The organism is Arthrobacter sp. StoSoilB22, from assembly GCF_019977315.1.
In the GTDB taxonomy this organism is placed as follows: Bacteria; Actinomycetota; Actinomycetes; order Actinomycetales; family Micrococcaceae; genus Arthrobacter.
Genome location: NZ_AP024652.1, coordinates 853,015 through 965,727, shown reverse-complemented (window position 1 = coordinate 965,727; position 112,713 = coordinate 853,015). Strand labels below are relative to the sequence as shown.

Here is a 112,713-nt window from a genome sequence, read left to right as displayed (position 1 = left end):
CGGGCTGCCGCGGCCACCATGTTCATGTTGGGCCTCCCCGGTGGCGCCTACCTCTACCAAGGCGAAGAGCTCGGCCTCCCGGATTCCTCCAGCATTCCCGGCAGCATGCGCCAGGATCCAACGTTCGCCCGTACCGGCGGAGCCCGCATCGGCCGTGACGGCTGCCGCGTTCCGCTCCCCTGGCGTTCGTCCGAACCCCACTCCGGGTTCGGCAGCGGCCTGGACCCCTGGCTGCCCCAGCCCGAGTCCTGGCCCGCCCTGGCCAGGGACAAGCAAGAGGCGGATCCGGCGTCGCACCTTAACCTGTACCGGCGGATGCTCGAGCTCCGCACCACGCACCGCCTCGGCGAGGGATCCCTGGCCTGGGTGGAGGACTACTGCAGCGAGACCTCGCTGGCCTACCTCAACGGCAACACCCTGGTGATGATGAACGTCGGAGCCGAGGCAATGCCGCTCCCCGCAGGCGAAACCATCCTGCGGAGTTCCGCGGTGGAAGCCGGCGCTGATCTACTGGCTGCTGATCTACTAGGCTCGGGGGAGACAATCTGGCTAACAGCCAGCTAACTTTTCCACCGAGGAGCAGCATGACCGGCATCAAGGACGTAGCCGAGCGAGCAGGGCTGTCCGTTGCCACGGTCTCACGGGCGCTGAGCGGAAAGGGCAACGTATCCCCCAGCAGCCGGGAACGTGCCCGCTCCGCCGCTGCCGAATTGGGATTCGTGCTGTCCTATCATGCGTCAAGCCTGGCTTCCGGGCGCACGCACAACGTCGGTCTGGTGGTGCCCTCAGTCCACCGCTGGTTCTTCTCAGCGGTGATCGAGGGCGCCTCCGCGGCGTTGCTTGAGGCCGGCTACGACCTCACCCTCTACAACATCGGTGAAAACCCTGCGCACCGGCAGAGCGTGTTCAACGACTTCCTGCTACGCAAGCGGGTGGACGCAGTCATTGCAGTGTCCTTGGAGCTCAGCGAAGACGAGATCCAGCAGCTTCACGCGGTCCACCGGCCCATCGTGGGCATCGGCGGACCGTTGCCGGGAGCTTCGACTATCAGGATTGACGACTCTGGACTCGCACTGAAGGCCACCAACCACCTGTTGGGCCTGGGCCATACCAAGATCGCGCACATCACGGGTCATGAGGCCTATGACCAGGACTTCCACCTGCCTGGAACCCGCCGCAGCGGTTTCGAGAAAGCAATGAACGACGCCGGCTGCCCGGTCAGGCCCGAATGGATCGTATCCGCGGACTTCACGATAGAAGGCGCTTACTCGGCGGCCCGGCAACTCCTGGCCAGCGCACCGGAGCGCCCCACAGCCGTCTTTGCGGCGTCGGATGAAATGGCCATTGGCACCATCCTCGCCGCAAGGGACTTCGGCCTGCGCATCCCCGACGACCTGTCCGTCATGGGCATTGACGGGCACGATCTTGGCAATGTCCTTGGCCTGACCACCATCGACCAGGATGCCAAGGGCCAGGGAGCATTGGCCGTCCGGACTCTGCTGGGCGCCATCAACAACGGGTTGGTGCTGGAACCTGCTGATACCGAACACCCCACCAAGCTGGTGGTTCGCACCAGTACCGCGGTGCCGAGGGCCGGCACCGCCTAAGGTGCCTCTACGGCAGCAGCCGTTCCATCACGAGCTCCAGTTTCGATGTGTCCTGCGGATAGGGCCGGCTGGCACCCGTAGTCTGGAATCCGTGGCGCCGGTAGAACGCAAGCGCCCTTGAGTTGTCCTCGTGCACCCCAAGCTCCATGCTTTCGGCCGCGAAATCTCCGGCAGCGGCTTGGCACGCCTCTCGGAGGAGTTCGTCGGCCAATCCCAGGCCACGATGCTCGGGTGCCACATAGACGCTGATGAGCATGGCCTGCAGCGGTTTCTCCGGGATCCGGGGGTGCTTGACCACCACACGCATCAGGCCGCAGAGTTTGCTGCCCTCTTCGCCTGTATCGGCAACCAGGGTGATGCTGGCATCGCCGGACATCGCGGCAGCACGCTCCTGCCACTGGGTGTCTGTTTGCCGGCGGGCCGCGTCCAGGCTCTCCACGTAGGCCATGGGCGTATCCGTGAGCATCTCCAGGCGGACAGCCTTCAACAACGGCCAGTCATTAGCGTGGAGCCTGCGGATCCTAGGCAACTGCTCCGCCCATGAACCTCACGTAGCGCTCCAATACACGGGGCCACCCCTCGGCGTAGGACGTGCGTGAGGCCGCAGGGTCTTCGGCGCCCTCCCAGCCGTCATGGATCAACCGGACTTCAGTGCCCTCCTCCACGGCCCGGAAAACCACGCGGATCTCCGTGGACCACAGGGGCGTACTGGCCGGATACCAGCTCGCGTGGAAGGACAGTGGAGGCTGCCAATCGTCGATAGTCCCCCATACTGATGTGCGGCCATCCTCGGCCGTCTCCAGTATCAAGTTCTCTTCGAACTCAACATGAGATCCTTCGCCGTACACACTCTCCTGCTCCAGCGGCCACCACAGATGTGGATGATCGGTGAAACCCTGGAAGGCATGCGAGACGTTGGTAGGAACCACAACAGTAATGATCAGGGGGTCAAGGCCATCGCCGGCCTGTTGGGACGGTTCGGGCTCCGACTCTGGATGGCTGAAAAGATTTTCCATGACCACCAACTCTACCGGGGGCGGAAGGTACACAGGTGGGTTAAAGTCGAAGGGCCCCAGCCGGTGGCTGGGGCTCTTCTTAATGGTTGTCCGGCGGTGTCCTACTCTCCCACACCCTCCCGGGTGCAGTACCATCGGCGCTGTGGGTCTTAGCTTCCGGGTTCGGAATGGGACCGGGCGTTTCCCCCACGCTATGACCGCCGTAACTCTGTTACCCGTCCCCCGTCCAGGTTGTTCTGGGGTGGGGGTGGGAAGACTGTGGTTACAACTGTGGTGTTGTGTATTTAGTTGTTGGTTCCTGGTTCGAACGGTTGTTGTTCGGGAACCACATAGTGGACGCGTGCAGTGTGTGTTGTGTGGTGTAAGTTGTTGGCCTATTAGTACCGGTCAGCTTCACGAGTCTTTAGTCCTCGCTTCCACATCCGGCCTATCAACCCAGTGGTCTGGCTGGGGGCCTCTCACACATAATGTGTATGGAAATCTCATCTTGAAGCGAGCTTCCCGCTTAGATGCTTTCAGCGGTTATCCCATCCGAACGTAGCTAATCAGCGATGCACTTGGCAGTACAACTGACACACCAGAGGTTCGTCCGTCCCGGTCCTCTCGTACTAAGGACAGCCCTTCTCAAATTTCCTGCGCGCGCAGCGGATAGGGACCGAACTGTCTCACGACGTTCTAAACCCAGCTCGCGTACCGCTTTAATGGGCGAACAGCCCAACCCTTGGGACCTACTCCAGCCCCAGGATGCGACGAGCCGACATCGAGGTGCCAAACCATGCCGTCGATATGGACTCTTGGGCAAGATCAGCCTGTTATCCCCGAGGTACCTTTTATCCGTTGAGCGACGGCCATTCCACAATGTACCGCCGGATCACTAGTCCCGACTTTCGTCCCTGCTTGAGATGTCTCTCTCACAGTCAAGCTCCCTTGTGCACTTACACTCGACACCTGATTGCCAACCAGGCTGAGGGAACCTTTGGGCGCCTCCGTTACTTTTTAGGAGGCAACCGCCCCAGTTAAACTACCCATCAGGCACTGTCCCTGACCCGGATCACGGGCCGAAGTTAGATGTCCAAAGTGACCAGAGTGGTATTTCAACGATGACTCCACCCGAACTGGCGTCCGGGTTTCAACGTCTCCCACCTATCCTACACAAGCCACTCCGAACACCAATACCAAACTATAGTAAAGGTCTCGGGGTCTTTCCGTCCTGCTGCGCGTAACGAGCATCTTTACTCGTACTGCAATTTCGCCGAGTTTATGGTTGAGACAGCGGGGAAGTCGTTACTCCATTCGTGCAGGTCGGAACTTACCCGACAAGGAATTTCGCTACCTTAGGATGGTTATAGTTACCACCGCCGTTTACTGGGGCTTAAATTCTCAGCTTCGCCCGTAAGGGCTAACCGGTCCTCTTAACCTTCCAGCACCGGGCAGGAGTCAGTCCGTATACATCGTCTTGCGACTTCGCACGGACCTGTGTTTTTAGTAAACAGTCGCTTCCCCCTGGTCTCTGCGGCCCACACCCGCTCACGGAGAGCAAGTCTCCATCACGGGGCAGGCCCCCCTTCTCCCGAAGTTACGGGGGCATTTTGCCGAGTTCCTTAACCATAATTCTCTCGATCGCCTTGGTATTCTCTACCTGATCACCTGTGTCGGTTTGGGGTACGGGCGGCTAAAACCTCGCGTCGATGCTTTTCTTGGCAGCATAGGATCACCGGATCCCCCCGAACGGGGGTCCCATCAGATCTCAGGATCGTGCTCGAAACACACAGGAACGGATTTGCCTATCCCTGACCCTACATCCTTAGACCGGGGCAACCATCGCCCGGCCCGGCTACCTTCCTGCGTCACACCTGTTAATACGCTTACCTCCCGGGATCAGATCCCGCGCTCGGCCAAAACCCACACACCACAAGGGTGATAGGGCAGGCTCCGGGCGGTTAGTATCCCCCGCTTGGCATGGACGGTTTTTCGCCGGTACGGGAATATCAACCCGTTGTCCATCGACTACGCCTGTCGGCCTCGCCTTAGGTCCCGACTTACCCAGGGCAGATTAGCTTGACCCTGGAACCCTTGATCATTCGGCGGACGGGTTTCTCACCCGTCTTTCGCTACTCATGCCTGCATTCTCACTCGTGTAGGCTCCACCGCTGGTTTCCACCGCGACTTCACTGCCCACACGACGCTCCCCTACCACTCCACACCCCTGAACCACGAAGGCTAGGGCAATATGTGAAATCCACAACTTCGGCGGTGTACTTGAGCCCCGCTACATTGTCGGCGCGGAATCACTTGACCAGTGAGCTATTACGCACTCTTTCAAGGATGGCTGCTTCTAAGCCAACCTCCTGGTTGTCTTCGCAACTCCACATCCTTTCCCACTTAGCACACGCTTAGGGGCCTTAGTTGGTGGTCTGGGCTGTTTCCCTCTCGACTATGAAGCTTATCCCCCACAGTCTCACTGCTGCGCTCTGACTTACCGGCATTCGGAGTTTGGCTGACGTCAGTAACCTTGTAGGGCCCATCGGCCATCCAGTAGCTCTACCTCCGGCAAGAAACACGCAACGCTGCACCTAAATGCATTTCGGGGAGAACCAGCTATCACGGAGTTTGATTGGCCTTTCACCCCTACCCACAGCTCATCCCCTCCATTTTCAACTGAAGTGGGTTCGGTCCTCCACGACGTCTTACCGTCGCTTCAACCTGGCCATGGGTAGATCACTCCGCTTCGGGTCTAGATCACGCCACTACACTCGCCCTATTCAGACTCGCTTTCGCTACGGCTACCCCACACGGGTTAACCTCGCGACGTAACACTAACTCGCAGGCTCATTCTTCAAAAGGCACGCCGTCACAGTAACAAGACTGCTCCGACGGATTGTAAGCACACGGTTTCAGGTACTGTTTCACTCCCCTCCCGGGGTACTTTTCACCTTTCCCTCACGGTACTGGTCCGCTATCGGTCATTAGGAAGTATTTAGGCTTATCAGGTGGTCCTGACAGATTCGCACGGGATTTCTCGGGCCCCGTGCTACTTGGGATACTCCCCAGGCCGTGCACAACATTACGGTTACGGGGCTCACACCCTCTCTGGCCGGCCTTTCAAGACCGTTCACCTATGCCTGCACCTCACCTCACTGGTCCGGCAGAACCAGAACGGAAAGTCCCACAACCCCGCCCATGCAACGCCCGCCGGCTATCACACATGAAACGGTTTAGCCTGATCCGCGTTCGCTCGCCACTACTAACGGAATCACTATTGTTTTCTCTTCCTGCGGGTACTGAGATGTTTCACTTCCCCGCGTTCCCCCCACGCACCCTATGTGTTCAGATGCGGGTCACACAATCACCATGACAGCGTTGTGCGGGGTTTCCCCATTCGGACATCCTGGGATCAACGCTCGGTTATCAACTCCCCCAGGCTTATCGCAGATTCCTACGTCCTTCTTCGGCTCCTAATGCCAAGGCATCCACCGTGTGCCCTTAAAAACTTGACCACACAAAGACCGGACTCTCATCCGGTCATGCATCATCTATTCGAGAGAACCACGACCACAAGGGCCAGGTTCATTCATAAGAAATTGCTGTAAGAACACACACACCAACCACCCCACCCAAAAAGGGATAGACGATCAGCCACATGCATGTTCTAGATGCTCGCGTCCACTATGTAGTTCTCAAACAACAACCCCGTCAACCAGACCACCACCCACCACAACCCCCACCAAAAAAGGGGAGCCATGCACACGAGCGGCCGTACCGGAAGCAGGAACAAAAGAAACACCAGAAGTGCCCCCTATGCATTGCTGCAAAAAGGTCCTGTTGCCTCAGGACCCAACAGTGCGCCAAACACAACCCCACACCAACCACGCCCCAGCCACGTTCCACACAACCCACACCCCCAAAAGGGACACAGACCGCCGTACTAGCACCAGGACACAACCAGTCAAGGCCATGCCAAAAAAATTTGATTCGTTGATATTCCACCCATGAGCACCCACCGCAGAACAGACGCCTGCGCAATGGGCAACACTGACAACCACCACCACACCCATGCAGGCACAGCAACCAGTTGTTAGCAGCTCCTTAGAAAGGAGGTGATCCAGCCGCACCTTCCGGTACGGCTACCTTGTTACGACTTAGTCCCAATCGCCGGTCCCACCTTCGACGGCTCCCCCCACAAGGGTTAGGCCACCGGCTTCGGGTGTTACCAACTTTCGTGACTTGACGGGCGGTGTGTACAAGGCCCGGGAACGTATTCACCGCAGCGTTGCTGATCTGCGATTACTAGCGACTCCGACTTCATGGGGTCGAGTTGCAGACCCCAATCCGAACTGAGACCGGCTTTTTGGGATTAGCTCCACCTCACAGTATCGCAACCCTTTGTACCGGCCATTGTAGCATGCGTGAAGCCCAAGACATAAGGGGCATGATGATTTGACGTCGTCCCCACCTTCCTCCGAGTTGACCCCGGCAGTCTCCTATGAGTCCCCGCCATCACGCGCTGGCAACATAGAACGAGGGTTGCGCTCGTTGCGGGACTTAACCCAACATCTCACGACACGAGCTGACGACAACCATGCACCACCTGTAAACCGACCGCAAGCGGGGCACCTGTTTCCAGGTCTTTCCGGTTCATGTCAAGCCTTGGTAAGGTTCTTCGCGTTGCATCGAATTAATCCGCATGCTCCGCCGCTTGTGCGGGCCCCCGTCAATTCCTTTGAGTTTTAGCCTTGCGGCCGTACTCCCCAGGCGGGGCACTTAATGCGTTAGCTACGGCGCGGAAAACGTGGAATGTCCCCCACACCTAGTGCCCAACGTTTACGGCATGGACTACCAGGGTATCTAATCCTGTTCGCTCCCCATGCTTTCGCTCCTCAGCGTCAGTTACAGCCCAGAGACCTGCCTTCGCCATCGGTGTTCCTCCTGATATCTGCGCATTTCACCGCTACACCAGGAATTCCAGTCTCCCCTACTGCACTCTAGTCTGCCCGTACCCACTGCAGAACCGGAGTTGAGCCCCGGTCTTTCACAGCAGACGCGACAAACCGCCTACGAGCTCTTTACGCCCAATAATTCCGGATAACGCTTGCGCCCTACGTATTACCGCGGCTGCTGGCACGTAGTTAGCCGGCGCTTCTTCTGCAGGTACCGTCACTTACGCTTCTTCCCTACTGAAAGAGGTTTACAACCCGAAGGCCGTCATCCCTCACGCGGCGTCGCTGCATCAGGCTTGCGCCCATTGTGCAATATTCCCCACTGCTGCCTCCCGTAGGAGTCTGGGCCGTGTCTCAGTCCCAGTGTGGCCGGTCACCCTCTCAGGCCGGCTACCCGTCGTCGCCTTGGTAGGCCATTACCCCACCAACAAGCTGATAGGCCGCGAGTCCATCCAAAACCACAAAAGCTTTCCACCACCACCACATGCGTGGAATGGTCGTATCCGGTATTAGACCCAGTTTCCCAGGCTTATCCCAGAGTCAAGGGCAGGTTACTCACGTGTTACTCACCCGTTCGCCACTAATCCCCCAGCAAGCTGGGATCATCGTTCGACTTGCATGTGTTAAGCACGCCGCCAGCGTTCATCCTGAGCCAGGATCAAACTCTCCGTTGAAGTAAAACAAATCAAACAGACACAACCACACCCACCGGAAATAACGGCAAACACGGCTGCACAAAATTCGAAACCAGCTGAAAACCAGACCACCACACACGGGGGTGCGCAATGATCCAGCCATAATTTCAACCAATCAAAAAAACAATCGGTATCAACAAACTTGGCACACTATTGAGTTCTCAAACAACAGGTCACTATTCCAGAGCAGTACCACCAGCCTCAACTGGATCGCTCCGGAGCAACTTTTCAAACTTACCGGCTGGATTCCTTACGGTCAAATCGGCAAGACTGACTTGATTTTTCCTTGCGGTTTCTTGTCAGTTTGCGGTCTCAACCAGTGGAGCAGCGCGGGTACTAACTATACCCACACTTGGCCCCGGTTGGCAAAGCCGCCTTGGTGAGGGCCGCCGTCGTCGAGCCCTTGCCTGTAGATCCGGCCGTAAACGCAAGCCGGCCGGGAACCAGCAACGCTCCCCCACGTGAGTGAGAGAGCGTTGCTCGAAAGCGGCCGTTATGTGAGCGAGGGACGCTGGAAAAGGGTGGTGATGTGAGAGAGGATCAGCCAGCCGGCGTGAACCATGAGGCGCCCAGCGGAGGAAGCGTTACAGTCAGCGCCGCAGGTTGTCCATCAGTTCCCGGAGTAGACGCCGTCAGTGATCCTGCGTTGACAACCCCCGAGCCGCCGTATGTCTCAGCGTCCGTGTTGAGGACTTCCGTCCACTCCCCTGCTGCAGGTACGCCCAAGATGTAATCCTTGTGCGGACCGCCGGAGAAGTTCACTGCGCACACCAGCGGTTTGCCATCGTGGTCCCAGCGGATGAACGTGAGGACGTTGTGATCAGCATCCCCGCCGTTGATCCATTGGAAACCGCCGGCCTCGTTGTCCCGCTGGTAAAGGGCCGGCGTTGCGGTATAGAGCTCGTTCAGATCCTTGATCAGGAGCTGCAGCCCGCGGTGCGCGGGAATGTCGGCGAGGAACCAATCCAGTCCGTACTGTTCGGACCATTCGGCTTCCTGGCCGAACTCTGTGCCCATGAAGATGAGCTGCTTGCCCGGATGCGCCCACTGGTACGCGAAGAAGGCGCGCAGGTTTGCCAGTTGCTGCCACCGGTCGCCCGGCATCTTGCGCAGCATGGAGCCTTTGCCGTGAACTACTTCGTCGTGGCTGATGGGCAGCAGGAAGTTCTCAGTGAAGGCATAGACCAAGGAGAACGTGATGGTGCCGTGGTGCCATTTGCGGTTGATGGGGTCTTCGGAAATGTACTTGAGCGAATCATGCATCCAGCCCATGTTCCATTTGAGCCCGAACCCGAGTCCGCCGTGGTTGGTGGGAGCCGTAACACCGGGGAATGCGGTGGATTCCTCGGCAATGATGATGGCGCCCGGGTGGGACTTGTAAACGGTGGCGTTAACTTCCTGCATGAAGGAAATGGCTTCGAGGTTCTCACGCCCGCCGAACTTGTTGGGCTTCCACTGCCCTTCTTCGCGGGAATAGTCCAGGTAGATCATCGAGGCAACAGCATCTACACGCAGGCCATCAATGTGGAATTCTTCCAGCCAATACAGCGCGTTGGACACCAGGAAGTTCCTGACCTCGCTGCGCCCAAAGTCGAAGATCAGCGTTCCCCAGTCCGGGTGTTCGCCCAAGGCAGGGTCCGAGTGCTCGTACAGTGGCTGGCCGTCGAACTGTGCCAGCGCCCAGGAGTCCTTGGGGAAGTGGGCAGGTACCCAGTCAAGGAGGACGCCGATGCCGGCCTGGTGAAGCGAATCCACCAGGAACCGGAACTCGTCCGGGTGTCCGAACCGTGAGGTCGGCGCGAAGTAGGACGTCACTTGGTAGCCCCACGAACCGCCGAAGGGGTGCTCCGCCACCGGCATGAACTCAACGTGGGAGAAGCCGAGCCACTTCACGTAGTCCACGAGTTCCTTGGCGAGTTCCTTGTAGCCAAGGCCCAGCCGCCAGGATCCCAGGTGGACTTCGTAGACGCTCATGGGCGAGTTGTGCGGGTCTTTCGCAGCACGCGCGCTCATCCATTCCGCATCCTTGAACCGGTAGCTGGCGTCCACAACACGTGAGGCCGTCAGTGGCGGAACCTCGGTGCCGAAAGCCAGCGGATCGGCCTTTTCAATCCAGTGTCCCGACTTGGTCAGGATCTCGTATTTGTAGCACGCCCCTGCTACAACACCCGGGATGAACAGTTCCCACACACCGGAGGACCCCAGTGAACGCATTCCGTGGGAACGGCCATCCCACGCGTTGAAGTCGCCCTTCACACGTACGGCCTGGGCGTTGGGGGCCCAGACGGCGAAGGAAACACCGTCTACCTCGCCCAGCGCGGAGCGGTAATGCTGAACGTGCGCACCCAGAACATCCCAAAGGCGTTCGTGGCGGCCTTCGCCGATCAGGTGCAGGTCCACCTCACCCACGGTAGGCAGGTAGTGGTACGGGTCATCGATGGTGACGGGTTCGACGTCGTACACCACTTCCAAACGGTAGTCAGGCACGTGGCCGGCCTGCAGCGGTTCCAGAACAGCAGTCCAGACGCCGTGGGCCTCGTGGGTCATGTCGGTGCGGCCGGCTTCGGTCACTACAACCACGGACTTCGCGAGGTGCTTCACGGTGCGGATAGTGACGTGGCCGTGATCGTCCAAGTGTGCGCCCAGCACTGAGTGGGGTGCATGGTAGGCGGCGGCCGCCACGCGTTCCAAGGTCTCGGAGTCCACGTGCAGGGGAACTCGCGGCCGTTCGGTGCGTGCAGAGCCAGTCATGTCATTACCTTCCGCTGTAGCTGCCGCATGCTTGCCGCGGCTAGTGTTTTCGAGGATTCGTCGGGATGCATTCACGGGGATCGACAACCAGTCGGGCCGGTTCCGCAACTCGTAAACAACCTCGTATAAGGCCTTGTCCAGCCACAATGCCACAAAGAGCGGCGAGCGGCGGTCAATAGTTCCCGGGGTGACCTCGCTATACCCCTCAAGGAACGCGGCAGCGCAGTCATCCACCCAGGCTTCAGGCACTTTGACGTCGATGTTTTCGAGCGTGGCGGCCCCGGCTGCGTAGTCGAACGAGCGCAGCATCCCGGTGACATCCCGCAAAGGAAGATCGGGAGTATTGCGCTCATCAATGGTCCGGAGCGGCTCGCCCTCGAAGTCAAGGATGGCCCACCGCCCTGGCTGCCCCTCAGTGCCGGGAACCAACAGAATCTGGCCCAGGTGGAGGTCGCCGTGGACGCGCTGCAACTGGCCAACGTCGCGGGGATCCAGAGCCGCCAGCAACTCATCGAGTTGTTGGTCATGGGGCCCGACGGCGGACGAGGCTTCCGCCCACGAGCCGCGGACGCGCCGGACTACTGAGGCGATGATGTCCGGGCCCTGTTCCTGCCCGTCCTGGGTTCCGAATGTTTCAGCGAGCCTGGCATGAACCGTGGCAGTAGCAGCGCCCAGCCCGCGGGCTTCTGCGGTGAAATCCTTACCGGCCGCGGCTGCCTCCACCGCCAGGCGCCAAGCGTCCCGGCCGCCGAGGAGAAACTCGTGGGCAACGGTCAGCTCACCGGTGGCCACTGTTGAACCGTTCGACGCCGGACCATTCCACGAGCCGGTAATCCAGCCAAGCGTCGCGGGAACCTCCGTGGTGCCAGCCGCGGTCAGGGCAGCGCCAAGCTCCACTTCAGGATTCTTGCCGTCGGCAAGCACACGGAAGATTTTGATGATCGCCGCCGAATCGCCGTCGTCAATGATGACTGACGTGTTGGATTGCTCACCCGAGAGGACACGCACTGACGTTGGGTCTTTCGGGAGCGCTACACGGCCAGTGGTTAGGTGTCCTTGGGCACCGCCCACTGTTCCTTCACTGCGCATGAGTTCCAGCCATGCTGTGACGAAGTCGGAATCGTAGACGGCATCGTAAACGAGCCTCAGGCCTAGTTCTGGATCCGTCACCTCGCCCAGCAAAGCTGTTGGCGCATCGGATAGCGGCTGGCTCCGGTAGCTCAACGGAACCTGAACAACGTCAGTCCGCGAACCGCCGTCGGCCGTTCGGTGGGTTACCGCCAACAGCACAACTTCCAGCTGTGCGTCGCCGCTTGCATGGGGGAGGCTGAAGCCGCCCACCTGCTCCAGCGCAAAGTCGGGGCTCTTGACCGGGAACCAGCGCTTGCCTGGCAGCCAGGTCCGGAGAAGTCCTTCAATGGAGGGGCTCAAGTGTTCCTCGTTCATCTCATCCTTTGGAGGTCACCACGGGAATCGCCTGGGTAAAAGGCGACGAGGGATTGGAAAATGCCGAGCGAACCCGCAGCCAATAGAAGCTGTGGCTGCCCAACATCACGGTCAGATGACCGTTGTCTCCGACCGCCGGGAAGGGCTGGCCGCCGAAAATGTCGCGCAGGCCCCTGCCCGCGAACTCGGGAATGTCCAGCGTTGCCGCTACAGGGTGCTGGGAGAGGTTGAAGACGCACAAAATGGTTTCGGCGTCCTCCCCCTCGGGGTTACCCGCCGGCAACTCGCGAACATAGGCGAGCACCACTTCATGATCCGCCTCGATATGCCGGAAACCGCCCAGACCAAACACCGGATGGTTCTTCCGGACGCTCAGGATCTGGCGGGTCCAGCGCAGCAGCGAACCTGAGTGCGCGGCCTCGGCCTCAACGTTGGCCATGCTGTAGTTGTACACCAGCGATTGGATGACCGGCAGGTACAGCTGGCCTGGATCAGCACCGGAAAAACCTGCGTTCCGATCAGGGTTCCACTGCATCGGAGTTCGGACGGCATCACGGTCATCGAGCCAAATGTTGTCCCCCATGCCGATCTCATCCCCGTAATAGAGGAAAGGACTGCCCGGCAAGGACAGCAGCAGCGCGTTGATCAGCTCAATCTCGGAACGGGAGTTGTCCAGCAACGGCGCCAAGCGTCGTCGAATACCAATGTTGGCCCGCATCCGCGGATCCGGGGCGTACCATCCGAGCATGGCGGCGCGCTCTTCTGCTGGCACCATCTCCAACGTCAGTTCGTCGTGGTTCCTCAGGAAAGTCCCCCACTGCGCGCCCTTGGGTATCTCCGGGGTGTTCCGCAGTGTCTCAATGATGGGAGCGGCCTTCTGGTCCCGCAAGGCGTAGTAGAGCCTGGGCATGATGGGGAAGTGGAAGGCCATGTGGCATTCGGGGGCTTCCTCCGTGCCAAAGTACTCCACCACCTCATGCGGGGGCTGGTTCGCCTCGGCAATGATGACCCGGCCGGGGTAGTTCGAGTCCACCATCCGGCGGAGGTCCTGCAGGAAGGTGTGCGTGGCAGGCAGGTTCTCGCAGTTGGTTCCGTCTTCTTCGAACAGATAAGGGATGGCGTCAGCACGGAAGCCATCGATGCCCTGGTCCAGCCAGAAGCGGACTACGTCATAGAGCGCCTCAATCACCTTGGGGTTCTCGAAGTTCAGGTCCGGCTGGTGGCTGAAGAAGCGGTGCCAGAAGAACTGCCGGCGGATGGGATCGAACGTCCAGTTGGACTCTTCTGTGTCAACGAAGATGATGCGCGCGTCCTGGTACTTCTCGTCAGTATCGCTCCACACGTAGAAATCGCCGTAGGGACCCGTTGGGTCCTTACGCGATTCCTGGAACCAGGGATGCTGGTCCGAGGTGTGGTTCAACGGGAGGTCGATGATCACACGGACCCCACGGGCGTGGGCCTCGGCAACCAATCTTTTGAAGTCGCTGATGGTGCCGAACTCGTCCAGCACGGACGTGTAGTCCGCAATGTCGTAACCGCCATCGCGCAACGGGGAATGGAAGAACGGCGGCAACCACAGGCAGTCAACACCCAGCCACTGGAGGTAATCCAGTTTCTCGATCAGGCCGTGGAAGTCGCCGGACCCATCCCCGTTGGCGTCCGCAAAAGCCCGCACCAGTACCTCATAGAAGACTGCCTTGCGGTACCAGTGCGGATCGTGCTGGAGACCTGGGGCGTTCAACTCGAAGGTGTTCTTCGGCGTGAAGTACTGGCTGGGGTTCTGCGGAGAAAAACTCACTAAGGCTGCCTCCGGATGCTCAGTATGTGCGCCGGCTCAACGTGGGCATCCAGGCGGACGTAGTTGTGCTCGCCCCACTCCCAGCTCTCACCGCTGATCAAGTCGTCCACCCGGAACCGGCCGTCCTCGTTGAAGTCCGAAGGATCCAACTGCAGGGCCCCCAGGTCCAAGGACACCGTGCTTTCGCGGGTGCTGTGAGGATCCACGTTGACCACAATGATCAAGGTGTCCTTGGTGCCGTCCGGCAGCGTCTTGTGCTTGGAGTAGACAATCGTGGCGTCGTCGGTGCTGCTGTGAAGTGTCAGGTTCTGCAGATCGCCCAAGGCCACGTGGTCCTTGCGGATGGTGTTGAGCCTGGTGATGTACGGCGCCAAGGTCCTCCCTGACTCGGCAGCGCCTTCCCAATCCCGCGCCTTGTACTCGTACTTTTCGTTATCGATGTACTCCTCCGCGCCCGGACGGGCCACGTGCTCGTACAACTCATAGCCCGCATAGACGCCCCACAGCGGGCTGGCCGTAGCGGCCAAGACCGCCCGGATGCGGAACGCGGCCGGGCCACCGTACTGCAGGTACTCGGTGAGAATGTCCGGGGTGTTCACAAAGAAGTTGGGACGGAAGAAGGCAGCGGTCTCGTGGCTGACCTCGTGGAAATACTGCTCCAGCTCGGTCTTGGTGTTCCGCCACGTGAAGTAGGAGTAGGACTGCTGGAATCCCGCGCGGCCCAAAGCGTGCATCATGGGCGGGCGTGTGAAGGCTTCGGCCAGGAAAACAACCTCGGGGTTCTTCTTGTTGATCTTGCCGATCAGCCATTCCCAGAACCAGACGGGCTTGGTGTGGGGATTGTCCACACGGAAAACCTTGACGCCGTGGCTGATCCACAGCTGGACAATCCGCAGGATCTCCTTGGAAAGGCCGGCCGGGTCGTTGTCAAAGTTCAGGGGATAAATGTCCTGGTACTTTTTCGGCGGGTTCTCTGCGTAAGCGATGGAACCGTCCACTCGGGTGGTGAACCACTCCGGGTTGGACGCAACCCAAGGGTGGTCCGGAGCTGCCTGCAGGGCGAGGTCCAACGCAACCTCAAGTCCGAGCTCGTTGGCTCGCGCTACGAACGCGTCAAAGTCCTCAAACGTACCCAGTTCCGGGTGGATGGCGTCATGGCCACCGTCCCGGGAACCAATGGCCCACGGCGAACCGGGATCCTGCGGGCCCGGAGTCAACGTGTTGTTGCGGCCCTTGCGGTGTTGAAAACCGATCGGGTGGATAGGTGGCAGGTAGATGATGTCGAAGCCCATCTCCGCCACGGCGTCGAGCCTTCTGGCTGCCGTCCGGAAGTTGCCTGAGGTCCACACGCCGGTGGAGTGATCCAGTACAGCGCCCTCTGAGCGGGGGAAGAACTCGTACCAGGAACCGCGGCCCGCGAGGTCGCGCTCCACCTGCAGCGGGAAACGCTCGGAAACAGTCACCAGTTCGCGGATCGGAACGCGTCCGACGGCGGCCAGCACCTCCGGGCTGAAGCCGGCGCCAAGGCGCTCCTCGGCAGTCTTGGTGGTGTCGGAGAGCACAACGGAAGCGGCACGCAAGGTGCGCTTCTCCGCAGCGCTGCGTCCGGCGTCGTCCACTGCTTCGGCGAGGAGGGCAGCGCCCTCGGCAAGCATCAACTCAACGTCAATGCCGGCCCCCACTTTGACCTCAGCGTTGTGGTGCCAGGTGCCGTAGCGGTCATGCCAGGCCTCAATGACGAAGGACCAGGCGCCGGTGCCGGCGGGCGTGATCAAGCCCTCCCAGCGGTCCAGGCCCTTCCATTGCTCGCCCTCGGCCGGGGTCAGGCGGACGCGCTGACGCTCCTTGCCCTTGGGATCGAGCAGCACAGCGGATACGCCCAGCTGGTCATGGCCTTCACGGAAGACCGTGGCGCCAACCACGAGGTCCTCGCCCGGCAAGGCCTTCGCCGGGAAACGGCCACCCTCAACCACCGGCTGCACGGCCGTGATGGGGAACCGGCCGAAGCGAAGTCCCTCGGTGATGTCCGTAGTCGTCTTGGATTTCAGAGCGGTGATGGTTCGCGCGGTTTTCGTCACAACCACGACGTTAGCGAGAAAAATCACAGAATGCTAAGCACACGACCTTTCTCCTCGACGCAAGATGACTTTTACCTAAAAGAAACCCAATGCAGTTCCGGCTTCCATGCGAGTCCGTTAGTGTGGCGCTCGTGAAGGCTATTCGAAGGTTTACAGTCCGTACCGTCCTCCCCGAGCCCATCAGGCCCTTGGCCCGTCTGGCGACCAATTTGCGCTGGTCCTGGCACCGGCCCACTCGGGAACTTTTCGCGAGCCTTAACCCGGCTCTCTGGGAGGCCTCGCAGCACGACCCCATCGCCTTGTTGGGGTCCATCAGCCGCGAGCAACTGCAGGACCTGGCAAACGACGGAGAGGTTGTGGAACGCGTTCAGCACGCCGCAGCCGATCTGGACCGCTACCTCAGCGAACCCCGCTGGTACCAGGGCCTCAACGAGGACGCTCCGGCGTGCATCGCGTACTTCTCCCCCGAGTTCGGCATCACCGAAGTGCTTCCGCAGTACTCCGGAGGTCTCGGAATCCTCGCCGGCGACCACCTCAAGGCTGCTTCGGACCTCGGCGTGCCGCTGATCGGCGTAGGCCTTCTGTATCAGGCCGGCTACTTCAAGCAGTCGCTCTCCCGGGACGCCTGGCAGCAGGAAACCTACCCCGTCCTGGACCCCGACGGACTCCCCCTGACGCTGCTTCGCCACCCTGCCAAGGACGGCGCCCCCGGAAAGCCAGTCCACATCTCCCTGCCGCTGCCCAACGGACGCGAACTCCACGCGCATGTCTGGCGTGCCGACGTCGGACGTGTTCCTCTGCTGCTCCTGGACTCCAACGTCCCCTCCAACGACGAAGCCGCGCGCGGCATCACCGACCGCCTGTACGGCGGCGGCGGCGACCACCGGCTCCAGCAGGAACTTCTCCTGGGCATGGGCGGCGTCAAAGCCCTGCGCGTCTATCAGGAGATCACCGGCACACCCGCGCCCGAGGTCTTCCACACCAACGAAGGTCACGCCGGCTTCCTGGGAATTGAACGCATCCAGGAAGCCATGTCCAACACCGACCACCCCCTCAGCTGGGACGAAGCCCTCGCCGCCGGCCGGGCATCCACCGTCTTCACCACGCACACACCCGTACCCGCCGGAATCGACCGCTTCGAAACCGTGCAAATCAAGCACTTCTTCGAAGCCGGGCTGGCACCCGCCGTGCCCACCGAACGCATCCTGGAACTCGGACGCGAAAACTACGACGGCGGCAACCCCTCGGTGTTCAACATGGCCGTAATGGGCCTGCGCCTGGCGCAACGAGCAAACGGTGTGGCCAAGCTGCACGGCGTGGTGTCCCGCGAAATGTTCGCCGGACTCTGGCCGGGATTCGACCACTCCGAAATCCCCATCACCTCCGTCACCAACGGCGTCCACGTGCCCACGTGGGTGGATCCCCGCATCTCCGCCCTTGCACGGACCCAATTCGGGGCCGAAGCCGAAGCCATGGGACGCTGGGACCTGGCCTACAACGTCAGCGACGAAGACGTCTGGGCCCTCCGCCGGGAGCTCCGCGCCCAGCTCATCGACGACGTCCGACGCCGGCTCCGCGCCTCCTGGAAGAAGCGCGGCGCGGCCGATGCCGAACTCGGTTGGACCGACTCCGTGCTGGACCCCGACGTCCTGACCATCGGATTCGCACGCCGTGTGCCCACCTACAAACGGCTCACCCTCATGCTGCGCGATCCTGCACGGTTGAAAGCCCTCCTGCTGGACCCCAAGCACCCCATCCAGCTGGTCATTGCAGGCAAGTCCCACCCCGCAGACGACGCCGGCAAGAAAATGATCCAGGACCTGGTCAAGTTCACCGACGACCCCCAGGTGCGGCACAGGATCGTGTTCCTGCCCAACTATGACATCGCCATGGCAAGGACCCTGTTCCCCGGCTGCGACGTCTGGCTCAACAACCCGCTCCGCCCGCTCGAAGCGTGCGGCACCTCCGGCATGAAAGCAGCCATCAACGGCTCGCTCAACCTCTCCGTCCTGGACGGCTGGTGGGACGAAATGTACGACGGCGAAAACGGCTGGGCAATCCCCACAGCCAACAACAACGCCTCCTCCGAGGAACGGGACGACATTGAGGCATCGGCACTCTACGAACTCCTGGAAACCCAGGTAGCGCCACGGTTCTACGGCACAACGGTGGCACAAGCCGCCGGCGCGGCCGGACCCTCGGAATCCAGCGTTGAGACCGTGCCCACCCACTGGGTGTCAATGATCAAGCACACGCTGGCCAACCTGGGCCCGGCAGTCTCGGCAGAACGCATGCTCCACGACTACGTCAACAACCTCTACTGCCCGGCCGCTGTATCCGGACGCAGGGCAGTTGCCGAAGCGTTCAAGGAAGCCAAGGAGCTCGCATCCTGGACCACCAAGGTAAGGAACGCGTGGCCCGAGGTTGTGGTGGAACACGTTGACTCCGTGGGCGTCTCCGAAGAACCCCAGGTAGGCGACGCGCTCCAAGTCAACGCCTACGTGGCTCTCAACAACCTGACACCCGACGACGTCTCCGTGGAAGTAGCCTTCGGACGAGCCGAGGAATCCGACGAGCTCGAAGACATTGTGGTTGCCGAACTGGACTCGGTGGAAGACCTCGGCGGCGGACGCCACCTGTTCAGCGGGTCCTTGGTGATCAACAGGTCCGGCTCCTTCGGCTATACCGTCCGGGTGTTCCCGAAGCACTCAGCGTTGGCATCCAAAGCTGAGCTGGGATTGATCGCGAACGCCTAGTCCGCCGTAGCCCAATTGGCGACCGTAACCCTCTGCGTGCTGCTCCTTCGTCGCTTTGACGCACGCTGCCGGGTCACGGTCGCCAATTGCGTCTCAAGGCCCGCTACGGTTGGGATCCATAGGGCCCGTTGGCGCGACTAGTTTTCGAAGACCGCGATGACCGTGAGGTCCCGTCCGGCGTACTTTTCGGCGTCTTGGAGGATTTCGCAGACTACTCCGAAGGAGCGGTCCGTGCGGTAGGCCGCGGGGACTTGCCAGATCATGGTGACTGGGCTGCCGTCATCCTCAGAGAGGGCATCGGCGTAATCGTGCAAGGAGTCGTTGAGGGCGTCGAGGTTCACCCCGTAATACTCGGGGAAGTCGAGGACCTGGCCGAAAACCTCCAGAACCGCCTGCTTGGTGGTCGCCGGCGGGACAAGGAGGGTCCGGCGGCCGGCGTCGGAGACCTGCTCTTGCAGTTCTTCAAGCGTCCAGGTGTCTGCGGAATAAATCTTCATGAGCTCCTACTTGTCTTCGACAATGAATTTGAAGGACTCGTAATGGTCCGGTGTGTAGTACTTGGCTGAGTCCTTGCCCACAATGATTCGTCGCGCGCCACGGTCCGACTCCCCTGGCGTAGGCACTGTGTACTCCTTGTAGAAACCACCGGACTTCTTGGGCAGCAAACCCTCGAAGTTGCCGAAATTCACGCCGTCACGGTCGTAAGGGTACGGGCCGCCCTTAGCAATCAGGGCAAGGGTTTGGCGGGCTTCCCTGGGTAGCTGCGAGGCATTGATGGAGGGCAGCGCAGAAGGGTTGGCGACGGCAGGGGTGGCAGCTGCGGTGGTTGCTGCCTTCGGTGACGTCGACGGAGAGCCAGGTTCCGGCGTCGTGGTTTGCGCGGTCAGTGAGCCTCCGCCCACCATGGCAACCACCAGCACGACGACGGCGATCACCAGTCCCGCGAAGGCCACCAGTTTGTTTCGGCTGCTCATGCGGTGAACTCCCTGCGTGGTTAGTGCCTAGGTGCGGTAGACGTTAATGGTGTTGGCTTGCAGGATATCCCGCTCGCCGGAAGCCACCAACGCCCCCTTCCTGCGCTCATGCAGCACCGAGGTGGTGAAGCGAAGTTCGAACATGCGCTTACCGATGCCTGACTCGCTCAAAATCTCAGGCAGGACCATTTTCACGTCCTGGTTGCTGCCGTTCACCGAGATCAAGCCGCGGATCTCACTGTCCTCGTGACCCATCAGGAGCTGGACGGAACGGAGGTCGGGCTCGTTCCAGCGCGCCGGAGTCATCCGCTTTCCCTTGTCATCAAACCATTGCAAGCTGGAGTCGTTGGCGTTGCCGGGGAAACTCTCGGGCTGATGCCGCAGAAACCACCGGCGCAGCCTGACCAGTTCGCGCGTGGTCCTGAACATGGCATTGGCTTCCTGGGTCCGGCTCCAATCGAGCCAAGCCGTGGGGTTGTCCTGGCAGTAGGCATTGTTGTTGCCCTGTTGGGTCCGCCCGATCTCGTCACCGGCAGTGATCATGGGAACACCGAAAGACAGGAGCAAAGTGGCCATCAGATTGCGGACCGACAGTGCGCGGGCGGCCACGATTGCCTCGTTTTCGCTCCGCCCCTCCACGCCGTGGTTATAGCTGCGGTTGTCTCCGTGGCCATCCCGGTTCTGCTCGCCGTTAGCCTCATTGTGCTTACGGTCGTAGCTCACCAGGTCTTTGAGGGTAAAGCCGTCATGAGCAGTGATGAAGTTGACGCTGGCCAGCCGTGTGCGTCCCGATGACGCGAAGAGATTGGCGGAGCCCGCCATCAGCTCAGCCAGTGACGCAATGGAGCCGCCATGGCCACCGGATTCCATGGCAGCCCGGTCGGAGAGCCAGAAGCTCCGGACGCCGTCGCGGAAATGGTCATTCCAGTCCGACCAGCCCTGCGGGAAGCGGCCGGTCTGCCAGCCACCGTAGCCCACGTCCCAAGGTTCGGCGATCAGTTTGACCCCTGAAAGTACGGGGTCCTCGGCAATCGCCTGCAGGAATGGGTGCTGCGGATCAAAGGTGTTGCTGGCATCGCGGCACAGTGTCACGGCGAGGTCGAAGCGGAACCCGTCCACATGGAAGTCGTTCACCCAGTAACGCAAGGAATCCAATGCCAGGTCAACCACTACTGGATCACTGAAATCCAACGTGTTGCCGCACCCGGTGGTATCCAAGTAACGGCCGTGGGCATCGTGCCGGTAATAGCGTTTCTCAGCCAATCCACGGAAGCTCAGTGGCGGTCCGTCCGGCCCCGCCTCGGCGGTGTGGTTGTACACGACGTCAAGGATGACTTCGATCCCCGCCGCATGGAGCAGCTTGATCATGCCCTTGAGCTCATCCTGCACCGCATGGGGACCAGCGTTGCGAGCCGCCTCCGTGGCGTAGTCAGCGTGGGGAGCGAAAAAAGCGGCCGTGTTGTAGCCCCAATAATTGGTCATTCCCAGGTCCTGAAGATGGGACTCATCCAGGTGGAAATGAATGGGCAGGAGCTGGACAGCGGTGATGCCTAGTTCGGTGAGGTGCTGGATCATCACAGGATGCGCCATGCCAGCATACGTCCCGCGGAGGTGCTCCGGGATGTCCGGGTGGAGCATGGTCTGGCCGCGGACGTGTGCCTCATAGATCACCGAGGTACGCATGGGCGTCCGCGGCGGTTGATCGTCGCCCCAATCAAAGCCTGTCTCCACGTGGACACTGGTGAGGAACTCGCCCCGCTGGTCCACGGCGCGGCCATAAGGATCGAGCAGCAGCGGCTGGCCGCCGTCGTTATCCAGGTCCAAAGCCGGCATGGACAGAGGAAGCCCGCCCTCGCTCGGGGCGGCCCGGAAGCCGTAGCGGGTGCCTGGCGGCATGCCGTTGACAAGGCTGAAGTGCACGCCGTCCTCGGTGTTGGACAGGATGTGGGACTGCCAAGCTTCCCCAGGTGCTTGGAACACCACCTCCACCCGGTCCAGATCCGGGGCGAACACGGCCACGTTCACCAAATTTTCCGGGGTGGTCTGGGCGTCGGGAACTGCGGACTGGGGCGTGCTCAGTCCGAGGGGCCTGGGTTGCGATGCGTCCAGGGCAGTTGCTGTGTCAAAAATAGGCATAACCATTGCTTGCAAGTTTAGTTCCACGCAAAGTATGTACCGCGCGGGCCCGCCATGTGACGACGTTCAGCGTCTCGATTTCATTACTTGCCCCAATATGGCGGGATTTGATCAGCCACTCACGTGCTGAAACGCCGCATGTGAGTCCGGCCGGGTGGGGATGGAGGGAAGCAATTGTGTCGCCTTGCTCTGCCTCCTTGCCAGTCGGATTGGCATACTGGGACCAAGACAACTGGAGGTTACATCGTGCGAGTGGCACTTGCCCAAGTCATCACCGGCCGGGATCTGGCCGGCAACCTGCGGCTCCTTGAGGACAACGCCCGCCGGGCCAAGGACGGCGGCGCCGAGTTGGTGGTGTTCCCCGAGGCGATGATGCGCGCGTTCGGAAACTCGCTGCTGGACATCGCCGAGCCGTTGGACGGGCCGTGGGCCAGCCGGGTGAGAGCCCTCGCCGAGGAACTTCAGCTGGTGATCGTGGCGGGCATGTTCACCCCGGGCAGCCCCTCCGATTCCGGTTCACCGCGGGTGCGGAACACGCTTCTGGCCACGGGACCGGGCGTGGAAGCGAGCTACGACAAAATCCACCTCTTTGACGCGTTCGGTTTTGCGGAATCGGACACCGTTGAGGCTGGCACCGATCCGGTAACGTTCGACGCCGGTGGTCTCACCTTTGGTTTGGCCACCTGCTACGACATCCGTTTCCCCGCCTTGTTCATGGCCAATGCCCAGCGCGGCGCTGTAGTCAACATCGTTTCCGCGTCCTGGGGTTCCGGGCCCGGCAAGGCCGAGCAGTGGCAACTCTTGGCCCGTGCCCGTGCCGTGGACACCACCACGATCGTCCTCGCCTGCGGCCAAGGCGATCCGGCAAGCCAAGGCATCGAGGTTAAAGGTTCCGCGCCCACGGGAGTGGGGTACTCCGCCGTCGTATCCCCGTTCGGCCAGGTACTGGAAACCCTCGAAGGCGAGCCGGGCCTCATTTTCTACGACCTCGACCCCGCCACTGTGGAAGACGCCCGGCAAAAACTTCCCGTGCTGGCCAACCGCCGCGACTTCTAACCCGTCCCGGTGGATTCCCCATTTTGCTCGGCGGCCCAAACCCGACGGATGTGATAGAGCGTCCGGCCCAAACCCGAGGGATGTGAGAGAGCGTCCGGCCCAAACCCGACGGATGTGATAGAGCGTTGAACTCCGGGCACACGAAAGGCGCCGCAAGGGCCATCCGGTAGCGTGCGTCTAAGCGAGGAACGAGCGAGCACGCGGAGGATGGCGCTTGCGGCGCCTTCTCGAGGACTACTTGGCGCTTGCGGCGCCGAGCGAGGATTACTTGGCGGCGCGCTGCCTCGACACTTCGTACAAGGAGATACCGACGGCCATGGATGCGTTGAGCGATTCCATGGCGGAGTCGATCGGGATCGAGACGATTTGGTCGCAGTTTTCGCGCACGAGCCTGCTCAGGCCCTTACCTTCTGAACCGACCACGATGCACACGGGCTCGGTTGCCACGGTGAGGTCGGGCAGCGAGACGTCGCCGTCTCCGTCCAGGCCAAGGACATAGATGCCCATGTTCTTGAATTGCTTGAGCGCGTTGTTCAGGTTCGACGCGCGGGCAACCGGGACGCGGACAGCGGCACCGGCGCTGGTCTTCCAGGCGGACGCCGTGACGCCGACGGAGCGACGCTCGGGGACGATCACGCCATGGCCGCTGAAAGCGGAGACGGAGCGGATGATCGCGCCGAGGTTGCGGGGGTCGGTGATGCCGTCCAGTGCAACGAAGATGGGGGCGTTGGAAATGTGCCCCTTCTTCCACTTGGCGAGGGTCGTCTCGGCGAGGTCGTATGCGTCCTCGTATTCGTACGGCGGGATCTGCAGTACGAGGCCTTGGTGGACGGCGTCCTCGGTCATGCGGTCCAGCTCAACCTTGCCGGTTTCGAGCAGCGGAATGCCGCGTTCGGCCGCGAGTTTGAGGGATTCCTTGACGCGGTCGTCCATCTCAATGCGGATGGCGACGTGCAAAGCCTTGGCCGGGATTCCGGCGCGGAGAGCCTCGACCACCGAGTTACGGCCCGTCACCAGCTCTTCAGTTGCACGGCCCTTGGGACCGGAGCGGGCGCCGGCACCACCCTGACGGGTGCCCGGGCCGCGCTTGGCAGCCGAGCGCTCAGCCAGCTGCTTGTTCTTGTATGCCTTGTGGTAGGTGCGTTCCTCCGCTTTGGGCGTAGGACCCTTGCCTTCCAGGGCCTTGCGGCCGTGGCCACCGGTTCCGGTGGTGGGGCCCTTCTTCTGTTTGACCGACCGGCGACCATTATTGGCCATGAGATTCCATCCTTGATTTTGTGAGTAAGTCTGGAATCAAGTCTACTGACCCGATGCAATTCGGCTGTCGCGCCGGTTTGTCAGTCGCGTTTCAGGCTCCAGGTGGCGCCGTCCGCACCATCTTCGACGACGACGCCGGCGGCGGCGAGCGTGTCACGGATCGCGTCGGACGCGGCCCAGTCCTTGCTGGCTCTGGCGGCGGCACGGGCTTCGAGTTGAGCTTCGATCAGCACTTCCAGGGCCGCGTGCTCGCGCCCTTGGACGGCTTCGGGACGTTTGACCGAATCCAGGCCAAGCACTTCGGTCATGGACAGCACACTGTAGAGGGCCGATTTCGCGCCTTCAAGGTCACCGGCAGCCAGGGCGGTGTTGCCTGCCCGCACGGTTTCGTGCAGGACGCCCAGGGCCTGGGGGACGTTGAGGTCGTCGTCCATGGCTGCGATGAAAGCCGCGGGCATATTCGCCTGCGGGGACACGTCCGAGGCATCCGTGTCCACCTTGGAAGATGCCTTGTGGATGAAACCGTCAATCCGCTCGACGGCGGCCGCGGCCTCCTGCAGCGAGGTGGGCCGGTAGTCCAGGATGGAACGGTAGTGGGCCTGGCCAAGGTAGTAGCGGACCACGCGAGGCGATGCGAGCTGGAGCATCTCGGCCGGGCTGACAGTGTTGCCAATCGACTTGGACATCTTTTCGCCCTCGTAGGTGACCATGCCGTTGTGCATCCAGAAGTTGGCGAAATCGTCGCCGGCGGCCTGGGACTGGGCCATCTCGTTCTCGTGGTGCGGGAAGCGAAGGTCCAGTCCCCCACCGTGGATATCAAACCGGGGGCCCAGGTATTTGGTGACCATGGCTGAGCACTCCAGGTGCCAGCCGGGACGGCCTGCGCCCCAAGGGGACTCCCACTTGGCCGTGACGGGCTCACCGTCTTTGAAACCCTTCCACAGCGCGAAGTCGCGCGGATCGCGCTTCCTGCTGATGAATTGAGCCTCGACGTCCGTTGCTCCCTGCATGTCGTCAATATTCTGGCGGGTCAGCGAACCGTATTTGCTCCAGGAGCGGACGTCGAAGTACACGTCGCCGGAATCGTCCAGGGCAGGGTAGGCGTGGCCGCGGTCAATGAGGCGCTGGATCAGTGCGTGCATCTCAGGGATGTGGCCCGTGGCGCGGGGCTCATAGGTGGGCCGCTGCACGCCGAGGGATTCGTACGCATTCTCGAATTCCTGCTCGTAGCGGTAAGCCAAGGCCCACCATTCTTCGGCTTGGCGCGCGGATGGCTCGGCATCCCAGTCCGGCCCGAACGACTGAGCGGACTTGGCCAGGATCTTGTCGTCGATGTCCGTGACGTTGCGTACCACCGTGACCCGGAGGCCACGGAACTCAAGCCAACGGGTCAGTTGGTCAAAGGCAATGGCCGACCTGACATGGCCCACGTGCGGCATTCCTTGGACAGTGGCCCCGCAGTAGTACACGCTGGCCTTGCCGTCTTCGAGGGGAACGAAGTCGCGGACTTCGGCGGAGGCGGTGTCATAGAAGCGCAGGGTCACCGCTCCAGATTAGCCGATGACGCGGTGTTACCTGCTTACTTGCAGTATTCGCCGATCTTGTTGAACTGCACTTTGAGCTTCTCTTGCTGGTCCTGGGTGGCTGCCCCGAGCGAAGAAGCCGCCGCTTCGTCCATGATTGCCGCCATCTCCTTGATCGGGTTGCCGATTTCCGGAGCCAGTTTGCCCGCTATCTGGTGATAGTGCTCGGCGATCTGTTTGGACTGCTGCTGCTGATTGCCGTCAGGCTTGAAGGTGTCGTCGTTCAGGAAAGCGCAGCTGGCCGCCACGTCCATGGTTTGGGTCCCTCCGCAACCACTCAGCAGGAGCGCTGCGGCCAAGCCCGCAGACACCACAGCGGAACGCACGACGCCGGCACGTGACTTAGGCATGCGGCGCACCTTTCGCAGGACCAGGCTCCGCCGGGGTCACCGCGGAGACGCCAGCGGGGTACACGAGGGCCGTGGCAACCGCGGAAATCCCTTCGCCGCGTCCCGTGAAGCCGAGTCCGTCGCTGGTGGTTGCCGTGACACTGACCGGCGCACCTGCTGCTTCGCTCAAGACACGCTGGGATTCTTCCCGGCGTGGCCCGAACTTGGGGCGGTTAGCAACGAACTGCACGGCCACGTTGCCGATCTCGAATCCTGCCGCACGCACAATGCGTGCGGCTTCACCGAGCAGCTTGACCCCGGAGGCGCCGGCAAACTCGGGGCGGTCCGTGCCGAAGTGGGTGCCCAGGTCACCGATGCCACAGGCGGAGAAGAGCGCGTCAGCAGCGGCGTGGGCCACGCAATCGCCGTCGGAATGCCCTGAGAGCCCTTGCTCGCCTTCCCAGAAAAGCCCGCCCAACCAGAGCGGCTGCGGGTCATCTTCGGGGGCGAATGCGTGGACATCTATCCCGACCCCAGTTCGGGGAAGGACCATATTCAGTGTCATCAGCCTTCCACCCATCGCATTCCCAGCGGCCCCTCGAGTAGGCCCTCGGCAATGATGAGGTCCAAAGGTGTGGTGATCTTCAGCGACTGGCTTGCGCCGCGGACAGCGTGCACCGGAACACCCAGGAGCTCCACCAGCATGGCGTCGTCAGTGACAGCTGCTGACTGTTTGTCATCGAAGAGCCCGGCGGCTTCGTGGGCCCTGCGCAGGACGGCCAGTTCGAAACCCTGCGGGGTCTGCACGGCACGGAGATGCTCGCGGGGAGCTGTGCCTGTGACGACCTCCGGGGCGATGGATGCGTCTGAGCCGCTGGTTTCGGCAACGGTCTTGATGGTATCCACTACCGGCATGGTGGGAATGACGGCCTTCGCTCCGGAAGCCAAGGCTGCAGATACGCGTTGGAAGACCCGCTCGGGGGTCAAGGCACGTGCGGCGTCGTGGACCAGGACCAGTTCTGTCCCGTCCTCTAAAGCAGCCATGGCGGCGCGGACCGAATCCGCGCGGGATGAACCGCCGTCGACCACCGAGATTTCAGGGCCGCCGTCCACCAGGTCAATGGTGAACTCGGCAATTGACTCACGCAGGGCCGTGTCCCCTCTGGGCACGGCGACGCAGATCTGGCGCGCGACATCGGAAGCAACAACACCACGGAGTGCATGCATCAGGATGGTCTCGCCGCCCAGCGGAACCTGGGCTTTGGGCATGCCGTAGCCGAGGCGTTCACCGGAGCCGGCAGCAACCACGATCACGGCCGTGACGGCGCGCTTGGTAGGAATACTCATGCTCACCAGAGTACTTGTGGGAAATGAAACCCGGAGTGTGGCAAAAAGAAACCCGGCGGCGCTTTCGCACCACCGGGCTCAATTCTTAGGAAGCCAAGACCTCGTCAAGAACGCTTGCAGCCTTCTCTTCATCTGTCTTCTCAGCCAGGGCCAGTTCTGAAATCAGAATCTGCCGCGCCTTGGCCAGCATCCGCTTCTCACCTGCGGAAAGGCCGCGATCGTGATCACGACGCCAAAGATCGCGAACGACCTCTGCCACCTTGATGACATCGCCTGAAGCAAGTTTCTCCAGGTTCGCCTTGTAACGACGTGACCAGTTGGTAGGCTCTTCAGTGAACTCGGCGCGGAGAACGTCAAATACGTGCTCCAAGCCTTCTTTGCCCACTACGTCCCGGACCCCAACAAGGTCAACATTCTCTGCTGGAACTTCAATGGTCAGATCACCCTGAGCCACCTTGAGCTTGAGATACATCTTCTCTTCGCCCTTGATGGTGCGCATCTTGATTTCCTCAATTTTTGCTGCACCGTGGTGAGGGTAAACTACTGTCTCGCCGACCTCAAAAACCATGTGGACTTTCCCCTTTCCCGCAGATTAGTCTATCACGATTAAGGCATACGACTGGCACCGGAAGGGCCCTCCTGCCGCGCCAATAAAGGGAATGAGCCCTCAAACGACTTCCTCCAAGGTCTTGACGTATTAGGCGAAAGATGCATGGAGGAGGCAACGTGCGAGCAGGATCTCTTCTCGTAATGGCGCCACATAGCCTTCCCGAATCCATATTTCCGGGGGTTTGCCGATAGGCTATGGCTGAAAAGTGTTCCAATGACTCTTGAGGAGTAGGTGTCGTGCGCAATACTGCGATGAACCCTGTCCAGCGCGGCAAGCTGGCAATTGCGGCGGCTGCGATCGGCGTCGGTCTTCTGTCCGTCACCGGCTGTGGATTCGTCAACGCCCAGCAGACCACCCACCAGTACTCGGCATCGGACGGGATCAAAGCAGATCTCGGCTCGTTGCAGTTGCGCAACATCCTGATTGTTGCTTCGGGCGAGAAAGAGCCCGGCCGCGTGATCGGCGCTGTGTTCAACTCCTCCAGCACCGACGCCACCCTCACCATGAGTGGTGCCAACGGAGCCCAGACCGAGATCCCGGTCAAGGCCAACGGCGAGACCTTCCTGAATGACACCGCGGATGCAGCGATCCTCAGCACCGCGGGTGTCATTCCCGGCGGCCTGGTTCCGGTCACCATCCGTAGCGGCTCCGACTCCGCCACCATCAACGTCCCGGTGCTTGACGGTACCCTCCCCGAGTACGCCAAGTACCTGCCCACCACGCCGAGCCCCACGGCAACGCCGACGTCCACTGCGACGACCTCGGAGGCTCCGGGAGCCGGTCACTAGGCCCGCGCCACAAGCGATACAACGAAGGAAGGGTCCCGCCTCGGCGGGGCCCTTCCTTCGTCGTATGCAGAGTCTTTGTTGTGTGCAGGGGTTCTTACGGCTCGAACTTGTAGCCCAGGCCGCGGACCGTCACCAGGTAGCGAGGTGCGGAGGGGTCGGGTTCGATCTTGCTCCGAAGCCGCTTGACGTGGACATCGAGGGTTTTGGTATCCCCCACGTAGTCCGAACCCCAGACGCGGTCGATCAATTGGCCGCGAGTCAAAACCCGGCCTGAGTTGCGGAGCAGCATTTCCAGCAGCTCGAACTCCTTCAGCGGCAGTGAAACCTGCTCGCCGTTGACACTCACCACATGGCGTTCGATGTCCATGCGGACAGGACCGGCCTGCACTGTGGAGGTGATCAGTTCCTCCGGCTCACCTTGCCGACGCAGCACCGCACGGACACGGGCCACGAGCTCGCGGGAGGAATACGGCTTGGTGACGTAGTCATCGGCGCCGAGTTCCAGGCCAACAACTTTGTCGATTTCGGAGTCTTTGGCCGTCAGCATGATGACGGGCACGCTGGAGCGCTGGCGAAGCTGGCGGCACACTTCCGTCCCCGGCGTCCCAGGCAACTGCAGGTCCAGGAGGACGAGGTCGGCACCGTTCCGGTCAAACTCCACCAAAGCATCGCTGCCGTTGTCCACTACCTCGACGTCAAACCCTTCCTTGCCCAGGAGATAAGACAGGGGGTCGCTGAAGGACTCTTCGTCCTCCACTATCAAAATCCGGCTCAAGCGCTGGCTCCTTGCTCTTGGGCGCCGTTGGCGCCCCTTTGATGATTCACGCGTTGGGGTTGTTGACTCAAGGGACGAGGCTCGACGACGGCAGTCCCCTGTTGCTCGGTGGGCGCAGCTGCAGCGGAAGGCGGCAGGCCGGCGTCGTCGCCCTGGCCTTCCATCTCCGGCAGGCGGACAGTGAACGTGGACCCTTGGCCGGGCTGCGACCACACAGTCACCTCACCGCCGTGGTTGGAGACCACGTGCTTGACGATGCTGAGGCCAAGGCCAGTGCCGCCCGTGTGGCGGGATCGTGCCGCGTCCACGCGGTAGAAGCGTTCGAATACCCTCTCCTGGTCCTCCGGCGTGAGGCCTTCGCCTTGGTCTGTGACGGAGATGGCCACGACGCCCTCCCGCGTCCGCACGCCCACACCCACCCGCGTATTCTCCGGCGAGTAGCGGATGGCGTTGTCGATCAGGTTCCGCAGTGCGGTGACCAGGAGGTCGTGGTCTCCAAACACCAGTGCCTCAGAGTGACCGCCCACCACGATCTGGATGTTCTTGCTCTCGGCCGGCAGTTGGGAACGATCAACCGCTTCTGTGATGACGGTATTGATGTCCACCGGGAGACCCCGCTGGGCGACGTTGGCTCCCTGCAGGCGGGAAAGTTCAATGATGTCCTGGACCAGGGCTGCCAATCGCCCGGATTCCTTGTGCATGCGCTTGGCAAAGCGGCGGACTGCTTCTTCGTCATCGGGCGAGGCTTCGAGGGCTTCCGCAAGCAGGGAGATGGCACCCACCGGGGTCTTGAGCTCGTGGGAGACGTTGGCTACGAAGTCGTTCCGGATTTCCTCGGTGCGGGTGATCTCGGTACGGTCGTCGGCCAGGAGCACGATGTATTCCCACCCGAGCATGGCTGCGCGTACCTGAACCACAATGGTCCCTTTGCCCAGCGGGCCGCGCGGGAGTTCGTACTGCTCTTCGAGGATCACGCCGTCGCGGCGGACCTTGGCGGTCATGTCCAGGAGTTGTTTGTGGACCACGGTGTGCCCGCGTACCAAGCCGTACGCGTAGGCTGCAGGACTGGCGCGGACCACGCCGTCGATCGCGTCCACCACAACAAAGGCACGCCCGACGACGGACAGCACCTCCGCGGCACCCTCAGGAAGCAGGGGTTCACTGACGTCCAGGTCCACGATGCTCCGCTGACGTTCGCTGATCCTGAAAGCGAGCATGCCAAAGACGCCCAACGACAGGCCTACAAGGCCAGCGACGACACCTATGAGCAATGGATCCACGTGTCCAGCTTATGCTGTGGAAACACGGCCAAGCAGTGATCGGGCCCCAAACGCGGACGGTTCAACTAACGTTCATCTAAAGGTGCCGAACCGTTCACTGGCCCCTGACACAGTTACTGGTTGGACTGCCAATGGTTTTGAGATCCGCCCCGCCCCATGGGAGCCGGATTTCCAAGGAAAGGACGCCTTAGTGCGCAAGGTTTTTCAGGAGGAGCTCACCCAGGTAGGTGACGACCTCATCGAGATCTCCAAGCTGGTTCACGAAGCAATCACGAAGGCGACTACCTCCTTCGAAGGCGCGGACGTGGATCTTGCCCAGGACGTCATCGCGGCAGATGCGCGGATCGACTTCCTGCAGAACAGCCTCGACGAGCGTGCCATCGACATCCTTGCCTTGCAGGGCCCGGTGGCCAGCGACCTCCGCATGATCGTAGGTTCGCTGCGCATGAGCGCGTCGCTGGAACGCATGGGTGACCTGGCCCGCCACGTGGCCCAGCTGGCACGCCTCCGCTACCCGGCTACCGTGATCCCCGCTTCGCTGACCCAGACCTTCAAGGCCATGGCCCAGCACGACATCGAGATCACCGCCAAGGTCATTGAACTGCTGGAAACGCGCGACCTTGAGGTTGCCCGCGACATCCTCAAGATCAACATCGCCGTGGACGACCTCCACCTCAGCGTCTTCAAGGCGATTGCTTCCCCCGAGTGGACCGAGAGCCCGTCTACCACCGTGGACGTCGCCCTGGCGAGCCGCTACTTCGAGCGCTTCGCCGATCACGGCGTTTCGGTCGCTCGCAAGGTCACCTACTTGGTGACCGGTGAATGGCAGCCTGAAGGCTTCTAGCCACAACAGCATTAACGACGACGGCCGGTCACCTCAGGTGACCGGCCGTCGTCGTCGTTAGCTACAACGTCATTTTTTGCCCTGGTTGGCCACCGCGAGGATGGCCTGGGCTGCTGCGTCGGGATCCAGGTAGGTTCCGCCCGGGTTGATGGGTTGGAAGTCCTCATCCAGTTCGTACACCAGCGGGATACCCGTGGGGATGTTGAGGCCGGCAATGGCGTCGTCGCTGATGCCGTCCAGGTGCTTCACGAGGGCGCGCAGGGAGTTGCCGTGGGCTGTGACCAGCACGGTCTTGCCGGCCTTGAGGTCTTCCTTGATGTCCGATTCCCAGTAAGGGAGCAGGCGCACAAGGACGTCCTTGAGGCACTCGGTGCGCGGCAGGGCGTCGCCGAGGTCCTTGTAGCGGACATCGTGCGCCTGGGAGAACTCGCTGTCGTCGGACAGGGGCGGCGGCGGGGTGTCGTAGCTGCGGCGCCATTCCATGAACTGCTCTTCGCCGAACTCGGCCAGGGTCTGGGCCTTGTCCTTGCCCTGCAACGCGCCGTAGTGGCGTTCGTTGAGGCGCCAGTCGCGCTTGACCGGGATCCAGCCGCGGTCGGCCTTGTCCAGGGCCATGTTGGCGGTGTTGATGGCACGCTTCAGCAGCGAGGTGTAGAGGACGTCCGGGAGGATGTCATTCTCAACCAGGAGCTCTCCACCGCGCACTGCTTCTTGGCGGCCTTGATCGTTCAGGTCAACGTCCACCCAACCGGTGAACAGGTTCTTGGCGTTCCATTCGCTGTGGCCATGGCGCAGCAGAATCAGCTTGTAAGTCATGGTTTTCATCCTAGCCGAGCAGCTCCGTGCCCTGCCCGGCGTTACGTCCGGCAACGGACTCCCCGGTCTGATGCGCGCAGCGATAAAGTGGGGGCCGTGGTGCAAAAAGCGGAACGGGTGGGCTCTCCCCGCAGTCGGGGCGGGAAGCCGGTTGGCAACATCACCCGCGGCACCACCAACCCCAACCGCATGCGACGCCTGGACCGGTGGCTTGCCGGACCGCAGGCGTGGCGGCTGCGCGCCGCCGTCGACCCCCTTGTGGTGGACCTGGGCTATGGCGCCTCGCCGACCACCGCCGTCGAACTTTTCGAGCGGCTGCAGGCCGTACGGCCTGACGTGCGGGTCTGTGGAATCGAAATCGAGCCGGAGCGGGTGCGGACCGCCAAGGCGTTGGAGCGGCCGGGCCTCAGCTTCCACGTGGGCGGGTTCGAAGTTCCTGTGCCAGGTAACCCCGTACTGGTCCGGGCCTTCAACGTCCTCCGCCAATATGAGGAAGCCGACGTGGGCGGAATCTGGCGGCTGGTGCAATCGCGTCTCGCCCGGGGCGGACTCTTCATCGATGGCACTTGCGACGAGATCGGCCGCCGCGTCACGTGGGTGGCTTTGGATGCCGAGCGCCCTTTGAGCCTCAGTTTTTCCGTGCGGTTCGGCAGTTTCGAGTTGCCGTCCGAGGTGGCCGAGCGGCTACCCAAGGCCCTGATTCACCGGAACATCCCGGGCGAAGCGATTCATGCCTTCCTGCAGGCCATGGACAAAGCCTGGTTGGAAGCTGCGCCGTTGGCATCGTTCGGGAACCGGCAACGCTGGACGGGCATGTGTAGTTCACTGCGCGACGCCGGGTGGCCGCTTCAGGATGGTCCGGCGAGGTGGCGGTTGGGTGAAGTGACGGTGGCGTGGGACGCGGTGGCGCCTCAGTAAGGCTGTTTACCAGGGACCGTACGGGCCGACGTTCCGGTTGCCGCCGCTGCCGGCCTCGCGCAGGGCGGGACGGACATCGGCAAGGTACACGCACGCTGCGGTGACGGCGGCGATGCCGAACAGTCCAAGGCTGCTGCCGCCCGTCAATACGGTCAGGGCGCCGATCGCAAGCGCAACGCCTGTGAGCGCCAACCAGAACATCTTGGTGCGCTTTGAAGCCGCCACGAAGAGCGTCGGCTTATGGCGCAGGCAGTCCGCGAACGCCCACAGTTCCAGGGCAAGCGCCACCAGGCCAAGAATCCAGTAAACCCCGCTGGTGACAACCGCGATCAAAATTTTTCCGTCCACGTCCTTTAGCCTAGCCGTCCAACGACTTCAGCGCTTGCTCAAGGTCGGACCAGAGGTCTTCCACGTTCTCGATCCCCACACTCAACCGGACCAGGTTCTCCGGAACGCTGAGCGGCTCAGCCGTGTGCCGGCGTCGGCGTTCAATCAGCGACTCAACCCCGCCCAAAGACGTGGCGGGCAGCCAGAGCTGCAGCGCGCGGACCAATTCGTCGGCGGCGTCGGCACCACTGCGCTGTTCGTCTCCAGCGATCTGGATGCAGAGGATGGACCCGAAGCCCTTCATCTGTACCTTGGCGCGCTCGTGCCCGGGATCGCTCGGGAGGCCCGGGTAACGGATGGTTTCCACCCGGGGGTGGCTGCTGAGGCGTTCGGCGAGGGTTGCCGCTGAGGCCTGCGAGCGCTCAATCCTTAGCGCCAAGGTACGGAGGCCGCGCAGTGCCAGCCAGGCTTCGAACGGCCCGGCGATGCCACCGTGGATGATTCGGTGATGCAGGAGCGTGGCGCGAAGTTCCGGGTTGGAGGTGACCAGGGCGCCGAGGACGACGTCCGAATGTCCCGCCAGGTATTTGGTCACCGAGTGAAGTACGACGTCGGATCCGAGTTTGAGGGGCTGCTGCACCAGAGGCGTGGAGAAAGTATTGTCCGTGACCACGATTGCGCCGACCGCGTGGGCAGCGTCCGTCAGTGCGCGGATGTCGGCGATGCCGAGCATGGGGTTGGTGGGGCTCTCCAGCCAGAGCAGATCTGCCTTCTTGCCCGTCTGGGGACTGATAAGCGCCTTGACGGCGTCCGTGTCCGTGATGTCCACCGTGCGAAGTTCAAGGAATCCCTTCTCAGCCAGTTCAGTGGCCATGACCAGGGAACCTGCGTAACTGTGTGAGGGCATCACCACCACACCGCCGGCGGGAACGAGGGACAACGCTGAGCTGACTGCCGCCAGGCCGGAGGCGTAGAGCAAGCCAGGCAGGGTGGCGCCTTCCAGTTTGGCCAGCGCGTCCTCGAAGGGATCCCACGTGGGGTTGGCGTAGCGCCCGTAGCCGCGATCTCCGTCGCCTAATGAACCTGTTCCGAAGTATGTGGAGGACAGGACAATAGGCGGGTTGACGGGCTCATCGTGGGCGCGGTCGGGGCGACCGGCCGCAACTACAACGGTTTCCGGAGACAAATCGGCGGCACGTTGATCTGAAAGGCTCATGGTTTCAGCGTAGCCGCGGGCAATGCTGTGGATAAAAGCCGTCTCGCATGCCGGTGATCGGTAGGCTAGTCCAGTGAGTATTAAGAGCCCAGGCCTTTTCATCGCCTTCGAAGGCGGGGACGGAGCGGGCAAGTCCACCCAGGCCGCCCGGCTCTCTGACGCCCTTGAGTCGCAGGGTCTGTCCGTTCTGCGCACCCGCGAGCCAGGCGGAACTCCCATTGGCGAGAAATTGCGCTCCTTGGTCCTGGACCACGGACACGGAACCATTGATCCGCGGACCGAAGCCCTCATGTTCGCTGCCGCCCGCGCAGCCCATGCCAGCCAGGTGATCCGGCCCGCACTTGCTGAGGGAACAGTAGTCATCACGGACCGCTATATCGATTCATCCGTGGCCTATCAAGGTGCAGGGCGCAGCCTTGGTGCAGAAGGCGTGCTGTCGCTCAACGAATGGGCCACCGAAGGCCTGCATCCGGACCTGACCGTACTGCTGGACGTCGACCCCTCAGATGGTCGCCAGCGGCGGACCGCGGGGGACGCCACTGAGGACAGGCTGGAGTCAGAACCGGACGACTTCCATTCCGCGATCCGGCACGCGTTCCTGGACCTCGCAGCGGCTGCACCCGCCAGCTATCTGGTGCTGCCCGCCAATGCAGATATCGAAACCTTGGCGTGCCGGATCTTGGAGCGGGTGGAATCGCTGCTGCTTGCCAACGGCGCGCCCGCGACCGCCGAGTCACTGACGAGCGAAACTCTTCCGGGCGAACGTCCGTGAGCGTCTGGGACGACCTTCAAGGCCAGGCACCGGTGGTTGCCCAGCTCAAGCAGGCGGCGCAGGGCGATACCGGGCTCACCCATGCCTGGCTCTTTACCGGGCCGCCGGGATCGGGCCGCTCAAACGCAGCCAAGGCCTTCGCCGCTGCCTTGAACTGCGAGCAGGACGACGTCACTATGCGCGGCTGTGGCCAGTGCGCGGCATGCCACACGATCCTCGGTGAGACCCACTCGGATGTGACGTTCGTGCGCACCGAAAAGGTCACCATCACCATTGATGAAGCCCGTGAACTCGTCTCCAAAGCCGGCGACCGGCCAGCTACGGGTCGGTGGCGGATCATTGTGGTGGAAGATGCGGACCGCATGGCCGAGCGCACCACCAATGTTCTGCTGAAAGCCATTGAGGAACCCACTCCCAGGACCATCTGGATGCTGTGCGCCCCTTCCCCTGCCGATGTCCTGGTCACCATCCGTTCCCGATGCCGCCCTGTGAGCCTGCGGCTACCGCCGGCCGCTGACGTCGCCGAGCTTTTGGTGAGGCGCGACGGCGTCGAACGCCAACTTGCAGACCGTGCGGCACGTGCTGCACAAAGCCATATAGGCATCGCCCGCCGCTTGGCCCGCGACGCCGATGCGCGGCAGCGCCGGCTGGATACGGTTCGAATACCGCTTGGTCTTCGAGGCGTTACCGCTGCCGTGATGATGGCCGAGAAATTGGTCAAAATTGCAACCGAGGAAGCCAACAGCTCCAACGACGAACGCGACGCTGCGGAGAAGATCGCACTGCTGGCGAGCCTGGGCGCTCCCGAATCCGGGACGCTCCCACCCTCCATGCGCAGCCAGGTCAAGCAGCTTGAGGACGACCAGAAACGGCGCGCCAAACGCTCCATCACTGACTCGTTGGACCGGACGCTCACAGATCTGCTGTCCTTCTACCGGGACGTCCTGATCATCCAGTTGGGGAACGCTGTGGAACTGGTCAACGTTGAACTCAAGAGCGAGCTGGAAGACTACGCGGGCCATTCAACGCCGGAAACCACCCTGGCCCGAATGGACGCCATCAACAAAGCCCGTGTCCGAATCACCACCACCAACGTGGCGCCGCTGTTGGCGGTCGAGTCCATGGCCACGAGCCTCATCCAGCAATAGGAGAATGCATGAAGTCCGCACCCCGCCGGTCCGCCGGTACCCCTTCACGGGACCGGTCTGCCCAGCTCGAAACGGGTGGTGGTTTGGCAGGCGGGGGTGCTGCGGGGCGTAGCTCCCGCCGCGGTTTTGCGGCACTGTGCATTGCGCTTGCGTCCATGCTGGTACTGAGCGCGTGCACCGTTCCGTTCCTGCCGGCTCCAACGGCCCAGCCGTCCACCAGTACGGTGGATCCGTCCATCGCAGCCTCAGCTCCTGAGGGCCTGGAGAAGTACTACTCGCAGTCGGTGGAGTGGAGCTCGTGCGAGGGTGGCTTCCACTGCGGCAAGGTCCAGGTGCCTAAGGACTACGCCAATCCGGCCTCCGGGGACATCACGCTTTCTGTCATTAAGTTGCCCAGCACCGGCAACAAGCAAGGGTCCATCCTGGTGAATCCCGGCGGCCCCGGCGGCTCGGGCGTGGATTTCGTCAAGGACGCCGGCAACACCCACTTCACCGAGAAGTTGCGGGCCAACTACGACGTGGTGGGTTTTGATCCCAGGGGTGTGGGCCGTTCCGCGCCGGTGACCTGTATGACCGACGCCGAACGTGACGCCGCCCGCGAAAAAGTGTTCCGCAAGAACACTGACGAAGGGCTGGCCGCCGCGCTTGCCTTCAACAAGTCCTTCGCTGAGCAGTGCGCCCAGCAGACCGGCGATGTCATGGGGCACATAGATACCGTGAGTGCGGCTAAGGACCTGGATGTCCTGCGCGCGGTGTCAAACGATGCCAAGCTCAACTACCTGGGCTTCTCCTACGGCACCTTCCTGGGCTCCACCTACGCTTCACTTTTTCCGGACAACGTGGGCCGGCTGGTCCTCGATGGCGCCGTGGATCCTTCCATCAGCAACGAAGAACTGACAGCGGGCCAAGCAGTCGCTTTCGAAAAAGCCCTGCGCACCTACGTGGGCAGCTGCCAACGGCAGCAACAGTGCCCCCTGAGCGGCTCAGTGGATAACGGTGTCCAGGAAATCCGGGAACTCATCACGGCTGTGGACCAGAACCCCCAGACCGCCAAAGACGGACGGTTGGTGACCGCCAACGACTTCGTCAACGGTCTCATCCTCCCCCTCTACAACGACCAAAGCTGGCCGGCCCTGACCCAAGCGCTGGAAAGCGCCTTCTCCGGTGACGTGTCCCAGATGATGCGGTTGGCGGATCTTGGCGCCGACCGCGAACCCAACGGCACGTACAGCTCCAACTCCGCCTTCGCATTCCAGGCCATCAACTGCCTGGACTACCCGATGGTGACCGACACCGCCGCCATGCGAGCCGAGGAAGTCCGCCTCATGCAGGACTCCCCCACATTCGGGGCATTCTTTGCCTACGGAGGCGTCAGCTGCAAGGACTGGCCCTACGCCAGCACGCGCACCCCGGCACCCGTGGAATACAACGGCTCCGCACCCATCGTGGTGGTAGGCACCACCGGCGACCCCGCAACTCCGTTGCAATGGTCCCAGTCGCTGCGCAAGCAGCTGGAGAATGCCTCCCTGGTTACGTGGGAAGGTGAGGGTCACACAGCCTACGGCCGTGCGAACTCCTGCGTCAGCACCGCCGTCGACGACTACTTTGTTGACGGCAAACTGCCGCAGGACGGCCTCAAGTGCTAGAGGTGGCTGGCTTCGCGCTTCTCCACCAAGAGCGGGAGCTCCTTGATGGAATCCACCACTACGGTGGCTCCGGCCGCGCGTAGTGTCGCCTCTGAATGGGAGCCGGTGAGGACACCTGCCACGAGGGATGCTCCGGAACGAACACCCGAGAGCATGTCCGAGCTGGTGTCACCCACCACAGCCACCTCCCTTACGTCGTCGAGGTCAAGGGCGAGCACCGCCGTCAGGATCATGTCCGGGTAAGGCCGTCCACGTCCAGCGTCGGACGGGCACAGGCTGAGGTCCGCCAGCCCCATCCACCCGAGCGATTCCAACACCATGTTCTGGGTGTGGCGGCCGAATCCCGTGGCCAGGCAAACCCGCATGCCGGTCTCACGCATCCACAGGATGGCTTCCTCCGCTCCGGCAATTGCCCGGACACCACCGTCTTCAATGAACTCGTCATAGCTGTTCTCGAAAACTCTGTTGGCGCTCTCGGCCACGGCAGGATCCTCAAAGAGGTGGCTGAAGACAGTCATTTTCGAGAGGCCCATGGTGTCCCTGGCGTAGCCGAGCATGCTCTCGAACCTGGTGGTTCCGGGTTCAATTCCGTGGTCAACCAGCGCCCGGGACATGGCCCGCTCCGTGCGGCCGTCGTCCGTAATGGTGGTGCCCACCATGTCCACCACAGCCAGTCTCAGCCGGTTCGGTGCGTGGCTGGCGTCCTTGGGCAATGCATCCCTCGTCATGGAGCGGCTCCTTCGGCCTGTTCTTGTGACGGCGTACTCCGCCACGGGTGATTCCCCAGCTTCCGGCCACCGGGAAACCTCCGCCTGAACCCGGTCCGACGCGGGGGTGAACATCCCCGCAACGGCCGCCGTCGCCCTCGTTTTGACCCGGGTGCGGTGCCTCTATTACAGTTATGTCTTGCGTGATCGCCCGGGAAACCGGTGATGAACGCGGTGCTTCCTTAGCTCAGTCGGTAGAGCGTTTCACTCGTAATGAAAAGGTCATCAGTTCGATTCTGATAGGAAGCTCAGAGAAAAAGCCCCGCTGGTTCGTTGAATCGGCGGGGCTTTTCGTTTGCCGAAGTCCCGAACAGAGCTCTCCGCGCATGCCTTGATGATGGAAATATCGAACATTCGCCCAAATCATTGAAATGTTCAAAATATAGGACATTTGGAGTGTTGAGCCGTATGATCGATATATGGAACATTCCGATGAGTTGACACCGTTTTACCGGGCTGTCGACGCCGCCTCCCTAGGGAGGTCCATCGCTGAGGCACGCAAAGAGGCCGCGCTCACCCAGCACGAGCTTGCCGTGAAACTGGGCGTCACCCGCGGCACCATCGTGCGACTTGAAGCCGGCGAAGCAGTCTCCATGGTCGTGGCTATGCAAGCCATCAGGGCCGTGGGCCGCGACGTGGCCCTAGTGCCGCGCTTTTCGAAGCTGCAGGTGCGGCCATGAGCCCCCGCAAGACCCTTGACGTGTACCTGCGCGGGGACCGAATCGGTGAGCTGCGCGGCAACGGCCTCAAGCTGTCCTTCCAGTACGCCCCGCAGGTGCTGGCCGCCTACGGTGCCGGGTCCATCCTGCTATCACTGTCCCTGCCGCTGACTAGAAAGCGCTTGGATGGGGTGGAAGTCTACAACTTCTTTGACGGCCTCTTGCCCGAAGGCCAGGTCCGTTCCAACCTGGCCAAAGAACACGGTGTCACCGTCCCGGACGCTTTTGGGCTGCTCCGCGTCCTGGGCGCCGACTGCGCCGGGGCCGTCCAAGTCCTGCCGTCAGGGGAACCCCCCGCACGTGAGGACGCTGCAGCGCCCATGACCGCAGAAGAGGTCATCAACGTGGTCGAATCCCTGCCTACGTGGGACCTGCCGGAGAATTTCATGGTCACTGCGTCCTTGGGCGGTGTCCAATCCAAGGTGCTGCTGTCCCAACATGGCGACGGCTGGGCCTGGCCAGGCAGTGGTTCGGTGTCGACCCACATCATCAAGCCCGAACCACTCGAGTCCACCATCCCGGAGCTGCTCCCCGCCGAGGACTGGGCTTTGCGGACAGCAGCCGCGGCAGGGCTTCCCGCGGCCAAAGCCCATCTGGAAAGCTTCGGATCCCGTCGGGCCATCATCGTGGAGCGCTTCGACCGCACAGGCGAGGGCAGCCGGTTGCACCAGGAAGACTTCACCCAAGCCTTGGCCCTGGCCAGTGAAGCGAAGTACGAAGGCACCACCGCACCGCCCTCGCGCCTGACCCGGCTGGTCAACGCCGCGGCGCCGCACACCCGCGACGAGGCCGCGTTTCGCCGTGACCTGTTGCGCGCCGTGACGTTCAACCTGCTGATCGGCAACGGCGATGCACACTCCAAAAATTACTCCCTCATGCTGCGCGACGGTGGAGAAGTGCTGCTGGCTCCGCTCTATGACGTTGCGCCCACCCTGCTGCTGTACCAGCCGAGCGGCCTTGCCGGGCACGCCGTCAGCGGCCAGATCCGGCTGGGCTACATCACCTTGGAACATCTGGTCGCCGAAGGGGCAGCCTGGGGCATGGACGACGACGATGCCCGTCAGACAGTGGCTTCAACACTGGAGAGGGTGGCGGCAGCGGCGGCGGAAACAGCGCCACCTGAGTCCCTCGGCTTCCTGTCCGAGCTCATCGCGGTCCGCGCCCAGGACCTACTGAACGGCGGCACAGCTAGGCGGGTCCTGGCGCCGAAACTCGAGTAGACGTTCCGCCCCTCCTGAGTGGCCATGGCCTCCACCCATCCGGGACGGCTTGGAGTCGCTCCTCAGCGGCGGCTAGTTGAGCGGGCGTGGCTCCCACGGGGCCACGCCCGCTACGGTTGCCGGATCCATCAGCAGCGAAGAGCGCATACTCCGCCCACCGCTTCCGGCCCACGGGGTAGCGTTCGCCGTAGCCGCCTGCTGCAACGCCAAGGACCAGCTCCTCCATGCGGGACGCTTCGCTCTCGGCGGTCTCGTCACAAGCATCGCAACCGCAGATAGGGAACGCAAAGTTGTGCAGCGCACCGGCGTGGAGCACCACCCCCGGAGAACCGGTCACCACGAACGTCAGCGGAGCGGCGAGCGGGTCCCGAGGGGTCAGCCGCGCGACGTCGATCACCTCAGCGATGTTCATGGCCGCATCCGCCGCGTGCGCCGGATCCCAGCTGACATCGACGTCGTACTCGCTCTCCAGATACTCAACCAACGCCCGGGCCACCGTATGGAGCCCTTCAAACCGTTCCCTGTGAGTTTCCACGCTGTAGGAGTCCTCAGGTGGGCTATCTGCGCCCCATCGGTTCCCGTATCCGATCGCTTCGCCGTCAGCATTGCGATAGTCACGTGAGGGCAGCTCCGGCCGCACAAAAGGTTCACGGAATTGCCCACTGGGGACCGGCCGCAACGCGGGGAGCTCGGGACCGTCCGGCTCGTCGTCCGCCCACTCCGTAAGGTGCGTGAGGAGGCCGGCCACCATCCCGTCGTCGGCCTCCCCCAGACCGTCCATCAAGCGGTCCACCGTGATCATCATGTCGCGGTCGCCTACTTCGCGGGATCCGTCCGCCATCACTGTCCAGTGCGCTTCCGGCCGCATGGCCGCAATGACGTTTCCAACGAAGATGGTGGCGGCTTCATTGAGGCCGGGGTCGCCCGGGATGCCGTCTATGTTGGTGCGCAGGAATGCCAGCAACGCGCTCACGTCGGAGGCAAGCTGCCCTGCGGGAACTCCTCTGCTTGCGCAGAACGCCACGAAGGGCGCGTACCCGGCAAGGTGCTTGACCGGGGCTGCGTCCTCCGCCGCTGGCCTATATTGAGCACTCCGTCGAGACAGCGCCGTCTGTCCTTTCAGCACGGCTTTGTTGGAAAGCGGTGCTGACAATCCAGATGCAGGCCCGCCAAAAAGATCTTCAATTTCCCCCATGGGAAACATCCTAGGGCGGACCCGGATGTTAGTGGCCCAGCCGGGACATCAACACGGCGACGGCGGCGGAGACTCCCCCGGCCAGCGAACCTTCCAGCTCGGGAGCGAAGAACGGCGAATGGTTGACGGGGGTGGGACCAGGCCCTTCATGTCCGTCCAGCGGTGTGCCACCGATCATCCAGAACACGGACGGCACTCCGATGGCGGTGCCCAGGTGCCCAAAGTCCTCGCTGCCCATCATCGGTGGGGTGATTTCGACTGCCTCGTCCCCCAACGCAAGCCGCAGGGCCTCAACAACGGACGGAACGGCGTCGGGATCGTTGAAACATTGCGGGAAGCGGTACATCTCCTCGATGTCCGGCTGTGGTGCCCCGGAAGCGGCAGCTTCGGCCTCGATGATGCGGCGGATGGCGGCCAGAACCTGGCCGCGGACGTCGTCGTCGAAAGTTCGGATGTTGAGGGTGAACTCGGCAGAGGCCGGGATGATGTTTTCCTTGAGGCCGGCATGGAATGTCCCCACCGTCACGACGGCGGACTTCCGCGGATCCAACTCGCGGGACACAATCCCCTGCAACCGCGTGACCATGTGGGCGGCCATCACGATGGGGTCGATGGAATCCTGTGGCTGGGAGCCATGGGACTGCTGGCCGTGAACCGTGACCCTGAGCGAATCCGCCATGGCGGCTACCGGCCCACTGGAAATCGCAACCGTACCTACCGGGCGGGGCATGACATGCTGCCCGAAGATCACTTCCGGCCGCGGTGCTTTGTCCCACAGTCCGTCGTCGAGCATTGCCAAGGCACCGGCGGCAGTCTCCTCGCCGGGTTGGAAGATCAACACCAGCGTTCCTGACCAGGCATCCCGGTTGCCCGCAAGCAGTTCGGCGGCGCCCAGCAGGCTGGCCACGTGGGTGTCATGGCCACAGCCGTGCATGACCGGGACTACCGTGCCGTCCGGCAGTGTGCCTGTATCCCTGCTGGCGTAGTCCAAGCCGGTAGCTTCCTCGATGGGCAAGCCATCGGAATCGGCGCGGAAGGCCACCACGGGTCCGTCGCCGTTTCGCAGGATTCCCACCACCCCGGTGCCGCCGCAGCGGAAATGCTCAATGCCCAGGCCGTCCAGTTGCTCCTCGATCAGGGTAGCTGTGGCGAACTCCTGCATGGAGAGTTCCGGATGTGCGTGAAGGTGCCGGTACAAGGCATGTAGTTTGGCGGTCTGTCTGGTATCGAGCTGGAGGGCGGTAGCTGTTGACGTCATGGGTCCTGTCTTCCTGGTGGATGCGGGCTTGTTCCGGGCGTTGCTACTCGATGTGGATAGGCTTCGCCTCGGCAATGGTGGACTTACCGCGGAAGAACCATGCCAGCAGGATGGTGCCCAGCACAGCGATGGCGGTGGACACCATGGCGAGCGAAGGCACCAGCGGAAGCACGACGAACACGACCACGGCCGAGATCAACAAGGCGAACACAGTAGTGCGGGGCTGCTTCATGGAAACGATGGCCTGCACCAGTACGGCTCCCAGGACGGTGGGCAGCACGTACAGCCGGGTGACGAGCAGCACCGACGGCGGGATGACGCTGATGAGCCAGCTGCCCAGGAGACCGACGAAGATCGCCAAGGAGACCAGGTGGACTACCGCTGCGCCGCAGATAGCAACGACGGCGGCAAGTTCCGCCCGCTTGCTGCCCGGCTTTGCGCCGATGTTGGTTTGGGCGATCAGTGCCGCTGGCAGGAGCTTGTTGGAGATGTTGCCGATCATGAACGCCTGGTACATCGCTGCCGGGCCTAGGATCGGGTAGTACGTGAGCGGCTCGACGATCCAGATGATGCCGAATGTTGCGGCTACTGCCGCGAAGGCGATCCACAGCTGGGCGGGTGCAATATCCAGCCCGGTAGCGAAAACCAGGTACAGCGGACCCGCCACGGAAACCAGGAGGCCTGCAATCATGGTGATCTGGCCCCAGCGGGACGTGGTGCGGCTGAAGTCCGCCATGGCGGTGTTGTTGGCGGTTGGAGCAGAAGTGATGAAAGACATGGGGTGTTCCTTTCGGACCTAAAGAATGACGACGTCGGCAGGCGGCTTAAGCGCTGACGGCCAGGTAGGCGGCACTGAGGCCAATGACGATCGAGATTCCGAGCCCCCATTCCCGCAACCAGCTCTTGCCGAGTTTCCTGGCCAGCAACAGGCACGTGCCCATGACCGCTGCGGAGACTGCGAAGGACAGCACATGGATTCCAGATTTGGGCAGCTCTGTGAGACCCAGGCAGGAGAAGGCACCGATCAAGGCCGCCGCAGGGACGATCGCCATGGCTGCTGGATTCACCGAGCGGATCTTGGCGTCACCCTTGCGCAGCAGAGGCGTCAGGATCAAGGTAGCGAGCATCCACATCGCCCCGCCGATGCTCATGGCAAAGAACGCCACCGCGAAGACACTTTGCGTGTAGCTGGCATCGCCGAGCTTGGCTCCCATGGAACCTGCTGCGATGCCCGCGGCCGAAACATCGTAGGCAGCCGAGCCGATCAGGCCGATCCGGGACAACACAGCCGGTGCCCCGAAGAGACCCAGCAAAGCAATGGCCACCAGCGATACCGCCAGGGAGGGACCGATGGCCGAGACAGCGCCTGAGCGGAACGAGGTCCTGATGTCTTGCACACTCATGTCCACTGAGGGAGCAGCGCGTCGGGCTGCCTTCATGAAGATGACGGATTGGATGATGATGACGCCAAAGACGCCGGCCACGCAGATCCAGAGGACGGGATTGTTGGCAATTGCCATGATGTCGGTGGAGTCGGTGGGTGCTAGCGGTTGAAGAGCCAGGGGTTGGTGCATGGGAACCTCCCAGGTGTTGGCCCCCGGCAAGCCAACATCCGGACGACGCTGTGCGGTATGTGGTGCCGTGGGGCAAATCCTTACCCATCGACCAGATCGGCCAGTGAGTTACCAACACCCTCTGCTATGAGCCGGATCACACACAATAGCTGACGGAATCAGCCTCAGAAGTGGCCGAATTGTTCAAAGCTTGCCATTGGTTGACTCAGGACTTTCCCCCGTCAAAGTGACCCGGCACACTTTCAGGCAGTAGCAATCCAGCAAAGGAGCACCATGTCTGACACCCTTGGCGAGCTGTCCGCCGTCGAACTTTCCGCAGCCATTCGCCGGAAGGAAGTCTCGGCGCGCGAAGCGTTGACCGAACACCTGGAGCGCATTGCCGGGATTAATCCCGTAGTCAACGCAGTGGTCACCCTCGACGCTGAAGGTGCACATGCCCTGGCACACCGGGCAGACCAGCTCACAGCATCCGGAGCGGAACTGCCACCCCTTCATGGGATTCCCATGACCCACAAGGACACCAACAACACAGCCGGGATGCGCACCACCCAGGGCTCACTGGCCTTGCGTGACTTCATCCCCGACGCCGACGACCTCATCATTGCGCGCCTGAAGGCAGCCGGCGTGGTCAGCACCGGAAAGTCGAACGTCCCCGAGTTCGGCGCCGGCTCCCACACGTTCAACGAGCTCTTCGGAACCACCACCAACCCCTACGCGCCAACATTGAGCGCCGGCGGCAGCAGCGGCGGAGTGGCCGCCGTCGTCGCATCCCGCGTCCAGAGCATCGGCGACGGCAGCGACATGGGCGGATCACTCCGCATTCCGGCCTCCTTCTGCAACGTGGTGGGTTTCAGGCCGTCGACGGCGGTCATCCCCATGCCGTCCGACGTCAACGCCTACGCGTGGCTGGGGAGGACAGGGCCCATGGCCCGGACTGTGGAGGACATTGCCCTGTTCATGTCCGTCACGGCGGGAAAGGATCCCCGTGTTCCGCATCCGGCCGGCCTGGACCCGGAGGTATTCCGATCCACCCTGGAGACGGACCTGCGCGGTGTGCGAATCGGGTGGTCCCGCGACTTCGGGATCGGGGTCCCGGTGGACCCGGAGATCGTGGATCATCTTGAGCGGCAACTGGCCATCTTCGAAGATCTCGGAGCGATTGTGGAGGAAGCCACCCCGGATTTCAGCGAAGCGGACCTGGTGTTCGGCAATACCCGAGCCCTGGACTTCGCAGCAGGGCTCGGGCCGATCCTGGAGCGGGCCGGTGACGTCATCAAGCCTGAAGTCCACTGGAACGTTGAGAAGGGGTTCGCGCTGACGGCGCGGGATGTCATTGAGACCGCGGCCGCCCGGACCCGGCTGGAATTGAGTGTTCAGGACTTCTTTGGACGGTACGATCTTTTCGCCAGCCCCTGCGCCCAGGTTCTCCCCTTTGACGCAACGCTGCGGTACCCCGCGGACATTGCCGGGACGGCCTCGGAGACGTACTTGGATTGGATGCGATCAGCCTGCCTCCTGTCCGCAACCGGCCTGCCTGTGCTCAGTGTTCCCGCGGGATTCAGCTCTGCCGGACTACCTATCGGCCTGCAGCTCGCCAGCAACCATTTCAAGGACATGCAGCTGCTTCGCTATGGCCGCGCGTTCGAGCAGCAGACGGGGTACGCCGCCGTCGCCCCTGTTGTCTCGGCCGGCCACAAGCCGCTCACGACTGTGAGCGCATAACCCTGCCACCACGCTTCCTCGCATCAAGGAGGATCGAAACATCCACGCCAGCGGCGTTTTGTGCCCACTCCGAGGTGGTGATGAAGCGGTAGAGCGCAGCCATGTCCTCCACCGTCACGTCAGCCATGATCTGGTAAGTGCCTGCGATCGCTGCGGCGTATCGGACGGTGGGAAGCTCAGCCAAGCTCTTCCCCACGTGTTCAACATGTTGCGGCGAGGCACGGATCCAAAGCAGCGCTTCAACGCCAAGGCCAAAGGAAGCGGGCTCTACAATGGCCCGCAAGTGGACCCGGTTGTTGGCAAGCAACCATTCGCTGCGGCGGCGGGCAGTTGCCTCTGAAACGCCCACCCGGCGGCCCAAAGCCTCAAAACTCATCCGGCCATCGGCACACAGCGCGTCCACGAGTTCGTTGTCCTGGCGACTCAAATCCTGCCGCTGCACCAAGGCTCCCGAATCCTGGGTAAAGGTGGAGCGGAGTGCCTCCGCTTTGTCGGCGGTGAGAATCTCCGGCCGCCAACCGCGGATGGTCCGGAAATACCGAAGCACGGGGTAGCTGGTGGAATCGCGCAAGCCAAGCGTGGCCGGCAGCTCGTCAGAGAGGACCTCCGCCATGCGAGAGGGTTCAGTGAGTACCTCAGCTACACAGTCACCGGTGCCGGTGGTGGTGTAAACGAAAGTGGTGTCGGAGCGTTGCGAGAGTGCGTGAACTGCGGCACGTACCGTCCCGGGCATGCACCGCATTTCCACCAGCACTACCGACGGCTTGGGCCGGATGCCCACCACAGCCACCGCACCGGATTCCAGCAACTGCGATCCCCTGCGGGCAACAGTTCGTTCGGCTTCTCCCAGGACGGCGGCAATCTTCCGCCACGGGCAGCGCGGATCCAGTTGCAGGGCAGCCACAATCTGCCGCTCCAATGCGTCAAACACCACCATGCCAACTCCGTCCGTCTGCGTCGCTCAATTTCATCACGGACACCGGCGGCGACGCGTCGCGGACGCGAGTGGCGTTGTCGAGCGTTAAAGGCAGGTGCCCCGCACCCATGAAGGGTACGGGGCACCAAAGTGAGACTTCGCGTTTAGGCGAAGTCGGAGACTGCCGGGTCCGGGCCGATGCGGCCTTCAGCACCACGGTCCAGGCCGTTGATGGCCTCCACGTCGGTAGCGTCCAGCGTGACGTTGAGGGCCGCGAAGTTCTCCTGGATGCGGGACTCCGTGACGGACTTGGGGATCACCACGTTGCCGATGGCCAGGTGCCAGGCGATGACGACCTGGGCCGGGGTGGCGTCATGCTTGGCGGCGATCTCAGCCACGGTAGCGCTTTCAAGTAGCTCGCCACCTTGGCCCAGCGGCGACCAGGCCTGAGTCAGGATTCCCTTGGACGCGTTGAATTCGCGAAGATCAGCCTGGTTGAAGAACGGGTGGAGCTCCACCTGGTTGATGGCCGGAACAACACCGGTCTCGTCGATGATGTGCTGCAGGCCTTCCTTGGTGAAGTTGGAAACACCGATGGACTTGACCCGGCCGCGCTTTTTCAGCTCGATGAGGGCCTTCCAGGTGTCAACGTACTTTTCCTGCTTGGGCTGCTGCCAGTGGATCAGGTACAGGTCCAGGGTCTCCAGGCCGAGGCGGTCCATGGACTCCTCAAAGGCAGCGAGAGTGGATTCGTAGCCCTGGTCCGCGTTCCACAACTTGGTGGTGATGAAGATTTCCTCGGCAGAAAGACCGGAGGATGCAATGGCGCGGCCGACGCCTGCCTCGTTGCCGTAGATCTTGGCGGTATCGATGTGGCGGAACCCGGCTTCAAAAGCCTGGCGCACCACCTTTTCGGCTACATCGTCTTCAACTTGCCACACCCCGTAGCCGAGCTGGGGGATGGTGTTGCCGTCGTTGAAAGTAAGTGTTGGTGACGAAGTCATGTCTGCCATCCTGCCAGCCCGCGGCTATCAAAAGCGCCGAATATTACGCAGATAAGCTATGCGCTTAACTTCTTGCGCGCAGGGAATAGAAGCGCACGCCGGTAGTTGCGCACGCGCCCCATTGGGATGTGAGGGTCAATCTCCGAGTTGGCGCTCAGCGTCGGCTACCTGCTCGAATACCGACTCCGCCCGGCGCCGAACCGACAACGCGCCAACAGGGACGGGCCCCACGGCCAACCTCAACATGGCCGCAGCCTCAGCCGTAGTGGCCAACGAATTTCCTGCCTTGGACAGGGCGCGGTGGACTCCCGCTAGTGCTCCCGGGACATCCAGACCATCACTCGGGGACCGCTTCTGGGCCTCGACACAGATAGTCCTCACCCGTACCGACAATTCGGCAAGCTCGTTGGCTATCTCCACCAGCTCGTTATAGAGCTGCTCATCATCAACACCCTCAAGGACCTGGTGGTACCGGTCCAGTCCCCGATGGAAACGGTCATGGGCGCGGCGCCACAAGCCCTTGCCAAGCTCCACATCGTCTTTCCGTCCTTGACGGACGGCCCCAAAGAAACCCACGTGCGAACTCAGAGGTACTGACCCGGACCGTGGTCGGGGTCTTCCGGTCGGCCTTGCGGAGCAGCGCCGCCAGCACCCTGTGCGGCAGCCCGCTGCGGTTGGCCGTTTTCGCCGATCACAATGCCCGGTGCGATGACAGTTCCCGGCGGGAGTTGACGGAGCTGCATCTGCGCTGCAGCGTGTTCCTTGGCCGCTTGCTGCGCCGCAATTGCCGCCTGAATGCCATGGAACAAGCCCTCCAGCCAACCAACGAGTTGTGCCTGCGCGATGCGAAGCTCCGCATCGGAGGGCGCTTTATCGTCAGGGAAAGGCAAGCTGATTCGCTCCAGTTCCTCAATGAGTTCCGGAGCCAGCCCATCCTCAAGTTCCTTGATGGACCGCTCGTGAATCTCGGCAAGGCGATTGCGGGCAGCGTCGTCCAATGGTGCGGCTTTCACTTCCTCCAGGAGCTGGCGGACCATAGTGCCGATCCGCATCACCTTGGCGGGCTCGTCCACAAGATCGTGAAGGCTACCTCCCTTGGGTTTGGCATCCTTGGCCACCCCTTCCGTAAAAGGCTCCTGTCCGGCGGGCTTCTCAAGGCCCTCGTCCAGCGTGGTTCCCTCCACAGGGGTGTCGTCCGAAGCCTCATCCGTGGGCTGAATGTTGTTCAGATCGCTCATCCGTTCATACTCTCACGCGCTTCACGCGAACTTCTGTCCCAGCCCCGATTTTGGACTTCGTTCGTAGCGAAACCTCGTTCCGGCCGCCGCCTCAGCAGCACCTGCCCTGCGGGTTGCTGTCCTGCCGGTCCATCCGGTCCCGCCAGAACTCGCGTTCAGTCATGGCGGGCCCGGAATGGCCGCTTGCTTCGAAATGCTCAAGGTACTTCCGGTACGCGTCAGCACCCATGAGCGAGCCCATATAGGTGGCGAAGCCGCGGAGACCCTTCACTACGGTGTTCATCAGCGGCGTTCTTCAGCAGTTGTGTTGTTCATCAGTGGTGGCCGGCCTTCTGCGTCCGTTTCTCCGCAGGCAGGGCGTTCCACTCTGCGAGCAACTTTTTCTCGGCAGGAGTGGGGAACAACCCCGCCGGTGCGTACACCTTGGACGGCACCGCCGGGTCTTCATGATCCTGGCCGCCACCCGCGCGGATTGCCTTGACGGTTGCCAGGAGGGCGGCGACGATCACGATGATGCTCAACGTCACGAAGATGACCGAAAGTACGCCTTGGATCATGGTGTTGCGGACCACGGCTTCCATCGCGGCGACGGTCTTGGCAGTGCCGAACTCCGTCTTTCCATCAGCCAATGCCTTGGAGAACGCCTGGTTGTTGGCGAAGTAACCCACGGCCGGGACCGGCGAGAAAATCTTGTGGAAGCTGGCGGTGATGGTCACAACAGCTGCAAAAGTCAGCGGAACAGCTACGATCCACAGCCATTTGAACACTCCACGCTTTGCAGTGATGGCAAGGCACACAGCCAGTGCAATGGCTGCCAGCAACTGGTTGGCGATGCCGAAGAGCGGGAACAGCGTGTTGATGCCACCCAGCGGATCAGTGACGCCCATGAGGAGCACGGCACCCCACGCACCCACCATGATGGCAGTGCACAGCCAGGCACCAGGACGCCATGAGGCTTCCTTGAACTTGGGAATGAAGTTGCCGATGGAATCCTGAAGCATGAACCGGGCGACGCGGGTTCCTGCGTCCACGGCGGTGAGGATGAACAGTGCTTCGAACATGATGGCGAAGTGGTACCAGAAAGCCATCATTCCGGGTCCGCCGATGAACTGCTGCATGATGTGGGCCAAACCGACAGCCAAGGTGGGAGCGCCGCCCGAACGGGAAATGATGCTCTCCTCGCCCACGTCCTTGGCAGTCTGGGCCAGCACGTCCGGGGTGATGTTGACGTTGGCCAAGCCAAGGCTGTTGACCCATTGCGCCGCAGATTCCACGGTGCCGCCGGTGAGTGCCAGGGGTGCGTTCATGGCGAAGTAGATGCCACGGTCGATCGAGATCGCGGCTACCAAAGCCATAATCGCCACGAAGGATTCCATCAGCATGCCGCCGTAGCCGATAAAGCGGGTCTGCCGTTCCTTCTCGATCAGCTTGGGGGTGGTCCCCGAGGAGATCAGGGCGTGAAAGCCGGACAGGGCGCCACAGGCGATGGTGACGAACAGGAAGGGGAACAACGCCCCGGAGAAGACCGGGCCGTTTTCCCGGCTGGCGAACTCGCTGAACGCCGGGACTGTGATCTCCGGCCGCACCACAATGATGGCGAGCGCGAGCATCACGATCACGCCGATCTTCATGAAGGTGGAGAGATAGTCGCGCGGAGCCAGGAGCAGCCAGACGGGCAGGATTGCGGCGATGAAACCGTAAATGATGATGCCCCAGGCAATGGTGACCTTGTCCAAGTGGAAGAAGGCTGCACCCCACTCGGTACCGGCAACAGCGCCGCCTCCGATGATGGCTGCCATCAGGAGCACGAAGCCGATGATGGATACCTCCATCACCTTCCCCGGCCGGATGAACCGAAGATAGACGCCCATGAAAAGCGCGATGGGGATGGTCATGCCCACAGAGAACACGCCCCAAGGACTTTCACCCAGGGCATTGACCACTACCAAAGCAAGGATGGCCACAATGATGATCATGATCAGCAGCGTGGCCACTAGGGCTGCCGTACCGCCGATGACGCCGAGTTCCTCCCGCGCCATCTGGCCAAGTGAACGGCCACCACGGCGCATAGAGAAGAACATGACCAGGTAGTCCTGCACGGCGCCGGCGAGAACGACGCCGATGATGATCCAGATAGTGCCGGGAAGGTAGCCCATCTGAGCCGCAATGACAGGTCCAACCAGCGGTCCGGCACCGGCAATGGCGGCGAAGTGGTGCCCGAACAGCACGTTCCTGTCAGTGCGGACGTAGTCCTTGCCATCAGCCTTGTACTCAGCAGGAGTAGCGCGGCGGTCATCCGGCTTGAGCAAGTAGCGCTCAATGACCTTGGAGTAGAAGCGGTAGCCGATCAAGTAGGTGCAAACGGCCGCGAAAACGAACCAGATGGCATTGACGGTTTCGCCGCGCACCAGTGCGAGCATGAACCACGCCACCGCTCCCAGCAGCGAGATGGCAATCCAGAGACCAATCTTGACCGGGGTCCACTTACGTTCCTCCGCTTCACGCACGGAGTCCTCCACAGCCGGAGGAGGCAGCGTGGGATCCAATCCTTCCGCAAGCTTGGATTGGTCAGAAATCTTGCCCATATCTCCTCCTTGAGAACTGCTGCGGTGACGGATGGTGCGGTGGGGGCCGCTGCGTCGGGTACTTCTCCTCACCTTAACAACCGACACGGACAGGATAGGGCCGTACACGGCAAACGTCTGCAGGTACGCGGTGAACGGTCACTACCCTGCGCCGGACGTCAGCTCAACCGTTTGGGAGCAGCTTGGCTCGATCCCCCGTTTGCCTGGCCTTGCACCATGCGGGCCTCGCAAAGATCCAACCACCGGACTTCCGCTTCGGCCTGGAAAATCAAGGAATCGAGCACCAGCAGCCACGCGGTATCCGAGGACCGCTGATTGGCCGAGACGGCTTTTCTGGCCTGCGTGTGCTCTTGCAGGGCCTTGACAGATACTTCTCTTTGGGACTGAATCACCGCAGAAGTGTCCACGCCCGGAAGGGTCACTGCGAGCGCCAACTTGATGGCAATCTCATTCCGAGGAGGATTGCCCCGGTCCACTGCACCGGCGAACCACGCTTCGACTTCCCCAGCCCCGGCGTCAGTGATGCTGTAGATGACGTGCCCGCCGCCGTCGTCGCCGTCTTTACTCACCAAGCCGTCGCGCTCAAGCCTATCCAAGGTGGTGTAGACCTGGCCGATGTTCAACGGCCACGCGGCGCCCGTGCGGTCTTCGAATTCGACTCGCAGCTCGTAACCGTACCGCGGCTGATCCTGGAGCAGGGCCAGCAGGCTGTGCCGGATGGACATGTGGCTCCTCGCTGCAGTGGGTCGAATGGACGGCGGGCGAACGGGCTTACTAGAGGAGCAGGAGGACTTTGCCCACGTGCTCGCCGGAGTCGAAGTACTGGTGTGCTTCCTGGACTTGCTCAAGGGGGAAGGACTTGGCCACCAGGGGCCTGATCCTGCCATCGGTCAGCATGGGCCAGACGAACTCGCGGACGCCAGAGATGATGATTCCCTTTTCAGCCACCGGTCGCGGCCTCAGCGCTGTGCCAATGACAGCAGCCCTCTTGCTAAGGAGTTGCCCGAGGTTGATCTCGGCTTTTGCGCCACCTTGCAGGCCGATGACGATCAGTCGGCCATAGTCTGCGAGAGCATCAATGTTCTGTTGCAGATATTTGGCACCCACGACGTCGAGGATAACGTCCGCGCCTTTGCCTCCGTTGCGTGCCTTGAGACTTTCAGCGAAGTCCTCTTCGGCATAATTGATGGCGATATCGGCGCCGAGGAAGGCCTTGGCTGTACCGACTTTCTCATCCGTGCCGGCCGTGGTTGCCACGTGCGCGCCATAGGCCTTGGCCAGTTGGATGGCCATGGTGCCGATGCCGCCCGTTGCACCGTGGATGAGTACAGTCTCGCCGGGTTGCAATTGTGCGGTCATGATCAGGTTCGAATACACAGTGGCTGCAACTTCAGGCAGGGAAGCCGCAGTTATCAGGTCCACGCCTTCGGGCACCCGCAGGACTTGCTCGGCCGGAACTGCCACTTGCTGGGCGTAGCCGCCACCAGACAACAGTGCCACCACTTTGTCTCCCACGGAGAACGCTTTAGTGACGCCGGGGCCGAAGGCGGCTATGCGACCGGAAACTTCCAGGCCCGGAACTTCCGATGCCCCCGGGGGCGGCGGGTAGAACCCTCTGCGCTGCTGGACATCGGCGCGGTTCAGTCCCGCAGCCACGACGTCGATCAGGACCTCGCCCTCGCCGGGCACCGGAGAAGGGACCTCGCGGATTTCGAGGACTTCGGGCCCGCCCGGCTCTGAGATGTAGACGGCTTTCATGACGAACTCCCGGTTTCTTGCTTGTCCTCCAGACCCCGGGGCAGGGGCTGGAATACGTGATGTTTTGGAACAGCCAACTCCCTATGAAACACTACTAGGCGAGGAAGGTTGTCCGAGCGGCCTAAGGAGCTGGTCTTGAAAACCAGTGTGCGGTAACCCCGTACCAAGGGTTCAAATCCCTTACCTTCCGCAAAGGCGGGACCCCCGGTTAGCGAAAGCTGCCGGGGGTCCTACTTTTTTGGGCCCTTTGTCGGCCTCGTTGCCCCATCGCTGGGCCCTGCTGCGCCGTGGGCCACCTCACCGCCCGGTAGTGGGGTTCCCATCATTCCCGTTCTTGCCGCGGGTTGACCGGCAGGCCCCCAATTGCTGTCCTTTGAATCGACGGTCAATCGGTTCCTTGGACTTATGGCGTCACGATACGTCCTTATGCGGCTCTCAATAGGTGGAACTGCGCTCTCGATTCGTGGAGCGCCGTGTCCATCCACCGGGACTCAGACCTCAACTACACCGGCCAACCCACCAACCCCACATTTGGAACCCACGAGTTCCACTCCCGCACCCTCGACCCCACCACCGGGACCTGGGCGGGGCTAGACAAATGGCGCGGCCTACTCAGCGCACCCCAAACCCTCAACAGGTACACCTACGTCACCAACAACCCCGCAACCCTCATCGACAACCTCGGCTACGACCCCGTGAGAGTCATCGGGGGCACCTCCTACGATTACCTGCCCGCGTCGCAAAGCTGGGAGCCTATCCCAGCCACCACACCGGCATTCTTCCCCGCTCCGCCCCTCCCCCCTTACTCCATCCACAGACCCGCCTACACACCACCAACCACTAACTCCTACTTCAATCGCTTCATTCAACAGGTCAGCTTCTCTACACCTGCCCGCGTCAGCGCCCCACAGATCAGCGCAAGACACACTGCCCTCGACTGTGTCGGCGACATGAAAGTCGGGACGAGCCCCCGGCAGCTCGCGATCAACGAAGCCCGCGGCAAAGCACTTGCCGAGGCCAACCTCCAAACCAAACCCCAATGGGTGCAGGACCTTAACCATGCCAACCAGGCATTCGCGGAGAAGGCTAGGCCACTCATTATGCTGGGCTTTGCCGGACTAGGCGGGACAGCCACCAAAGCGGAGTTGACTTATACTTTGGAAACTAAAGCTGCGGGCCAGATGTCTGGACGAGGTTGGTCAAATGATTTAATTTCCAACGCCATTAATCAGCCCACACGCACGGTCATTACACGTGACACGCGGTGGGATCCCGCAATCAATGCAAGGAGGGACGATCCCGCAACTGCCTATTACGCCACTGACGGCAGTTATGTTGTTAGGAACGACGTCAACGGTACAGTTGTCCAAGTAAGTGACAAATTCAAGCCCACCTGGAAGGCGCCTTGGGAAAAATAGAGCAATTTGAGGAGAGAATTGCGGCGGAATTTCCATCAACCGCCGTCCGTTCTGGCCGGACGCTGCTAATTGACTTTTCCATTCTCGACGAAGTGCTTCAGAAAGCACAAAGCCAGGGCTTCGGATTGTTGGGGCTGGACGGTTTCAAGGTGGCAGGAAAATCCCTTGTACCGATGATGGACTACATCGTCGATTTCTCGTCGGCAGTGGCACGCGGAAGTTCAATTTCTTACCTATACGATGCCACCAAATCATTTATTCGCGACTGCCAAAACAAACCTGATCTGGTTGAAATCGTACTTTTCGATCCGGCGGGCTGAAATCTTCAAGGTCAATTGCGTCCCCTAAGATGGTGGCGGCCGTGTGTGTGTAGTTGCCTCTGGCTTCACGACTCAGTTCGACACCCTCCAAAGAACGTCCTTCGAACCAGCCCTTCGGTGAGTAAGGGTTCAGGCAAGGGCGCTCGGCCCCTTTACTCTGACATTTGCTGGATCTGGCCAAGCGGCGGGCACCTCGTCAGACCACCACGGGTGTCCTAATCCCGACAAGTAGCCGCCGGTTACCCAAACTAGTATTTCGCCGTCCTCAACTCCATCCTGCGATACAACGCAGTGTTTATCGGGACCGAACCATTACGACTAACGCTTCTCGGCTGGTCCGTGTCAACGAGTAGATCAATGAGCCTAGGTCAATCACCAATTAGCGCCTCGGTGTGTTCCAGCTGGGCAGGGGGGAGGTCTCCGCTGGGACCGCGTTGGATGGAAAAGCGGACTGCGTAAGTTCTGGGAGCAATGCCGTTGTTAGTCAACCGTGCCTTGCCCCGCCATATGCTGTCTTCATCGGCAGCGCGCAGAGGAAACCACTCAATGCGTATGGACCTGCGGTCGGCCTAATGGTGACTGCAGCTGCCACTGTTGCCGTCGCTGACTCTTAGCGCAGCCCGTGAATCCGGCCTCCGGGTGGCCGATCTGAGATCCCACACCCGGAAGATCATTGAAACTGTCAGAGCCCCCGCATAGTGTTCTTCCTGTCTTCACATCGCAGACATCAGTCGCAGCTTTTGCCACGGCGTAACAACAGGAGCTTCATCTATGCCCAAGCCTGACATCACTCCCGGTTCCCCTTGCTGGATCGACCTCATGACGTCCGATACTGAGAAGGCCAAGGCCTTCTACACGGCACTTTTCGGCTGGACCTATGAGACCGGAGACCAGGAAAAGTACGGTGGCTACATCACCGCTTTCAAGGACGGCGGGATGGTGGCAGGCATCATGGAGAAGCAGGCGGACATGGGTGCCATGCCGGACGTTTGGTCCACTTACCTGCGCACCGATGACATCGCAGCCACCACTGAGGCAGCGGCAGCCAACGGCGGACAGGTGCTCCTGGAACCCATGGAGGTGCCTGAGCAGGGCAGCATGGCCATGTATGGGGATGCCTCGGGCGCCGCCATCGGCGCCTGGCAGTTCGGCGAGATGAAAGGCTACGAGGTCGCGGCAGAAGCCGGGGCTCCGGCCTGGCACGAACTTCTTGCCAAGGACTACGAGTCCGCTGTCACCTTCTATCAGAAGGTCTTCGGCTGGGACACGGCAGTCATGAGCGACACCCCGGATTTCCGTTACGTAACGCTTGGGGCCGGTGACGACGCCAAGGCAGGCATCATGGACGCCTCCGGTTTCCTGCCCGAACAGGTCCCCTCCATGTGGAGCGTGTATTTCGCGGTGGAAGACACCAATGTCAGCGTGGAGCAAGCCACGGCTCTCGGTGCCACCGTCATGCAGCCCGCGGAGGACACACCTTTCGGCCGGCTGGCCACCTTGTCGGACCCCACGGGAGCCGTCTTCAAGGTCATTCAGGACCTGGGGCAAACCAGCTAGTCGCGGAACTACCGGGCCGTTGCTCGGTCCCCCATTGTTGACCCCGGGTCAACCCTCCATTCATCCGTTCGTGTTCAGCTAGGTCCGAGGCAGCTTTACCCGGGAGTAACTTCCGGCATTCGCCCACTTCACAAGACAGTGGGCGCCATTCATGGAGCTCCACAGAGCTCACTGATGAAAGTTCAAGCGGATGAAATTTATGCATAGGAAATCCTTGGCGGGAACGGTCCTGTCAATGGGGTTGCTCGCGGCCCCGCTGACGGCCGTCCCAGCCATGGCAGCGGACGAACCTGCCGCCGCCGGTACCTCCCCGGTGGTGATCAACGAGGCCTACCTCAGCGGCGGGAGCAACGGCGCGGCCTTCAAGAACAAGTTCGTGGAGCTGTACAACTCCTCGGACGCGCCGGTCAGCCTGGCCGGATGGTCCCTGCAGTACAGGTCTGCCACGGCTACGGCAGCACCCACGGGTGTCACCCCATTGACGGGCAGCATTCCCGCCAAGGGGTACTTCCTGGTCAAGGGTGCCACCAATAGCGGCACATCAACGGCGCCGGATCTACCCGCTGCCGATGTTCAGGCAACCGGCACGCTTAACCCCAGCGGAACCACGGGAACCCTGGTCCTGGCCAAACAGGCCACTGCAATCTCTTCACTTCCAGCAGGATCAGTGACGGGCAATGCAGCCATCGCCGACCTTCTGGGCTACGGCACCTCCAACACGTTTGAGACCGCCGTTGCCTCCGCACCCGCCGGCAACTCGGACGTCAAGAGCCTTAATCGCACCAATGGTGTGGACACCGACTCCAACGCGGCGGACTTCAGCCTCAGCGCCACCATCACTCCCACCGCCTCCAACGGCGGCGAAACACCGCCCGTAGACCCCCAGCCCGGGTTTAAGGCCATCGCCGAGATCCAGGGAACCGGCCCGGCCAGTCCGTTTGTGGGCAGCACCGTGACAACCAGCGGCAAGGTCACAGCCGTCTACGCAACCGGCGGTTTCAACGGCTACTACGTCCAAACCGCCGGAAGCGGCGGTGACAACGCGGGGGCGGCCAGGACGGCGTCGGACGCTTTGTTCGTCTATTCGCCGTCGACGGCGGCAGCGGTCCAGCCGGGCGACTACGTGCAACTCACCGGTGTGGTCAGCGAATTCGCCAGTCAAACCCAGCTGACCGTTGAGGCGGCGGGGTTGAAGAAGCTCACCGAGGCGGCACCGGAGGTCAAGTCCACGCCGTTCACGTTGCCTGCCAACGAGGCCGGGCGGGAAAGCCTGGAGGGTATGCTCCTGGCTCCTCAGGGTGACTTCACGGTCACGGACAACTATTCCCTGAACCAGTACGGTGAGATCGGCCTCGCAGCCGGCACATCCCCTCTGGTGCAGCCCACTGCTGTGGCAGCCTACGGCTCCGCCGAGCACGCGGCCGTGGTGGCGGACAACGCCCTGCGCGGTATCAAGCTCGACGACGGCGCGTCCACCAATTTCTTGAAGGACGCCTCCACCAAGGCCCAGCAACTTCCGTACCTGACCACGTCCGACCCTGTCCGTGTCGGCTCACCCGCAAAGTTCCGGACCGACGTCATTCTGGGCTACGGCAACAACTCCTGGAAGTTCCAGCCACTGACCGCCCTGACAGCGGCCAACGCTGACTCCGTCCAGCCTGCGAGCTTCACCGCCAGCAGGCCAACAGGCCCCGCTGACGTAGGTGGCAACCTCAAACTGGCCTCCTTCAACGTGCTGAACTACTTCCCCACCACCGGTGACCAGCTGGCAGGCTGTGTCTTCTACACCGATCGCGACGGCAACCCGATCACGGTCAAAGAGGGCTGCAACGCCCGCGGTGCTGCCAACGCGGAGAACTTTGAGCGCCAGCAGAGCAAGATCGTCACAGCCATCACCAAGTCCGGCGCAGACGTCGTATCCCTCGAGGAAATCGAGAACTCGGCACAGTTCGGCAAGAACCGCGACGACGCCTTGTCCAAGCTGGTGGATGCCCTCAACGTCAAGACACCCGGTGTTTGGGACTACGTGCGCACTCCCGCCAACGCTCCCCCGCTGAGCGACGAGGACATGATCCGTACAGCATTCATCTACAAGAAAGCCGTGGCCGAGCCCGTGGGTGAGTCCATCATCCACAATGACACCGTGGCTTTCGCAAGTGCCCGCAAGCCCCTCGCGCAAGTCTTCAAGCCAGTTGGCGGAGACGATGACAAGAAGTTCATCGCGATCGTGAACCACTTCAAGTCCAAGGGCTCGGCAGCGACCCCGGATGACACTGACAAGGGCCAGGGCGCCTCGAACATCGCCCGTACCAAGCAGGCCGAATCCCTGCTGGCCTTCTCCAAGGACCTTCAGGCCTCGAAAGGCACAGACAAGGTCTTCCTCATTGGTGACTTCAACGCCTACTCCAAAGAAGATCCCATCAACGTCCTGACGGGCGCCGGCTACACGGACCTGGAAGCCGGCACCGGCAAGCACTCCTACCTGTTCGGTGGCATGGTCGGCTCCCTGGACCACATCCTCGCGTCCCCGGCCGCCCACAAAGTGGTCACCGGAACTGACATCTGGAACATCAACTCCGTAGAGTCTGTCGCGCTGGAGTACAGCAGGTATAACAACAATGTGACCAACTACTATGCCGGTGACGAGTTCCGGGCCAGCGACCACGACCCCGTGGTGGTGGGCCTGAACCTGACTGCCGACGAACCGGCAACTGTTGACCTGCAGTTCCTGGGTATCAACGACTTCCACGGCCGGATTGACTCCAACACAGTCCTCTTCGCCGGAACAGTCGAGAAGCTCCGGGCGGCAGCAGCTCCCGGCGCTACGGCCTTCATTTCCGCCGGCGACAACATCGGTGCTTCCCTCTTCGCTTCCGCAGTAGCGAAGGACCAGCCCACCATCGACGTCTTGAACGCGCTCGAATTGCAGGCTTCCGCTGTGGGCAACCACGAGTTCGACGGCGGTTGGGCGGACCTGCGCGACCGCGTCGTCGCTGGAGGTACCAACGCGAAGTTCGCCTACTTGGGTGCGAACGTCTATCAGAAGGGCACCACCACACCGGTCCTGCCGGAGTACAAGGTGCTGGACATGAACGGCATGCGGGTGGCAGTGATCGGTACTGTGACGCAGGAAGTTCCTTCCCTGGTGACGCCGGCCGGAATTGCGGATCTGGAGTTCGGCGATCCTGTGGAAGCCATCAACCGGGTGGCCGCGAAGATCAAGGCCGACAACCTGGCAGACCTCATCATCGTGGAAAACCACGACGGCGCGGCCTCCGGAACGCCCGAAGGTGCCACGTTGGAACAGGAAGTTGCAGCCGGCGGGCCGTTCGCCAAACTGGTCAACGAAACCACTCCTGACGTCGCCGCGATTTTCACGGGACACACCCACAAGGAGTATGCCTGGGACGCTCCGATCCTGAACGCCAGCGGTCAGCCCACCGGCAAGACCCGCCCGATCGTGCAGACCGGTAACTACGGTGAAAACGTGGGAACCGTGACCCTCACAGTGGACACGGCAAGCAAAACAGTGACCGCTTACAAGGCCGCAATCGTAGACCGGACAACCGATACCGCGGACAGCCTCGTTGCTGCCTACCCGCGGGTGGCCGCTGTGAAGACCATCGTGGACAAGGCCCTCGAAGAGGCTGCCGTCATTGGCAACCAGCCCGTTGGCGCAGTAACCGCTGATATCACCACCGCCTTCACCCCGGATCCGGCGGGCGGCGCCCCTAAGCGGGACGATCGCGCGAGTGAGTCCACGCTGGGCAACCTGGTAGCGGACTCACTGGTGGACACGCTCAAGGCGCCTGAACTGGGTGCGGCGGAGATCGGCGTCGTAAACCCCGGCGGCCTGCGTAATGAGCTGTACTACGCGCCCGATGGCACCATCACCTACGCCGAAGCCAACGCCGTCCTGCCGTTCGTGAACAACCTTTGGACCACGTCCCTAACCGGCGCGCAGTTCAAGACGCTCCTGGAGCAGCAGTGGCAGACCAACGCCGACGGCACCATTCCCAGCCGCCCCTACCAGCAGCTGGGTGTGTCCAAGAACGTTAATTACACCTACGACGCCGCTCGCCCCGCCGGGGACCGTATCACCGGCATCTGGGTGAACGGAGCCGTGATTGATCCTGCCAAGCAGTACAGGATCGGGACCTTCAGCTTCCTGGCTACCGGAGGTGACAACTTCCGGATTTTCAAGGAAGGCAGCAACACCAAGGACACTGGCCTGGTGGACCGCGATGCGTGGATCAAGTACCTGCAGGCACACAAGCCCGTGTCCCCGGACTTCGCACGCCGATCCGTTGCCGTGGCCAACACCACGGCGCCTGAGGTGAAGGCCGGAGACTCCATGGCTCTGGCGGTCTCCAAGCTGAACCTCACCTCCATCGGCAGCCCGGCCAACGCAACGCTGAACGCTGTGTTCGTAGATTCCAAGGGTGCAGCGATAGCGCTCGGCTCGGTCCCCGTGACCGCGGGAAGCGCCACTGTGGACCTCAAGGTTCCCGCAGCGGCAGCTGCAGGCACCGGAACCTTGGTGCTCACCGCCGTCGAAAGCGGAACCGTAGTGAAGGCGCTGGTACAGGTGGCAGAGAGCGGCCCGAATCCGCCGCAGTGCACCGCGCCTACCAAGCCGTCGAAGTGGTACGACATTGCGGGATGGCTCAGGTACGCGTTTGCATGGCTGGAGTATCAACGGTGCCTGAGGGGCTGATCCGCTCCTTAGCGTGACCATGAAAAGCAGGGCCTCTCACCGCGTTGTTGGTGAGAGGCCCTGCTGCTGTTTGAACGTTGGGGCGCCCCGGGTCGTTAGCGGCCCAGAATGCTCCGGGCAATCTCGTCCGCATCGCGAAGGGTCCGTTGTCCGCTCGCGTAGGCCGGGCCGGTGCGCGGCCTCGCTTCCGCGGCAATGGCCGTACCCCACTGTGAAGCTGACAGTTGGAGGCCCAGGACATACAAGTCCTCCGTGACGGATCCGTTGGCTGCCAAGGGCCTGTAGGGGTGCGGTTCCACATCGAGCCCGGTGGTCTGCATGGGCGTTCCCTCAACGCTCATCATGATCTTGGTGCGCACCAAACCATCTGCCATAAGCTGCTCCAGCAAGGGCGAGAGGTTGATGCCCACCCTGTTGGCCGGCGACATCGCCTCCACAAGTGTCCGCGCTTCCACCGGGGAGTCATGAACCCAAGGAGACACCGCCCGGAACACCCTGGCCCCGCGGTCCACACTGAACTTCGGGTCCGGGCCAACAAAACTTACGACGCCGGCACGCGCCAAAGCGGCCAACTGCTCCGAACGCAGCGCAGGCGCTCCGCTGGCCAGACCTTCAACGAATGACTCGAACCAGCCCCGCAAACCCGCCAGCCAGGATTCATCGGTGATCCCGCCATCCGCCACCACGGATTTGAGGATGGCCCGGCCGGTGTGGAGAGCCCCGATGGCCATCTTGACGGGGTCCGCCTCGCCCAGCGCCGAGCGGCGGGCATCATCATCAAGGTAGGCCGTGATAGCGGCGTCCAGCTCGCTCCGGGAAGCGAAAGTCCGGCCCGCGAGCGGTGCTGCGAGCCCTCTCAAATTCAGCCGGCGGGACGCGGCAACGTGTTTTTCAACGAGGTTCCCCACCTCAATTTCCCAGTTCGCAGTGGTGTGCGCATGCGGTTGGAGCGCATCCTCAAGATCGGCGAGGAACTGCGCGGGATCCTTGATCGCGGCGGGCTGGGACCGGGCAAGCGTTGAGTAGTAGGCCCACAGCGCATCGCGGTGAAGCAACGGCCAGAGGTCATGATCAAACCCGGGCTGGATGCCAGCCGCACGGAACCGGTCCACGGCGTCTTCTGTCAGGTAGCGCATGGTGATGCTGCTGGGGTAGTAGCCCGCCAAGCCCGCCTTGGCCCGGTACGGGGTGCCCCTGCGGGATGCCGCAATGATCCTTGGCTCCCGGCCCGAGGGCCGGTATTCGAGCACACCGGCGCCGGGTGAGCTGGCCTCAACGAACTTGCCGCCACGACCCTCCGTCAATTGACCCATGACGTCAAAGAAGTTCAAGCCCATGCCCCGGACCAGCACAGGTTCATTGTCCGGCACAGCCTGCCAATCAACGTCAGCCGGTGGAGCAGGCGGGAAGTACAGCAGGCCCTGCTCGTCCGCGGCACTCTTGAAAGAGCGCTGCTCAGGACTTAGCCGGGACTCGATGTGGCCCAGCGCGAGGACCACGGAACCGACGGTGAGGGTGCCGCCGTTGGCGAGTTCGACGTCGAACCCCTCCGCTACCGGTCTCGCCGCAACGGCGAGCGTCTGGTGGAAGGTGACCTCGACGCCGTCGGGCAGCCGTTCCAGCAAGCCCGCCAACGTTTGGCGAAGGTACCGTCCGTACAGTGCCCGGCTGGGGAAGTCGTGCGATTCGAGAGTGGCCAGCTCCGCCTTCTCGGCGTCGTTCAATCCCACGCCATCACGACGACGGGCCTCCCGCCACTGATCAAACGAACCACCCGCGAGCGGCGGTGCGAGCTCAGAGTCCTCGGGGATGAGCGTGGGATAGAAAGACTGCGTGTTCATCAGGTACAGCCGGGACTGCTCCGGCTGCCACACGTGACCCGAACCGGCCGGGTAAGGGTCCACAACTTCGATACGAAGGGTGGCCCCTGGCTGTGTGTCCGCAGCCCAATTCGCGAGCAACCTCTCAAGGACACTGGTGCCCCGAGGGCCGGCCCCAATCAGGGCAACACGTTTGGTCTGCGATTTAGCCACGCTCAAGCCTAACTTCTGCGTGACTTGCTTACCGTCGAAGAGTGTTGCTTGGATGGGGCGATGACCACCACAGAAGCTGATCAATCGCCACTTCCCAACAACGAGACCGCGCAGGCCCGCAGCCCGCGGCATGCAGCGGACGTTGCACCTGAGCCAACGGACGAAAACGTCTGGCTTGAGGACATCCACGGCGAAGAGCAACTGGCGTGGGTCCGCGAGCAGAATGCCCGCACCGAGGAATTGCTGGAGGACGCCGAATACGAGGCCGTTGAGGCCGGCATCCTGGAGGTCCTCGACTCCAACGATCGCATCGCAATGGTCTCCAAACGCGGCGATTTCTACTACAACTTCTGGAAAGACCAGGAACACCCCAAGGGCCTCTGGCGCCGCACCACCTGGGAAAGCTACCTCACCGAGGAACCCGAGTGGGACGTTCTGCTGGACGTCGACGCCCTCGCCGCCGCTGAAGGCGTCGAGTGGGTGTTCCATGGGGCCGGTTTCCTCCGTCCGGACGACGGCTCCGAGTACCGCCTGGCCATGGTTTCGCTCTCCCCCGACGGCGGCGACGCGGACCGCCACCGCGAGTTCGACGTCGAATCCCGCACCTTCGTGGAGGGTGGCTTTGACCTGCCCACAGCCAAAGGCAACGTCAGCTGGCTGGACGCCGACACTTTGCTGGTCTCCAGCACAGCCGAAGGCCTGCCCGCCACATCGTCGTCCTATGCGCGTACCGGTGTTAAGCTCCGCCGCGGCCAGTCCCTGGCCGACGCTGAGCGCCTCTTCGAAATCCCCGAGGACCACATGCTGGCCATGGTGGCCCACGACTCCACCCCGGGTTACGAGCGGACTTTCGCCGTGGACTACATCGACTTCTACAACCGCACCACATCCCTGCGGCGCGACGACACGTGGGTGGCAATCGACGTTCCCACCGACGTGAACATCAGCGCCCACCGGGACTGGCTGCTGTTCCGCCCGCAAAAAGACTGGGAGGTTGCCGGCGTTGTCTACCCTGCCGGTTCCTTGCTGGCCGCCGACTTCGACTCCTATCTGGCAGGGACCCGTTCTCTGCTGGTCCTGTTCACGCCGGATGCCCACACGTCTCTGCAGTCCTGGAGCTGGACCAAGGACTACCTCCTGCTGAACCTCCTGCGCGATGTCTCCTCCGAGATCCGCGTGCTTGACCCGTCTGTTGTTGACTCCGATGGGGTGTGGGCATCCACTGTCCTGGACGCCTGCCCTCCCCTGCACGACGTCAATGCCTACGCCGTGGACGACGAAGACACCGGCGCTGAAGGCAACGACTTCTGGCTGGTGGCCACGGGCTTCACCACGCCGACGACGTTGACTCGAGGAACTCTTGTTGCAGCCTCTTCCGGGGGCTCCGGGGTGGGTAGCCGCCACGCCGAAGTGAAGCGGTCGCCGTCGTTCTTTACCGAAGCCGACTACGAAGTCCAGCAACACTTCGCGGAGTCTGCGGACGGCACCCGCGTGCCGTACTTCCAGGTTGCTTCGAAAGATCTGGTGTTGGACGGCCAGAACCCCACGCAGCTCTCCGGCTATGGAGGCTTCGAAGTTTCCCGGACCCCCGCGTACAGCGGAACGGTAGGCCGGGCCTGGCTTGAGCGCCGGACCTCGGGCGCAGCGTCCGACGACGGAGCTGCCGCCCACTCGCGTGGCGGCGTTTACGTGGTTGCCAACATCCGCGGAGGCGGCGAATACGGTCCCTCCTGGCACCGCGCGGCCCTTCAGGAAAACCGACACCGTGCCTACGAGGACTTCGCCGCCGTAGCGAAGGACCTCATCTCTCGTGGCGTTACCAGCCGGCGCCGGCTCGGTTGCGTCGGTGGTTCCAACGGCGGGCTCCTGGTGGGAAACATGCTGACCCAGTACCCCGAATTGTTCGGCGCCGTGTCCTGCGGAGTGCCGCTCCTGGACATGCGCCGCTACACCAAGCTCTCCGCCGGTTACTCCTGGATTGCCGAATATGGCGACCCGGATGTCCCGGCGCAATGGGAGTTCATCCGCACCTTCTCGCCGTACCACTTGCTTCACGACGGCGTGGAATACCCGGAAACCTTCATCTGGACTGCCACCTCGGATGACCGGGTGGGTCCTGTCCAAGCCCGCAAAATGGCAGCGCGCATGCAGGCCATGGGCATCCCGAACGTCTGGTTCCATGAAGCGTTGGAAGGCGGCCACGCGGGAGCCTCCGACAACAGGCAGGCTGCAGCGCTTCAGGCCCGGAGCAACCACTTCCTGTGGCGTTCGCTGGCTGGGAGCCACTGACACCCCGGGCCCCCGGCGCCGGCCCTCGGCCCCGGCCCCCGCTTCGATGGTTCCCTGCTCAGAGTGCCGCGCGCACGGCATGTCTGGCAGGGAACCATCGAAATGGAGGGCTTGGCCGGGACGTTTTGCGCTGAACGGCTCGTTCTGCGTATCCTTGGTGGGCTAGCAATAGCAAAGGGAGACGTGCCAGAGCGGCCGAATGGGCTTCACTGCTAATGAAGTGTGGGGCACAACTCCACCGGGGGTTCAAATCCCCCCGTCTCCGCCCCGGGAAGCCCGGTAACTCAACGAAGTTACCGGGCTTCCCCCCTGAAACCGAGAAAATCCCCCCTAGAACTGTTAAAGTTCAGTCATGGAATCCCCCCGAACCGGTGAGTTCTAGGGGGTTTTTGTTTTTCCGGGTGAGCGCATCAGTTCCTCCCGGTCCAACACTTTAGGGGGAAGCATGACCATCACCGAGTTCCTTGAAGCCAGGATTGCTGAGGATGAGCAGCAGGCAAAGTCCTGCCAGTATTTGGGCTGGTTCCCGGCGAAGAAGTATGGGGTGACCACCGTGAGTCATGCCCGTGTACTTGCTGAGTGCGCGGCAAAACGGGCGATCATCAAGCAAGCAGAAGAAGCGACAGGCGACAGAGGCACAGTCATCGCTGAATACTGCGGCAGCGACGCCGAACGGACTCAGTCCTGGGCGGAGGACCCTGGCAAGCTGATACTCGAAGCCCTGGCATCTGTCTACAGGGACCACCCGGACTACCGACAGGAGTGGGCGGCGTAATGGCAACCATCGAGACTCGGAAGAACGCGGCCGGGAAGATCACCAGTTACCGCGTCGAGTGGTACGACAAGGGAAAGCGGAACAGGCAGACACTGCCCACCGAGACCGCAGCGGTTCAGTGGAAGGAGCTGCTCGAAGCGGTCAAGCATGACACCCAGGCTGCCCAGACGGCACTGCTGCGCCAGGTCTCCAAGTCCCCTTCATTCGAGGACGTAGCGCTCGGGCACATCGAGCGGCTGATCAACGTCCGCGAGTACACGATCAAGCGTTACCGCGGCTACATCAAAAACCACTTCGTGGGCCTCGGACATCTGCCCGTCGACCAGATCACGGAGGACGACCTCATTCGCTGGATCAAGGGAATGGTCAAGAAAGGCTGTTCCCCCAAGACAGTCGCCAACGTGCACGGCTTCATCCACGCTGCCATGAACTCCGCCGTCCGACGTCGCCTGCGGCCGGACAACCCGTGCAACGGCCGTCTCCTGCCAAAGGACGACACCACCGAAGACAAAGCCATGTTCCTCACCATGGACCAGATGCACCTCATCATCGACCAGACCGACGACTGGCAGCGCCCCATGTGGCTCCTGCTTATCGGCTCTGGGCTGCGCCTGGGCGAGGCAACTGCGCTCACCCGGGCAGACTTCCAGCTAGACGCTGCAACGCCGTCAGTGAGGATTACCAAGGCCTACCAAGAGATGGAAGACGGATGGGCGGTCGGAGCCCCGAAGACGAAGAAAGCGCGCCGCACAGTGGCGCTGGCGCCCTCCACGGTCGAAGCCATCCGCTCCCGTGTCGAATCAGCAGCGCCAGGCAGGCCAATCTTCACAGTCTCGCCAGACACTCTGGTCTACCCGCAACACCGCCAATGGCTCGACGGCTGGTATGACGCAGTAAAAGCTGCCGAAGCAAACGAGGACAACCCGCTGAAGATCCACAAGCGGCCACGCATCCACGACATCCGACACTCACACGCCTCCATGATGATCGCCGGCGGCATGAACCTCTACGAGCTCGCAAACCGCCTCGGACACGAATCCATCATCACGACCACCAAGACCTACGGCCACCTTGTGCCAGACGCCCACTTCCGGGCCGCGGCGATGGTCGAGACGGCTCTGAATCAGAGCATCGCGTCCTAGACGCAAAAAGAAGCCCCCACCAAGACGGTGGGGGCTTCCTTTCGTTAAGTCCTATTCCTGCGGGTCGTCATCCACCCCGGCCTCGCGCAGAGCCTTTGCGGCCGCCGCCCTGAACGCCTCAGAGTCCGCGCCGAGCTTCTCGCAGATCACCTCGACATCGTTAAGAGTAAATGGGGACTCGTCGCGTAAACGCTTGCCCATGTACGTTGAGGATAAGCCGGTATCTAGGGCCAGTTGCTTGGCTGTGATCCGGCGGCGCGCCAGAGCAGCACGCACCTCCGCTGCGAAGGCGCGCGCGAGTTGTCCTGATTCTGGCTGTTTCCCCGATGGCATGACCATAATCTATCCGTTCCGGCGTCAGAAACCCCCATGAGGCATGCCGACGCCTAGTTCGTGCGCTCCAAAACCCATATGAGTTCTCACCACTCATCTTTAACTTCAAGTATGGGATATGGGTGCGTCAATCCCAAATTTAACTCTCAGACCCCATAACGCTACTCTTTAACGCGTCTGGACTTAATCCTGCTAGGCAGATGCAGGGTTGCTATCTTGTCGGCTGCTCGTCGTAAGCTAACGAGTAATCGAACATACTTTCGAATGCGGGGACGGTTTTATGGATTCAGAGCGGTTGGTTGCACTAGCACGAGATACGCCTACGGGCGTCTTGTGCGGAGCCTGGGGCGTGCAAGCTGACTTGGTACAGGGCGTTAAAAACGGAGAGCGCCCCATGACCATCCGAGAGGTAGGGGCGCTCGCTGAATTGAGGGGGAAGACCTTAGCTAGCCTCCTCACCACTCTCTAGCCGGCGCTCTGCGCGCTGGGCCAGTTCGACCATCGACAGGCCCAGCGCGCTAGCAATCCCCGCAAATGCCGGCATGGGAATGTCACGCGCACCTGATAGGTAGCGGTGAAGCGTACTTGCCTGCATGTTCGTGGCCTTAGCCAGGTCAGCTTGCTTCCAGCCGATGGCGGCCGTCTCGGCCTTGATCTCCGCTGCGATGGCTGACTGAATGTCGCTTCCGTAAGTTCCCATATGGCAAATTTAGCAACCATTTGGGAACTTAACAACTCTCTAGGGCAACTTTTGTGTACCCGCGCTCGCGCGCGCGTGCGCGGACGTGCGTGTGAGTGTACTCACATTCTGGGCAAATGCACCACTTGGATGTACTCGAAAATGGTAGCGCGGCCTACTTGCTTTTCCTTCCCATATGGGAATAGTCTTCCCATATGGGAAATAACACCGCTGAGATTACCTCGGCCACAAACGAGACAATCCTCCACCAGATCACGAAGCGGCGGACCAACCGGAACGCAGTCGCCGCACGAGCCGGCGTTCCGTCCTCCACCTTCAACCGCAAGGTAGACGGCCACGGAGACTGGACCGTCAAAGAACTCGGGCAGATCGCCGAAGCCCTGGATATGAAGCTCCCCGAAGTGCTCCTTCAGGAACAAGGCGCCAGGGAATGAGTCGCTCCCAATCCTATGCAACGACGCAGGACATGGCAGCCAAATACAGGATCGGAGACGACACGGTACGTCGGAAAGCCCAAACCGGCGAATGGCCCTGCGACCGAATCGGCCGCCTCTACAGATTCTCCCCCGACCAGCAAGACGAAATCGCGCAGATAGTCGCAGGAAACCAGAGCAGCGGGTACGACAAAGACCGTATCGCAGCCGCCCTCCGAAAGCTCTCCGCGTAATAAGCACCACCCGCTGCAGCGCATAGCGCCGGCACCCTTCGCCCGACCATCTGGGCACCCCTCCTGCACTTCCATCTTTGACCTCACCCGGTGTTTTTTGCCGGAGAAAGGGCGATGACGCATGCCCAAATTGCTCCCCATCGTCATGCAGAAAAACAACAACGACCATCTTGGACTCACGTTCTCGCAGATGAAGAAAGCCGCACGCCGCTTCGAGAAACGCTGCGAGGGCTGGTTGCAAGAGGACGCAGAAGCATACGTCCTCCAACACCAAGACCCCACTGGCGAGGAAGCAGTGAAGAACGTGCTGCACACACAGAACCAGGCAGCAGCGGCACGGAGGTTGGCAGCATGAACGACGGATTGGTGAAGCGCGCAGTCAGGCAGGGCGCCAAATCGCGGCCGGTCGAGCATGGCCACGGCGGCCAGCGCACACGTAAGAACGCATTCCAATTCACGCCAGCACTGATGGATGACGCGCTCGAACGGGCCCGGCAGAAGCGAATCAAAGACGACATCAAAGCCTACGCGGCAAGGAAGAGGTCCTCATGAGGGCGATGGCGTTTGAGCAGGACAAGGACGAATGGCACGAGGACGCCGTCGCCACGATCGTCGGCCTCGCGAACTCACAGGAGACATTCAGCGCGGACGACCTCCGCCGGGAGATGCGGGAACCTGACGAACCCAGCTGGCCTGGCCGCGCGATTATCGCTGCCAAGAAGGCCGGCCACATAGAAGCCGTCACCTACCAGCCCTCCCAAGCCAAGGCCCGCAGGCACGGCGCCACCCGCGTATGGAAGAAGAAAACACCATGATCACCGGAATCTATTTCCTACTCTTCGCCGCCACGATATTCGCCGCGCCGCTGACCATCGCACGGGCACGTCAACATGACGCACGCCTGCAGCCTGTCGAGGACATCGACCTTGACGCGCTGGCCGAGGAAGCAGATACCCGCTACGAGGACGACGCGGACAGTTACAGGAAAGGTGAGCGATGAGCCAGGAACGCGATGAACTCGTCAGGGACATCATGCAGCACCCATGGCTAGTGAACGGCGAGTTCACGGGCGCCTGCCCCTCATGCCCGGATCTGATTATCAAGGGCGGTTACAACTCTCCATCACATGCCAGTCACATTGCGGATGCTCTTCTTGCCGCTGGTTACCGGAAGGCGCGAGTCATAACTACCCGCGCCGAGCAAGTGAACCTACCTAATGGAACCGTGGTTGTGACAAGGAGTGACATCTTCCAGCACTTCAACGGCTACTGGTTCGCGCCGGGAAGCAGCTACAACCATCACCTCGATGAGCTACCCCTGCCACTGACTGTTGTTCATGGGGTCCAGCCATGATCCGGAGTCCTCGCCGCGCCCCTCATGTCCAGCAGCGCCCGGCTGAGGGTATGCCGCCGGGTGGTTGGGCGGCCGCTGACCTGAACCTCCCATGGTGGTGGTACGACCAGATAGCCCGGTGCGCGACCGGATGCGAATACCCCATCAGCGGCGACCAACAACCCGAACGGAAGGGGGCGGAGTGAAGCCCACCGAGCGCCAGGCTATGAACGCCTCGTGGCACACATGTCAGGAAGAAGAGTTACCTAACAGCATCGGCGTAAACCCGGATGACGCCCGGTCCTTCTTTGAGGATGGATTCCGGGCAGCACTCGCATGGGTCAGGGAGCAACGCTCATGACCGCCGACGAAGCAGCCGCCACCCTCCCGCCGCATCTTGCAGCCAAGGCCCGGAATCCCTTGCAAGTTGAACTTGCAACAATCCTTGCCGACCAAGAGAAGGACTCGAAGAAATGACAGACCTCACAGCCATCAACTTTGAACCAGCCGAAGACCTGCCGCTCACCGCGCCGGCGGTGCCAATTCGACTCTCCGCAAAGACTCCGATCTTCACCAATGACGAACTCGAAGAGCTCTGGCAGCGGGCAGCCACGGAAACTATCCTCCGCGACGGCGACCCCTACTACAGCGAGGACGGCGAGGCGAACAGCTTCGAGCGGGCAGTGACGCCCGTTGTCGTGCAACGCCTCCTTGCCGAAATCGAGGCGGGCCGCAACGCACTGGCCGGACGCCTCTTCGACGGCGAATCCCTCAACTTCCGTGAAGCCGTCCGGACCGAAGTGCAGCAAGAACTCATGCAGTCCCGAAACCACCACCGGGCAATGGGTATCCGCATCGCCGCCAGGATCTTCGGCTCCGGACTCCGCGAATCCATCGACCGTGGCCACGTCTGCGCATTCCTGACCAGCCTCGCCGACGAAATCGAGGGCAAATAAATGAGCGTCAAATCAGCGCCGTACTACTGGCTCGTATGCGACCACGAAGGATGCGAAGCGAAGTCAACCGAAGGCGGCGACTTCTCAGCCTGGGAAGAGGAAGACAGCGCATGGGAAGAAGCGATGAACTCCGAATGGAGCGAGGTTGCCGGCAAGCACTACTGCGACCAGCACACGCTCATCCACGACCCGGAAGAAAAGCGCCTTCCCGCTGAGTGGGAAGTGGTCGATGACATCGCCATCATGGACCCCGACGGCTGGGACCGGAAGAACTTTCAAGAGTCCTGGAACACCCCCATAACCTATGACGACTGGCGATCGCGAATGATCCGATGCACCGTTGCCCGTCCGCTTCGGGAGTGGAAGCGGGAGGCTGGCAAATGAGCCGGGACCATATGAAAGCAGGCCTCGAAGCGGGCCTCGGAAAACTTGAGTACGGGCCGGACGATTCCGGGCAGGGATACCACATCTTCCCGTACGACTCAGATTCCGCAATAGCCCACGTAGACGACATGCACGCTGCTTCACTGTTCACGAACGCGCCAACGGACCTCGCCAAGCTGCACGCTGCGCTGGATGCCGTCGAGAGCGTCTGCGCGGACTGGGAGAAGCTCGCCGACGGCGACAGGTACTACGCCAGCAGGATCCGGGCCGCCATCAGGACCGCGATAGATGGCTAAGCCCGCGCCGCCTGGCATGGACCATGACCGGGCCAAAGAGAACTGGTCCCGCGGCCACAACAAACAACCCGGCTGCGACTGCCCGCCATGGCGCTACTCACCAAGCAGCCCTCGACCAACCAACCCAGACTGCAAGATCCACGGCCCCGCACAGGGGCCTTTTTCATGCCCAACCCAAGGAGAAGAATGACGTACTCCCCCGGCATCTACGCCGACCTAACCAGCGAGGAATACCACGCCGATCCGGCACTCGGTTCGACGTCGTTGAAGACGCTCGCCAGCCGGACTCCCGCGCATTGGCAGCACGAGAAGGCCAATCCGGTCCACAAAGACATCTACGACCTCGGCACCGTGACCCACAGCCTAATCCTCGAAGGCGACGAATCCGGCGTCGAAGTAATCGACGTGCCGGACAAGCGAGGCGCCAAGTGGACGGTACCGGCCGCCGCAGCCGTGAACGCTGGGAAGATCCCGCTCAAGCAAGCCGAATGGGACCTGGTCCGCGCAATGCGGGACAGCGTAATGGAACACCCCGTCGCGAAGACCGCCTTCACCGAGCACCGAGCAGAAGAGTCCGTTTTCTGGGAAGAGGATGGGCTCATGCTGAAGTGCCGGCCGGACGCTTGGTTGAAAGACCGGCTGGTCGATCTGAAAACGACCGTGAACGCGGACCCTCGCGAGTTCCCCAAATCCGGGTTCAAACTCGGCTACTACCAGTCAGCCGCCCACTACCAAGACGGCGTCCTGGCAATGACCGGTGAGAGGCTCCCGTTCTGGTTCGTCAACGTAGAGAAGACCGCTCCGCACCTCGTATCCATCGTCGAGTACGACGACTACGCAATGGAACTCGGCCGGATGATGAATGCCCGCGCCAAGGACATATACCGTCGCTGCCTCGAAACGGGTGAATACCCCGGATACCTGACAGTGGAGCCGATCACGCTCCCAATCTGGGCGATCTACCAAGCCGAAGACATCCTCGGCCTCAACATCGAAAAGGAGATCGTGATCAGGTAAATGGACATCTCGAAGGCCTTAGTAGCCAAGTCTGACTGCCTCAACGCATCCGACCTGACAGGCTCGCCCATCGTCGCCACCATCGAAAACGTCCGCAAGGGTGACACAGCAAAACCCGTCGTGGTGGACCTCGTCGGCATGAACGGCCGCCCATGGAAACCATCCAAAGGAATGCTCCGCGTCATAGCCCACGGATGGGGCACCGAATCAGACGCATGGATCGGCCGGTCCGTGAAGCTCGTCAACAACCCGGAAGTTATCTACGCCGGCGAACCAGTAGGCGGCGTCGAAGTTGTTGCCATGTCACACCTCGCCGCTGACTTCACAATTCCGGTACGCATCAGCCAAAAGAAGGTCAAACAACATACCGTCACCGTCCTGGCCGAACCGCAGACCGAACCGTGGCGGGCCCAATGGCAGGCCATCACCAACGCCCTGATCGCAGCCGGGTACGAGGGTGACGGCAAGGCCATGCTCGCCACGGCTGGGCAAGTCATCGGTGCCACATGGGACCACCCCAACAAAATCACCCCCGAGGACGCACAAAGAGTCCTCGCCGCCGTACGAGAAGACAACACCCAGGAGCCCACCGAATGAGCCGTATCGTCAGCCTGCAATCCACCAACTACAAGCGCATCAAAGCTGTCCGAATCGAACCAGACCAGAGCGGCAACCTCGTCGTCATCGGAGGCAACAACGGTCAAGGGAAGTCCTCCATCCTGGACTCCATCACGGCCGCGCTCGGTGGAGTGAATGCCAAGACCACGCCGAAGCCGATCCGGGATGGCGAAGAACGGGCAGAGATCATCCTCGAAACTGAGGACCTCGTCGTTGTCCGCCGCTTCACTGCTGGCGGGTCCACGCTCACGGTCAAATCACCTGACGGCGCCGTTTATCCGAAGGGCCAGGCCAAGCTAGATGACCTGCTGGGCAAGCTCTCCCTCGACCCGTTGGCCTTCACTCAGTTGACGGACAAGGACCAGTTGGCCACGCTGCTTGACCTTGTCGAGCTTCCGTTCAGCCCGCACAAAATGGCCGTCGAGCGGAAGAACCTATTCGACCGCCGCACCGAAGCCAACCGCTCCATCAAGGATCTGACCGCTCGCGCCGCCGAATATGGTGACCGCACAGCCGACCTCCCGGACGAAGAAGTCAGCGTCAAGGACCTAGTCGCCGCCTACCGTGCAGGGCAATCGCTCAACCACGAGATCGATGTCGCCCGGACAGCCCGCGACGGCTGGGCAGAAAAGGTCGAGCGAGTGAAGCGGGAACTCGCGGACGCTGAGCGCCAACTGAAGGAAGCTCAGCATCGCCTGGCCACTGCGCCCGAAAAGGTGGACCTCGAAGCCATCGAAGCCCAAGTTGACGGCGCCGAAGAGATCAACTCTGCCATCCGCCGGCACAAGGAAGGCGAACGGGTGCGCGCCGAGCTCGCACAATGGACCCAGGCCGCCGCAGAGCTGTCCGCAGCAATCGAAGAGGTGGACAGGCAGAAGGCGACTGGATTGGCGGCCGCCAAGTTCCCCATCGATGACCTTGGATTCGATGAGTCCGGCGTGACGTACCAAGGGGTGCCGTTCAAGCAAGCATCCAGTGCCGAGCAGCTGCGCGTCTCACTCGCCATGGCCATCGCACTCAACCCGAAGCTGCGCGTCATCCGGATTGCGGACGGGTCGCTGCTCGACTCCGACAACCTGGCACTCGTTGAATCAATCGCACGCGAGCACGACTTCCAAGTGTGGATCGAGATGGTGGGTGACGGCGACGGCCGCGGAATTATCATCGAGGACGGATCCGTTGTCGACGGCTGAAGAATGGCGCCCTATCCCGGGCTTTGATGGGTACGAAGTTAGCAACACGGGCCACGTCCGCAGCAAGCGACGTGGCCCGTGGCGTGTCCTGGAGGTCCGTGAGGAACGCGGCTATGTGCGGGCCTCCTTGTGGAATGGCCGCCGGATGGTACATCCACGAGTGCACCAGCTTGTGGCTGCAGCCTTCCTGGGGCCAGCACCGCCCTGCACAGAAGTGCGTCACAAGGATGGTCGGCGAAGCAACAACGTCCCAGCAAACCTAGAGCACGGCACTTCATCAGACAACAGCCTGGACGCCGTCCGCCACGGTACGCACAACATGGCCCGCAAGACGCACTGCAAGCGCGGCCACGAATTCACCCCCGAGAACACCAGCCGAATCGAACTGGCAACGGGGTCAATCGCTAGGCGATGCAAGCAGTGCCAAAACATGGCAGCAAAGCGCTATCGCGCACGTAGAGAGGGAGCCATTCAATGGCCGGAAAAGTGACAGTCCACGTAGAGCTCACAGACGGAACGATCGTCCAGTACGAAAGGAAGTGGTCCGGCGGCAATCCTGCATTCGAGGGTGCCGAAGCCGAACGAGCAGCCCAAAGAGTTGCCGCTGACGTACGAACCTCAATTGAGGCTACCCACGGAACCCTGCCCAAGAAAGCTGTCTTCTAAATGGCAGAGGTCATCTTCACCGGCAATCTGGCGGCCGACGCGAGACCCGGCTACACCCCCGGAGGATCACCAGTTCTCAACTTCCGCGTCGGTGACTCCAAATCCAAGAAGCTCGACGGCGGCGGATACAAGACCGTTGCGCAGAACTGGTTCAACGTCGAGCTCTGGGGCTCAATCGCGGAATTCCTCGCTGACCAACTCTTGAAGGGTGTCCGGGTCAAGGTCTATGGCACCTTCTATGTCCGCGAGTATGCCGACAACAACGGCACACCACGCACCAGCCTCGACGTCAAAGCATCAGCCGTCGAAGTCCTCACCAGCTACAAGGACCGGCAACAGATCGCCAACCAGCAAGAACCAGCCCAGACGTCATCCGGCGGCTGGGGCGAACCGCCCTACTAAGGAGCACCATGAAACTCGCAACCAAAGTAATCGCCGCTACCGTGGCACTGTTCGGATCTCTGGCGCTGACCTCCTGCACATCGGACGCCAAGACAGCATCCGACAACCTCTCCAAAGCAGCAGACCAGTTCGAAGTCCAACGCAAGATCGTCGGCGTCAACACCCGCACCAGCGAATACCTCTTCTACGTCGAAGGCCGCTGCTCCATCGAACGCGCCGGCGACCTGATCGTCACGTGCCGACAAGGACCGAACGACTACCGCAAGCACTTCATCGGCCAGGCCACCGACGTCGCCTGGGTTTCAACCCAGATGGACGCCATCGACGTGTCTGTCTACCACACCCGCGTCATCGTCAAGCCTGAGGGCCTCATCCCCGAGATCGATTTGCAGGGCGGCAAGCAATAGCCGCCCGCACCACCGAACATCCAAGCCGCCAGTGAGCGGCTTTTTTCACGCCCGCGGCCCCCGGTCACCCGGCCGGGCGCCGCAGCACTCCCCCGAAAGGAACCCGTTGAACCACGCGCAAGAACTCCAAGCCCTCGAAGGCGTCGCCGTCGTCGTTTACACCAAGCCCAGCTGCGTCCAGTGCACCCAAACATTCCGCATGCTCGACCGGGACGACATCTTCTACACGAAGGTCGACATCACCGAAGACCCCACTGCCCGCGACTTCATCACTCGTGACACTGCCGACGGCGGACTCGGTTACCTGCAAGCGCCAGTCGTATACGTCTCCGCCATCGAAGGCGACGAACACTGGTCAGGGTTCCGGCCCGACCTCATCGAACAACACATCACCAAAAGGGCTGACGCCGCCTGATGGGCAACCCCTGCTGCTTCCTTTGCCGCGGTCCGCACGGAATTTGCCTGAACCACCGTTGCGAACACCACGTGACCGTTGACAAGCAGGACGAAGCAAACCATCAAGCCAGGCAAACCTACCGAGATCCAACCTCTCGCGACGCAGTGAACAACGTTATGCGCTCAACGCGCCCCAAACCCAAGGCCCCACGAAAGGGGCCTTTTTCGTATCCAGAGGAGGACCGATGAGCTACGCGGACTTACTCGATCGCCGGACCAGATCATCAACAGTCGCCGGCCGGACGATCGACCCATCTGAACTCCACATCTCGCTCAAACCCTTTCAGCGAGAGATCACAGCATGGGCTATCGAAGGTGGGTGCCGCGCAATATGGGCTGACACCGGCCTCGGCAAGACCCGCATGCAGGTTGAATGGGCGCGCCTATCTGCCGACCGTTCTCTCATCGCTGCACCGCTGGCCGTTTGCCAGCAGACGGTGGAAGAGGCAGCCAAGATCGGCGTCAAGGCCACGTACGTCCGGAGCACCGAGGAAGTTGACAGCCCGGGCGTTTATGTCACCAACCACGAAATGGTCGGGAGGATTGACGCTGCACTCTTTGGCGCCGTAGCTCTCGATGAGGCATCGATCCTCAAGCAATCAGATGGCAAGACTCGGGCTCTACTCATAAGCCATTTCAAGAACGTCCCAGCCCGCACGGCGTGGACCGCAACACCAGGGCCAAATGACCCCGAGGAACTGACCAACCAAGCGGAGTTCCTTGGGCAAATGACGCGAACCAACATGCTGGCCGCGTACTTCATCCACGATCAGGATGGCTGGCGACTAAAGGGCCACGCCATCGAACCCATGATTGCTTGGATGTCGAGTTGGGCATTAGCCATACGGAAGCCATCCGATCTTGGATACTCCGACGACGGTTACATCCTCCCCGGGCTGAACATCATCCCGGAGATCGTGGAGTCGCACGTGGAGCCGTCCGAAGGCGAGTTGTTCGCCGCCACCATCGGCGGAGTTACGGGCCGGGCAAAAGTCCGGCGACAAACCCTAGATGATCGGGTGGCCCGCGCCGTCGAACTGGTCGCAGCTGAACCTGACGAACCGTGGATGTTCTGGTGCGGACTCAACGACGAAGCAGACGCTCTCACAGAGGCTTTACCTGCCGCCGTCAATATTCATGGATCGCTGTCACCCGAGGTCAAAGCCCAAGGACTTCACGACTTCACTCACGGCCGGACCCAAATCCTGATCAGTAAACCATCGATCGCTTCATTGGGATTGAACTGGCAGCACTGCGCCAGGACGGCATTCGTCGGTCTCTCCGACTCGTACGAGCAGTACTACCAATGCATGCGCCGCTTCTACCGGTTCGGCCAGCACCGCGTGGTGAACGCGCACGTGATCCTTTCACCCCTTGAACAGCAGATCGCAAACAACGTGATCCGCAAAGAAGACCAGTCCAACCGGATCATCGACGGATTGATCCAATACCGGAAGAAAACCGAGGTATCCGCATGAGCAACATGGACGCATACATAACCGACGAAGCTGATGGCGAGAATTGGAAATTCCTGCTGGGAGACAGCGCGGAACGAATCGATGAAATCGAACCGAACAGCGTTCACCTGAGCATCTACAGCCCGCCGTTTCAGTCGCTCTACACCTACAGCCCCAGCGTGCGGGACATGGGAAACTCGCTTGACCGAGAAGACTTCTTTGACCAGTACGACTACATCATCCGCGGCAACCTCCGGATCACCGTTCCCGGCGGCCTTGCATGTGTCCACGTTGCGCAGACCAGTACCACAAAGGCAACGCATGGAGTCATCGGACTGAACGACTTCCGTGGTGACGTAATCCGGGCATATCAGGCCGCAGGGTGGATCTACTTCGGGGAGGTCACCGTTGATAAGGACCCACAAGCCCAAGCCATCCGAACCAAAGCCACGTCGCTCACATTCGCCACGAAGAACCGAGACAGCAGCAGCTCTCGGCCAGCACTCGCGGACTATCTGCTGATCTTCAAAAAGCCTGGCGACCGCGCCGAAAAGGTCAAGACTGACTGCACTAACGATGAGTGGATCCAATGGGCTCGCCCGATCTGGTACGGGATCCAAGAGACCAACACCCTGAATGCTCGAATTGCCCGCGAGACTGATGACGAGCGCCATCTCACTCCACTGCAGCTGGACTTCATTGAGCGTTGCGTCCGGCTGTACACGAATCCCGGAGACACTGTTTTTACGGCGTTCGGCGGAGTGTCCAGCGAGCTGTACATGGCAGTGAAGCTCGGTAGGAAAGCGATCGGAATCGAGCTCAAGCCGTCCTACTGGGCGACGGGCGTCGGTTACTTGCAGGAACTCGAAGAGCAGATGTCAGCCCCCTCTTTACTCGATGGACTGGGGGCGCCATGACCTGCACCGTGGCCGAGTGCGCTGAGGATGTCCATTGCAAGAGCCTTTGCAAGCGTCACTACCAACAGCAGTGGCGCACCGGTAGCGCAGAGATCGTCCGGCCCAACCCGCACGGAACACCCGAGGAACGGTTCTGGGCCAAAGTGCCAGAGGTCGGCGCCGATGAATGCTGGGAATGGACGGGCCGCCGAGACGACGACGGCTACGGGCAGCTTCGGGTCGGCCCGGCACAAGTCCGAGCGCATCGGTTCTCGTACGAGCTCCACAACGGACCTACGGACTTGCTCGTCCGCCACCGCTGCAACAATCCGCCCTGCGTAAACCCCGCACACGTCGAGCCTGGCGATCATCAGGACAACATGGACGACCGCAAGGCATCCGGGAACTACGACTGCCCGACATGCCGTCGCGGTCATCCATGGACGGAAGCAAGTACCGCTTGGCAGGGCCCGGGGCGTAGGCACCGCACCTGCAAGATCTGCCGTCAGATGACTCCTGCCGAGCGCAAGGCATTCGACCGCATGACCGTCTAGATGGGCGGCTACGTGTACCGGGGCTCCAAGCCGTGGCCCCCAGAGACTCGACTACCACCCAAACGAAAACCCAAGCCACTCCCGGAACCCCTATGGGGCGGCCCCCTCGGGCTCGCCCTAGCCGCCGCAGAAGTGGACGCTTGGGAACGGCTCCATCCAGTCAAACAACAAAGAGAAGAAGGCAAACACTCATGAAATTCAGCATCCCCGCAAACGCCCTCGCCGACGCCGCAGCATTCGCTGCCAAGGGCATCAGCCCTCGACCGGCCAACCCGATCCTTTCCGGTCTACTAATCGAAGCCGCCGCCGGCACTCTGCGCATCAGCGGGTTCGACTACGACAAGTCCGCACGCACGCAGACAGCCGCAGACATTGAGCGTGATGGCAACGCACTGCTGCCCGGCAAGATGTTCACCGACATCATCAAGAAATTCGGCAAGAAGACTGTCACCGTCGAGGTAGATGGGACCGCCGCCAAGCTCACTGCCGGATCCGCCGTCTTCACCATCGGATCAATGAAGGTTTCCGATTTTCCGCCGATGCCACCGCTCCCCCAGTCGGCTGGAACCGTGGACGGTGATGTCCTCGCCGCGGCCGTCGCGCAGATCATCGACGCCGCATCCACGGATGCATCCGTGCCAGCGCTCATGGGCGTGAAGGTCATCAGCGACGGCAATGAGCTCATCCTACTGGCCACTGACCGCTACCGCCTGGCAGAAGTCTCCATCCCGTGGACGCCGTCCGGCGACGGCTTCGAAGCGCTCGTACGGGCGACTTGGCTCCGAGACGCGGCCAAAAACCTTGCTGGCGAAACGCAGATCCTCATGGATGGCAACAACGTTGGCATTCGGGCGGGAAACCGGGCCACTACAACAACGGTGCTCGATCAGGACTTCCCCAAGATTCGAGCATTGTTCCCGACGTCGACGGAAACGGAGATCGTCGTGGACCGGGCCGAGTTGGGCGACGTCGTGTCCCGCGTCAGCCTCGTAGCTGAGAGCAACACACCTATCCGAATCACCGCGTCCGGAACAGAGATGATCGTTGAAGCAGGGACGGGCGAGTCCGCTCAGGGCAAAGAGACCATCCCATGCGAGGTTGACGGCACGGACGTCGTCGTGGCCGTCAATCCGGCTTATCTCGGATGGTCGCTGTCTGTCACGACCTCGGAGAACATCACGCTCGGCTTCCAAGAAAACCGAGCCAAGCCTGTCCTCATCACAGGGCACGAATCCCTGTCCCACCTGATCATGCCGGTGCGCCTCTAATGGCCGCTCAGACACCAGCCGAAAAGCTGGCCGAGATCCGCCGGACGATAACCACAGCCAAGCGTGCAGAACAACGCGCCATCCTTGAACTGCCCCGCGAGGACTGGAATAAGGACTACAAGCTCCGCAAAGATCGCATGCTGACCGGAACGAAAGTCGTCGACGTGGACGTGGACTACGAAATCGATAAAGACGACCTCGAAGCGCTCGGCTACCACCACACTGACGACTGCGATGGCTCCGAGATTGATCCGGATGAAGGCAATGCCAACCGGCGGGCGCTCTTGGATTGGCACGACCAGGCACACGGCCTGACGCTTTGGGCCAATTGCCCGCACGAACCCTGCAAACTTCTCAGCGACGAATTCCGGAGGACACCATGACCGAAGACATCAAGGTACTGGATGGCCAGGACATGTTGCCTGCCGAGTTCCCGGAACCTGTGCTGACCTGCGACCTGATCATCGCTCGCGAACTCACTGATGCCCTCAGCCAGCAAGAGCGGTTCAGCAATGCCCTTAACGGATCCATGAAGTTCCCCGCCGCTGACAAGTCGGACGCCGCGATGGCCGCCAAATACAAGATGTCCATGCACCTTCAGGCCTACATCGCTTCGGCCGCTATCGCTGACTTGCTGCGAAAGATTCAGGGCCTGGCGCCGGGCCTCGCAGACCAGATAGCCCGCGAATTCAACGACCTCCACGAGAGCGGCGAGCAGGGCGAACTCATGTGGGACTGGGCCGCAGAACGCGGGCTGGACCCCGAAGAAATCATCGAAACCGTCAAGCATGAGCTTGCTCAGGGAGAAACATCATGACACTCACAGTTACAGACATGTTTTGCGGGGCCGGCGGATCATCCACCGGCCTTTCTAATGTCCCGGGTATTCAGGTCAAGACGGCCATGAACCACTGGGCCCGTGCGATCGAGACCCACAACACCAACCACCCTGAGGTTGACCACGTCTGCGCGGACATCCAACAGGTGGACCCGGAGTTCATCTCGACCACTGACATGCTCTGGGCCTCACCGGAGTGCACCAACCACAGTGTTGCCAAGGGCAAAAAGCGCGTCACCCGGCAGACCGCACTCTTCGGCGAGAAGCTGCCCGACGAAGCAGCCATCAAGTCCCGAGCCACCATGTGGGACGTGCCCCGGTTCGCGGAAATCCACGACTACAAGATCATCATCACCGAAAACGTGGTCGATGCCGCCAAGTGGCTCATGTTCGATGCCTGGCTGCTGGCCATGAAGTCCCTCGGCTACGACCACCACATCGTCTACATGAACAGCATGCACGCTCAGCTCGGCGGCCTCCCGGCACCGCAGTCCCGCGACCGCATGTACGTCATGTTCTGGAAGCAGGGCAACGCTAAACCCGACTTCGACAAGCTGCGCCCGCTCGCGTACTGCCCCTCCTGTGATGAGACAGTCCGGGCCCTGCAGGTCTTCAAGAAGCCCAACGAGCGCTGGGGACGCTACCGGGCGCAGTACAACTACCGCTGCCCGAAGGTGTCATGCCGGAACCGCATCGTCGAACCCGGGTGGCTGCCCGCATCGGAGGCTATCGACTGGTCCATCGACGGCCAACGCATCGGCGACCGTGAAAAGCCGCTGGCCGACAAGACCATGGCCAGGATCCGTGCCGGACTCGAGAAGTACGGCCGCGGTCCGCTGCACCTCGAAGCGGCAGGCAACACCTACGATTCGGCGAGCGCCGGGCGTGGCGGTGACTACTTCCGCATCTGGCCCACCGAGGAACCGTTCCGGACTCTGCACGGGTCCGCATCCAAGGGCCTTGTGATCGACGCCGTCCGTGGCGCCCCGATCATCAGTCACACGGATGATCCGTTCCGGACACAGACCACAAGCTACACGCGTGGCCTGCTGATCCCGGTCGAAGGTCGGTTGGGGAAGGAAGCTCAGCACATCGGGCAGCCAATGCGGACGCAAACGACTCGCAACGAGACGGCCCTACTGATGCCCTACTACGGGTCGAGCAAACCGCAGGCCATGAATAAGCCGATCGGCACGCTGACGACCGTGGACCGGTACGCCATGATCACACTCCGCGGTCAGAACGCCCCGAAGGACGTCTACGACCCGCTCGACACGTTCGCGGCCAACGGAAACCACCACGCTCTCATGGGAGTGAACCCGCCAGCCGTCGAAGACTGCACCTTCCGGATGCTCGAACCCCACGAAGTCACCTGGGGCATGGCATTCCCGAAGGACTACACGATGACCGGAACCAAGCGGGAAATGGTCAAGCAAGCTGGCAACGCTGTCTGCCCACCCAACGCACGCGACCTCGGAATGATCGCCGCCGAATCACTTGGCGTCGCCGCGTGACCGGCGCCAACTGCACTCAGAGACAAGGAAGGAGCCCCAATTGTCGAAGGACACCCGCCCGTACTTCACGGTCACGAACGAGCTATTGAGACACCCGAAGTGGACCGGGCTGCCCAACGACAAAACCCGTATCCACCTGCTCGAACTCTGGGGCCACTGCAACGAGTTCCGAACAGACGGCGCCGTAGCGAAACACGTCCTCAACGCCAAAGGCCCGGCCGTCGCGAAAGCACTCATCGCCGGCGGCTGGGTCAACACCACCAAGGACCCGAACACGTTCGAGATGCACGACTACCTCAGTCACCAACCGTCAAGGGCTGAGATCGAAGCGCGCATCCAGGAGAAGCGGGAATCGGGCAAGGAAGGCGGGAAGCGGTCAGCACACAAGCGATGGCACGTGGACCGTGGCGAAATCAAGGAAGGCTGCGACCTGTGCAAGGCCGAATTCGGGTAAGCACTCTAAGCACTTTATAAGCGGGTGCTTATAAGCAGGCGTAACGAATCTGTAAGCACTTTGTAAGCGAAAAGTAAGCACCAACACCAACACCTATATACCTACTCACCTAAGTGCCTATCTCTCCTGTGTTTGAGGTTCTTGAGAGAGGAATGGTGAAAGTTCTCAATCAATCGTCACCTAAGTAACGCGAGCCGCAGAGACGGTTGATTGAAGGAAGGAGAATCCGATGCTCACTCAAAGCCAAGCCAAGGCACTGGCCGCCATGCTCCACGAGCTCAGGCCCAAGTGGAGCACACCATCAATGATGAAAGTCCTCGAAAAGAACGCCCAGCACCCAGCATCCTTCGAAGACACAGCGTTGGCCGCAATCACCGCAGCGCGCGACCCCAAGGTAGACACGCCAGGCTGCATTTTCGTAGACCAAAGGTTCTGGCCAGAAAAAGCAAAGGCTCAGCTACCCAAGCCGCCACCGTGCCCAGATCACATCGGCCAAGAGTCCATCAACTGCCGATCATGCTGGGCGGACGTCAAAGCAGGCATCCGGCCACGCGACCGCATAGGCCACCACCACACACCAGAAAGCGAGCCAGAAGAATGAGCCCCAAAATCACCGCCCAACACGAACTGACGAAACGATCGACGTTCGCCGCAGTACCATTCCGGGCCGTACTCCTGCTTGAGCCGAGGATGCGCCCTCAGGTCACTGTCGCGCGATCGACGAACGGGCAGGTAATAAGCACCTTGATCAAGGAAGTTCTAGACCTCTCCGAAATTGAAGTACTCATCGAGATCCTTGGCGCCATCGCGGAAGAACTCCGTCCCACCGAAGCTTCTTCTGACGAGGCTTCCGAATGAGCGAGCCAGCTGGAGAAATGATCGAGCGAGTAGCTGCAGCGATGCAGGCAGCCGTTCCATCGCCCGAACTCATCAGCCCTGACCTCGCCCGCAAGTTCCAAGCGCAGGCAGCCATCCGCGAACTCCTGGCACCGGTCGGTGACCTCATCGCGCACGCCGAGAGCCGCGCCGGACGGCTCTACTGCCATGTCACGACATTCGAGCTCAGACAAGCCCTCGGATTATCTGTAGACCCCTGGCCGCCAACGCCAACCAACAACCACGAAGCCGCCCCGAAAGAGGCGGCTTCCGACGTTTCAGGAGACCAACCATGAGCGACCATCACCACATCACCGTGACAGCACAGTACGACAAAGACGGGACCGAACTTGAGCCCGAGGTGAAGTTCGAGTGTCGTGGCAATGACGACGCGCCATGCCACATCTACCCCGACTGCGGATGCGAGGCATGGGAAGAGGGACACGAGCAACAGCACCCCTACACACACCACCAAACCTGTTGGATGTCTGACTGGTTCGAAGCGGGCGCCCACAACTACGACGGCGAGGACCGCGATGACATGAGCGACTGCAGCATCCCCGCCGGGATGAACCGAAGTGGGCCCATCGAGCCGACATTCGAAGACGAATACATCGCCTGGCAATTCAAAGAAGCCGTCCCAACCGGGGCGGCTTCAGTCATTCAAGGAGAAAGACCATGACCGCGTACACCTCACCCCGCATCACCTCAACTGCTTCCATGAACGTGCCCGGGAGTCTTACCGCCGGTGCGCTCCGCGACTTTGCCGGATCTGTCCCGCCCGAAGCCAGCGTCAGTATCAAGGAACACCATGGCGATCAGCGCGATCCCGGATACGTCACCCTCACCGCGACCTGGGAAGGCGGGCCGAGTAGGCCGCCCACGCATCGCACCACCAGCCTGACCGCCCAGCGTGACGGGCAGTGACTCAATGAAATTCCGCGCCGGTGACACCGTCCGAGTCATCAACAGGACCTGCAAGTACTTCGACCAAGTCGCAACCGTCCAAGAGGTTGTGGCGGGCCAGCAACTGCCGTTTGGGTTGTCGGGCCTCGAAGCTGTTCCCGTATGGTTCGCGCCCTACGAACTCATCCTCGCCGAGAAAGAAGACAGCAAATGATCCGCAAAGAAGGCAAAGTGCGCTGGGTCTACACCTGCAAACTCTGCAATGTCCGACTTGGCCAGGTGGATCAGTTCCGAGCCATCGAAGCTATGCAGGGACACCATCGATCTCCGGAGCACGCGTTCAAGGCCCTCGAACAAGCGCTGCAACCGTTCGTGGAGGCCATGTCCAGCATCGCATCTGCCGCAGCCAGCCTGTTCGAAACCGTGCAGTCCGTTTATGCGCCACCGCCCAACAAGCCGCATGACCCCAGCCTGTTGAAGGACCGTCGGAAATGGGGCGGACGATGAGAGTCTGCGAAACCTGCGGGGCACTCGGCGGATCCCACAAGTCATCCTGCACTGGACCTGTCATGAACACGGTCGGCCAGCCCAGTGTGAAGCATCGCCGCCGCCTCGAGCCTCTAGACCAGCCCATGCACTTCATGAAGGGCCCGATCGCTGGCGTGCTGCCTGGCATCATCCAAGCCATTCCACCCAGCTCTGACGTCACCATCACCGAGACGCGCGACACAACCGGCAAAAAAGCGCTCACTATAACCGCCACATGGAACGAGGATCAATGACCCGAAGTAGAGCAACAGCCCGCAAAGCCGGAACCAGCTTCGAAACGCTCGTCGCCAACTACCTCGCCACCCACATCGACGACCGAATCGAACGCCGAACCAAAAACGGCAACAAAGACCGCGGCGACATCGGCGGCCTCCGACACCTCGGCCAACGCATCGTCCTCGAATGCAAAAACACCATCAAAATCGCACTCGGACCGTGGGCCACCGAAGCCGAAACCGAACGCGGAAACGACGACGCCCTCGCCGGCCTCATCATCCACAAACGCCACGGCAAAGGCCAAGCACAAGACCAATGGGTCACTCTCACCCTCGGCGAACTCGTCGCTCTCATCAACGGCAACCGCCACCACTACACGCAGGAGAAACCATGACCACCAAGATCGTCAACGCCGAAGAGCTCATTGAGTCCCTGACCGAACTGCAAGCGCTCGTGTTCTCGGTCAACGAGTCGAAAGGCTTCCACAACGACCGACCGAAACCCATGAGAATCGGATCATCAGTCGCGGCCCAGAAGGAACGGCAAGCTGCCCTCGCTAACTGGCAAGGCAACAAACTGCTCTTGATCGTCTCCGAGATCGCCGAAGCCCAGGACGAGATCCGCAACGGCCATGCCGCTGACGAGACTTACTACCCGGAACCACCGTTGCCGACTTCGCTGGTGGCCGAAGTAGGAGTCGCTAAAGCGCGTGAGCTCATCTCCGAGGATCAGGAGGGCAAGCTGCGCAAGCCCGAAGGCGTCCCCTCCGAAATAGCCGACGTCGTCATCCGATGCTTCGACTTCGCCGCCACCGAGGGCTTCAACCTCGGCCAAATCATCGCAGAGAAGATCGCCTACAACAGCACCCGCCCATTCATGCACGGAAAGAAGTTCTGACCATGCTTGACACCATTCTGGGCATCTACTTTTGCGGGCTAATGCTCACCTCGGCCGGGGCGTACCTCGCATTCAGCAAAGGCGAGAGACGACTCGGCGCCCGCCTCGCCCTGCTAACGCCGGTGTGGCCCGCGGTGGCCATTATCGGCGCCGTCATAGGCATACGCCACCTATGGAAAATCGCGGACTGGAAAGGGCGCCAAACATGAGCTTCGGGCTAGACATCGTCACCCTCGATCAAGACGGCAACGAACACTGGGTTGAAGTCGTTGACGGCCACACTTACAACCTGTCTCCGATGTGGAGAAAGGCGCTGCCCGGACTCATTGGCGAAGGATCGACCTCGGCGCTGGAAGGCCTCAGATGCCTTGACATCCTGGCCGCTCTTGAAACCGGGCTCCTGGACATCTATCGCAACGCCGACGAGTACATCGCACTCAACCCGGCGAACGGCTGGGGCGACTTCGATGGATTCTGTGAGGTGTACAGCAAGCTAGTCCGCCTTGCTCACAAGTACCCGTCCGGGATCGTCAGGTGGAACGGATGAGCAAGATCCGGAAGATCATCATCACCATCGACTGCCAGCCCAAAGAGGGCAAAAGCGACAAGCTCTTCAACGCCCTCTGGAAGGCCATCGAAAAATACAGCACCCGCAAGCAACCGCAGTCCCTCCAGACCAGCTACATCTACGAAGAAGGCCCCAGCCGATGAAGTACTTCTACGACACCGAGTTCCACGAGAACGGCCACTACATCGACCTGATCAGCATCGGCATCATCGCTGAAGACGGCCGCGAGTACTACGCCATCAACGCCAGTGCCCAATGGCGAACCATCAACCAGCACCCGTGGCTGTCAGAGAACGTCGTTCCTCACCTGCCAGAGCCGTCATCCCCTGAATGGAAGATGAAGTGGCAGATCCGGGATGAGGTCGCAGCTTTTCTCGCTGGTGATGACAGTGCCCAGCTGTGGGCTTGGTACAGCGCCTATGACCATGTGGCACTGGCCCAACTCTTCGGCACCATGATGGACCTCCCGCAAGGCGTGCCCATGTACACCAACGACGTCCGCTCCCTCGTGGACTTCACCGGGATCACCGAGTTGCCCAAGCAGGGCGGGACAGCTCATGACGCACTGGACGACGCCAGACATGTCAAAGCGATGCACGACCACATCGTCCGGGCACTCACCGCCCGCGAGTTCGGCGTCGTCGCCCCCATCAGGACCTACCTAGGGGTTGAAAAGTCTCATGACTGATCAGCCATTCAGCGCAGGTGGCTACATCGCGCCAGGCATCGCCAAAGTCGTCAACAACACCGGCCGCCCAGAGCAGATGATCATCGGCAAGCAGATCATCGCCATGTTCGACAACGGAACCATCCTCGGCCCGAACATCATGGAATCAGTGTCCTTCACCACCACGGACACCGAATGGGGCGCCGAAATCATCACCACGCCACCCAGCCGCAGCCTCACGGTGCCCGTGAAATTCATCCCGCCCAAAACGCGCCGCGAAAAACGCCAACGAAAGGCGTTCGACCGGTTGTTCTTCGGGCCCCGTCCGCCAAAGCCACTCAAAAGGCGGCAACTCATACACAACGGAAGGAAGCCATGACACCCCACAAGATCACCGTCACAGCCGTCCCGAACATGGACGAAGATCTGCCCGATGACCAGTACATCGACGAGGTCAAGTACACGGTCGAATGCCCCGGGGAAAGCAGCTGCCAGCTCTGGTGGGAATGCCAGCAGTGCATCAAGGACGAGTACGAGCCTACGGAGGACCAAGAGGACGACGGCGAGTACACCCGCCACGGAGTCTTCCACCGAGGCATTGAAGGCATGTGGTGCACCGAGAGCAAACAATGCGCCGCTATTCACAGTGACTCCTGTCAGGAATCCGTTTACGAGGCTGCCGAAGAGGCTGGGATAGGCACTCATCAAATCGAACTCGACTACCAAGGGGACGAGTACTGGACTGTCCAGATCATCCACCCTCCGGAGGTTGAATCAGAGATCGAAAACAGGGCAAAAGCTCTGCTTTCAAGCGTCCGGACGACCGAATGGGATAAAGCTGGCCACGCACTGCGCCAATACTTCCGGCATCGCGCATGGAAAGAAATCAAACGTGACCGCCAAACGTAAGCCTGGCGGCCACCCGGCCAAACAGGATCCCGACGTCGCCAAACTCTTCCGGGCAATGAGATCCACCGTCGAACTCGTCCGAGACCTCGAACCCAAACTCACACCAGAGGCCCACCTGCACCTCAAAGCCGCAGCACTGGGCCTCATGCACGTCTACGCAGAACAAACCGGAATGCCCGCACCCACCGAACTCATAGGAGGCAACACGTGAAGCCCCACAAACAACGCATCCTGGCTGACCCAGCCCGCGGCGACGGACACGACGCAAACGGCATCCCAGGAGACTGCTGGAAAGCATGCATCGCCTCACTACTCGACGTCGAAGACTACGACAGTGTCCCTCACTTCGTAGGCCTCGAAGACTGGTGGGGAGAAACATACACCTACGTCTGGGAAAAGCATCAGCTCAGCCTCCGCAAATGGCGCGACGCCCAGCACATACCGCCCGGCTTGGAACTCTTCATCGGCGTCGGACCATCCCCACGTGGAGACTTCCACCACGCCGTGATCGTTGACCGCGCCGGAAAACTCGTCCACGACCCACACCCATCAGACCTCGGCATCCTCAACGTCGAAGAGTACTTCGCACCACTCCCCGCACACGCTGTAACGGAACTAGGAGGCAATCTGTGAGCCTGAAAGACACCATCCACCAGCTGACCAACGAGCACATGACCCACGGCGACGACGGAGGCTTCCATAAAGCGCCACCTCTGCTCGCCGAACTCCGCGCAGCATGCGGCTCCAACATGGGCGCCCAAGGCGGAGGATCCGGCGGCATGGGCATGATCGTCAATCACAAAGCCGTCAAACTCGAAAACGACATCAAAGCTAAAGCCCTTGCCGAACACCTAGCGATGACCGGCAACGAGTACCGCGGCGGCCTCGTGGACCTACTACGCGCTTGGTCAACCGCAGCATCCACCGAATGGCAGCCCTACCTCGAAGGCGTCACCCAAACATGGATCAACGACATCAAGGAAATGCTCGTATCCAAACGACCGCCGTGGCGCCCTTCAATCCCATGCCCAGCGTGCGGACAACGCTTCTACGGGCCCGAACGCGAACCATGCCTCGCCGTCCACCACTGGGACGAAGACGCGGATGAGATGGCCCCGCCATCGCAATGGACAGCCAACTGTGACGGCTGCAAGGCCGAATGGAGCGGAGACGAACTTAGATGGCTCCGTGCCGCATCCAACACACCGACAGCCAATGTTGCTGAAGTGGCAGAAGTGAATTAAGCTCAACCCTGTCGAGGTCACAAGTCTCGAAAAATCCAAGCCGGAACGCATCAAGCGTCCGGCTTTTTGTTTGCCCTCATCCCCCCATGGAGGTCGACATCTCCCGCGCAGGGTCAAGCGCACAGCCGCATGTCGAGAGACGCCGGCACAAATGGCTACTAGCTCAACGGCAGAGCAACGCACTGTTAATGCGTCGGTTCGTGGTTCGAATCCACGGTAGCCAGCTGAAGAGCACGGCCAACGCGTGGTGCCAGGCGACGTCAATTCGCACCCTGGATAAATGGCTCGGTCAGCAGCCCGCCATGCTCTTCCAAAACTTCCCGCCCCTGATCAACAAACATGCGCGAGCAGGGCGAGCGGGGAAACACTTCCGGTGTCGCAGTCAAAGCCACCAAACACGCCAAAGGCTGTCACAGCGTGCACGGAACCAAGGAAGCGCAGGACGCAACGACGTCCAGGGATGTCCTTTCTTCCATCCCAAGCGCTCCTGCTACGACACCGGAACACACTTAGGGAGGCCGATCAGATGGCTTCCAACAACCCACGCAGGGCAAACAGCGCAATGCGCAACAAGCTCAGGGCAAGAGTCCTAAGGGAAGAAACCCACTGCTGGTTATGCGGCCTCATCGTGGACAAGACGCTTCCTCACGGCCTGCCAGGATCACCCGAGATAGACGAGATCATCCCGGTATCCAAGGGAGGCTCACCCTTCGAGCGATCCAACTGCCGACTCGCCCACCGCCTCTGCAATGCCAAGCGTGGCAACAAGCCACCAGGTCACGCAAAGGTCCTCGCACTTCAACCACCCAAGCCACTCAAGACCAGCCGAAGGTGGTGACCATCCTTGCCCGCGAACACATGCTCAGTAGACCAATGCTCGCGCGCAGGGAAGATCCGCTTGACCTACTGCGAGAACCACTACCGCAAGTTCAAGCGCTATGGCACACCAACACCACCACCCAAGGTCACACATGGCACAGCAAGCAAGTACCGGTACGGATGCCGATGTGCACCATGTACCGCTGCCCATGCTGAACGCTATGCCAAGTGGGCTCGCTCGTACTTCGTCAAGACGGGCGAATGGAACCGAGGACGATGGATATCAGATCGCGACCGACACTCCATCTATGAACGCGACGCATGGACATGCAAGATATGCCAACACCCCATAGATCAAGACGCGCATGCGAACAGTCCGCTTGCTCCATCGCTCGATCACATCAAGCCCAAGGCATCCACATCAAAGCCTGACCACACGCCAAACAACCTGCGAACAGCACACCGATGGTGCAACGCAGTCCGAGGCGACGAACGGCTCACAGACGAAGCCATAAAAGCCCAAATGGACCTTGTCCTAGGCGCTTGAAACCCCAATCCGGGGGTGGGGGGAATCCCCTCCCACCCCCGGGCCGCGCCCTCCCTCTGGCATAGGGCAAAAATATCCCCCCGAGCTCCCCCACTGGACGCGGTTGGCTGTTTTTCGTTGGCCTCACCAGCATTTCGACTGCCGCGCTGCTTGCTTGAGAGCCCCCTGCTCTCGTGGGCGGCGCGGCTCAAACTTTGAAGGAGTTCCCCGTGATCATGTCGAAGTCTTTGGCTGCCGATGCGTTGCTTACTGCTGTTGACGGCGGCCACGTGGGGATTTTCGGGCACACGAAATCTGACACCAATGCGGTCTTTCAGGATTTCCTCACTGAGTATCCGGAGTTGAAGATCGTCGCCGAGGTGATCCATGCTCTCGGCGGCGAGTACATGACTTTCCCTGGCGGTGGAACGCTGCGGTTCCTGTCCTTTGCTGGTTCTCAGCGTGCACAGAACCTTGACCGTTGTTATGTGCCGATCGGATCGAACCGCGATGTCGTTGACGAGCTTCTGCCCTATCTGGCGGCAAGCAAAGACGGCACCCTGGCCGGTTACTAGGAGGTCCACGTGAACCGATATGTTGTGGACGGCCTCGTTGCCGACCTGCGCGCTGGTAAGACAATCGGATTGATGGGAATTACTCGCGTGTCAACGCGGAACACCTTCAATGCCGTCGCTGATGCTGTCCCTGACTACGAGCTTTCGCGTGTTTACCGGGCGAATGGCTATGAGCAGATCGACCACGCTGCAGGTGGTTCTCTGAGGCTTTTGGCAACGAGCACGTCGAAGATTCCATCTCTCGGGCTAACGACTCTGGTTATCGCTGATTGGCACCATCTCGATGTTGCTCTCGTGGAGAACTTGGTGGACACCATTCGGCGAGTTGGCGGCATCGACGTGGTTCGACTATGACCGCCGATGTTCCTGCTGGCCTTGGTGAGCGTGGTCTTGAGGTGTGGAAGGCATTGTCGGGCACTGACGTTGCGCGGAACGCTCTGGCTCTTGAGGCTGCCCGAACCGCTGATCGCTTGGACGAGCTTGACAACATTATTCAGGGCAAGGGTGTTCTGAACTTGATGCAATTCCGGCTTCATGCCTTTGAGGACGACGGCGAAGATCGGAACATCAACGTTGAGGTCAAGTTCGCTGCCCCGCTGGCTGAGGCCCGCCAGCAAGCTATTGCTCTGGCCACGATTCTTACGAAGCTTTCCCCGCCCGAAGCGGCCGCGAATCCTGCATCGGCTAAGCCAGTACCCGCCGGCGTCACCCCGCTTGATCGGATACGGGCTCGGAATTTGAAGAAGGCCTGAGCGGTGGTGGTGTGTGTTGAAGGGTTCGCAGGACGCACGCTTCTACATCGCTCCTAAGCCTCGCGGGTACTCGTGCGATCACGCCGAGGCTGCCATCGACTTGGCTGCTGGTTATGGCCTGATCCTTGACGAGTGGCAGGAGAAGGTGGTCCGGGCTTGGCTTCGGACCACAACGACTGGCAAGTGGTGTGCTGGCACGTGGGGCGTCTCGGTGCCGCGGCAGAACGGGAAGAATGGCGGCCTTGAGGCTGTCGAGCTTTACATGCTGGTGGAGTTGGGCCTGAAAATCCTCCACACCTCGCATCTGTTGACGTCAGCACGGAAGGCGTTCAAGCGCCTGCTTCAGTTCTTCGGTCAGAAGAAAGACGACCCGAACGCACCCTTCCCGGAACTGAACGCCATGGTCGTTGAGATCCGCAAGACCAATGGCCAAGAAGCGATTGTGCTGAATAACGGCGGCATGATTGAGCTTGGCGCCCGCACCGGCGGCGCCGGCCGTGGTAGCTCCTTCGACGTCCTTGTCATTGATGAGGCTCAGGAGTACGAAGAGGACGAGCAGGAAGCGCTCAAGCCGACGATCTCCGCTGCGCCTGGCGGCGACCCTGTGACCATCTTTATGGGCACCCCGCCGAAGGATTTGTCCGAGCGCGGCGAACCGTTTGTGCGTGTGCGGAATAACGCTGTGACTGGCAAGAACAGGCGTGCAGCATGGGTCGAGCACTCCGCCCGAGGCGACGTCGACAAAATGGACGAAACCGAACTGGCCGTCTTTGTGCGCGACCTGACTAACGCGTCTGACGCGAACCCTGCCCTCGGTATTCGCATCTCCATGGAGACAATCGAGGATGAGCTCAACGAGTTCTCCCCGCGGTCTTACGCTCGAGAGCGCCTGAACATGTGGCCGACGCCGACAGAGGCTGGCAAGAAGGCATTCACAAAGTGGGATGACCTAGCGATCGACGACCCTGATCCGGATTGGCAGATCGCCTCTTACGGCGTCGACATGAACCCAGAGCGCACGAAGGTCTCCATCGGTGTTTCGCAGTTCACGGATGACGACGACATTTACCTTGAGTTGGCTGCTGATGCGCCTTTTGATGAGCGCGGAACGACGGCCTTGGTGGAGTGGTTGTGGGAGCGGGCCAAGCGTCGCATCCCGATCGTTATCGATGCTCTTTCGCCGTGCCGGGATCTGTTGGAGCCGCTACTCAAGGCGAAGAAGATGAAGGTCTTCATTCTGAGCTCCAGCGAGTACACGCAAGCGTGCGCGGGAGTGTACGAAGCCGTTGAGAAGCATCCAGCCATAAGGCACTTCGGGCAGGAACACCTCGACAATTCTGCCAAGCACGTCGTCAAGGACCCGATCAAGAACCGTCCTGGCTCGTTCAAGTGGAACAAGGACACCCTGGACGCTGACCTCGCTCCCACAGTTGCAGTTACGTGCGCCCATTTCGGCGCTAAAAAGTTTGCCCGCCGTATCGTCAAGTCTTCTCTGAAGAAGCGCGGCGCGATCGTTTTCTAGGAGGTGGCCTGCTTGGCTTCACTTGACGTAGCCCGCCCCCTGACAGAGTCGGAGTCTCTTACGTTTCAGCGCATGCTCCGCCTGATCCGTAAGAAGCGCGACCGGAACCAGCTGCGGACGTCGTACAACGATTCGAAGAAGCGGCTGGACAAGATCGGGTTTTCGATCCCTCCGCATATGAGGGACTTCGCTGTCGTTCTGGGCTGGCCGAACAAGGCCGTGAAGGTTCCGTCCCGCAGGGTTCGGCCGGACGGCTTCACCCTCCCTCGCCAGTCCAAGATGCTCAGCGAGCTTGAAGAGATTTTTGGCGAGAACTATTTTGCTGCCGTCGAGCGCATGGCAATCGAGGCTTCTCTTCAGCATTCGGTGTCATTCGTTTTTGTGACACCTGGCGATGAAGCCGCTGGCGAGCCTGAGATCATCGTGGCCGCTCGGACCGCGCTGGAAGCAACGGCGGAAATTGACACCCGAACGAACCGTGTCACTCAGGCTTTGGAGTTGGTTGGCCGGTGGGAAGCCCTTCTTTACCTGCCGGGCGAGACTTTGAGGCTTCAGTACCTCAAGAACGAGTGGCTCGTTACGAAGGTCTACGTTGGTGTGCCGAATCGTGTCACCTGCACCCCTTACGTTTGGGGGCGTTCACTCGAGCGGCCCTTTGGGTACTCCCGCATCACACGCCCTCTGATGGGCTTCACGGACATGGCTGTGCGCACGATGTTGCGGCAAGAGGTCAACGCCGAGTTCTACGGCGCACCTCAACGGGCCCTGCTGGGCGCCGAGGAAGAGCACTTCCTTGACGCGGACGGTAAGCGCATTTCGCCTCTTGATGCATTGATCGGCGGCGTGTGGGCACTCCCCAACACGCGAGATGAGGAAACTGGCGATCTGGTCAAGCCGACTCTGCAGCAGTTGTCGCAGGCGACTTTCCAGCCGCACGGCGAGATGCTCAAGGGCATCGGCTTGATGGTGTCTAGCGAAACGTCCATCCCCGTGGGCTATCTCGGCATCATCCATGACAATCCATCATCGGCTGACGCCATCCGGGCGAACGAAGCAGACCTCGTATCGGTCGTTGAGGCCGAGTTGCCAAGCATCGGCATGTCCCGTGTCGACTTGGCCCGGAACGTCTTGGCTGTGAGGTACGGCGAATGGACGCCTGCCATGGAAGCAGAGCTTCGGGGCCTGTCCGCGCACTTCATGGATCCGGGTACGACGTCGAAGGCTGCTCAGGCTGACGCCGGTTTGAAGTTCACACAGACCTTCCCGGACGGCGACCCCGAGGTGGCTATGGAGGTCTACGGTTTGGAGAAACGGCAAATCGAGCGCATGAACAACCACCGGGCTAAGAAGGAAGCGGGCAATAAGCTCAGCGCCTTGGTAGCTGCGGCTAGGTCCTCGGCTACACCGGTGTTCAGTCAGCCTGGCGAGACGCAGGACGCCTAGCCGTGGTCGCGCGCGAGTCCATCGAGGCCTTCCGTGCGGCGAGCTCCGGGTTGTCGAAGCTGGCAACCAATGAGTTGTCAGCGTTCTTCGCGACGTTGAACATGTCCCGTCCTGAAGCCGCTCGCGATGCCTTGTTGGAGTTCGTCCCTGTTCTGGTGGCCGAGTATGGGCAGATTGCTGCCGCTCTCGCTATGGAGTGGTACGACGATCTGCTGGCTGAGGCTGGTGAGACGGGCCGGTTTGCAGCTGCCCTGCCTCCGACGCCGGCGGTTGTTGCAAAGCAGGTTGAGGACACGGTCCGGTTCTTTGCTGGGAAGCTGTGGACCCCGAACCCTGAATCAGCACTCTCAGGCATGTCGATGGCCAGTGACAAATACGTCAAGCAGTTCGGGCGAAACACGGTTGCGTGGAATGCCGACCGTGAAGGCGTCGCCTGGGCGCGGGTTCCAACTGGTGCCACCACATGCTCGTGGTGCCTCATCCTCGCGTCCCGGGACGCCGTCTACTTCTCCGAGTCCTCCGCCACGATTCGCGAGGACGGCGAGGAATACCACGGCGACTGCGATTGCCAGGCTGTTCCGCTGCGCGCCGGCGACGACTACCCGCCGGGCTACCTGCCGGATGACTTCTACGACATGTATCAAGTAGCCCGCGACTCTGCTGGCTCCCCGGACATGAAGGACATCGCTGCTGCCATGCGCCGCGAGTTCCCGAACTTCGTCACTGACGGAGTCCACTCCCACTAAGTTCCCTTCCGTGCGACGCGGGCAGGGTTATTCGCCGTGCGATGCGGCATTCACGAAGGAGCATTTCCCTTGAGCAAACCATTCCCCCACGGCATTGACATCACCGCTCCGGGCGGCCTGACGGCCCTGTTCGCGTACCGCCGGGCACAGTTCGGTGACGCCGTTATGCGAGTCAATCCCGATGCGGATCCGCAGACTCCCCCGCCGCCTGCGCCAGTCACAGATCCTACGCCGGGCGACCCGGCCGGAGATGACGACGAACCTCTGCGTGCCGAGGGTTTGAAAGCACTCAAGGCGGAGCGTGCACGAGCTGATGCGGAAGCAGCGAAAGCCGCCAAGCTCCAGAAGGATCTTGATGACATCGAGGCAGCCAAACTGTCCGACATCGAGAAGGCGCAACGTGAAGCGAAGGCCAACGCTGAGCGAGCCACAGAGCTGGAGAAGACCAACGCCCGCCTGGTCGCAATCGCTGAGCACTCCGTGCCCAAGAAATACCAGCACCTCGTGTACGGCACGGACGCGAACAGCTACGCCGAGTCGGCAAAGGCCATTGCAGAGCTTGCCGCGGCAGCTGAGGGAAAAGCTCCAAAGAATGATCCGGTGCCCCCATCGGGCAACCGCTCCGGCGGCGGAAACGCTGCAGGAGGCTCGCTCGCGGCTGGCCGTGAGCTATACGAGCAGAAACACAAGAAAACCTCCTAGAAAGGGCTCACCATGCCTCGTCTGACTACCGAATCTTTCGGCAGCGGCAACATGTCCTGGGTCGGTTCCGAACACGCGATCAACAACGCACGGACCGCCATGCTGGACATCTCCGCCTTCACTGCCAACACCCACTACCCGGACGGCTACATCCCGTCCGGAACGGCCGTCGCTGAAGTCGATGACCTGCTGGTCCCCTACGTCGCCACCGAGGGCACCGTGACTGGCGCCGGCATCCTCGCAGGCTTCGTACTCACGGACCAGAAGGTTGTCGGCACGTCTGACTTCCCGGTGCCGCTCTTCGATCACGGCCGCGTCAAGACCGCGAACCTGCCGATCGCATTCACGAAGCCCGCCGCCGCGGCAAAGCTTTCCGCTACCACCATCGTCTTCGTCTAAGAAAGGGGGATGACTCATGGCACTTTGGATTGATCTCATCACTCCCGCCGAGCTGACCGGCTACGTCCGCACGGCCCTTGAGGATCTGGAAGTAAACCAGGCCTCCCTCGCCCCATGGCTGCCCAACACATTCGTGAACGACATCACTGTTCGTTTCGTGAAGGGCCAGGCTGGCCTCGTCGCTGAAGCGTCCTTCCGCGCTTTCGACGCGGAGCCGGAGATCGCCGGTGGCGTCAGCGGTCAGCGCGTCACGCTGGAGATGCTGCCCCTCGGTCAGAAGCGCATCATCTCCGAGTATGACCAGCTGCGCGCGCGTAATGCGTCTGATGAGGTGCTGCGCAATAGCATCCTCAAGGAGGCCAAGAATGTTGCCAAGGCCATCGCGGACCGCATCGAGCGCCTTCGTGGCACTGTACTGGAAACCGGCAAGGCCACCGTCAACCAGGGCAACGTGATCTTCGATGACGACTTCGGTCGCACCGCAGGCCACACCCTGACAGCCGCTCAGCTGTGGACCACGTCTTCCGTGGACCGACTGACTTACCTCCAGACGCTGATCGCCACCTACAAGGCGACTAATGATGGTCAGGCTCCGGGAGCGATTGTTACCTCTGGCCGCGTCATGACCGCTCTGGCGGCGGGCGACCAGTTCAAGACCACGTTGGTTGGCGGAGCTTCGCGTCCGGCGATCGCCAGCGAGGTCCGCGATTACCTCATCGCCGCAGACGTCCCTCCGGTCACGGTCTATGACCGCCGGACCTCGGGCGGTCGCGTGCTGTCTGACGACAAGCTGCTCTTGCTTCCGGCCCCGGTCAACCCGATGGAAGGCGACTCCGAACTGGGTGGCACCTTCTGGGGTCAGACCCTGACCTCGCAGGAGTCGGACTACGAGCTGGCCGACGTCGAGCAGCCTGGCGTGGTCGTGGGAGCTCACAAGGCGACCTCGATCCCGCACATTGCGACCGTCGAGTCTGACGCCATCGCTCTGCCGGTGCTGGCCAATGCCAACCTCTCGCTGGCGGCCAAGGTCCTCTAGCACCAACTGATGGGGCGCGGCTCCGGTTGCGCCCCATCCCATACTTGAGCGAAAGGATCGACAATGCCGAAATTCTCTACGCACGTCGCTCTCATGAACCCCGAATATCAGCCTGCGAACTTTGGGCCCGGCGATGACGTTCCCGAGTGGGCGATCGATCTGGTTGGGGACCATGTCCTCGAACCTGAAGCGAAAGACGTGTCCGCTGACGCTTCTGACTTCACTGGTGCGTCTGACGCGCCTGCTGGTGATGAGGGAAAGGCTGATGGCGACTCGGAGGACGCCGGCGCTGGTGACAGCGGCGACGCATCCGATGCTGCTGATGAAGCCTCGAAGGCGTCCGATGACGCTCCCGACTTCACGGCTCCGGCTCCCGCACGTCGCGGCCGTCCGCGGAAGCAGTAGCTATGGCTGCCGACTACGCGTCCCTTGAGGACCTGAAAGAGCACTGGTCGGCGCTCCCTGCTGAGGATGAATCGGAAGCTCAGCAGAAGCTTCACGAAGCTTCCGTTGAAGTTCGCGGCCTGTACCCCGACCTTGATGCCCGGATCGCTGGAGGCTCGCTCGACAGCGATGTTCCGAAGCTCGTTGTTTGCCGCATGGTCAAGCGTGCTTTGGAACCTCGCGACGAGAACGCGCCGCCGGCTGGTACGGAGTCGTTCCAAGTAGGGGCCGGCCCGTTCACCATGGGCGGCAAGATAGCGAACCCTGACGATGCCCTGTACCTGACAGCTGCTGATAAGCGGCTTCTGGGCAGGTCCCGACCGAAGGCCAAGGCTTGGACGATTCACCCGGGAGGCTGAGATGGGCATCGTGAAGAGATTCCCGAAGTCCTGGCGGGTGGACGTCGTTGTTCTTCGGAATGGCGGCCGCGACCCGAAGGGGAACCCGCGGCCGGATGAGGAGATTCCGATCAAGGACTGTTTGATTGGTCCTCGGCTGATGAATGATCCCGTTGACAATTCGGATGTCGCGGATTCCGAGGTGTATCTCTACCGGGATCCTGATCCCGAATTCCGGTTCCGAACGACTGACCGCATCCGGGTTCCCGCTGGTGCTCGCATGGCGGGTGACTGGTCCGTTGACGGCCGCCCCAAGGAATGGCCGCTCGGTGTCGAGGTTGGGTTGGAGGCTGGATGACCGTCAAGTACAAAGCTGACGACTTCGGCCTCCGCAAGCTCGCGCAGTCTCCGGAGATGGGCGCGGCAACGCTGGAAGCGGCCAAGCGCATGGCCGGCAATGCGAACGCCGTTGGCGACTCCACCTATGAGGCGGAGAGTACGACGGTTACGGCAGGCTGGGCCAACGAAAGGCGCGCAGGCGCTGTGGTTCGCGAGTCTGAAGCTCACTGGCGTGACTGGCGTGACGGCGTTCTTCTACGCGTCGCGGCGGCCATGAAGGTGAGGCGTAAATGAGCGATGCCCTCGTTTTTCCTGATTCAAAGGCTGGCCTTTTCGACCTGATTGATGGGAGCGTCCACGACGGCGCAACCGTCCTGGCCTTCTACCACCTGCAGGCGGATGAGCGCGGATCTCTGCAGGGCCCGTTCCCCATCGCCCACATCTACGGCAGCGGCGGTACTCAGGGTTACATCGACAGGGTCGAGCGTCGAACGGTTGAGGTGTACGCGCCCGGCGAGCAAGCCGTTAACGTCCTCGAGTCGATCGTGGCGCTCGTTTGCGGCGAAGACATCGAAACTCCTTCCGGATATTTCGACAGCATCACCTGCGACGGCACCCCCGATGACGTGCCATATCAGTCGGACACCCTGAATCGGGCCTTGGCAACCCTGCTGATCACTTCAAGGCCCATCAACTAGACCCCCGATGGGGATTCACCAAAAACCTGAGCCCTTGAAAGGGGTTATTTGCCATGCCAACTTTTGACACTATCCGCCAGGATGCTGACGAGCGCGCGCTTATTCGGAAGATTCAGAAGGCTGTTGCTTTCCTGGCTCCCACGACCGTCGATCTGCCCGATTCGCTCTTTACGGGTGTTGGTGCATTGATCGACCTCAAGGTGGCCGGTTGGCTGCCCGTCGGTATGGTCACGCCTGACGGCTACAACTTCGGCCGTGACGTGTCCAAGGAAGATGTGAGCGCGTTCGGTTACGCCGGGCCCGCACGCTCGGACGTTACCGAGGTCGCCCGCTCCATCACCTTCACCCCGTTGGAGACCGGCCGCCGGCACATGCTGGAACTCACCTACGGCACGGACCTGACCGCGACCACGCAGGACGCGACGACCGGCGAGGTTGTCTTTGACGAACCCGAGCTCCCCGTTGGTCAGGAATACCGTCTGCTGATCATCGGCTCCGACGGTCCCGCCGCTGAGAACTGGATCCTTGGCCGCGGCTACGGGATCGTCAAGCTCGCTTCCACCGACTCCCAGACGTGGGGCTCCAGTGACCCGGTAACGGCCCCGGTCACCCTCGACGTCTTCACTGACACCGAGATCGGCGCGCCGGTCCGGCACTACATGGGCGGTGCGGGTGCTGTGAAGCACAAGACCGTCACGGGTTTCACGCCGGAAACCCCGTAATGACCGCGGGCCGCGCCATCTTTCCGGGTGGTGATGGCGCGGCTCGCTTCAAACCTTTCCCACCCGTGATCTTAGGAGCGAGACATGCCCCGATTTACCAACAAAGAGGGTCTGGCCGTCGAGACGTCCGTGCCTGGCGAAGCCGCCCGGTTGCGTGCCGAGGGCTTCACCGAACAGAAGGCGCGCACCGCTGCCGTCCGTGAAACGGATGCCGCACGCGTCGAGACGCCTGCACCTTCCCCCAAGCCTGCCAAGTAAACCAACCACCACCACCCGGAGGTAACAAGAAATGACTGATTCACCGAACATCCAGTTTTCAATTGCCGGCGTCCGTAAGGAAATCGTCAAGGCCGAGGTCCTCAAGGTAGGCCTGTCGAACTCGAAGGTCATCACCTTCCCGGACCTCTACGCGATGGAGTCTTCGGAAGCGGAGAGCATCTTCGGCCGCCTCAACCAGAACGCCACGAACTGGAAGGTCATCCGTACGTGGCTGTCGCTCGAGGACGCCGATGCGCTGAAGGCTGAGAAGCTCTCGGTCATCGAACTCTCAACCGTGATGCGCCGAGCGGTCCGGTACTACGAGGACATTTACGGCACCGCGGGGGAAGGCAACGCCTCCGAGGGCTGATAGAGCGTTTCCGCCCGCAGATCCGCGCCGATCTCGCACATGAGTATCCCGGCGTGGATCTTGCGGAGTGGTACGCCAACGGGCGCTGGGTGGCATTGCTCGACCTGATCGACATGCTGCCCAGCGCTTGCAGGCTCAACGAGGCAATAGTCAACGACAAAGAGTACGCGCAACACATCGCCTCGCAGCCGAAGCCCAAGGGCGAGTGGGCGCCTCGCGTTTCCGAGTTTGACCTGAACGCACATCTTCTCCGGGAAATCCTTCACGCGGTCAAGAGCCTGCGCCAAACATCCATAGCGGTGGCCGGCGGCAAGCCTTCCGAAGAGGCCCCATTCCCCGGACCACGAACTGAGATTGACCGGGCCCTAGCGGACCTTGACAGGCAATGGACTGAGGACTTTATAGGCCAGTTCGGCTTTGACGCCACAGACATCTGAATAGAGATTCGAGGTATCCCATGTCCGTAATCGGTATCGCGGAAGTGCTTGTGAAGCCGATTTTCACAGGGGTGCAGCGGGAAGTCGCCAAGCGCGTAGGCCCGTTGTTCACGAAGGCCGGACGCGCTGCTGGCAAGGACATGGGTGCCGGAATGGCGGCCGGATTCTCGGCGGAAACTGCAGGGCTTGAAGCTGAGGTGTCACGCCTGACCAAGGCTGCCACTCAGGCTGAAACCAGCCTCTCGGCTTCCAAGGCGAAACTGGCCGCCGCCTCGGCGACCGAGTCCAAGGCTCTTGGCGAGCTGCGCGTGGCGGAGCTCAAGCTTCAGGAAGTCCGCGACAACGGGAACGCTAAGGCGTCTCAGATCGCTGCTGCGGAAGAGAAGCTGAGCGTCATCCGGCACCGCGCAGCTGACGCAACGGACCGTCGTGAAGTCGCTGAGCATGCCCTGGCCAAAGCAACGCTGAACCTTGGTGACGCGCAGAGCAAGTCCTCTGCAGCATCGGTTGAACTCGAAACCCATCTCAAGCGGGTGACGGAGGAATCCGAGCGCACCGGCCGCAGCGCCAACACGTTGGCCGCCAGGCTGACTAGCGCATTCAAGGGAAGCCCGCTTGGCAACCTTGTCACGGGTATCCGGCGCGACTCTGACCGGATCCGCGTGGACCTGTCCAAGATGGCGCAGGACGTCGCACGGGAAGGTACCCGCGGCGGCCGGGCATTCACACAAGCATTTATTGGCGTCGTTGGCGGGCTCTCTGCCATCACTCCTGCCGCTGGCGCTGTCGGTGCCGCCGTGCTGGGCGCGTCCGGCAACGTCATCACGTTCGCAGCATCCCTCAGTTCTCTCGCTGGTGTGGCGGCACTCGTGCCGGCCGGCCTTATGGCCATCGGTGCCGGTGCTGGCGTGCTCGTGTCCGCGTTCTCTGGCGTGGGCGAAGCGCTGAAGACAGCTCTGGAAGGCGCGAGCAGCGTCTCTACCGCGAATCCGCGCCTGGCTGCCATGGCTGTTGAGGACGCCATGCAGGCCATCACCGTGGCGGAGGAAAACGCTGCTGATGCCCAGGTGCAGGCTGCACGTCGCGTCTCGGATGCCAAGCGCAGCCTGCAGGAAGTCACGCTGGCAGCTGCCGAAGCACAGAAGGCCGCCGCGAAGGCAGTGGAAATGGCCGAGCGGGACGAGGCGAAAGCTGCCCGCGATGTCATCGAAGCCCAGCGCGATCTGGTCAAGGCGCGTGAGGATGCAGCCAAGAAGGTCGAAACTGTCGGCCGATCTCTCGAGGCTGCCAACCTCAAAGCAACTGACACGGCATTGGCTCACCAGCGCGCGATCGAAGCGTACGACAAAGCTGCCAGCAACCCGAAGTCCTCGGATGCTGTTCTCGCGCAGTTGGAGAACAACGTTGCGAAGTCGATGGCGGCTGATGAGGACGCCAAGCGCGCTGTGCTGGATCTTCGTGACGAGCAAGTCAAGGCGCAGGAGGAAGCACAGGCCAGTAACGAGAAGGTCCTTGACGCTGAGCAGCGCCTGGCTGACGCCCGGCAAGCGCAGACAGACGCCATCGAAGCCCGTAAGGAAGCTCAAGCAGAAGTCCTCAAGCAGGAGCAGGACGGCGCCAAGCGGATCGCTGACGCGCAGCTCGCCATTCAGGACGCAACTGAGCAGGCGCAGAAGTCGCAGGTAGATGCTGCCCGCGCCGTGGAGCAGGCTCACCGGAACCTAGAACGGGTTCAGATGCAGCAGGCCGACACGGCATCGCAGTCCGGCCAAAAGTCGGCCGATGCGATGGGCAAGCTCACCCCTGCAGCGCAAGAGTCCGCACGGGCCCTGCTGGCCGTCAAGGAACAGCTTGGGCAGATCCGGAGGATCGCGCAGGAGAACTTCTTCACGGGGTTCGCCGCACCTCTGCTTTCTCTGGCTGGTTCTGTGATGCCCCAGCTGGCAACTGGCGTAGGCGCGATCGCGTCTGCACTGGGTTCCGGAGCGCAGATCTTCATGCGGGCCCTCGAAACTTCGCTCGACGGCGGAGTGCTCGAATCCCTGCTGATGGGTGTGGCTACAAGCACGACCATCCTGAACCGGGCAATTGAGCCTGTAGTGACCTCATTCGTGACCCTCGGCCAGGTCGGCATGGATTACATGCCGCGCCTCGCTACGGCGATCGCTGACATCGCTACACGCTTCAATGACTTCATTCAGGCAGCCGCTGCTGACGGTCGGCTCGCTACGTGGATCGACAACGGAATTCAGGGATTCAAGGATCTCTGGTCCATCGGTGGTTCGGTGGCCGGAATTTTCTCTGCACTGAATCAAGCGGCTGAAACCGGCGGCGCCGTATCGACTCTGAGCGGCATGGCAGCGGCACTCCGCAATATCGAGACGGTCATGCAGGGCCCTGTTTTCCAGACGACCATGTCAACGATATTCGCTGGCGCGGAGGCTGGTTCGCAAGGCCTCCTGGCGGCGCTGGGTCCCATCGGTGAAGCGTTCAAGAACGGGGCCACGGCCTTTGCTGACTTCTTGCGGCTGGGTGGCGAGATCGCGGGCACCTTCACTGGTGGCGTGTTCACGGCTTTGTCGAACCCTGAGTTCGGGGCCGGGCTGAAGATCTTCATGGAGGCCGTGCAGCGCGGGGTAGGGGAAATTGTTCCGCTGCTCCCTGGACTGACCGGAGCCTTCGGAGCCTTCCTTTCGGCCCTTGCGCCGATCACGGAGAAAGTCGGGCCAAGCCTGATTCAGGTCTTCTCCTTCTTCGCTTCAAGTGTCGCCACCCTGCTGTCTGTGTTCGATCCGCTGCTGGTGGCCATCGCTGGCAGTCCTGCTGTTCTTGGCCTCCTGATTGGCGCCTTCGTGGCTACGCGTGCGGCTTCGGCTGCATTAACGGCCGCGGGCAATATTCAGCGAATCGCCATGGCCGGCTGGGCGACGGCAACAAAAATCGTTACCGCTGCGCAGTGGCTTTGGAACAACAGCATCAAGGCGTTCCCCGGCATGTGGATCATCACCGCCATCGGGCTCGTCGTCGCTGGTCTGGTTTGGTTCTTCACCCAAACCGAGCTGGGGCAGCAGATCGTACAGAACGTGTGGGCCGCCATACAGGTCGCCGTAGCCGCGGTGGTCGACTGGTTCCAGAACACGGCGATGCCAATAATTCAGCAGGTCTTCGCCGTCGTCGGAGCCGTTTTTACGTGGCTCTACGAAAATATCATTCGCCCCGTTTTCGAGGGGATCAGCCTCGTCGTCGGCGCCTGGTGGACGGCGACGAGCTACATTTTCCAGCTGCTCGGTGCCGTGATCGAGAAAGTCATAGCGCCAGCGTTCGTCTGGCTTTACGAAAAAGTCATCAAGCCGGTGTTCGGATTTATCGGAGCGCTGATTTCGGCTTGGTGGACGGTCATCATCAAACCGATTTTTGACGGCCTCGTTTGGGTGCTGAACAACGTCCTCGGACCGGCCTTCGTCTGGCTCTACGAGAACGTCATCAAGCCTCAGTTCGATGCTATCGGCGCGGTAATCAAATGGGTCTGGGAAAACGTCATCAAGCCAGTTTTCGACGTCCTTGGCGATTTCATAACGAAAACGATCCCGAAAGCCTTTGAAGACGGGGTCGGTTTCATAAAGACCGCTTGGGAGAAGCTGCAGGATATCGCGAAGGACCCGGTCAAGTTCGTAGTCGATACGGTCATCAACGATGGCCTGATCAACGGGCTGAACACCATCGGTAAGTCCCTTGGTTTGGCGGAGCTGCCTCGAGTCTCCCTGCCCCCGGGTTTCTCTAGGGGTGGCGTGTTGCCGGGGTACGAAGCGCGCAAGCGGGACACCGTGCTTACCCCTATGCGGCCCGGTGAGGGTGTGCTCGTTCCGGAGGTCGTTCGCGGCGCCGGTCGAGGGTTCATTGACATGCTCAACGCCGCAGGCAATAAGGGCGTCGGCGCCGTTCGACAGCTCATGGCATCGGGATTCCACCCGGGCCGAGCTAAGGGCGGCCTGATTCACCCTCTGCCAGGCAGTGTCGTATCTCAGCCCTTCCACAGCGGGCACAACGGCATCGACTTCGCAGCTGCGGGTGGTACTCCCATCCGTGCTGCCGGTCCGGGCCGTGTGTCTTCTGCTGGATGGTCCTCCTACGGCGGCGGCAACGAGATCCACATCGACCACCCGAACGGGTTGCAAACGTGGTACGCGCACCTTTCCAAGTTCGCCGTGAAGCTGGGCCAGATGGTCACCGGCGGATCGAAGATCGGCGAGGTCGGTTCCACAGGTAACTCCACCGGCAATCACCTGCACTACATGGTGATGAACGGTGGGTGGCCGAGCTACGTGAACCCGGCCGAGTATTTGGACGGCGGCGGCGAGGCAGGTTCCGCAGGTTGGAACCCGATCGCCGGAATCGTGGACGGCCTTGTGGACCAGTTCAAGAAGGCATTCCCGGATGATGGCATGTTCGCGGACATGGCCATCGGTGCTGGCAAGAAGATCCTGGACGGCGCCGTCGCATTCGTTACTGGTCAAGGTGGCAAGGACGACGGTATCGGCTCGACTGGGCTGCCTTACCTGCACGATCAGGGCGGCATTCTGCCTCCTGGGTTGTCGCAGGTGGTCAACCGTACCCGGCAGCCGGAATACATCCTCAACCCGAAGCAATGGGAAGCGATGTACAGCCTCGCGACAAGGCGAGGTCATGACCGTCCGGCTGTCCAGATCGGGCAGTTGCACGTCCGTGACGAGCACGAAGCAGTCCGACTCATCGAAACATCGCAGCGTGACGCGCTGGCGGTTCACCGCTAAGGAGCTCAATGGGCATCAGTTACGCGACCCCGTACCGGCCGCCGCTTCCCGCGGTGAGTCCGTGGACGAGGCTCCGAATGACGTGGACCGCTAAGGGTGTCACGTGGCCGCTCACCAGCCCGGCATCAGGTCTGTTCCTGATGCCGGGCGTGCGTGGCCTTGGTTCGATCACTACGGAACGGCACGCAACCGAGGCGCCGGCGGTCGCAGGATCCCGGCACGAAGGTATTTCGGTTCTGGACCGTAGCGCTTTCTGGCCGATCCATATCTTCCACGACGGTGGTTCTGAGGCCTGGGTCGAGCGGGATCGGGCTTTCTGGCAAGGCATGGACCCCAAAGACACGGGCATCTGGGAAGTGCAGCATCCTGACGGCAAGCGTCGTTCCATCGAGCTCCGCTTCCGGGACGACGGCGATCACAGCATCGATTACGATCCGGTCCGGTACGGCTGGCAAACGTACGGCATCAACTTTGTCGCAGAACAGCCGTTCTGGATGGGTGACCCTGTTGTCCGGTCTTGGAAGAACAGCGAGTACGCTCCGTTCTTCGAGCCGAACGGGCCGCACCTTTTCAACATCGGCTCTGGCGCGGACATCTCATCGGCGCGGATAGACAACCCTGGCGACGAAGAGTCATACGCTCGCTGGTTCATCGACGGTGAAACCACCACCGCATCAGTTGGCGTTGGGGACCTGATCGTCGATGTGCCATTCCCTATCGGCGCCAACAAGTGCTTGGTGATCGAGTCTGATCCTGACCGCATTGGCGCCACCTTGTACGACGTGGCCCCCGGCGCGGAGGGCAAGAAGCCGTCCGAGCGGGTTATTGGCGAAGACATGGTCAACCCTGAGGACCGTTCGGCAGACCTCGGGGAAGCTGACTTCCCCCCGGTGCCATCTGGGTCGCAAGTTCCTCTCTCGCTGACGCTCGCTGGCACCGGCGTTGTGGAGGCCTATCTCCCGACCTTGTATCGGAGGCCATGGTGAGCATCTTCCGAGTCTCCGTTTATGACAAGGACCGGCAGTTCCGGTGCCAGATCGGTAATCCTTCAGCACTCTCGGCAACGGTCCGGCACAACCTCGTATCCACTCTGAACATCACCGTTCCTTTGGCGCACGAGAGGCTACCTGAGTTGATGACCGATGGCACCAGGCTGAAGGTCAAGTTCAAGGGCCGACACCTCATCTCAGGCCCCATCGTAAGCGAGGCAGGCGAAACTGACGGCGTCTCGGGACAGGTGACCTTCACTGTTGAGGACGATTTCCGGATCCTCCGGGACATCCTCGGCTGGCAGGTGCCAGGCTCGCCCATCTCCAACCAGACCGCCGCCGAGTATCGGACGTACACGGGCGACGCGGAAACGATCATCAAGACCGCTATAACAGAGAACGGCATCACGCGGCTGGCCATCCCCGGCCTGTCGGTTGCCCCGAATCTGCACCGCGGCGAAGTCGTGCCAGGCGGGGTGCCTCTCCGGATGCACCCGCTGGCCGACAAGATGTTCCCGGCCATGGATGCGGCCGGGATCGGCGTGACGGTTCGGCAGATCGGCTCTGGGCTCGTGCTGGATGTTTACGAGCCGCAACTGTACCCACGGAAACTCTCGGTCAAGGGCCGCACCCTGAAGAAGGCGTCGTGGACAAAGACGCGGCCGGAGAGCTCACGCGTCGTCATAGGCGGGCAGGGCGAGGGCACTGAACGCAACTTCCGGCAAATCATCGATGCCGCCCGCGAATCCCAGTTCGGCATGCGCGCTGAAGTTTTCCGGGACGCACGCGATAACGACTCCTCAGACGTCATGGACGATCGCGGCCGCGAGACGCTCACCGAAACTGCCGCCAAGAACGGGATCTCCCTCGACCTAGTCGGCACGGGCATCTTCCAGTACGGGCCCGGCGGGTTCACGGAGGGCGACCGAGTCCCGGTGAACCTGGGCAACGGGATCCTCATGACAGAGACCATCCGCGAAGTCACCCTCAACTGGGTCTCCAAGGATTACGCGAGCATCCAACCCTCCATCGGGGAAATTTCCAACCAGCCTGCGCGCATCGTTGCGCAGCGACTTGCCGCCCTCGCTAAGGGCGTGCGGAACCAGGAGCTCATCTGATGCCTGTGCAGTTCATCAGCCACGGCTATGACACAACCGCTTTGAATCCCTACAACGAAGATGCATGGGGCGACGCGCACTCCGACTCCCCTATCGGCTCCGCACGCTACGGAGTCAGCGGACCCGGCGACTGGAAGGTCAGCATCGTCGCCAACGCAGACCGAACAGTCTCAATCGCTCAAGGCAGTGGCTGGGGCTGCGGCATCACAGACGAGACCGACGGCAACGAAACTCTTCAATTCCCGCCGTCGGCATCTGGCGTCCGCTGGGATACCGTGGCGGTCCGCCGTGACTGGACTCCCACTGCTGGCGTCTCAAAGTTCGTCATTATCCCCGGAGGCTCCACTCGCGCCGTTTCCGGGTCGCGCGTAACCGGCCCCGGACAAATCGACGAGCAGCCCATCGCGCTGGTGGCGATCAAGGAAAACCAGACCCAACCGGACGACGTGGTCGATCTTCGCTGCTGGGCATCCAACGGTGGCATCTACGCCAAAGACATTCTGGTGTGCCAGTACCTCAATCAGGTCGGCTCCATGGTCACTGTTGGCGATACGCAGTGGCAACGAGTGCTGGGTGAGAACGACACTCCTGGCTGGGTAGCAGTCGGGGGCGTTACGCGAGGCCCGTCACCACTGGCCCTGATCGGCGACTACCGACAGATGGCAACCCACCTCAACGAGCCGGTGAAGGACGCGGCCGTCACTCGAGTCGGCCAGCGTGCCGCTTTGGAAGGTGGTATAGCCAACAAAGTCCCCATCAAGTACGACGCGAAGACGGCGTACATCATCGCAACCTTCGATAAGGCATACGCGCCGAAGGTCAAGAGTGACCCGTTCCCTCAAACGATCGTTGGCTTGTGGCAGTGCCAAATGTGGGCCACGCCAGGTGGCGAGATCCGGGTGAGCTTCCGCGTGAATGTTCCCGAGCAGGCTGTCGGCGAGATGGTGTTCCCGCTCAGCGGACTGGGGTGGAATCTGTGATTGATGGAATCCCTGCAGTTGTGGGGCTCGCATCCCCGGTGGCCGCGACGCTGGCTGTGTTTTATCTGGTGTTCACGCATCGGCTGGTCACCCGCGCTGCTCATACGGAGATGGTACGGGAGCTTCGTGACCACAATGCCGAAGTTGTGAAGCAGCGGGACCTGTGGCAGTCCGCGGCGAACCTCGCCAATCAAACCAACAGTGAGCTGGCCAAGACCAACGGTGACCTCATTGAGACTGCGAAGTTCTCCGCACATGTCATGACCGCGATTCAGGATAACGCGGCTGGGGGTGTTGCCCGTGTGGTTCGCGAAGCTACGTAACAAAGCTGCCGAGTGGCACGTGCCCGCGATGGAG

The 112,713-nt window shown here is 61.5% G+C and carries 121 protein-coding genes, 4 tRNA genes and 3 rRNA genes (1 of these 128 only partly in view); 90 read left to right on the top strand and 38 right to left on the bottom strand.

The features are described 5' to 3' along the window. Together LDN70_RS04730 and LDN70_RS04725 are read left to right on the top strand one after the other, a co-directional pair. Positions 1-564, top strand: the 3' portion of a protein-coding gene (locus LDN70_RS04730) for a glycoside hydrolase family 13 protein (protein WP_223941913.1). It extends 1,182 nt beyond the left edge of the window; the window shows 564 of its 1,746 coding nt (coding positions 1,183-1,746); its start codon lies off the left edge, out of view; the stop codon is at positions 562-564. Positions 565-584: 20 nt separating this feature from the next. Next, positions 585-1,607, top strand: coding sequence for a LacI family DNA-binding transcriptional regulator (locus LDN70_RS04725; protein ID WP_142936552.1), 1,023 nt, complete (start codon positions 585-587; stop codon positions 1,605-1,607). A 7-nt stretch (positions 1,608-1,614) separates the two neighbouring features. On the opposite strand, the gene LDN70_RS04720 is transcribed toward LDN70_RS04725, so the two are convergent. The 8 genes from LDN70_RS04720 to LDN70_RS04685 form a co-directional block, all read right to left on the bottom strand. Next, positions 1,615-2,136: a GNAT family N-acetyltransferase gene (locus LDN70_RS04720; RefSeq protein ID WP_223941912.1), complete on the bottom strand. Its 522-nt coding sequence runs from the start codon at positions 2,134-2,136 to the stop codon at positions 1,615-1,617. Then, positions 2,129-2,623 carry an SRPBCC domain-containing protein gene (locus LDN70_RS04715; protein WP_142936553.1) on the bottom strand — a complete coding sequence of 165 codons (495 nt, stop codon included), beginning with the start codon at positions 2,621-2,623 and terminating at the stop codon, positions 2,129-2,131. Before LDN70_RS04715 ends, LDN70_RS04720 begins: the two co-directional genes overlap by 8 nt. 88 nt (positions 2,624-2,711) lie before the next feature. After that, a 5S ribosomal RNA gene (gene rrf, locus LDN70_RS04710) occupies positions 2,712-2,828 on the bottom strand. A 151-nt stretch (positions 2,829-2,979) separates the two neighbouring features. Further along, positions 2,980-6,120, bottom strand: a 23S ribosomal RNA gene (locus tag LDN70_RS04705). A 593-nt stretch (positions 6,121-6,713) separates the two neighbouring features. Further along, positions 6,714-8,234, bottom strand: a 16S ribosomal RNA gene (locus LDN70_RS04700). The 16S, 23S and 5S rRNA genes sit together here, the layout of an rRNA operon. Before the next feature lie 561 nt (positions 8,235-8,795). Continuing rightward, a complete protein-coding gene (locus LDN70_RS04695) occupies positions 8,796-12,452 on the bottom strand; it encodes a 1,4-alpha-glucan branching enzyme (protein WP_223941911.1) in 3,657 nt (1,218 codons plus the stop codon). A 1-nt stretch (position 12,453) separates the two neighbouring features. Continuing rightward, entirely contained in the window at positions 12,454-14,250 is a 1,797-nt protein-coding gene (gene treS / locus LDN70_RS04690; protein ID WP_142936557.1) for a maltose alpha-D-glucosyltransferase, read from the bottom strand. Then, positions 14,250-16,334: an alpha-1,4-glucan--maltose-1-phosphate maltosyltransferase gene (locus tag LDN70_RS04685; RefSeq protein WP_187697050.1), complete on the bottom strand. Its 2,085-nt coding sequence runs from the start codon at positions 16,332-16,334 to the stop codon at positions 14,250-14,252. Before LDN70_RS04685 ends, treS begins: the two co-directional genes overlap by 1 nt. 125 nt (positions 16,335-16,459) lie before the next feature. Here LDN70_RS04685 and glgP point away from each other — a divergent pair, with 125 nt between their 5' ends. Beyond that, positions 16,460-19,084, top strand: a complete 2,625-nt coding sequence (gene glgP, locus LDN70_RS04680; RefSeq protein ID WP_187697048.1) for an alpha-glucan family phosphorylase — start codon at positions 16,460-16,462, stop codon at positions 19,082-19,084. A 137-nt stretch (positions 19,085-19,221) separates the two neighbouring features. On the opposite strand, the gene LDN70_RS04675 is transcribed toward glgP, so the two are convergent. From LDN70_RS04675 to glgX, 3 genes are read right to left on the bottom strand one after another with little or no spacing between them, the layout of a single operon-like run. Then, on the bottom strand, positions 19,222-19,581 hold the full coding sequence (locus LDN70_RS04675) for a barstar family protein (RefSeq protein WP_166842861.1): 360 nt from the start codon (positions 19,579-19,581) through the stop codon (positions 19,222-19,224). 6 nt (positions 19,582-19,587) lie between these two features. After that, positions 19,588-20,058, bottom strand: coding sequence for a guanyl-specific ribonuclease (locus LDN70_RS04670; RefSeq protein WP_166842862.1), 471 nt, complete (start codon positions 20,056-20,058; stop codon positions 19,588-19,590). A gap of 27 nt (positions 20,059-20,085) precedes the next feature. Continuing rightward, on the bottom strand, positions 20,086-22,200 hold the full coding sequence (gene glgX, locus LDN70_RS04665) for a glycogen debranching protein GlgX (RefSeq protein ID WP_223941910.1): 2,115 nt from the start codon (positions 22,198-22,200) through the stop codon (positions 20,086-20,088). A gap of 240 nt (positions 22,201-22,440) precedes the next feature. Here glgX and LDN70_RS04660 point away from each other — a divergent pair, with 240 nt between their 5' ends. Continuing rightward, entirely contained in the window at positions 22,441-23,250 is an 810-nt protein-coding gene (locus LDN70_RS04660; RefSeq protein WP_223941909.1) for a carbon-nitrogen hydrolase family protein, read from the top strand. Positions 23,251-23,514: 264 nt separating this feature from the next. Here LDN70_RS04660 and rlmB read toward each other — a convergent pair whose 3' ends face one another. The 6 genes from rlmB to LDN70_RS04630 all read right to left on the bottom strand — a co-directional run bounded on the left by rlmB (position 23,515) and on the right by LDN70_RS04630 (position 28,334). Continuing rightward, positions 23,515-24,507 carry a 23S rRNA (guanosine(2251)-2'-O)-methyltransferase RlmB gene (gene rlmB / locus LDN70_RS04655; RefSeq protein WP_223941908.1) on the bottom strand — a complete coding sequence of 331 codons (993 nt, stop codon included), beginning with the start codon at positions 24,505-24,507 and terminating at the stop codon, positions 23,515-23,517. Between the two features lie 80 nt (positions 24,508-24,587). Then, positions 24,588-26,051 carry a cysteine--tRNA ligase gene (gene cysS / locus LDN70_RS04650; protein WP_166842866.1) on the bottom strand — a complete coding sequence of 488 codons (1,464 nt, stop codon included), beginning with the start codon at positions 26,049-26,051 and terminating at the stop codon, positions 24,588-24,590. 35 nt (positions 26,052-26,086) lie between these two features. Further along, complete coding sequence (locus tag LDN70_RS04645; protein ID WP_223941907.1) at positions 26,087-26,440, bottom strand: hypothetical protein; 354 nt, start codon at positions 26,438-26,440, stop codon at positions 26,087-26,089. Then, the gene (ispF, locus tag LDN70_RS04640) at positions 26,433-26,984 is read right to left on the bottom strand and encodes a 2-C-methyl-D-erythritol 2,4-cyclodiphosphate synthase (RefSeq protein ID WP_223941906.1); all 552 of its coding nucleotides are present in this window, start codon (positions 26,982-26,984) and stop codon (positions 26,433-26,435) included. Before ispF ends, LDN70_RS04645 begins: the two co-directional genes overlap by 8 nt. Continuing rightward, positions 26,984-27,766, bottom strand: coding sequence for a 2-C-methyl-D-erythritol 4-phosphate cytidylyltransferase (gene ispD / locus LDN70_RS04635; RefSeq protein ID WP_165450131.1), 783 nt, complete (start codon positions 27,764-27,766; stop codon positions 26,984-26,986). The genes ispF and ispD overlap by 1 nt, the downstream gene beginning before the upstream one ends. Before the next feature lie 85 nt (positions 27,767-27,851). After that, complete coding sequence (locus LDN70_RS04630) at positions 27,852-28,334, bottom strand: CarD family transcriptional regulator (RefSeq protein WP_011690592.1); 483 nt, start codon at positions 28,332-28,334, stop codon at positions 27,852-27,854. Between the two features lie 293 nt (positions 28,335-28,627). Between LDN70_RS04630 and LDN70_RS04625 the strand changes: the two genes are divergently transcribed. Beyond that, positions 28,628-29,164 carry a hypothetical protein gene (locus LDN70_RS04625; RefSeq protein WP_142936592.1) on the top strand — a complete coding sequence of 179 codons (537 nt, stop codon included), beginning with the start codon at positions 28,628-28,630 and terminating at the stop codon, positions 29,162-29,164. A 94-nt stretch (positions 29,165-29,258) separates the two neighbouring features. Here LDN70_RS04625 and LDN70_RS04620 read toward each other — a convergent pair whose 3' ends face one another. Together LDN70_RS04620 and LDN70_RS04615 are read right to left on the bottom strand one after the other, a co-directional pair. Further along, positions 29,259-29,939: a winged helix-turn-helix domain-containing protein gene (locus tag LDN70_RS04620; protein WP_020608526.1), complete on the bottom strand. Its 681-nt coding sequence runs from the start codon at positions 29,937-29,939 to the stop codon at positions 29,259-29,261. Next, complete coding sequence (locus LDN70_RS04615) at positions 29,936-31,210, bottom strand: sensor histidine kinase (protein ID WP_187697051.1); 1,275 nt, start codon at positions 31,208-31,210, stop codon at positions 29,936-29,938. Before LDN70_RS04615 ends, LDN70_RS04620 begins: the two co-directional genes overlap by 4 nt. Positions 31,211-31,409: 199 nt before the next feature. Here LDN70_RS04615 and phoU point away from each other — a divergent pair, with 199 nt between their 5' ends. Then, positions 31,410-32,063 carry a phosphate signaling complex protein PhoU gene (gene phoU / locus LDN70_RS04610; protein WP_142936569.1) on the top strand — a complete coding sequence of 218 codons (654 nt, stop codon included), beginning with the start codon at positions 31,410-31,412 and terminating at the stop codon, positions 32,061-32,063. Positions 32,064-32,132: 69 nt separating this feature from the next. Here the strand turns inward: phoU and LDN70_RS04605 are convergent, their stop codons facing one another. Beyond that, positions 32,133-32,879, bottom strand: a complete 747-nt coding sequence (locus LDN70_RS04605; RefSeq protein ID WP_142936570.1) for a phosphoglyceromutase — start codon at positions 32,877-32,879, stop codon at positions 32,133-32,135. Positions 32,880-32,975: 96 nt separating this feature from the next. Between LDN70_RS04605 and LDN70_RS04600 the strand changes: the two genes are divergently transcribed. Further along, positions 32,976-33,797, top strand: a complete 822-nt coding sequence (locus tag LDN70_RS04600; protein WP_223941905.1) for a class I SAM-dependent methyltransferase — start codon at positions 32,976-32,978, stop codon at positions 33,795-33,797. Positions 33,798-33,803: 6 nt separating this feature from the next. Here the strand turns inward: LDN70_RS04600 and LDN70_RS04595 are convergent, their stop codons facing one another. Both LDN70_RS04595 and LDN70_RS04590 read right to left on the bottom strand, forming a co-directional pair. Further along, entirely contained in the window at positions 33,804-34,145 is a 342-nt protein-coding gene (locus LDN70_RS04595) for a DUF2516 family protein (protein WP_142936571.1), read from the bottom strand. A 10-nt stretch (positions 34,146-34,155) separates the two neighbouring features. Next, positions 34,156-35,340: a trans-sulfuration enzyme family protein gene (locus LDN70_RS04590; RefSeq protein WP_166842871.1), complete on the bottom strand. Its 1,185-nt coding sequence runs from the start codon at positions 35,338-35,340 to the stop codon at positions 34,156-34,158. A gap of 73 nt (positions 35,341-35,413) precedes the next feature. On the opposite strand from LDN70_RS04590, the gene tmk reads away from it, so the two are divergent. From tmk to LDN70_RS04575, 3 genes are read left to right on the top strand one after another with little or no spacing between them, the layout of a single operon-like run. After that, positions 35,414-36,112, top strand: a complete 699-nt coding sequence (tmk, locus tag LDN70_RS04585) for a dTMP kinase (RefSeq protein ID WP_223941904.1) — start codon at positions 35,414-35,416, stop codon at positions 36,110-36,112. Next, on the top strand, positions 36,109-37,260 hold the full coding sequence (locus tag LDN70_RS04580) for a DNA polymerase III subunit delta' (protein ID WP_223941903.1): 1,152 nt from the start codon (positions 36,109-36,111) through the stop codon (positions 37,258-37,260). Before tmk ends, LDN70_RS04580 begins: the two co-directional genes overlap by 4 nt. An 8-nt stretch (positions 37,261-37,268) precedes the next feature. Next, positions 37,269-38,906 carry an alpha/beta hydrolase gene (locus LDN70_RS04575; protein ID WP_223941902.1) on the top strand — a complete coding sequence of 546 codons (1,638 nt, stop codon included), beginning with the start codon at positions 37,269-37,271 and terminating at the stop codon, positions 38,904-38,906. On the opposite strand, the gene LDN70_RS04570 is transcribed toward LDN70_RS04575, so the two are convergent. After that, positions 38,903-39,634 (bottom strand): HAD family hydrolase, encoded by a 732-nt coding sequence (locus tag LDN70_RS04570; protein ID WP_223941901.1) that lies wholly within the window; start codon positions 39,632-39,634, stop codon positions 38,903-38,905. The genes LDN70_RS04575 and LDN70_RS04570 overlap by 4 nt on opposite strands. Before the next feature lie 215 nt (positions 39,635-39,849). On the opposite strand from LDN70_RS04570, the gene LDN70_RS04565 reads away from it, so the two are divergent. The 3 genes from LDN70_RS04565 to LDN70_RS04555 all read left to right on the top strand — a co-directional run bounded on the left by LDN70_RS04565 (position 39,850) and on the right by LDN70_RS04555 (position 41,612). Next, positions 39,850-39,922 (top strand) — tRNA-Thr (locus LDN70_RS04565). Positions 39,923-40,092: 170 nt separating this feature from the next. Continuing rightward, the gene (locus tag LDN70_RS04560) at positions 40,093-40,353 is read left to right on the top strand and encodes a helix-turn-helix transcriptional regulator (RefSeq protein WP_159735436.1); all 261 of its coding nucleotides are present in this window, start codon (positions 40,093-40,095) and stop codon (positions 40,351-40,353) included. Then, entirely contained in the window at positions 40,350-41,612 is a 1,263-nt protein-coding gene (locus LDN70_RS04555) for a type II toxin-antitoxin system HipA family toxin (protein ID WP_223941900.1), read from the top strand. The genes LDN70_RS04560 and LDN70_RS04555 overlap by 4 nt, the downstream gene beginning before the upstream one ends. Here the strand turns inward: LDN70_RS04555 and LDN70_RS04550 are convergent. Genes LDN70_RS04550 through LDN70_RS04535 form a run of 4 tightly spaced genes read right to left on the bottom strand, consistent with a single transcriptional unit; the run spans position 41,581 to position 45,639 of the window. After that, on the bottom strand, positions 41,581-42,807 hold the full coding sequence (locus tag LDN70_RS04550; RefSeq protein WP_223941899.1) for a DUF6226 family protein: 1,227 nt from the start codon (positions 42,805-42,807) through the stop codon (positions 41,581-41,583). The genes LDN70_RS04555 and LDN70_RS04550 overlap by 32 nt on opposite strands. Before the next feature lie 28 nt (positions 42,808-42,835). Beyond that, the gene (locus LDN70_RS04545) at positions 42,836-44,065 is read right to left on the bottom strand and encodes an amidohydrolase (protein ID WP_223941898.1); all 1,230 of its coding nucleotides are present in this window, start codon (positions 44,063-44,065) and stop codon (positions 42,836-42,838) included. Positions 44,066-44,108: 43 nt separating this feature from the next. After that, complete coding sequence (locus LDN70_RS04540; protein ID WP_223941897.1) at positions 44,109-44,843, bottom strand: hypothetical protein; 735 nt, start codon at positions 44,841-44,843, stop codon at positions 44,109-44,111. 46 nt (positions 44,844-44,889) lie between these two features. Further along, complete coding sequence (locus tag LDN70_RS04535; protein ID WP_223941896.1) at positions 44,890-45,639, bottom strand: DUF5058 family protein; 750 nt, start codon at positions 45,637-45,639, stop codon at positions 44,890-44,892. A gap of 273 nt (positions 45,640-45,912) precedes the next feature. On the opposite strand from LDN70_RS04535, the gene LDN70_RS04530 reads away from it, so the two are divergent. Then, a complete protein-coding gene (locus tag LDN70_RS04530; RefSeq protein WP_223941895.1) occupies positions 45,913-47,361 on the top strand; it encodes an amidase family protein in 1,449 nt (482 codons plus the stop codon). Here LDN70_RS04530 and LDN70_RS04525 read toward each other — a convergent pair. The 8 genes from LDN70_RS04525 to LDN70_RS04490 all read right to left on the bottom strand — a co-directional run bounded on the left by LDN70_RS04525 (position 47,342) and on the right by LDN70_RS04490 (position 54,862). Continuing rightward, entirely contained in the window at positions 47,342-48,298 is a 957-nt protein-coding gene (locus LDN70_RS04525) for an Lrp/AsnC family transcriptional regulator (protein WP_223941894.1), read from the bottom strand. The genes LDN70_RS04530 and LDN70_RS04525 overlap by 20 nt on opposite strands. 143 nt (positions 48,299-48,441) lie before the next feature. Continuing rightward, the gene (locus LDN70_RS04520; RefSeq protein WP_026005386.1) at positions 48,442-49,281 is read right to left on the bottom strand and encodes an aldo/keto reductase; all 840 of its coding nucleotides are present in this window, start codon (positions 49,279-49,281) and stop codon (positions 48,442-48,444) included. 135 nt (positions 49,282-49,416) lie between these two features. Further along, positions 49,417-49,857, bottom strand: a complete 441-nt coding sequence (locus tag LDN70_RS04515) for a hypothetical protein (protein WP_142936585.1) — start codon at positions 49,855-49,857, stop codon at positions 49,417-49,419. Between the two features lie 8 nt (positions 49,858-49,865). Beyond that, the gene (locus LDN70_RS04510) at positions 49,866-50,519 is read right to left on the bottom strand and encodes a bacterial proteasome activator family protein (RefSeq protein ID WP_142936586.1); all 654 of its coding nucleotides are present in this window, start codon (positions 50,517-50,519) and stop codon (positions 49,866-49,868) included. 91 nt (positions 50,520-50,610) lie between these two features. Next, positions 50,611-50,802 carry a YbdD/YjiX family protein gene (locus LDN70_RS04505; RefSeq protein ID WP_011773592.1) on the bottom strand — a complete coding sequence of 64 codons (192 nt, stop codon included), beginning with the start codon at positions 50,800-50,802 and terminating at the stop codon, positions 50,611-50,613. Positions 50,803-50,833: 31 nt separating this feature from the next. Then, entirely contained in the window at positions 50,834-53,104 is a 2,271-nt protein-coding gene (locus LDN70_RS04500) for a carbon starvation CstA family protein (RefSeq protein WP_223941893.1), read from the bottom strand. A gap of 158 nt (positions 53,105-53,262) precedes the next feature. Next, positions 53,263-53,829, bottom strand: a complete 567-nt coding sequence (locus LDN70_RS04495) for a PadR family transcriptional regulator (RefSeq protein ID WP_166842880.1) — start codon at positions 53,827-53,829, stop codon at positions 53,263-53,265. 49 nt (positions 53,830-53,878) lie between these two features. Continuing rightward, positions 53,879-54,862: an NAD(P)H-quinone oxidoreductase gene (locus tag LDN70_RS04490; protein WP_142936589.1), complete on the bottom strand. Its 984-nt coding sequence runs from the start codon at positions 54,860-54,862 to the stop codon at positions 53,879-53,881. Positions 54,863-54,964: 102 nt separating this feature from the next. Here LDN70_RS04490 and LDN70_RS04485 point away from each other — a divergent pair. From LDN70_RS04485 to LDN70_RS04465, 5 genes are all read left to right on the top strand, one after another. Continuing rightward, a tRNA-Ser gene (locus LDN70_RS04485) sits at positions 54,965-55,052 on the top strand. Between the two features lie 283 nt (positions 55,053-55,335). Continuing rightward, entirely contained in the window at positions 55,336-56,280 is a 945-nt protein-coding gene (locus tag LDN70_RS04480) for a colicin E5-related ribonuclease (RefSeq protein WP_166842881.1), read from the top strand. Next, positions 56,268-56,600, top strand: a complete 333-nt coding sequence (locus LDN70_RS04475) for a hypothetical protein (RefSeq protein WP_166842882.1) — start codon at positions 56,268-56,270, stop codon at positions 56,598-56,600. The genes LDN70_RS04480 and LDN70_RS04475 overlap by 13 nt, the downstream gene beginning before the upstream one ends. 771 nt (positions 56,601-57,371) lie before the next feature. Next, the gene (locus LDN70_RS04470) at positions 57,372-58,157 is read left to right on the top strand and encodes a VOC family protein (RefSeq protein ID WP_223941892.1); all 786 of its coding nucleotides are present in this window, start codon (positions 57,372-57,374) and stop codon (positions 58,155-58,157) included. 199 nt (positions 58,158-58,356) lie between these two features. Then, entirely contained in the window at positions 58,357-62,874 is a 4,518-nt protein-coding gene (locus LDN70_RS04465; RefSeq protein ID WP_223942593.1) for an ExeM/NucH family extracellular endonuclease, read from the top strand. Positions 62,875-62,969: 95 nt separating this feature from the next. Here LDN70_RS04465 and LDN70_RS04460 read toward each other — a convergent pair whose 3' ends face one another. Next, the gene (locus tag LDN70_RS04460) at positions 62,970-64,907 is read right to left on the bottom strand and encodes an FAD/NAD(P)-binding protein (protein ID WP_223941891.1); all 1,938 of its coding nucleotides are present in this window, start codon (positions 64,905-64,907) and stop codon (positions 62,970-62,972) included. A 60-nt stretch (positions 64,908-64,967) separates the two neighbouring features. On the opposite strand from LDN70_RS04460, the gene LDN70_RS04455 reads away from it, so the two are divergent. The 4 genes from LDN70_RS04455 to LDN70_RS04440 all read left to right on the top strand — a co-directional run bounded on the left by LDN70_RS04455 (position 64,968) and on the right by LDN70_RS04440 (position 69,113). Then, the gene (locus tag LDN70_RS04455; RefSeq protein ID WP_223941890.1) at positions 64,968-67,196 is read left to right on the top strand and encodes a prolyl oligopeptidase family serine peptidase; all 2,229 of its coding nucleotides are present in this window, start codon (positions 64,968-64,970) and stop codon (positions 67,194-67,196) included. A 177-nt stretch (positions 67,197-67,373) separates the two neighbouring features. After that, a tRNA-Ser gene (locus LDN70_RS04450) sits at positions 67,374-67,461 on the top strand. Positions 67,462-67,641: 180 nt separating this feature from the next. Continuing rightward, positions 67,642-67,971 (top strand): DUF6221 family protein, encoded by a 330-nt coding sequence (locus tag LDN70_RS04445; RefSeq protein WP_223941889.1) that lies wholly within the window; start codon positions 67,642-67,644, stop codon positions 67,969-67,971. Further along, positions 67,971-69,113 carry a tyrosine-type recombinase/integrase gene (locus LDN70_RS04440; protein ID WP_223941888.1) on the top strand — a complete coding sequence of 381 codons (1,143 nt, stop codon included), beginning with the start codon at positions 67,971-67,973 and terminating at the stop codon, positions 69,111-69,113. The genes LDN70_RS04445 and LDN70_RS04440 overlap by 1 nt, the downstream gene beginning before the upstream one ends. Positions 69,114-69,164: 51 nt before the next feature. On the opposite strand, the gene LDN70_RS04435 is transcribed toward LDN70_RS04440, so the two are convergent. Next, on the bottom strand, positions 69,165-69,446 hold the full coding sequence (locus tag LDN70_RS04435; RefSeq protein ID WP_223941887.1) for a helix-turn-helix domain-containing protein: 282 nt from the start codon (positions 69,444-69,446) through the stop codon (positions 69,165-69,167). 442 nt (positions 69,447-69,888) lie between these two features. Continuing rightward, positions 69,889-70,146, bottom strand: coding sequence for a helix-turn-helix domain-containing protein (locus LDN70_RS04430; RefSeq protein ID WP_223941886.1), 258 nt, complete (start codon positions 70,144-70,146; stop codon positions 69,889-69,891). Between the two features lie 194 nt (positions 70,147-70,340). Between LDN70_RS04430 and LDN70_RS04425 the strand changes: the two genes are divergently transcribed. The 67 genes from LDN70_RS04425 (at position 70,341) to LDN70_RS04095 (ending at position 112,679) form a co-directional block, all read left to right on the top strand. Then, positions 70,341-70,580 (top strand): helix-turn-helix domain-containing protein, encoded by a 240-nt coding sequence (locus tag LDN70_RS04425; RefSeq protein ID WP_223941885.1) that lies wholly within the window; start codon positions 70,341-70,343, stop codon positions 70,578-70,580. Continuing rightward, positions 70,577-70,813, top strand: coding sequence for a MerR family transcriptional regulator (locus tag LDN70_RS04420; protein WP_223941884.1), 237 nt, complete (start codon positions 70,577-70,579; stop codon positions 70,811-70,813). The genes LDN70_RS04425 and LDN70_RS04420 overlap by 4 nt, the downstream gene beginning before the upstream one ends. 121 nt (positions 70,814-70,934) lie before the next feature. Beyond that, entirely contained in the window at positions 70,935-71,168 is a 234-nt protein-coding gene (locus LDN70_RS04415; protein WP_223941883.1) for a hypothetical protein, read from the top strand. Beyond that, positions 71,165-71,365, top strand: coding sequence for a hypothetical protein (locus LDN70_RS04410; protein WP_062070278.1), 201 nt, complete (start codon positions 71,165-71,167; stop codon positions 71,363-71,365). Before LDN70_RS04415 ends, LDN70_RS04410 begins: the two co-directional genes overlap by 4 nt. Continuing rightward, positions 71,362-71,628 (top strand): type 2 periplasmic-binding domain-containing protein, encoded by a 267-nt coding sequence (locus LDN70_RS04405; protein WP_178996856.1) that lies wholly within the window; start codon positions 71,362-71,364, stop codon positions 71,626-71,628. The genes LDN70_RS04410 and LDN70_RS04405 overlap by 4 nt, the downstream gene beginning before the upstream one ends. Beyond that, entirely contained in the window at positions 71,625-71,813 is a 189-nt protein-coding gene (locus LDN70_RS04400) for a hypothetical protein (protein ID WP_223941882.1), read from the top strand. The genes LDN70_RS04405 and LDN70_RS04400 overlap by 4 nt, the downstream gene beginning before the upstream one ends. After that, positions 71,810-72,166 carry a hypothetical protein gene (locus LDN70_RS04395; RefSeq protein WP_223941881.1) on the top strand — a complete coding sequence of 119 codons (357 nt, stop codon included), beginning with the start codon at positions 71,810-71,812 and terminating at the stop codon, positions 72,164-72,166. The genes LDN70_RS04400 and LDN70_RS04395 overlap by 4 nt, the downstream gene beginning before the upstream one ends. A gap of 452 nt (positions 72,167-72,618) precedes the next feature. Further along, a complete protein-coding gene (locus tag LDN70_RS04390; protein WP_223941880.1) occupies positions 72,619-73,101 on the top strand; it encodes a hypothetical protein in 483 nt (160 codons plus the stop codon). Continuing rightward, the gene (locus tag LDN70_RS04385; protein WP_223941879.1) at positions 73,102-73,485 is read left to right on the top strand and encodes a hypothetical protein; all 384 of its coding nucleotides are present in this window, start codon (positions 73,102-73,104) and stop codon (positions 73,483-73,485) included. After that, on the top strand, positions 73,482-73,781 hold the full coding sequence (locus LDN70_RS04380; protein WP_223941878.1) for a hypothetical protein: 300 nt from the start codon (positions 73,482-73,484) through the stop codon (positions 73,779-73,781). Before LDN70_RS04385 ends, LDN70_RS04380 begins: the two co-directional genes overlap by 4 nt. Positions 73,782-73,967: 186 nt before the next feature. Beyond that, entirely contained in the window at positions 73,968-74,798 is an 831-nt protein-coding gene (locus LDN70_RS04375) for a PD-(D/E)XK nuclease-like domain-containing protein (protein WP_223941877.1), read from the top strand. Then, positions 74,799-75,395 carry a hypothetical protein gene (locus LDN70_RS04370; protein ID WP_223941876.1) on the top strand — a complete coding sequence of 199 codons (597 nt, stop codon included), beginning with the start codon at positions 74,799-74,801 and terminating at the stop codon, positions 75,393-75,395. Further along, on the top strand, positions 75,392-76,609 hold the full coding sequence (locus LDN70_RS04365; RefSeq protein WP_223941875.1) for an AAA family ATPase: 1,218 nt from the start codon (positions 75,392-75,394) through the stop codon (positions 76,607-76,609). Before LDN70_RS04370 ends, LDN70_RS04365 begins: the two co-directional genes overlap by 4 nt. Then, on the top strand, positions 76,554-77,099 hold the full coding sequence (locus LDN70_RS21205) for an NUMOD4 motif-containing HNH endonuclease (protein WP_223941874.1): 546 nt from the start codon (positions 76,554-76,556) through the stop codon (positions 77,097-77,099). Before LDN70_RS04365 ends, LDN70_RS21205 begins: the two co-directional genes overlap by 56 nt. Next, the gene (locus tag LDN70_RS04355) at positions 77,084-77,275 is read left to right on the top strand and encodes a hypothetical protein (RefSeq protein ID WP_223941873.1); all 192 of its coding nucleotides are present in this window, start codon (positions 77,084-77,086) and stop codon (positions 77,273-77,275) included. The genes LDN70_RS21205 and LDN70_RS04355 overlap by 16 nt, the downstream gene beginning before the upstream one ends. After that, positions 77,276-77,677, top strand: a complete 402-nt coding sequence (locus tag LDN70_RS04350) for a single-stranded DNA-binding protein (protein ID WP_223941872.1) — start codon at positions 77,276-77,278, stop codon at positions 77,675-77,677. An 8-nt stretch (positions 77,678-77,685) separates the two neighbouring features. Beyond that, on the top strand, positions 77,686-78,084 hold the full coding sequence (locus LDN70_RS04345; protein ID WP_223941871.1) for a beta-sandwich lipoprotein: 399 nt from the start codon (positions 77,686-77,688) through the stop codon (positions 78,082-78,084). A 199-nt stretch (positions 78,085-78,283) separates the two neighbouring features. Then, entirely contained in the window at positions 78,284-78,499 is a 216-nt protein-coding gene (locus LDN70_RS04340; RefSeq protein ID WP_286198882.1) for a thioredoxin domain-containing protein, read from the top strand. Between the two features lie 226 nt (positions 78,500-78,725). Then, positions 78,726-80,018, top strand: coding sequence for a helicase-related protein (locus LDN70_RS04335; RefSeq protein WP_223941869.1), 1,293 nt, complete (start codon positions 78,726-78,728; stop codon positions 80,016-80,018). Next, a complete protein-coding gene (locus LDN70_RS04330; protein WP_223941868.1) occupies positions 80,015-80,914 on the top strand; it encodes a DNA-methyltransferase in 900 nt (299 codons plus the stop codon). Before LDN70_RS04335 ends, LDN70_RS04330 begins: the two co-directional genes overlap by 4 nt. A 724-nt stretch (positions 80,915-81,638) precedes the next feature. Next, the gene (gene dnaN / locus LDN70_RS04325) at positions 81,639-82,715 is read left to right on the top strand and encodes a DNA polymerase III subunit beta (protein WP_223941867.1); all 1,077 of its coding nucleotides are present in this window, start codon (positions 81,639-81,641) and stop codon (positions 82,713-82,715) included. Next, positions 82,715-83,098, top strand: coding sequence for a hypothetical protein (locus LDN70_RS04320; RefSeq protein WP_223941866.1), 384 nt, complete (start codon positions 82,715-82,717; stop codon positions 83,096-83,098). The genes dnaN and LDN70_RS04320 overlap by 1 nt, the downstream gene beginning before the upstream one ends. Beyond that, complete coding sequence (locus LDN70_RS04315; protein ID WP_223941865.1) at positions 83,095-83,532, top strand: hypothetical protein; 438 nt, start codon at positions 83,095-83,097, stop codon at positions 83,530-83,532. Before LDN70_RS04320 ends, LDN70_RS04315 begins: the two co-directional genes overlap by 4 nt. After that, a complete protein-coding gene (locus LDN70_RS04310; RefSeq protein ID WP_223941864.1) occupies positions 83,529-85,067 on the top strand; it encodes a DNA cytosine methyltransferase in 1,539 nt (512 codons plus the stop codon). Before LDN70_RS04315 ends, LDN70_RS04310 begins: the two co-directional genes overlap by 4 nt. A gap of 40 nt (positions 85,068-85,107) precedes the next feature. Then, positions 85,108-85,521, top strand: a complete 414-nt coding sequence (locus LDN70_RS04305; RefSeq protein ID WP_223941863.1) for a hypothetical protein — start codon at positions 85,108-85,110, stop codon at positions 85,519-85,521. A gap of 597 nt (positions 85,522-86,118) precedes the next feature. Continuing rightward, complete coding sequence (locus LDN70_RS04300; protein ID WP_223941862.1) at positions 86,119-86,379, top strand: hypothetical protein; 261 nt, start codon at positions 86,119-86,121, stop codon at positions 86,377-86,379. Further along, positions 86,376-86,693, top strand: coding sequence for a hypothetical protein (locus LDN70_RS04295; protein ID WP_223941861.1), 318 nt, complete (start codon positions 86,376-86,378; stop codon positions 86,691-86,693). The genes LDN70_RS04300 and LDN70_RS04295 overlap by 4 nt, the downstream gene beginning before the upstream one ends. Next, positions 86,690-87,079, top strand: a complete 390-nt coding sequence (locus LDN70_RS04290; protein ID WP_223941860.1) for a hypothetical protein — start codon at positions 86,690-86,692, stop codon at positions 87,077-87,079. The genes LDN70_RS04295 and LDN70_RS04290 overlap by 4 nt, the downstream gene beginning before the upstream one ends. Then, complete coding sequence (locus tag LDN70_RS04285) at positions 87,076-87,324, top strand: hypothetical protein (RefSeq protein ID WP_223941859.1); 249 nt, start codon at positions 87,076-87,078, stop codon at positions 87,322-87,324. Before LDN70_RS04290 ends, LDN70_RS04285 begins: the two co-directional genes overlap by 4 nt. Positions 87,325-87,328: 4 nt before the next feature. Next, entirely contained in the window at positions 87,329-87,517 is a 189-nt protein-coding gene (locus LDN70_RS04280; RefSeq protein ID WP_223941858.1) for a hypothetical protein, read from the top strand. After that, positions 87,514-87,810, top strand: a complete 297-nt coding sequence (locus LDN70_RS04275) for a hypothetical protein (protein ID WP_223941857.1) — start codon at positions 87,514-87,516, stop codon at positions 87,808-87,810. The genes LDN70_RS04280 and LDN70_RS04275 overlap by 4 nt, the downstream gene beginning before the upstream one ends. Before the next feature lie 62 nt (positions 87,811-87,872). Continuing rightward, positions 87,873-88,085, top strand: coding sequence for a hypothetical protein (locus LDN70_RS04270; protein WP_223941856.1), 213 nt, complete (start codon positions 87,873-87,875; stop codon positions 88,083-88,085). After that, positions 88,082-88,462, top strand: coding sequence for a hypothetical protein (locus LDN70_RS04265; RefSeq protein ID WP_223941855.1), 381 nt, complete (start codon positions 88,082-88,084; stop codon positions 88,460-88,462). The genes LDN70_RS04270 and LDN70_RS04265 overlap by 4 nt, the downstream gene beginning before the upstream one ends. Next, positions 88,459-88,965: a nucleoside triphosphate pyrophosphohydrolase family protein gene (locus LDN70_RS04260; protein ID WP_223941854.1), complete on the top strand. Its 507-nt coding sequence runs from the start codon at positions 88,459-88,461 to the stop codon at positions 88,963-88,965. The genes LDN70_RS04265 and LDN70_RS04260 overlap by 4 nt, the downstream gene beginning before the upstream one ends. 2 nt (positions 88,966-88,967) lie before the next feature. Then, positions 88,968-89,174, top strand: a complete 207-nt coding sequence (locus LDN70_RS04255; protein WP_223941853.1) for a hypothetical protein — start codon at positions 88,968-88,970, stop codon at positions 89,172-89,174. Beyond that, positions 89,171-89,512 (top strand): hypothetical protein, encoded by a 342-nt coding sequence (locus LDN70_RS04250; RefSeq protein WP_223941852.1) that lies wholly within the window; start codon positions 89,171-89,173, stop codon positions 89,510-89,512. Before LDN70_RS04255 ends, LDN70_RS04250 begins: the two co-directional genes overlap by 4 nt. After that, on the top strand, positions 89,509-89,676 hold the full coding sequence (locus LDN70_RS04245) for a hypothetical protein (RefSeq protein WP_223941851.1): 168 nt from the start codon (positions 89,509-89,511) through the stop codon (positions 89,674-89,676). Before LDN70_RS04250 ends, LDN70_RS04245 begins: the two co-directional genes overlap by 4 nt. Continuing rightward, on the top strand, positions 89,673-90,221 hold the full coding sequence (locus LDN70_RS04240) for a 3'-5' exoribonuclease domain-containing protein (protein WP_223941850.1): 549 nt from the start codon (positions 89,673-89,675) through the stop codon (positions 90,219-90,221). Before LDN70_RS04245 ends, LDN70_RS04240 begins: the two co-directional genes overlap by 4 nt. Then, positions 90,214-90,579 carry a hypothetical protein gene (locus tag LDN70_RS04235; RefSeq protein ID WP_223941849.1) on the top strand — a complete coding sequence of 122 codons (366 nt, stop codon included), beginning with the start codon at positions 90,214-90,216 and terminating at the stop codon, positions 90,577-90,579. The genes LDN70_RS04240 and LDN70_RS04235 overlap by 8 nt, the downstream gene beginning before the upstream one ends. Further along, positions 90,576-91,109, top strand: coding sequence for a hypothetical protein (locus LDN70_RS04230; protein ID WP_223941848.1), 534 nt, complete (start codon positions 90,576-90,578; stop codon positions 91,107-91,109). Before LDN70_RS04235 ends, LDN70_RS04230 begins: the two co-directional genes overlap by 4 nt. Then, positions 91,093-91,320, top strand: coding sequence for a hypothetical protein (locus LDN70_RS04225; RefSeq protein WP_223941847.1), 228 nt, complete (start codon positions 91,093-91,095; stop codon positions 91,318-91,320). Before LDN70_RS04230 ends, LDN70_RS04225 begins: the two co-directional genes overlap by 17 nt. After that, positions 91,317-91,742 carry a hypothetical protein gene (locus tag LDN70_RS04220; RefSeq protein WP_223941846.1) on the top strand — a complete coding sequence of 142 codons (426 nt, stop codon included), beginning with the start codon at positions 91,317-91,319 and terminating at the stop codon, positions 91,740-91,742. The genes LDN70_RS04225 and LDN70_RS04220 overlap by 4 nt, the downstream gene beginning before the upstream one ends. Beyond that, a complete protein-coding gene (locus LDN70_RS04215) occupies positions 91,739-92,353 on the top strand; it encodes a DUF7341 domain-containing protein (protein WP_223941845.1) in 615 nt (204 codons plus the stop codon). The genes LDN70_RS04220 and LDN70_RS04215 overlap by 4 nt, the downstream gene beginning before the upstream one ends. Positions 92,354-92,505: 152 nt before the next feature. Further along, positions 92,506-92,577, top strand: a tRNA-Asn gene (locus tag LDN70_RS04210). A gap of 1,351 nt (positions 92,578-93,928) precedes the next feature. After that, positions 93,929-94,273: a hypothetical protein gene (locus LDN70_RS04205; protein ID WP_223941844.1), complete on the top strand. Its 345-nt coding sequence runs from the start codon at positions 93,929-93,931 to the stop codon at positions 94,271-94,273. Positions 94,274-94,282: 9 nt separating this feature from the next. Next, a complete protein-coding gene (locus LDN70_RS04200; protein WP_223941843.1) occupies positions 94,283-94,627 on the top strand; it encodes a hypothetical protein in 345 nt (114 codons plus the stop codon). Next, entirely contained in the window at positions 94,624-95,025 is a 402-nt protein-coding gene (locus tag LDN70_RS04195) for a hypothetical protein (protein ID WP_223941842.1), read from the top strand. Before LDN70_RS04200 ends, LDN70_RS04195 begins: the two co-directional genes overlap by 4 nt. Before the next feature lie 16 nt (positions 95,026-95,041). Continuing rightward, positions 95,042-96,547 (top strand): hypothetical protein, encoded by a 1,506-nt coding sequence (locus LDN70_RS04190; RefSeq protein ID WP_223941841.1) that lies wholly within the window; start codon positions 95,042-95,044, stop codon positions 96,545-96,547. A gap of 12 nt (positions 96,548-96,559) precedes the next feature. Next, a complete protein-coding gene (locus LDN70_RS04185) occupies positions 96,560-97,990 on the top strand; it encodes a hypothetical protein (RefSeq protein WP_223941840.1) in 1,431 nt (476 codons plus the stop codon). Positions 97,991-97,992: 2 nt separating this feature from the next. Continuing rightward, positions 97,993-98,736, top strand: coding sequence for a VG15 protein (locus LDN70_RS04180; protein WP_223941839.1), 744 nt, complete (start codon positions 97,993-97,995; stop codon positions 98,734-98,736). 69 nt (positions 98,737-98,805) lie between these two features. Further along, positions 98,806-99,438, top strand: a complete 633-nt coding sequence (locus tag LDN70_RS04175; RefSeq protein WP_223941838.1) for a hypothetical protein — start codon at positions 98,806-98,808, stop codon at positions 99,436-99,438. Between the two features lie 12 nt (positions 99,439-99,450). Continuing rightward, positions 99,451-99,837, top strand: coding sequence for a hypothetical protein (locus LDN70_RS04170; RefSeq protein WP_223941837.1), 387 nt, complete (start codon positions 99,451-99,453; stop codon positions 99,835-99,837). 16 nt (positions 99,838-99,853) lie between these two features. Next, positions 99,854-100,873, top strand: a complete 1,020-nt coding sequence (locus LDN70_RS04165) for a major capsid protein (protein WP_223941836.1) — start codon at positions 99,854-99,856, stop codon at positions 100,871-100,873. Between the two features lie 63 nt (positions 100,874-100,936). Next, the gene (locus LDN70_RS04160; protein ID WP_223941835.1) at positions 100,937-101,278 is read left to right on the top strand and encodes a hypothetical protein; all 342 of its coding nucleotides are present in this window, start codon (positions 100,937-100,939) and stop codon (positions 101,276-101,278) included. Positions 101,279-101,280: 2 nt separating this feature from the next. Continuing rightward, positions 101,281-101,676, top strand: coding sequence for a phage Gp19/Gp15/Gp42 family protein (locus LDN70_RS04155; RefSeq protein WP_223941834.1), 396 nt, complete (start codon positions 101,281-101,283; stop codon positions 101,674-101,676). A 10-nt stretch (positions 101,677-101,686) separates the two neighbouring features. Further along, the gene (locus LDN70_RS04150; protein ID WP_223941833.1) at positions 101,687-102,013 is read left to right on the top strand and encodes a hypothetical protein; all 327 of its coding nucleotides are present in this window, start codon (positions 101,687-101,689) and stop codon (positions 102,011-102,013) included. Further along, positions 102,010-102,288, top strand: coding sequence for a hypothetical protein (locus LDN70_RS04145; RefSeq protein ID WP_223941832.1), 279 nt, complete (start codon positions 102,010-102,012; stop codon positions 102,286-102,288). The genes LDN70_RS04150 and LDN70_RS04145 overlap by 4 nt, the downstream gene beginning before the upstream one ends. Beyond that, positions 102,285-102,692, top strand: coding sequence for a hypothetical protein (locus tag LDN70_RS04140; RefSeq protein WP_223941831.1), 408 nt, complete (start codon positions 102,285-102,287; stop codon positions 102,690-102,692). The genes LDN70_RS04145 and LDN70_RS04140 overlap by 4 nt, the downstream gene beginning before the upstream one ends. A gap of 53 nt (positions 102,693-102,745) precedes the next feature. Next, positions 102,746-103,414 (top strand): hypothetical protein, encoded by a 669-nt coding sequence (locus tag LDN70_RS04135; protein ID WP_223941830.1) that lies wholly within the window; start codon positions 102,746-102,748, stop codon positions 103,412-103,414. An 84-nt stretch (positions 103,415-103,498) separates the two neighbouring features. Further along, positions 103,499-103,672: a hypothetical protein gene (locus LDN70_RS04130; protein WP_223941829.1), complete on the top strand. Its 174-nt coding sequence runs from the start codon at positions 103,499-103,501 to the stop codon at positions 103,670-103,672. Between the two features lie 31 nt (positions 103,673-103,703). Beyond that, positions 103,704-104,042, top strand: a complete 339-nt coding sequence (locus tag LDN70_RS04125; RefSeq protein WP_223941828.1) for a hypothetical protein — start codon at positions 103,704-103,706, stop codon at positions 104,040-104,042. A gap of 53 nt (positions 104,043-104,095) precedes the next feature. Then, positions 104,096-104,479, top strand: a complete 384-nt coding sequence (locus LDN70_RS04120) for a hypothetical protein (RefSeq protein ID WP_223941827.1) — start codon at positions 104,096-104,098, stop codon at positions 104,477-104,479. Between the two features lie 20 nt (positions 104,480-104,499). Beyond that, positions 104,500-109,269 carry a peptidoglycan DD-metalloendopeptidase family protein gene (locus LDN70_RS04115; RefSeq protein ID WP_223941826.1) on the top strand — a complete coding sequence of 1,590 codons (4,770 nt, stop codon included), beginning with the start codon at positions 104,500-104,502 and terminating at the stop codon, positions 109,267-109,269. 77 nt (positions 109,270-109,346) lie between these two features. Further along, on the top strand, positions 109,347-110,255 hold the full coding sequence (locus LDN70_RS04110; protein ID WP_223941825.1) for a hypothetical protein: 909 nt from the start codon (positions 109,347-109,349) through the stop codon (positions 110,253-110,255). Next, on the top strand, positions 110,252-111,376 hold the full coding sequence (locus LDN70_RS04105) for a Gp37-like protein (RefSeq protein WP_223941824.1): 1,125 nt from the start codon (positions 110,252-110,254) through the stop codon (positions 111,374-111,376). Before LDN70_RS04110 ends, LDN70_RS04105 begins: the two co-directional genes overlap by 4 nt. Then, the gene (locus tag LDN70_RS04100) at positions 111,376-112,356 is read left to right on the top strand and encodes a hypothetical protein (RefSeq protein WP_223941823.1); all 981 of its coding nucleotides are present in this window, start codon (positions 111,376-111,378) and stop codon (positions 112,354-112,356) included. The genes LDN70_RS04105 and LDN70_RS04100 overlap by 1 nt, the downstream gene beginning before the upstream one ends. After that, complete coding sequence (locus LDN70_RS04095) at positions 112,353-112,679, top strand: hypothetical protein (RefSeq protein ID WP_223941822.1); 327 nt, start codon at positions 112,353-112,355, stop codon at positions 112,677-112,679. Before LDN70_RS04100 ends, LDN70_RS04095 begins: the two co-directional genes overlap by 4 nt. Positions 112,680-112,713 lie beyond the last annotated feature (34 nt).

What these genes read in the sequence shown, in the direction of transcription:
- LDN70_RS04725 (WP_142936552.1), top strand. Translation starts at nt 585, where the DNA reads ATGACCGGCATCAAGGACGTAGCCGAGCGAGCAGGGCTGTCCGTTGCC.
- LDN70_RS04715 (WP_142936553.1), bottom strand. Translation starts at nt 2,623, where the DNA reads ATGGAAAATCTTTTCAGCCATCCAGAGTCGGAGCCCGAACCGTCCCAA.
- LDN70_RS04695 (WP_223941911.1), bottom strand. Translation starts at nt 12,452, where the DNA reads ATGAACGAGGAACACTTGAGCCCCTCCATTGAAGGACTTCTCCGGACC.
- LDN70_RS04675 (WP_166842861.1), bottom strand. Translation starts at nt 19,581, where the DNA reads ATGAAGATTTATTCCGCAGACACCTGGACGCTTGAAGAACTGCAAGAG.
- LDN70_RS04670 (WP_166842862.1), bottom strand. Translation starts at nt 20,058, where the DNA reads ATGAGCAGCCGAAACAAACTGGTGGCCTTCGCGGGACTGGTGATCGCC.
- glgX (WP_223941910.1), bottom strand. Translation starts at nt 22,200, where the DNA reads ATGGTTATGCCTATTTTTGACACAGCAACTGCCCTGGACGCATCGCAA.
- rlmB (WP_223941908.1), bottom strand. Translation starts at nt 24,507, where the DNA reads ATGGCCAATAATGGTCGCCGGTCGGTCAAACAGAAGAAGGGCCCCACC.
- LDN70_RS04645 (WP_223941907.1), bottom strand. Translation starts at nt 26,440, where the DNA reads ATGCCTAAGTCACGTGCCGGCGTCGTGCGTTCCGCTGTGGTGTCTGCG.
- ispF (WP_223941906.1), bottom strand. Translation starts at nt 26,984, where the DNA reads ATGACACTGAATATGGTCCTTCCCCGAACTGGGGTCGGGATAGATGTC.
- ispD (WP_165450131.1), bottom strand. Translation starts at nt 27,766, where the DNA reads ATGAGTATTCCTACCAAGCGCGCCGTCACGGCCGTGATCGTGGTTGCT.
- LDN70_RS04630 (WP_011690592.1), bottom strand. Translation starts at nt 28,334, where the DNA reads ATGGTTTTTGAGGTCGGCGAGACAGTAGTTTACCCTCACCACGGTGCA.
- LDN70_RS04625 (WP_142936592.1), top strand. Translation starts at nt 28,628, where the DNA reads ATGAACCCTGTCCAGCGCGGCAAGCTGGCAATTGCGGCGGCTGCGATC.
- LDN70_RS04605 (WP_142936570.1), bottom strand. Translation starts at nt 32,879, where the DNA reads ATGACTTACAAGCTGATTCTGCTGCGCCATGGCCACAGCGAATGGAAC.
- LDN70_RS04590 (WP_166842871.1), bottom strand. Translation starts at nt 35,340, where the DNA reads ATGAGCCTTTCAGATCAACGTGCCGCCGATTTGTCTCCGGAAACCGTT.
- LDN70_RS04575 (WP_223941902.1), top strand. Translation starts at nt 37,269, where the DNA reads ATGAAGTCCGCACCCCGCCGGTCCGCCGGTACCCCTTCACGGGACCGG.
- LDN70_RS04570 (WP_223941901.1), bottom strand. Translation starts at nt 39,634, where the DNA reads ATGACGAGGGATGCATTGCCCAAGGACGCCAGCCACGCACCGAACCGG.
- LDN70_RS04560 (WP_159735436.1), top strand. Translation starts at nt 40,093, where the DNA reads ATGGAACATTCCGATGAGTTGACACCGTTTTACCGGGCTGTCGACGCC.
- LDN70_RS04555 (WP_223941900.1), top strand. Translation starts at nt 40,350, where the DNA reads ATGAGCCCCCGCAAGACCCTTGACGTGTACCTGCGCGGGGACCGAATC.
- LDN70_RS04550 (WP_223941899.1), bottom strand. Translation starts at nt 42,807, where the DNA reads ATGGGGGAAATTGAAGATCTTTTTGGCGGGCCTGCATCTGGATTGTCA.
- LDN70_RS04545 (WP_223941898.1), bottom strand. Translation starts at nt 44,065, where the DNA reads ATGACGTCAACAGCTACCGCCCTCCAGCTCGATACCAGACAGACCGCC.
- LDN70_RS04540 (WP_223941897.1), bottom strand. Translation starts at nt 44,843, where the DNA reads ATGTCTTTCATCACTTCTGCTCCAACCGCCAACAACACCGCCATGGCG.
- LDN70_RS04535 (WP_223941896.1), bottom strand. Translation starts at nt 45,639, where the DNA reads ATGCACCAACCCCTGGCTCTTCAACCGCTAGCACCCACCGACTCCACC.
- LDN70_RS04530 (WP_223941895.1), top strand. Translation starts at nt 45,913, where the DNA reads ATGTCTGACACCCTTGGCGAGCTGTCCGCCGTCGAACTTTCCGCAGCC.
- LDN70_RS04525 (WP_223941894.1), bottom strand. Translation starts at nt 48,298, where the DNA reads ATGGTGGTGTTTGACGCATTGGAGCGGCAGATTGTGGCTGCCCTGCAA.
- LDN70_RS04520 (WP_026005386.1), bottom strand. Translation starts at nt 49,281, where the DNA reads ATGACTTCGTCACCAACACTTACTTTCAACGACGGCAACACCATCCCC.
- LDN70_RS04510 (WP_142936586.1), bottom strand. Translation starts at nt 50,519, where the DNA reads ATGAGCGATCTGAACAACATTCAGCCCACGGATGAGGCTTCGGACGAC.
- LDN70_RS04505 (WP_011773592.1), bottom strand. Translation starts at nt 50,802, where the DNA reads ATGAACACCGTAGTGAAGGGTCTCCGCGGCTTCGCCACCTATATGGGC.
- LDN70_RS04500 (WP_223941893.1), bottom strand. Translation starts at nt 53,104, where the DNA reads ATGGGCAAGATTTCTGACCAATCCAAGCTTGCGGAAGGATTGGATCCC.
- LDN70_RS04495 (WP_166842880.1), bottom strand. Translation starts at nt 53,829, where the DNA reads ATGTCCATCCGGCACAGCCTGCTGGCCCTGCTCCAGGATCAGCCGCGG.
- LDN70_RS04490 (WP_142936589.1), bottom strand. Translation starts at nt 54,862, where the DNA reads ATGAAAGCCGTCTACATCTCAGAGCCGGGCGGGCCCGAAGTCCTCGAA.
- LDN70_RS04470 (WP_223941892.1), top strand. Translation starts at nt 57,372, where the DNA reads ATGCCCAAGCCTGACATCACTCCCGGTTCCCCTTGCTGGATCGACCTC.
- LDN70_RS04465 (WP_223942593.1), top strand. Translation starts at nt 58,357, where the DNA reads ATGCATAGGAAATCCTTGGCGGGAACGGTCCTGTCAATGGGGTTGCTC.
- LDN70_RS04455 (WP_223941890.1), top strand. Translation starts at nt 64,968, where the DNA reads ATGACCACCACAGAAGCTGATCAATCGCCACTTCCCAACAACGAGACC.
- LDN70_RS04445 (WP_223941889.1), top strand. Translation starts at nt 67,642, where the DNA reads ATGACCATCACCGAGTTCCTTGAAGCCAGGATTGCTGAGGATGAGCAG.
- LDN70_RS04440 (WP_223941888.1), top strand. Translation starts at nt 67,971, where the DNA reads ATGGCAACCATCGAGACTCGGAAGAACGCGGCCGGGAAGATCACCAGT.
- LDN70_RS04435 (WP_223941887.1), bottom strand. Translation starts at nt 69,446, where the DNA reads ATGCCATCGGGGAAACAGCCAGAATCAGGACAACTCGCGCGCGCCTTC.
- LDN70_RS04430 (WP_223941886.1), bottom strand. Translation starts at nt 70,146, where the DNA reads ATGGGAACTTACGGAAGCGACATTCAGTCAGCCATCGCAGCGGAGATC.
- LDN70_RS04425 (WP_223941885.1), top strand. Translation starts at nt 70,341, where the DNA reads ATGGGAAATAACACCGCTGAGATTACCTCGGCCACAAACGAGACAATC.
- LDN70_RS04420 (WP_223941884.1), top strand. Translation starts at nt 70,577, where the DNA reads ATGAGTCGCTCCCAATCCTATGCAACGACGCAGGACATGGCAGCCAAA.
- LDN70_RS04415 (WP_223941883.1), top strand. Translation starts at nt 70,935, where the DNA reads ATGCCCAAATTGCTCCCCATCGTCATGCAGAAAAACAACAACGACCAT.
- LDN70_RS04410 (WP_062070278.1), top strand. Translation starts at nt 71,165, where the DNA reads ATGAACGACGGATTGGTGAAGCGCGCAGTCAGGCAGGGCGCCAAATCG.
- LDN70_RS04405 (WP_178996856.1), top strand. Translation starts at nt 71,362, where the DNA reads ATGAGGGCGATGGCGTTTGAGCAGGACAAGGACGAATGGCACGAGGAC.
- LDN70_RS04400 (WP_223941882.1), top strand. Translation starts at nt 71,625, where the DNA reads ATGATCACCGGAATCTATTTCCTACTCTTCGCCGCCACGATATTCGCC.
- LDN70_RS04395 (WP_223941881.1), top strand. Translation starts at nt 71,810, where the DNA reads ATGAGCCAGGAACGCGATGAACTCGTCAGGGACATCATGCAGCACCCA.
- LDN70_RS04390 (WP_223941880.1), top strand. Translation starts at nt 72,619, where the DNA reads ATGACAGACCTCACAGCCATCAACTTTGAACCAGCCGAAGACCTGCCG.
- LDN70_RS04385 (WP_223941879.1), top strand. Translation starts at nt 73,102, where the DNA reads ATGAGCGTCAAATCAGCGCCGTACTACTGGCTCGTATGCGACCACGAA.
- LDN70_RS04380 (WP_223941878.1), top strand. Translation starts at nt 73,482, where the DNA reads ATGAGCCGGGACCATATGAAAGCAGGCCTCGAAGCGGGCCTCGGAAAA.
- LDN70_RS04375 (WP_223941877.1), top strand. Translation starts at nt 73,968, where the DNA reads ATGACGTACTCCCCCGGCATCTACGCCGACCTAACCAGCGAGGAATAC.
- LDN70_RS04370 (WP_223941876.1), top strand. Translation starts at nt 74,799, where the DNA reads ATGGACATCTCGAAGGCCTTAGTAGCCAAGTCTGACTGCCTCAACGCA.
- LDN70_RS04365 (WP_223941875.1), top strand. Translation starts at nt 75,392, where the DNA reads ATGAGCCGTATCGTCAGCCTGCAATCCACCAACTACAAGCGCATCAAA.
- LDN70_RS04355 (WP_223941873.1), top strand. Translation starts at nt 77,084, where the DNA reads ATGGCCGGAAAAGTGACAGTCCACGTAGAGCTCACAGACGGAACGATC.
- LDN70_RS04350 (WP_223941872.1), top strand. Translation starts at nt 77,276, where the DNA reads ATGGCAGAGGTCATCTTCACCGGCAATCTGGCGGCCGACGCGAGACCC.
- LDN70_RS04345 (WP_223941871.1), top strand. Translation starts at nt 77,686, where the DNA reads ATGAAACTCGCAACCAAAGTAATCGCCGCTACCGTGGCACTGTTCGGA.
- LDN70_RS04340 (WP_286198882.1), top strand. Translation starts at nt 78,284, where the DNA reads ATGCTCGACCGGGACGACATCTTCTACACGAAGGTCGACATCACCGAA.
- LDN70_RS04335 (WP_223941869.1), top strand. Translation starts at nt 78,726, where the DNA reads ATGAGCTACGCGGACTTACTCGATCGCCGGACCAGATCATCAACAGTC.
- LDN70_RS04330 (WP_223941868.1), top strand. Translation starts at nt 80,015, where the DNA reads ATGAGCAACATGGACGCATACATAACCGACGAAGCTGATGGCGAGAAT.
- dnaN (WP_223941867.1), top strand. Translation starts at nt 81,639, where the DNA reads ATGAAATTCAGCATCCCCGCAAACGCCCTCGCCGACGCCGCAGCATTC.
- LDN70_RS04320 (WP_223941866.1), top strand. Translation starts at nt 82,715, where the DNA reads ATGGCCGCTCAGACACCAGCCGAAAAGCTGGCCGAGATCCGCCGGACG.
- LDN70_RS04315 (WP_223941865.1), top strand. Translation starts at nt 83,095, where the DNA reads ATGACCGAAGACATCAAGGTACTGGATGGCCAGGACATGTTGCCTGCC.
- LDN70_RS04310 (WP_223941864.1), top strand. Translation starts at nt 83,529, where the DNA reads ATGACACTCACAGTTACAGACATGTTTTGCGGGGCCGGCGGATCATCC.
- LDN70_RS04300 (WP_223941862.1), top strand. Translation starts at nt 86,119, where the DNA reads ATGAGCCCCAAAATCACCGCCCAACACGAACTGACGAAACGATCGACG.
- LDN70_RS04295 (WP_223941861.1), top strand. Translation starts at nt 86,376, where the DNA reads ATGAGCGAGCCAGCTGGAGAAATGATCGAGCGAGTAGCTGCAGCGATG.
- LDN70_RS04290 (WP_223941860.1), top strand. Translation starts at nt 86,690, where the DNA reads ATGAGCGACCATCACCACATCACCGTGACAGCACAGTACGACAAAGAC.
- LDN70_RS04285 (WP_223941859.1), top strand. Translation starts at nt 87,076, where the DNA reads ATGACCGCGTACACCTCACCCCGCATCACCTCAACTGCTTCCATGAAC.
- LDN70_RS04280 (WP_223941858.1), top strand. Translation starts at nt 87,329, where the DNA reads ATGAAATTCCGCGCCGGTGACACCGTCCGAGTCATCAACAGGACCTGC.
- LDN70_RS04275 (WP_223941857.1), top strand. Translation starts at nt 87,514, where the DNA reads ATGATCCGCAAAGAAGGCAAAGTGCGCTGGGTCTACACCTGCAAACTC.
- LDN70_RS04270 (WP_223941856.1), top strand. Translation starts at nt 87,873, where the DNA reads ATGAACACGGTCGGCCAGCCCAGTGTGAAGCATCGCCGCCGCCTCGAG.
- LDN70_RS04265 (WP_223941855.1), top strand. Translation starts at nt 88,082, where the DNA reads ATGACCCGAAGTAGAGCAACAGCCCGCAAAGCCGGAACCAGCTTCGAA.
- LDN70_RS04260 (WP_223941854.1), top strand. Translation starts at nt 88,459, where the DNA reads ATGACCACCAAGATCGTCAACGCCGAAGAGCTCATTGAGTCCCTGACC.
- LDN70_RS04255 (WP_223941853.1), top strand. Translation starts at nt 88,968, where the DNA reads ATGCTTGACACCATTCTGGGCATCTACTTTTGCGGGCTAATGCTCACC.
- LDN70_RS04250 (WP_223941852.1), top strand. Translation starts at nt 89,171, where the DNA reads ATGAGCTTCGGGCTAGACATCGTCACCCTCGATCAAGACGGCAACGAA.
- LDN70_RS04245 (WP_223941851.1), top strand. Translation starts at nt 89,509, where the DNA reads ATGAGCAAGATCCGGAAGATCATCATCACCATCGACTGCCAGCCCAAA.
- LDN70_RS04240 (WP_223941850.1), top strand. Translation starts at nt 89,673, where the DNA reads ATGAAGTACTTCTACGACACCGAGTTCCACGAGAACGGCCACTACATC.
- LDN70_RS04235 (WP_223941849.1), top strand. Translation starts at nt 90,214, where the DNA reads ATGACTGATCAGCCATTCAGCGCAGGTGGCTACATCGCGCCAGGCATC.
- LDN70_RS04230 (WP_223941848.1), top strand. Translation starts at nt 90,576, where the DNA reads ATGACACCCCACAAGATCACCGTCACAGCCGTCCCGAACATGGACGAA.
- LDN70_RS04195 (WP_223941842.1), top strand. Translation starts at nt 94,624, where the DNA reads ATGACCGCCGATGTTCCTGCTGGCCTTGGTGAGCGTGGTCTTGAGGTG.
- LDN70_RS04170 (WP_223941837.1), top strand. Translation starts at nt 99,451, where the DNA reads ATGCCTCGTCTGACTACCGAATCTTTCGGCAGCGGCAACATGTCCTGG.
- LDN70_RS04165 (WP_223941836.1), top strand. Translation starts at nt 99,854, where the DNA reads ATGGCACTTTGGATTGATCTCATCACTCCCGCCGAGCTGACCGGCTAC.
- LDN70_RS04160 (WP_223941835.1), top strand. Translation starts at nt 100,937, where the DNA reads ATGCCGAAATTCTCTACGCACGTCGCTCTCATGAACCCCGAATATCAG.
- LDN70_RS04155 (WP_223941834.1), top strand. Translation starts at nt 101,281, where the DNA reads ATGGCTGCCGACTACGCGTCCCTTGAGGACCTGAAAGAGCACTGGTCG.
- LDN70_RS04145 (WP_223941832.1), top strand. Translation starts at nt 102,010, where the DNA reads ATGACCGTCAAGTACAAAGCTGACGACTTCGGCCTCCGCAAGCTCGCG.
- LDN70_RS04140 (WP_223941831.1), top strand. Translation starts at nt 102,285, where the DNA reads ATGAGCGATGCCCTCGTTTTTCCTGATTCAAAGGCTGGCCTTTTCGAC.
- LDN70_RS04135 (WP_223941830.1), top strand. Translation starts at nt 102,746, where the DNA reads ATGCCAACTTTTGACACTATCCGCCAGGATGCTGACGAGCGCGCGCTT.
- LDN70_RS04130 (WP_223941829.1), top strand. Translation starts at nt 103,499, where the DNA reads ATGCCCCGATTTACCAACAAAGAGGGTCTGGCCGTCGAGACGTCCGTG.
- LDN70_RS04125 (WP_223941828.1), top strand. Translation starts at nt 103,704, where the DNA reads ATGACTGATTCACCGAACATCCAGTTTTCAATTGCCGGCGTCCGTAAG.
- LDN70_RS04115 (WP_223941826.1), top strand. Translation starts at nt 104,500, where the DNA reads ATGTCCGTAATCGGTATCGCGGAAGTGCTTGTGAAGCCGATTTTCACA.
- LDN70_RS04110 (WP_223941825.1), top strand. Translation starts at nt 109,347, where the DNA reads ATGACGTGGACCGCTAAGGGTGTCACGTGGCCGCTCACCAGCCCGGCA.
- LDN70_RS04100 (WP_223941823.1), top strand. Translation starts at nt 111,376, where the DNA reads ATGCCTGTGCAGTTCATCAGCCACGGCTATGACACAACCGCTTTGAAT.